Below are 101871 nucleotides of genomic sequence, written 5' to 3'. Positions count from 1 at the left end.
TTCGTTGAATTCCACCTCGTCGTACAAAACGACATGACCGTTGACGAAGCGCACGACATTTGTGACCGCGTTGAAGCCGCCATCCGCAACGAACTCGGCCGCGCTTCCATCCACATCCATGTCGAGCCAAGCGACAAGGCAAAACATTCTGGCGTGCTCGTTCTCTCCTAAAAACGCACACAATTGCGGCATCATAACATCACTCCGCAACAGAATGGCATCTTGCACGTTCCAGTATCCTTGACCCCATCCCTATAAAGGGTGCAGGAGCGGGAGACGTATTGCGGATCTCACCCCTGTGCGTCCTTTGCTGCAAAATCCTGTAACCGGACAGTGTGCTCTTGGCCGATCATACACCCAACGCCTCCGCCCCTTCCTCCAAACCAACGCCAGGGGGGCATGTTTCCTCCAAGCATGCTTTGCGCCGCAAAGACCGCATTCATCACCTGCGTCGTTCTGCCCGCCACACACAAACACAGTGGAAACGCACAGCTCTTTACTGGGCCGGTGCGGTTCTCATCGGTATCGTCGCTGTTCTTTTCGCCAAACTTGGTGACAGCGCCGCTGACCTACGTGAGCAGATCCTCGCATGGCACCCATGGGTTATGCTCATTCTCTCCCCCATTGGCTTTGCCCTGATCATGTGGATCACCCGGACCGTGTTTCAGGGGGCGCAAGGCTCCGGCATTCCGCAAACCATTGCCACTTTACACATTGATGACTTCCAGATCGTTGATCGGATTTTGTCCTTCCGCATTGCCCTCGGCAAAATTCTTATGACATGCCTCGGCATTATCTGCGGCGCCTCCATCGGGCGTGAAGGCCCTAGCGTGCAAGTTGGTGCCTTCATCATGCACAGCTTCTCACGCGTCCTTGGGCAATCCAGTATTTCCGCCCGTCGCAGCATGATTCTTGCCGGCGGCGCGGCTGGTATGGCCGCAGCTTTTAATACCCCCCTCGCTGGCATCGTCTTCGCAATTGAAGAATTGTCACATTCTTTCGAGCAACGCACCTCAGGCCGCACCCTCACGGTTGTTGTGCTCTCGGGTGTCACCGCCATCGCCCTTCTGGGAAATTACACCTATTTCGGCCATGCCGATGTCGATGTACCCGTTGGCACAGCGTGGATCGCAGTTCTCACCTGTGGAATCCTTGGTGGCCTCGCTGGCGGTAGCTTCTCGTCACTCATCATCCGCATTTCACGCGGCTTGCCCAAGCCCATTGGCCCTTTCGCCGCCAAACACCCCATTCTCTTTGCTGGCATTTGCGGCTTTATCACGGCGGTGATCGGTATCCTGTCTCACGGCCAAACATACGGCACGGGCTATGCTCAATCCCGCGCCATTTTTGCCGGTACAGAACATTACCCCGCCTCGTTCTTCGTGCTGAAATACATTGCTATGATCGTATCATATTGCTCAGGCGTACCGGGCGGAATGTTCGCCCCATGCTTAGCGGTTGGCGCAGGGATTGGCGGTTGGGTAGAACAATTTTTACCTCACACGAACCCCGGAGCCGTCGTCCTACTAGGGACAGTGGCTTACTTCTGCGGCGTAGCTCAATGTCCCCTCACAGCCACCATCATCGTCATGGAAATGTGTGATAACCAACAAGTCACACTGGCCCTTCTTGCCACATCCTTCCTAGCCTTTGGCGTCTCACGCATGGTATGCCCCCGCCCTCTTTACGGTGCACTGGCAGACCGCTTCCTCGAAGCCGTAGACCGCAAGCACCACAGTACCACACGCCGAAAACCCAAACCCCCAGCAACGTCTGACGAGCGCGTTCCATAATTTTTTCCAATGCCCGGCCCCCTGCCGGGCATTTTCTTTTCTGAGCACCCATCGGGCGTGTCATTGGTGTGAAATTAGCGTGATTGAGCGGAAGTTTCATGATCCAGCCGCTCATCATGATCATGAATACATGATGAGCGACAGTACAATTATCAGGGCGCTGACCAGCACCATTGGCCGATCGCGAGGCTGTTTGTAACGCTTTAAACAGCCCGATAGAACTTAATATCACGCAAGGTCAGGACGCTGATATTACACAGGCCCAACCTCTTTTAAAAAAGATCGCCCCCGACGCCGTCCGGGCCGATACAGCTTATGATGCGGATAACGTCATCAACACGCTCATAGAGCGCGAGACTACCCCCTGCCATTCTTCCTAAAAGCGAGCAGAAAGACGTGAGGGGAAACAGCTTTCGCTCTCTACAAAGAACGAAATATCGTCGAATGTTTCTTCAATAAACTCAAATAGTTCCAAGCTATCAGAACCCGATACGACACACGCACATCAACATTCCTCGCAGCCGCGCAATTCGCACCCATCATACTCATGCTGAAATCACGACACGCCGCAGGAGGATTGTAACAAAACGTATTTGATAATGTTTCTCATTTACATTTACGCACAAAAAAAATACTGATCATGAAAATGTTTTTAATATCTTCTGGAGAAATTAACGTGATGTCACCACGTCGGCTCTGGCTGCTCGGCACATCCTCACTGCTCATTTCTGGCCTCGCCATTGCACAACCGGCTTCTGCCGCAACGCAAAGCAGCGTGCAGCACCATCACCACAAAACGAAAACAAAAACGAAAAAAGCAGCACAGACAACTGCCTCCCAACCATCTCCTAATCCGCAAGCAAATGTAACGCCCGTTACAACAGCACCTGCTGCCGCCCCGACGGCCACAGCAGCCCCGGCACCCGCCACTCCCGTTGCCTCTGTAGAAGCACACGGTGAGGAAGACCGCTTTACGGCATGGGGACACTCACACCCACAATTAACGGGCACATCACCCAACCCAAAATTCACTGCATCACTGCTCAACACACCGCGCTCTATCTCGGTGATCACGCATGAGCAAATGAAGCTGGTTAACGCAACATCCTTCGAAAGCGCCATGCGCACCGTACCAGGTGTGAGCTTCCGTGGTGGTGATGCTTATGCTGTACCGGGCGGGAACTACCCCGTCATCCGTGGCTTTGGCTCCTACAGCAATATGTATATTGACGGCCTACGTGACAGTGGCGTTTCACAACGCGAAACCTTCGATGTTGATGAAATTGAAGTCCTAAAAGGCCCCGGATCCGTCTATGGTGGCCGTGGCGGTCTGGGTGGACAGATCAACATCACCACCAAGAAAGCACAACTGGGCAACCTTACTTCCGGACAGATTGGCTTCGGTACAGCGTCCTATAAACGTGGCACCATCGACGTGAACCGCCAAATTGGTTCCTCAACCGCCATCCGCTTGAACGCCATGGGCGATGACGGCAAAACAGCAGGTCGCTCACCCGCCGGTGGACATAAATGGGGTGTCGCCCCTTCTGTTTCCTTTGGCCTCGGCACGCCAACACGCCTGACCTTGGGCTATTACCACCTCTATACGTTTGGCATGCCAGACTACTCAGCCCCCTACGACAAAGTCACACACGAGCCGCTGAACATTCCCCGTCACCTCTTCCTCGGCCTCAAAGACCGTGACTATGAACGCGGTACAACCAATATGGGCCAAATCATTTTTGAGCGTGACCTCGGCAAGAATTTCACGTTCCGCAACACTACACAATGGACCAGTACTGAACTCGACTTCCTCGCGACCAACCCACAATGGGTCAGCTCAGCCGTTTCCAACCCCAATATTGCTCTCCAAGCGAAATCTGGCCTGTACCATACAGACAATGCCCAAGAACAAGCGATGGTCTCTGGCAAGTTTGATACCGGCTTTATTCACCACTCCATCAACACTGGTATTGAACTCTCACGGGAACGTACACAACGTCGCTCCTATTACGTGCAGGATTCCAAGGGCAACAACATCCGCGCAGGTGGTCCATGCAACGTGGCATATAACTGCGTGTCTGCTCTCAATCTCTCAAGCTGGTCGCCCAACAATCCATGGACAGGTTCTTACTCCATCGGTGAACCCGGCGTTCCACAGTTGAACACAAACACCACAAGTGGCTCAGCTTACGCGTTTGACACCATGAGCATGTTCAACGACCGCCTCTACATCAATGGCGGCGTACGTTTTGATCGCTTCATGACCTACGCTAAGCAGGGCAATCTTGGCCTGAGCAACAACCAAAGCTTCGTCAACTACCAAGCTGGCGCTGTTTATAAGCCGATCAAACCCGTCAGCGTCTATTTCTCTTATGCAACAGCCTCAAACCCTGTTGGTGTTGAAGCCGGGTCAGATGGACAGGTCGCTCTAAACGCTAACAACAGCAAGCTTTCACCGCAACGCGGTAAGAACACGGAAGTTGGCGCGAAGGCAGACCTCCTGCACGGCCACTTCTCCGTAACGGGCTCTCTGTTCAACGGCAAAATGACCAATGCACAGGTTTCTAACGGCATGGGCGGCATGATGAATGCTGGCACGCAACGCGTTCGTGGCGCAGAAATCAGCGTAGCAGGTCACCTGACCCAACGTTGGGACATGTTCGGCGGCTGGACATACCTCGACAGCTCCGTGCTGGATGGCGGGCCGACGAAAGCCAATGTCGGCAAGCGCTTCCCTTACACACCGGGCAACTCTATCGCCTTGTGGAGCACCTACCGTATCCTTCCGCAATTCAAGTTCGGTGGCGGCGTCACGTATATGAGCAAGCGCTACACCAACGTGAATAACCAAACATGGGTCCCATCTTACGTGCGCCTCGACATGGTTGCCGACTATCAGATCACCCGTACACTTGATCTGCAAGGGAACCTGCAGAACCTGACCAATAAGCGCTACTATGACCGCATTTATCCAAACTATGCGCGCATTGCAGCGGGCCGCGCCGTCACTTTCGAGCTGACATACCGCCACTAAAAAGCATGCCGTTAGAGCCGAAGCTCTGCTTCACTCTAACAGTTCCATCAAAGGGCAGCGTATCAAAACGCTGCCCTTTTTTATGCACTATATTCGCGGCAACAGTGATGACCTCTACAGCATGCATGACGGTTGTACTCCCCACGCACCGCGTACCAAAAAAATACCGCTGCTAGGCAACAAAAAGTAGCACCGTAAATCTCAGGATTTTTGGGATAATCATGATCATGCGCAACACATGCTTCAAACCCGCCCCCTATTTTTGGATAATCTGCCTCTCAGCCCTATGCGCCACACCTGCCCTTGCCAGTAGCGCCTTCATCGTGCTGGAACGCATCAGCCAACCCACATTGGTCATGACCGAAATCTCCTCAGATGAAGCCTATGATCCAGCTTTTCTAAAGCATCTCTGGGCCTATGATACACAAGGTCACCCGACCACCATCACACAGCATGCAGATACACGGCACATCACTCTTGATGTCCCCGCCCACACCGCTGCAATTATTGTACAAGCTGATTTTGGTTTTCATGCTCGTCGCCCACACGACCCAACATGGTCGTGGCAACGCAAAACCACACTCTCCGGCGCCACCATTGGGTTGCATGCTCTAAAAGAAAGCGTGAACCTTCAAGCCTCCGCTGATGCTAACGTACACCCACACGGGCTTGCCCTTGAAATCCTACCTTTGGAAGATCCCTTCGCGCATAAACGCGGGGACCACTTACCCATTCAAGTTTTACTCAACGGACATCCTTTGCCGAATGTCTGCGTTCATGAAAATTTCTTAAATACTCTCTCTGAAATAACGCCCCCAACAGACAATCAAGGCAGAACCTATGCCACACTGCATGCTGACCAGTTGGATGTCTTGCAAATCACCTATGAAGCTCCCGTCACAAACGACCCTGACGTAGACTTCATGCGTTATAACAGTGCCTTAACACTGCATTACGCATCCTCTGAGCCCTAATTTCAGCTCCCCACCACAACGGCGAACCATGTGAATAGCGCACATGGTCTGTAGGGCACCCAAACCATACCCTACAGACCATCATCAAAACTTACTGCGCAGACAGCACCGAGTGCGCCGCCGCATCGGCTTCAACTTTACACTCACCAGCATCTGGCGCTGCATTTGAGGTTGCTAACTGAGCAGCCAGTTCATTCTTTGCCCCAGCAAGATCATCCTGCAAAGCCGGATTAGATAGCAGCGTGTCCATCTCCGTGGATGCATTCAAATAACCTGCCTGCACATCAGATTTCCAATGCACACCACACACCACACGGCTCTCACCGAAAACACGGCCACGCTGTAGAATTGCCGTCGCATGTTCAGGCATCAAACGCGCCAGCAACAACGCCATCCCGAAACCAGCCGTTGTATGGCCTGACGGATAAGACGAATGCAGCCCCAACCCTTCAGAAGATGTGCAAATTGGCAGGCCTGTGCCCACAAATGGGCGCGTCCGGTGCCACATATCCTTCACTTCGGACGTACGATGCATGGTCGCCGGAGCCAAACGCGCCAGTACAGCCTGCAAATGCGGTGCCTTACTCAAATCAAGCGTATGCCCAACTGCACATGAGAAATCAGCCACCAAATGCGCCGGATTCAAATCCGCATCACGGGTTGCCAACTCCCAACGTGCCGTCCCCTTCAAAGCACGCGTGGCATGGAACACACGGTCATCATCTTGCTGCGCAGCACTACCCGGCACCGGCGGCGGGGGCAAAACAATACGCGCATCCGGAGCAGCACTATCTGGCAGTGGCTGTGGTGCAGCCATCGCTACCCCTGTGACCGCCGTACCAGCCAAAAGAAGCGCGCATAAACAACGCACCGCAGCAAAACGCATATCCATGGTAATATCAGACCCTTAAATTCAAAGAGCCTAAGTTTACGTTTCCCTGCACGCCACGTCCATCACCTTCCAAGGATAAGCACTATGGAAAACACAAAACCACGCATCACCCTGCGCTACTGCACACAATGCAACTGGCTTTTACGCTCTGGCTGGATGGCGCAAGAACTTCTCTCTACCTTTGGCCAAAGCCTAGGCGAAGTCGCGCTCATCCCAGATACGGGAGGCGTTTTTGAAATTCATGTCAATGATACGCTCATTTGGGAGCGGAAACGCGATGGCGGCTTTCCCGGCCCCAAAGAACTCAAACAGCGCGTGCGGGACGTGATCGCGCCGGAGCGCGACCTTGGCCACACAGACCGCTGATATTTTATGGCGCAGCCGATAAATCAACCGCACCGACAACACCATCCTCGGTGCCAAAAATGACTGCACCACCCTGCGGTGTAAAGGCCACAGCATTCACAACGCCACGTGCCTTAACTTGCCCCGCACATAGTGGCAGAACACGGCCATCATCCGCACCGTTATCACTCACTTCAGCAAGAACAACCGTGCCGTCTTCATAGCCAGCAGCAACAATATTTTCTTTCGGATTAGCCGCAACCGCTGACACGAAGAGCCCCGGCAAACGCGCGATTTCCGTCGGAGCCTTCCCCATCGGGCCACCGCCAAAGAAAGGCCACAGCACCACTGCATCCGCACCAGATGTCGCAAGCCAACGCCCATTGCGCGTAAAGCTCATAGAACGAACCTGCCTCGGATAACCGCTCATACGCATGTTATGCGTATCGGCTAAACGCCAGCCATGCAGCTCATTTTCCTGCATTGACGTCACCAACGCATCCGCAGCCGGATGAATGGCAAGCCCAATATGACTCCCCTTCCACTCCAACGGACGCACCGTATCGACCTTAGCTTGCACAAACCACATCGACACACCGTTATAGTGTGATGCCGCAAGGCGCTTGCCCTTCGCATCAAAGACAATGCCAGTCACCGTTGAGGGGTGATCCAATGTCTTGAGCGTTTGTGTGCCTTCAGCCTTACGCAGCTCCATCACCTTACCGGACGAAAATGCCAAATGCGCCGGCGTCGAAGCCACACACTCAATCCAGCGCCGCCCTTCGTGCAAAATCTCCATCGTGCCGTCCGGTAATGTCCGTACCAAACGCCCGTCTTCGCCGCCCGTTAGATACGCATTCGCCACACAATCGGCCGTCAGACACAGCCCACCATCATGGGGCTGCACCACTGTCCACGCATCTGCATTGCGCAATTCATCACGCGGAATGAGAATTAAATCACCATCCGCCGTCAGAGCCGCAAAACTCTCACCATCCCGCGCGGCCGCAACCTGCACAATAGGACTTTCAAAACGGCGCTCAGCACCGCGCTCTACGAGGAGTTCCGTCGTTGTCATACAGCCTGAGTGCCTTCCACTGTGCAGCTCTCAAAACCACGACGCAAACGTGGGCGGTTCAAATTACGCCCAATAAAGACCAAGCGTGATTCCGTTGATTCACCCTCACGCACGGGCCCAATAAAGTCCCCATCCGCCATCATATGCACGGCTTGAAAGGCAAAACGCTCATCAGCGCCTTCAAAATGCAAGATACCTTTTGAACGCAGAATATCTGCTCCCTGCTCCTGCAAAATAGCACCAATCCATGCGTTAAAGCGCTGCTGGTCCAGCCGCTCTTTTGTAGAAAGGGAAATGCTCACAATACCTTCTTCATGACTGTGCTCATTATTCTCTAAAAAATCCGGCATGGTCGTCAGAGCACGCTTCAAATCAAAACCACCACGATCCAACACATCGGTCAGTTGCACATTACCACGCTGAGCCTCGTGGATCTCAGCCACAGCATTAATTTTACGAATACGCGCCACAATCTCTTGGCGGCGCGGCTCATCCGCCAAATCCGTTTTATTCAAGATAATCACATCCGCAAACGCCAGTTGGTTCGTCGCTTCCGGACTTTCGTCCAAAGTCTGCATGACATTAAAGGCATCAACCACGGTGACAACCGCATCAAGATGCGCCTTATCACGCAGGTTTTCATCAACAAAAAATGTCTGCGCAACGGGAGCCGGATCTGCCAAGCCAGTCGTCTCAACAATAATGCCGTCAAACCGCCCACGTCGGCGCAGTAAACTACCCAGAATACGGATCAAATCACCGCGCACCGTGCAGCAAATACAACCGTTATTCGTTTCAAAAACTTCTTCATCCGCATCGACCACGAGGTCATTATCAACCCCGAGTTCACCAAACTCATTGACCAAAACTGCATATTTCCGGCCATGTTCGGCGCTCAGAATATGATTCAATAAAGTCGTTTTCCCCGCCCCCAGGAAACCCGTCAAGACCGTGACAGGAACCGAGCCGGTGCGTGATGTGCCCTGCGCTTCAGACATGAGATCCTCCATATGCTGGCTGTGATATAGGCACGTCTGAAGTGTGAGAAAACCCGTCACGGAACGGAAAACGCTTATAGGACAACGCCAGCCCAACCAACATAAAGCCCCAGCCGCCCAAGGGAAGGTTGAGAAAATCCGAGCTCGACGTCAACGGCCAGTATTGAATAAACACCGCAGCAAACAAACCAATCTGTACTGCACTACCCTGTTTTCCTGGCCATATCGTCCACAGAACACACGCGATAAGCGCCGTAAAAATACACAACCCAAGCAGCCCACCATTAATCAATGCTTGTGCATATAAATTATGCGGATGCTGAACACAGACCCGAAAGCTCGGATCAGCCGATGGCACAACATGCAGCCAATGAGGCGGCGTTAACCCCTCCGCCCCCGCACAGTCATGACGGTATCCATCATAGCCATATCCGAACCATGGACGCTGAAATACCATGACCACCACACGGCTATAAATTTGCCCATAAGGTGATGCCGCAAAATGCCCGAGCTGATTCTGCGTCAGCGTCACCAAATGATGGAAGCTCGCCGGTGACACCAAACGCGCCATCATCACCAGACCGGGAAGCCCCAGCACACTTGAAACAGCCAGCAAACGCATCGGGCGATACAAAACCGCACAAACCCCTAAGCCCATCACCGCCAATACAAGCGGCATACGCTGCCCCGCCAGTACCAAAAGAACTACCGCAGCCAACAAGCTGCCCGCTTGCAGGATAAAGCGCTGCGGCAAACGCCAGCGTCCCCAGCACGCACACACAGCCATCAAAAACGGCAAAATCAAACGCGAGAGCGGGGCTGCAGCACGCGGGTGCGCATATGGCCCAGTCAAAGTGCCATCCCGAAACCGCGGCTGACCAAAGATATTCATCCCAAAAACAGCCTGAAAGGCCATTTGAGCCGCAATATAAAGTGTACAACCAAAGGTGACTAAAAGCACACGCCGCCGCCATACCGCATCCGGCAGAATCCACTCTCCAAGAGCCGCAATCGCCAGTGGAAAACGTATTGCTACCAGCGCCTGCACGAATGCACCCCCTGCAACATGCACACCCTGCAATACAGACGGAACCGTGCAGCAGACCTGCCAGATCCACCAAGCCCCAGCCATCACACACCATGGCCTCTTGACCCACCCAAACGTCCCGCCAGGCTTGGCTGAGGCTATCAAGAACAAAACTGCCAAAATATCAAAATCAATCTCAGCAAGTGCTCGAAAATGTGTCAGCGTTAACGGCAATAACACCGCCAGCCAGCCAGCAAACGACTTCAAAGAAAAAGACCTTTTCAACATCACTATTTCGATGACCTTTTTCTCATCAACATGCAACCGCCCTAGAAAGAATATGCGTTAAACGATACCTTCCGTTTCAAAGCGTAGAAGGAAGCAAGATTATGGCAACCGATACCCTTCAGATCTCTGGCCTGGAAAAACCTGTCTCACGTGTCGCACTCGGCACTTGGGCTATTGGCGGCTGGATGTGGGGTGGCCCGGACGATGATAACGCCGTCCGTACCATCCATGCGGCACTTGATGCCGGCATCAACCTGATTGATACCGCACCCGTTTACGGCTTCGGTCATTCGGAAGAAGTCGTTGGGCGTGCACTGGCTGAAAAGCCGCACCAAGCCGTCGTTGCAACAAAGCTCGGCATTAACTGGACGGCAGAAGAAGAGAACCGCAAACTCTTCCGTGACTCACGCCCCGCACGCATTCGCCAAGAAGTCGAAGACTCATTGCGCCGCCTGCGCGTTGACACAATCGACATCCAGCAAATTCACTGGCCAGACACAAAAACACCCATCGATGAAAGCGCGCGTGAACTGCAAAAGCTCCGTGACGAAGGCAAAATCCGCGCGCTCGGTGTGAGCAATTTTTCCCCCGAGCAAATGGACATCTTCCGCGAAGTCGCGCCCATCGCCACGATCCAACCACCGCTCAACCTCTTCGAACGCACGACGGAAAAGACAATCCTGCCTTATGCAAAAGAGCATAATGCCGTGGTCCTTGCTTACGGCCCGCTCTGCCGCGGTCTACTCTCCGGAAAAATGTCCGCAGAGACGGCATTTCCAGAGAATGATTTGCGCGCCAATGACCCGAAATTCATCAAACCACGCTTCCTGTCCTATCTGGCAGCCGTTGATGAATTCAAAGAAATGGCCGCACAACGCAACAAATCTCTCTTAGCGTTTGCTGTGCGCTGGGTTCTTGATCGCGGTCCCGTCATCGGCCTATGGGGCGCACGTAAGCCTGAACAAGTACATGGCGTTAATGATGTCTTTGGTTGGTCTCTGACAGAAGACGAAAAACAAAAGGTTGATGCTATTCTCGCACGCCACGTGCCAGAAGCTATCGACCCAACCTATATGGCCCCACCAGAGCGCAGCTAGTCACCGCTCGAATTCTCGCGTCAGCGCTTTTGCGCTGACCATACGGCCTGATAAGGGGCATTGTGATGCGCTGCATGGCGTAGTGCATCACGCTCTTTCCGTGCCCCTTCCAGCCCAAAGCAAGAAACAGCACGCGCCTTCGCCGCACGGCCTAACCCCGCACGTAATGCGGCATCTTGCAAAGCCGCTGTCAAAACATCTTCGAACATACCATCTGCATCTGGGTCTGCATAAAGACCCGTATCCCCGACAACATCCGGCAACGCCCCATTGCGTGACGCGATCACTGTGCAGCCACACGCCATAGCTTCTAGCGCGGTCATGCCAAACGGCTCCGCCCAGCGGCTCGGCACAACAACGATACTTGCCTCTGCCATTAAAGCCATGACTTCAGCATGCGGCTTATAACCCAACATACTCACCTGTGCAGCAGCCGCTTGCGGGCGCAGAGCGGCCAAAAAAGGTGTCTCTGGCGTATTAGAGCCAAAGCGGTCCGCCCCCACAATCACAGCGCCCCACTCTGGAAAGGAGAATCTCACCGCCTGCCAAGCACGGACAAACGCATCTACACCCTTATCCGCAACAACACGCCCGGCGAAAACGACTAATGGGCGCTTCGAGACCTCCGCAGGCAAAGTCGCCGCATCAATCACATTATGCTGGACCTCAACAGCCCCAATACCTGCCGCCAGCCCTTCACTATACCGACGCGCAACCCACTCTGAAACGCCACAAACTTGCATGGCCTGCACCGTACGCTCACGCAATTTTACGGACGTCAAACCACGCATCGTCTGCGGATCATTATGTAAAATCAAACGTACAGGCACAAAGCGCGCCAAAATCCGAGCCAAGCCGGGACGGTTATGAACCTCTACAACATCCGGTTGCACCGTACGGACCGCACGCACACAGCCCAAAAGATAACGCCAGCGCGGCATAAACGGCAGAAACAACTCTGGCACGCTAATAAACGTCCCGCCCGGTAATGGCTCTCCATCAATTTTACGACCAAGAATACAATCCCCCTTGGCCGCCAAACGACTAACCAACAAGGCAATAGACCCTGCAGCCCCCGCATCATAACACTCCTTCGGAGGCAGGATTGTCAGAACTCTCGGGAAACTGCCAAACATACCTTCAAGACCCCATGCGCGGTTTCAGCCTCCCTTTCCTATACTGACCTAGAGCAGACCGTAAGCGTTTTTCGTGGATCGTAGCGGTGTAAATCCCCTTGAGTCCTACGGCTATTTCCCCCACATCTGACACATTCATTCTCTGGAGACCGCGTCTCCCCTCTCTGCCCACCCTTTGAGGACAGTACATCACCATGAAAATTAACGGCACCGCTTACCGCAGCCTCTGGCGCCCAACCGATGACCAAAACAGCATTCGTATTTTCGATCAAACCCGCTTCCCTTGGGAAGTCGAAACCCTTGCCCTGCGTGATGAAGACGCCGTCGCCCATGCCATTCGCAGCATGCAGGTACGCGGTGCTCCCCTGATTGGGGCCGTTGCTGCCTATGGACTAATCTTTGCCCTGCAAAACGATGCGTCCGATGCTGCTTTAGAAGCCGCCGCGCACCGCCTGGTGGAAACACGCCCCACCGCCATCAATCTACGCTGGGCCATTGAGCGCATGGTCAAACATCTCCGCACTGTTCCCGTCGCACAACGCGTCGAAGCTGGTTACGCTGAAGCCGATGCACTGTGCGATGAAGACGTTGCCGTCAATGAAGCCATTGGCCGCCACGGTTTAGAACTCATCCGCAAGGCATGGGAAGCAAAAGGCAAGCAAGGTACCGTCAATGTCCTGACCCACTGCAATGCTGGCTGGATTGCCACAGTGGATTGGGGCACTGCCCTCGCCCCGATCTATATGGCCCATGATGAAGGCATTCCCGTGCATGTATGGGTGGATGAAACCCGCCCACGCAACCAAGGTAGCCTCCTAACGGCCTTCGAACTCGGCAGCCATGGCGTTGCACATACCGTCATCGCCGATAACGCTGGCGGCCACTACATGCAGGCTGGCCAAGTTGACCTCGTCATCGTCGGGACAGACCGCGTGACCGCACAGGGCGACGTTGCCAACAAAATCGGCACCTACCTTAAAGCCCTCGCCGCACACGATAATAATGTTCCTTTCTGGGTGGCCCTACCCTCTTCCACCATCGATTGGCGTGTACGGGACGGTGTAAAAGAAATCCCAATTGAAGAACGCAGCGCAGACGAAGTGCTGTACGTCACCGGCCTTGAGGCCGACGGCACACCGGGCCGCGTACGCGTAGCACCGCCAGCAAGCAACGGTGCGAATCCGGCGTTTGACGTCACCCCCGCGCGCCTCGTCACTGGCCTCATCACCGAGCGCGGCTGCTGTGATGCCTCAGAAGCCGGGCTGCGCGGCCTTTTCCCAGCCGAGAACAACCCAGCCTGAACGGGAAACCAACAGGCCATCTTGACGCTATAGGGGTGTTGCCGTTCACAATATGGCTCACCCCACCACCGCATCGCGCCGTCGCGTATGGGTGCACAACGCCGCAGGAGGATCACTGTGACATCGTCACCCACATTCCGTTATGTCTTAACGCGACTGCCTACACGCGCAGCGTCACTTAGCCTCATCAGCCTTTGTGTGTTGAGCGCTTGTGCTGAACAAACCACACCACACGCGACACCAACGCAAACACCAACCGCCCAATACGCCAACGGCTCAACCGGCCCTATCGGCTATGATCCCCATGTGCCCGATTTCGCCAGCCGGAATTTTGAGCCATTTAACCGCCAAGACGTCGCAGCAATCGCCATGCGAGAGTGGCGGATGTTCGGCTCCGCCGTTGCCGATGATGACCCAGAAAATCGCTCAGACGCCAGTTCCCCAGCCTTAAAACCAGAACGTATCCCCGGGCTGTGGCAGCGTATCGGGGAGTATTGGTGGATCGGCCAAGACCCTGCCGAAACAGAAGTAGGCTGGACGGGGAAAACCAATGCCGAAGGGCAACGCTTTGCGCCCGAAAATGACGCGCATTACGCATGGTCAGCAGCGTTTATTTCTTACGTCATGCGTGTCGCAGGAGCGAATGAACGCTTCCCCTACTCACCCAACCACTCCACCTACATCAACGCCGCTGCAAGTGGACAATTTAACGGCGTCAGCGCACATGCGCCGGGTAGCTACGCGCCTAAAATTGGGGATCTAATTTGTGTTGGCCGAGGGCATAGCCGCTCAGTCACATTCTCCATGCTCCCAACCAGCTACGGCTTTCCTGCACATTGCGGCATCGTCACCGCAACCCATCAAAACACACAGCCGTTCGGGCATGAACTTAGCATTATCGGCGGCAATGTAGATGACACGGTCGCGCTAACGCATGTCCCCAGCGATGCTGCCGGACAAATCGCGGACCAAACCGGACGCAGCTACGATGCCCGCTACCCGTGGTGCGCCATACTTGAAGTCCATTATGACGCGGATCAGGAGCCGGATAGCGGCCTGTAATACAGCCGCGCTATCAATCCATAACCTTGGAGGGTTCGAAAAAACCCTCCCAATTTCATGACCTCGAAAAGTATTTATCCAATACTTCCGATGATTCACCCAGCATTTTTACTTTTCCGTGCTCAAGCCACAGTATTTTCGTACAATTTCTCTCCAGAAGCTCACGTGAATGACTCGCGAGTATCAGAATTTTGGTTTTATCTAACAGTTGAGACATCCGTTGGTTTGCTTTTTCTTTAAAATTCTCATCACCGGCTGAAAGCCATTCATCCATGATCAGTATTTCAGGGTCGATAGATGTCGATGTCGCAAACGCTAGTCGTATTTGCATACCGGATGAATACGTCCGGAAAGGCATATCTAAAAAATGCCCTAGCCCAGAAAATTCTGCAATTTCTTCTATTTTTTCTTCAATTTGTTTGGGCCGCATACCCATCATAGCAGCGCGAAGCTTTATGTTTGAGCGGCCCGTTTCCTCATAATTGATACCGAGTTGAATGTTGATCAAGGATACGCATTTTCCTTGAATGGCACATTCCCCACTCGTCGGAGCATAAATCCCTGAAAAGACACGCAGAAGCGTTGTCTTGCCCGCACCGTTATGCCCAATCAATCCAATACGATCCCCATCAACGAGATCAAGCGAAATATCTTCTAAGCTTTTAACAACGGTAAGCTTACCTTCACGGCTTTCGATTTTTCCGCCGGTCGCTAAGTTGAAAACCTTATTTTTCAACGAGCGATTTTGCGCATTGAAAATGGGAAATTCTACCCCGACGTTCTTTAGATGAATGAAAGCCATGATATTATAACCAGTACGCTATACGATGTTTAAACTTCCCAAGTACACAAAGTGCCACACACCAGCCAATAACAGCAAGCGCACTGCATAATAGCCATTCATTCATACCCGGAGGCTGCCCCATAAGAGGTCGTTTCACGAGATCAATAAAATCATAAAAAGGGTTTAATGTTACAAATAATGGCGAAACATCTTTAGGAAGGCTCTTAACATCCCAGACAACAGGGGTCGCATAGAAGATAATCTGTAACAGACTAATCACCACCTGATGCAAATCACGGAAACGCGTACATACAACGGCTAGAATAGTGCACACCCATAGAAGATTGATCAAAATAAGAAGCAAACCCGGAATTGCAAATAATGCATAAAAATTAATTCCATAACCAACGCACAAAGCAATAATCGGAAATATAACAATATTATGCGCAAACACTATTAAGTTTCGTGTTACCGTTCTTATTATATGCGTAAAAAACGGCATTTTTATTTGCAATATTACACTATCAGAGTTGATAAATGCCAAGCATCCGTCCGATATTGATGTATTTATAAAATTCCATGTCAAAATGGCCGCACATATATTTGGTAAGTATTCATGAAGATTGAGGCGAAATAACGTACCAAAAATAACGCCAAGGCTAGCAATGTAAATAAAAGTGTTAATCGTCAGCCAGAATTGACCAATTTTTGATCGCTTATAACGTACAGAAATATCCTGCCAAGCCAATACAAATGGAAGCCAATACTCGCGCAATGCTGGGAAAGCATCCTGTGAGCCAATGTAAAATGACGTTTTTTTTAACATTAAGCTCTCCAGATATTTTAACTATTGGCTTGCAGTGTATCCTATTATCCTATCCTCCTTTTCTTTGGAAGAGTAGAAGCTAGAAAGCGCTGAGAACCACCTCCCTCTTAAAGGACAAGCGTCACGATAGCCCGCAATCCACCTTCGGGGCGGTTTTGTAGGTAAACATCCCCGCCTTGGCCACGCAAAATCGTGCGGGCTATAGATAAGCCAAGACCCGTGCCGCCTGTCTCGCAGTTGCGGCTGTCATCGGTCCGAACAAACGGCTCAAAAACACGTTCAAGATCATCAGGGTGCAAGCCGGGACCATGATCTTCGATGAGAATTTTAACGTGCTGAGAGCCTTTCGTCTCTGCCGGCGGCAAGCTGAGGGTGACATAAGCACTACCACCATATTTCAGCGCATTGAGAATAACATTGTTAAGCGCACGTTTCAGTGCGACAGAGCGCGCCCGAATCTGGACAGGGACTTTGGGAAGGACGACGCGTAAGAAATCCGCTTTCTGAGGATGGCTTTCACTCGCTTCATCCATGATGGTTTCAAGAAGTGCACGCAGGTCCAGCGATACGAGGGGTTCATTGGCTGAACTATCGCGCCCGAATGCTAAAGTAGAGGCGACCATCGCTTCCATCTCATCAAGGTCAGCCAAGACTTTGCTCCGTAACTCATCATCATCAATAAATTCAGCCCGGAGTTTGAGGCGGGTAATGGGGGTGCGCAGATCATGCCCAATAGCGGTTAGCATGAGCGTGCGGTCGCTCACGAAGCGTTGGATGCGGCGAGCCATGGTGTTGAAGGCAATGGCTGCACGTTGGAGCTCAGATGGGCCACGCTCCGGTAGGGAGGCGGTACTGCTGTTCATGTCTCGGCCGAGAGCTTCTGCGGCGCTGGCTAATGTCTCAATAGGAGCAATCATACGCCGTATGAGCCAGACGATGAGTGCACTGCCGACGATGGACGTAATGAGAAAAGCAAGGACGGTTCCCGGTGTGCCAAAGGGGTTTGGCAAGCCGAGGGTTAGACGTACAACAACCCATGTTTTGCCATCTGGTAACAGCAAAGACGTTGAACGTGTGCTGAGGATACTGCCGGCACGTGCTTCAAGGGGATACAGTGATGGTGGCAGCAATGCCCAACGTAGCAAGAGTGGGATTTCATGCTGCGGCACATGAATGAGAGGCCGTGGACTACGGTTTTCTTCGTTAGGAGTGGATGACAAAAAAGGCTGTGGTGGCAGGATCATTCTTCCCATGTTGTCATGAAAGGGAAGATGATCTTGTGGGTTCGGCTCACCGTTTTCGTGAGAGAGAAAAGTGTTGGGTGGGGGAGGCTCCTGGTCCTGCATGGCAGGACCAGGCATGGCGGGCCGCAGCATGGGGTCCATCATGCCACCAGGCATGGTATTGGGAGCGGGTGTAAAGCTGGGCATTGGGCCGAATTGGGGAGCGCTACCCGGAGTAAAGGGGCCGTTATGTGCGGGTGTCGTGTCACGCGGCATTTCGACCGAGGGGCGATGATCCGAGAATTGTGATGATTGATTTGGAGGCGTAGGGAAATTACGTCCTGGTAGTGGAATCGGGTGAGTTGGCAGGACGGGATCAGGCTTGTCGAGCAGTGCAACCGTCAGATTATCGGGAAGGCTCAAGTCTTTGAGCAGTGCAGCCCGGTCTTCAGGGTCCGCTTCGGCGAAGGTGCAATAGATCGTAAATGTTTGAAGTTGGTAATTATGCAGCTCCGCTCGCTCAGTCGTGTCGAGCCGATCCATCGCATGGATGAACAAGCTCGTTATTTCCACAACGGCCAGCCCGACAATCAGTAAAAGGCTAGTACGGGTCACAAGAGAGGTGGGGAGCAGACGCATAATGTTTAAGCGCGCTCAACTTCAGCCGCGAGGACATAGCCACCGCCCCGGACCGTTTTGATGACTTGTGCATTGCGGCCATCATCTTCAAGTTTACGGCGCAAGCGGCTGACAGCGACGTCAATCGCACGGTCAAATGGCCCAGCCTGACGACCGCGCAGCAGTTCCAGCAACATGTCACGCGTGAGCACGCGGTTTGCCCGGTCTAGCAATGCCATGAGCAGATCATATTCACCGCCGGTGAGTGAAACTTCAGCACCTTGTGGATTGAGTAGACGGCGGCGTACGGGGTCCAGTGTCCAGCCGGCGAAGAAGAGCTTGCGTGTATCAGCCGCTTGACGTTGTTCGCTGGTTTCAGTTGTGCGGCGGAGGACGGCACGAATGCGCGCCAGAAGTTCACGCGGGTTGAACGGCTTGGGAACGTAATCATCCGCACCGAACTCTAGGCCGATGATGCGGTCCGTCTCATCACTCATAGCCGTAAGCATAATGATCGGCACATTGTCTTGTGTACGCAGCCAACGCGCAAGTTCGAGGCCGCTTTCACCGGGCAGCATGAGGTCAAGCACAATGAGCTGGTAATGACCAGCCGCCCATGCCTTGCGCGCTTCTCGGCCATCACGCGCCGCCGTGACACGGAAGTGGTTACGCTCAAGAAATTTGGTGAGGAGTTCGCGGATTTCGCGGTCATCATCAATAACGAGCAGGTGCGGCAGTGTTTCCGTCGGCATGGTAGTCTCTCTTAAAGGGCTCCTTGTGCCGTAGTGGCCTTCATCGTGGGGCGGGTCAGAAAACCACACCCCGTTTCACCGTTAGGCCAGCCAATGTGGGACGGGCAGGTTTTTGGCACGAAGGAACTCGGGGTTAAAGAGCTTCGATTGATAGCGTGAACCACCGTCGCACAGAATTGTAACAATCGTATGTCCGGGACCAAGTTTCCGCGCTGTACGGATAGCAGAGGCAATATTAATGCCGGAAGAACCACCGAGTGAGAGGCCTTCCTCTGCTGTCAGGGCAAAAATATGCTCCAAAGCTTCGGCATCCGAAATACGTTCCGCATCATCAGGGGCACTACCGTCGAGATTCGCCGTCACGCGCGATTGGCCGATGCCTTCTGTGATGGAACCGCCCGCAATGGAGAGATCATTTTCTTTGACCCATCCATAAAGGCCAGAGCCTTCCGGGTCAGCCAAGACAATGCGCGGTGCTGCTTTTTGTGCGGCTTTAGCTTGGTCCCGCAAGCCAAGGGCGATGCCCGCTAACGTGCCACCCGTGCCGCAAGCGCACGTGAAGGCGTCAATCTTGCCTTGGGTTTGTTCCCAAATTTCAACGGCAGTTGTGGTACGGTGGCCTTCACGGTTTGCTGTATTGTCAAACTGATTAGCCCAAAAGGCACCCGTCTCTTCCGCAAGCCGGCGGGAGAAATGCACATAGTTGCCCGGATCGCGGTAAGGCTTGGCCGGAACAAGGCGCAGGTCAGCACCAATCATGCGCAAAAAATCAAGTTTTTCACGGCTTTGCGTTTCTGGCACGACGATGGTGGCTTTACAGCCAAGCGCTTGTGCCACAAGGGTCAGGCCAATGCCGGTATTACCCGCCGTACCTTCCACAATGGTGCCGCCAGGTGTGAGCAAGCCTTTAGCAAACGCATCCTGTATGATCGCAAGGGCTGCGCGGTCTTTAACAGAACCGCCGGGATTCATAAACTCGGCCTTGCCGTAAATGTCACAGCCCGTTTCTTCAGAGGCGCGCCGCAGACGGATGAGTGGGGTCCCGCCAATGGCGTTAATCATGCCGGATGCCGCATGTGTCCAACCGCGTGGGCGATGATGCTGAGAAGCCTTGTCGGTCATACTGTCACTCCTGATTGGGTTGCTTCCAACCACTGACATGGTGTGTGTGCCTAACCAATGGTATGCTTGATCTCATTAGAGCGTTTTTTATAGAGATGAGGAAGAGGCATGCATATTCTGACAGCAAAACAAGCTTGGGCGCGTTTACCGGAAGAACCAACCCCCGTTCTCATTGACGTACGTACACCGCAAGAATGGCAATTTATTGGTTTACCGGATGCTGAACAATTACCCTGTTCCTTAGTGTGTTTAACATGGGCACCTGACCAAGAAGAAGCCTTCGTAGCAGGGCTCACGCAAGCCGTGCCAGACCGTACTCAGCCGGTTTTATTCTTATGCCGCTCTGGCATGCGCTCACATCATGCAAGCACATTAGCGGAACAGGCCGGGTATGAGCACGTCACAAACATTGCAGATGGTTTTGAAGATAAACACGGACCAGGAACGGGCTGGAAGGCGAGTGGTTTGCCTGCCCGTTATCAGGGGGATTAAGTATTCAGCCCCGTATCCACGGGCGCCATAAGCGCTAAACGATAAGATAGGCCTGTGCCATCTACGAATATCGGCACGGGCGCAAGACATAGACGCGCGCCCTTTATGTACGTGAAGGAGCGCACAACACATCCCAGCGATTATCCAAGCCTTAAAGAGTAGCGCCCCCTGAAGGCCGCGTCACACATTACCGGAATGATCTTATACAACAGTCAGTGGTTCTGACCGTCCAAACGCCTCTAGAAAAGCAACGGCTATACGTTCAGGATCAATCGTCTGGAGACATTCCGCCACTTCAAACTGCCGAGGGCAGCGATCCATCCAAAGTTCATTAATCCACCAACACCCCCCACAAAATGTAGGATTAATGTTGATATTGGTCGGATAGCCAAAATAGTCTGATGGCGTTGGGCCAAAAACCACCACACTGCGTGTTCCAAGACATGATGCAAGATGTACAAGCCCACTTTCATTATCAAGATGAAGCGTACTCCCTTGTAATAACGCAGTAGCCTCCTCAAGATTCGTCTTTGAAATCAGATCCAAATCAGCGTTTAACAAACGAATACTACTCGACGTACCGATTTGAATAATAAAAATATCGGGCCTAAGGCGCTTTATGTGCTCTAAAACACGATCAAAATGTGGATAACACTTCGTTGCCCGTTCACCGCCAACAATAAAATTTGTATCAAACCCATTATGGACCGTAATCCACTGTCGACCATGCAAAGAAAAACGTTCTAAAACATCAGCCGTGCAGGGAACCTGTAGTAGATCCCCTCCATAAGATACCCCTGCTATATGATGTAAAAAATCACGACGAGAGGCATTAGAATACACCGCAACACGCCCAAGCGCATTGTCCAGAAAGGGCTGATTGTCGATATAAAGCCGCAAGTCCTTCGCGGACCGGCCAATGTTTTGAAGAATTTTCGAAAATTGCCCTGAGGAGAGCCTCGACAAATTTTTACTTTGCCTGACAATTTTCACACCCTGATTTAAATGAAACTCCGCATCATAAAAAACCTTAAGCCTCCCTAGACGCAAAGCCGTATCATACTCCGCATGCACAAAACCGAGCACATTGGCAAAAATCCACCGGGCAATAACCGGATGCGCACAGAAAATATCATATGAAAAACCACCCGCTTCTTTGTGCATATCTCGGATGAACCGGGCCATAACCAAAAGATCACCGACCCCGCCCGCAACACAAAGCGCCAGAACCGCACGGCCTTGTTTATGTGCTTCTATAAGGCGCTGTTTTTTTGCGGCTCTATACGCAGGGCGGAAAGTATGACGTGCGCCATAAAGGTGCTGACACAACAAAAACAATTTTTTATTTAAAATTTTCAAGACGTAAGAAAGCGTAAGAGAGAATGAATCATTCTCTCTATAAGATACGCTGATTTTTTTAATGACCCTCTTTAGTCTTGATAGAAATATCATTCAACATCCCGATTTTCTTGTGAGTACAGGACTATAGACGGCCAGTAGGACGAAAGAACTCACGCGCAGAACCATAAATATGATACAGGGAACTCGCAGGCATATGATCAACCGTTATTGTACCATCTGCCGCACGACGGTCGATCCAACCACCCTGTAACGTCTCCGGCGCATACTCCGCAAAAAATTTCTTTGTTACAGAAAACAACAAGTCGTCTTCTTGTCTATTTAAAGGATTTTTGACAGACATTTTCTTGCGACACATTAATAGCCGCATCAACTCAGTCTGAGGCCAGATACGCGTACTCATCTGTGCCATAGTACCACGATCTGTTATACTATCGCAGACGAGACCGTTTAGAATACCGTATTGTACACCTGCGGCAAATAAACGCTCTACGGTACTACACATACCCTCATGATCATTTTCTTCTGGATTAAGGCGAGTAGCTTCACCCAAAAGCCATGACCATTCAAATAAATGACCGGGCTCTACAGAATTATGCCCCAAGGCCTTACAAGGGGTCCAATCGGTATCAAAAAACTCCAGCAACATACCCGACCCGGAGCTAATAAATTTCTCCCGCGCCAAAGTAATCAGTTGCTGTGCTTTCTCCATATAAAACTGATCTTCCGTCACCTCAAACAGCACTAAATAGGCTTCCAACAGGTGCATATGAGGGTTCTGACGCCGAATGTTATCCGGCGCAGGGACGGCATCCCAGAACCCGCCACCGGGGGCCTGAAAAATATTTTCTATCTCCGAGATCGTCTCGTTCACGACCTCTATCAGCTTTCTATCCCCGCTCAGACGATAGGCCCATGCATAAGCGAATAAAATAAAAGCATGCGCGTATAAGTCACGCGTCGTCTTAGAGGGACGTCCATCCGGCCCCAACGCAAAAACCCAACCCGGCTGATCATCGCTCCGCCAATACCGTCCTTGCACTTCAGACAAACAAGCCAAAGCATCATGTGACGCATCAAAAACACCATCTAAAGCCGCACGGCAAAACGTCGCAATCTGCCGCGCCTGCACCATGACTCGCAGATCCGGCATCTCAATAGGCGCCGCATCAAACGTCAAGCGTTCGTGGTACAGGTGCCTTTTGCGGTCATATCCAGCACGAGCCCAAAGTGGCAACGCTTTTTGTACGGTCCACGTTGTCCACTGATCACCTTGCGCAATGCCCGATAAAGCCTTGTGTTTTTCTACCACGTGATCATTCATCCTGCATCCGCCTTACTCTTCCCAGAAGAGGGGTGCGGTTGAACCATCTTTTTAACGAGATTACTAGTAGAGCAGCCATCCACTAAGGTGACCAGCTCTACGCGCCCCCCAGCAGCTTTTACCAAATCTCCGCCCACCACGGCATCTTCCGTATAATCAGCCCCTTTGACGAGCACATCAGGCTTCAAGGCCGTAATCAGTTCTAGCGGCGTATCTTCATCAAAAATCACCACCATATCCACTTCACGCAAAGCGCCGATCACAATGGCACGCGCTTGCTCATTCTGCACGGGGCGGGTTGGCCCTTTAAGACGCCGTACGGAGGCATCGCTATTAATCCCGACCACGAGCTTATCCCCCTTCTGCGCAGCAGCACGCAACAGGGAAATATGCCCCGGATGGACCAGATCAAAGCAACCATTGGTGAAAACGACGGACGCCCCGTGCTGCCGCCATTTTTGCAACATCTGCTGCGCATGAGGGACAGAAGCCACCATACCAGGGGCGGTAATATCCTCCATCAGCTCATGACTCAGCTCACTGCGTGAAACAGCAGCCGTACCGAGCTTACTCACGGCAAGCGATGCTGCGACCGTCGCGATAACAACAGCCGTATCAATATCCTGCCCCGCCGACAAAACCCCCGCAACCGTCGCGAGAACCGTATCCCCCGCACCGGAGACATCATAAACTTCCGATTTACGCGCCGTTTCATGACGAATATGACCATTACGCTGCCACAGCGTCATGCCCTCTTCTGAACGCGTGACGAGAACATCGCCCCCAAACTGCTCTGAAGCCTGCTGAGCCGCTTTTTCAATCTCAGCATCACTTCCCAACGGTAGGCCTGTTGCCCGTGCCATTTCCGAGCGATTGGGCGTGATCAAGGTCGCACCACGATACGCGGAGAAATCCTTGCGTTTAGGATCAACAATGACGGGGATATTCTTAGCGCACGCATGGTCAATCACAGCACGCAAAACAGTATCAGACAGCACGCCTTTAGCATAATCGGAACAAATCAGCACATCGGCTGTTTCCAACGCCGCTTTTGCGGCCGCAATCAGACGATCACTCGTCTCTTGTGAAAACGTGATAATTGTTTCGTCATCAATGCGTACGATCTGCTGCTGCCCGCTCAGCACCCGTGTCTTAGAAATCGTGGACCACCCGGGCTCCTCGATCAGCCCTTGCACATCAATACCGGGCCACGCACTCAAACTCTGCCGCAGGATATTCGCCTGCTTATCATCACCAACAACACCAATGAGACTAACCGCCCCTCCAAGAGCCGCAACATTCACAGCAACATTAGCTGCCCCCCCAGGCACAACACTCTGGCGTGTTTTGAGCAGGACCGGCACGGGAGCCTCAGGCGAAATACGCCCCACGGAACCAAAAACATATTGGTCCAACAGGAGGTCACCGATAACGACAAGGCGTCCAAATTCAAAATTTTCAATCATGAAAAATCACACATGCTGTGGAGGAGTGGAGAGGCCGTGACCCTCAACAAAGGAAAACAGATTATTCTCTTTAAACAGGTACCCCGGTATGCCTGCGGCGGAGGCTGCCAGAATATCCGTCTCACGATCGCCAATTAAGAAAGAGCGCGTCAGATCAAGAGTCATCTCAGATGCTGCGCGTTCAATCATGCCGGGCCGAGGTTTACGCTCATGATGGTCTACACGATAGCGCTCCACCGCAGCTTCAGGGTGATAAGGGCAGAAGTAAAAAGCATCAATTTTAGCGCCAAAAGACGCAAGACTATGCGCAATATGCTGATTAAAAACTCTCACGGCCTCTTCCGTAAAAAGCCCTCGCGCAACGCCAGATTGATTACTCACGACAACCACGCGATATCCCGCATCATTCAACGCTTTGATGGCTTCCGGCGCCCCCGGTATAAAACGAAACGTCTCAATCAGGTGCGGATAGCCAACATCAACATTAATGACGCCATCCCGGTCAAGAAAGGCCGCAGGATATCCAGAGGCTACAGTAGTCTCAGTCATGATGGCCTTCAGCCTTCTCTATCGTGTTACCTCTAAGCATCTTAGCCCTGATGGCGTGCATACAAGTCCCGGACGTAGGCTGACACACCATGCGCAACATCATGAAACGCAACATCACAGCCAATCTCACGTAAGCGGCTCATATCCGCTTGCGTAAAGCACTGGTACTTACCCCTCAGCTTATCCGGGAAAGGGATGTATTCAAGAATACCTTGGCTCACCATATCGTTAATAGACAAAGCAGGAAGCCCCGTAAGGTCCCGGACACTATTCACAACTGTCGTAGCAATGTCATTAAACGGCTGGGCTTTACCTGTCCCCAAGTTAAATACACCGCTATGTTCCGGGTGATCAAAGAACCAGAGCTTCACATTCACCAGATCATCAATGAAAATGAAGTCACGCTTTTGTTCGCCCGGTTGGCAATCCCCGTATTCTCCAAACAATTTAACAGACCCGTTGGCCATAAACTGGTTGAAATTATGGAACGCAACCGATGCCATGCCGCCCTTATGCTGCTCACGCGATCCATAGACGTTAAAATAGCGGAAACCCGCAACCTGCGTTTTAAGGCTAGGTTGAGCGCGGCGCACAACCTGATCAAATAAAAGCTTAGAATACCCATAAACATTCAGGGGTTTTTCGTAAGCGGGTTCTTCCTTAAAGGTTTCAGAGGCACCATAAGTCGCAGCACTAGACGCATAGAGCAAGCGCGCCCCAGTCTCCTGACTATATGCCAGCAATTTTTTGCTGGTTTCAAAATTATTCGCCATCATGTAGCGGCCATCTTGCTCCGTCGTTGAAGAGCAAGCACCTTCATGAAAAATGGCTTCAATTTGCCCAAAACGCCCCGCCAGCAGGTCGTCATAGAAATCATTCTTATCCAGATAATCACTGATCGAGAGATCGACCATGTTCAGCGCTTTATCACCATGGGTCAAATTATCGACCGCGATAATATCTGTGAACCCACGCGCGTTCAGCCCACGGACAATATTACTGCCGATAAATCCTGCGGCACCTGTGACGATGATACGTTTTGTCATGGTATGTAAGACTTCATGCACTAAAAAGGAAAAAAGACCTCGCCCTTAGGCAAGAACACTCGGCTTGGCATCAACAGACGATGCCTCTAACAGGCGCATAGCCGCCGCAACCACTTCATCAGGGCGGATGTTATTCGTACATGCCGGATTAGGCAAATCCAGAGGACAAGCATCCATCCATGCGTCGTTAGACCACCAGCAATTTCCACATTCATGTGGCCGAATGTTCGCGTTTTGCGGATACCCGAACCAATCAACATTCGTCGGCCCAAACATAACCACACTTTTCACGCCAAGCGCCGCCGCCAAATGAACCAACCCTGTCTCTGCATCAATATGCAGTGCGGACTGCGCCAAAATAGAGGTCGATTGTGCAAAAGACAGCTTTTTCTTCAGATTAACATCCACACCCTGCAAGTTCTCACCCACCGCACCACCAATCTGGACAATGGTCATATGCGGCAGGGCACGCTTCAAGCCGGAGATAATCTTCGTCCACTTCTCAAGCGGGACCGTCTTTGTCGGTCGTTGCGCCGCAATCTTGAAGTTCCCATCCCACCCATCATGCACGGTGATATAGGCCTTAGGCTTCAAACCAAAGGAGAGAGGGAGATCAGGATCTACATCGATCGCCTGCTCATCGCCTCCATATTTTAAACCCATCATGTCATGCAGATATTTATAGCGCTTATGCCCCAAACGCACCGCAGTATCTGCAAAAGCACCATCTAAAAAGGGATGGTGAACAATATATTTTTCAATTTTCTGCCGGTTCTTCTGAGCTGTGCAAAAGATATTCACAACATCCGGACAATACGTCAGAAGAGTATGGTACTCTATATTTTCCGTCATAAATGTAGCGAATTGGTTCGCTGTAATTGCGAAAATATAATAATTTTTTATATCATGAAAAATATCTGAATTAATACATTTCCGAAAGTTTGGAATGTTTTTGAAAAATTCTTCAGCTATTTGCGGTGATTGACAATAAATATCAAAAGACAACTTATTATCTAAACGCTTTTGCAGGTCCCTAACCATACGGGAGCACATAAGCGCATCACCTAGACCACCCGTTATGTAAACAGAATACACATGAATACTATCGATTCCGCCGTATTTAATCTGTTTTAATACGTCCAATGCCAGTGCATTTATATCTCGTTGCGCCTGTAATCCCTGAAGATCAGCAAGAACACCAGAAGCTTTTCTCGTTCCTAACACCCTCATCACAGCCATACGGATGACCCGCCGGACAATATAAAAAGGCAAACTGCCCCAAGAGTGTCGAGCTTTCATATGTCGTAAACGATGAACAATGCGCCTCAAACGTGACCCGGCTTGAGCCGAGTAACTCTGTTGTCGTTCTCTTTTCACACGCGACAAATCATCGGTTAAATTGACGCGAGACTGCAACGAAGAAGGGCTGGCGTCCGGCACGCTATTGGGCTCCACAACACTATAAGGATCTTTGTTGCCCCTCACTTATATGAAAAATCCGCCCAATGTGAGGGCGGAGCGAAAATATGTCTCTGATTATTTTATTTTTCAAAAAACCATAATACTTTTTATACCTCAATACTCCTAACCACGCCTCCCTAAGCCTCCTTAAAAAAAACACTCCACACCGCCCTCTCTCCATTTTTGCCGCACAGCTCCGTCCGTGCTACCGGAGGCAGCATGACACTTGCAGCGCATGCCATTCATCTCTGGCTTGGGTTCTGTCTGCGCACCACACGGTGGCAGATCACCGGCACACCTGCGGGCCGTGCTGCCATCACACAGCCCCAGGCCGGTTATGTCGTAGCCTTTTGGCACCGCCACCTCACACTCGCCCCCGCCTTATGGTTCTGGGCACGCCGCCGTGAGCCAAGTCTGCGCCTCTACGCTTTCATCTCCCGCAATGCCGATGGCCGCCTCATCGCTGATGCTATCCGCCCGTGGAACATCACCGCCATTCATGGCTCCACGGCGCGACGCGGCAAAGATAAAGGCGGCGCAACCGCACTGCGCACCGCATTACGCATCATCAACGAAGGTGGGCATATCGGCATCACGCCAGATGGACCACGCGGCCCGGCCGAAAGCATCCAGCCCGGCGCAGAAGCCCTCTCCCGCATTGCACGCCGCCCTCTGATTCCCGTTGGCATGGATTGCACAAGCATACATCTCCCATCATGGGACCGCCTCCGCCTTCCCCTGCCTTTTGGGCGCGGCGTCATCGCACCCAGAACGCCCATCCTCCGCCCTGATGCTGCCACCCTACGAACAGCCCTGACTGACGCAAACAGTCAGGCTGAGACACAACGCGCACACACCCGGCGCACGATCATTGAACAGCTCTGGGGCGGTATCGGCACGGCACTCGCCCCCGCCATCACGATCATGACGCGCCTTCGCCTGCGTCGAGGCAAAGAACTTCCAGACCGGTTACGTGAACGCATGGGCCTCACACGCCGTACCGCACGCGCACGGCGTACCTTATGGATCCACGCCGCCAGCGTCGGTGAAACCCTCTGCGCACGCCCTTTGCTTGACGCCTTACTCGCCCAAGACCCAACACTGCATGTGCTCTTTACAACCGCAACCGTAACCGGCAGTCACATTATGGCGCAACACCCCGCCATGAACACGCGCGTAACCCACCAATTCATCCCCCATGATGTCCCACGCTGGATCAAACGCTTTCTCAAGCGCTGGTCCCCTCAAGGGGCAGTCTTCGTAGAGAGTGAGCTCTGGCCCGGCATCATCACAGAGTTATCACGCCGCCACATTCCCATTATGGTCGTCAATGGCCGCCTGTCAGACCGCTCTGCGCGCCGATGGCAGCGCTTCCGCCCCTTCATTCATAGCCTCTTCTCACGCCTTACATGGGTCGCCGCACGCGGCGCAGAAGATGCTGCCCATTTCCGCTCCCTCGGCGTAAAAACCGTCTATAATCATGGGGATCTCAAACGAGACGCTGCACCACTGCCTCATAACCCCGCAGAACTCACACGCCTCCGCACCCTGATCGGCCAACGCCCTGTTTTCGTCGCAGCCTCAACCCATCCGGGGGAAGAAGAACTCATCCTCCAAGCCGCAGAAAAAGCACGCCAAAAACAGCCTACCCTGCTCACTATTCTCGTCCCCCGACATCCGAACCGAGGCCCAGAACTCAAAGCCCGCTTCAACCTGCCCAGCCGCCAATCCGGCCAAGACCCGAACGCCACAATGCCCGTCTTCCTCGCGGATACGCTCGGAGAGTTAGGACTTTTTTACCGCCTCGCAGATTCGTGCTTCCTCGGGCACTCTCTTATTGCCCCTGGCGGAGGACATAATCCTTTTGAACCCTTACGTCTTGGTGTCCCCACCGCAACGGGCCCTCATATGACAAATTGGCGCGAAGCCGTCACACAACTTGCGGAAACATTGCAGACAGTCGAAAATACTGACAGCTTAGCCCAGTGGCTTAATCGGCCGAACACGAAGACCACAACACCCGTTCCTGAAGCCCATATCGTCAACACATTAACTGCCACAATTCTGGAGAGTTTGGAGCGATGAGGTTACGCCCCCCCCGCTTCTGGACGTCTGAAACACCCCACCTTGCCGCACGCGCCCTCACCCCCGTGAGTGCCGTCGTCAGCCGTATTGCACAACAGCGCAGCACCCAACCCGGCTATCATGCCTCTGTACCCGTCTTATGCTGCGGCAACGCCACCACCGGCGGTACGGGGAAAACCCCCCTCACCCTAGATTTCGTCCGCCGCTTACAGGCACGCGGCCACACCCCCCATATTCTGAGCCGAGGTCATGGCGGCAAACAACACGGCCCCCTCGCCGTGAACCCAAGCCGCTACACCGCGCGAGACGTGGGGGATGAGCCCATGTTGCTTTCCGCCTGCGCCCCCACATGGATTGGCGCCAATCGTGGCAACACAGCACAACTTGCCGTCAGTGAGGGCGCAGATTGCCTCGTCATGGATGATGGCTTCCAAAACACAACATTGAATAAAACCCTCTCCCTTTTAATCGTCGATGGCGCGAGCGGGTTCGGCAATCAAAGAGTCCTGCCCTCTGGCCCCTTGCGTGAATCACTCGAAAACGCCTTCGCACGCGCCCACGCCATCATCCTCATCGGCGATGACCGACGGCACATCCACCGCTTAACCTCCCTTCCCATTTTACAAGCGCGCTTCATTCCCGGCCCCGAAATCCGCCGCCTTCAAGGCGTCCGCGTCATCGCCTTTGCAGGCATTGGCCGCCCCGAAAAATTTTTCACAATGCTCCGAGAGGCCGGCATAGAACCCGTCCGCACCCTCAGCTTCCCAGACCACCACAATTATACACCACGAGACATCCAACGCTTAGATGCTCTGCGCCTAGAAGCAAACACCACCCTCGTCACAACGGCGAAAGATGCGGTCAAACTCCCGCCTACCTTCCGCGCTCACACCGTCATCATTAGCGTCGATGTCTTATGGGAAGACCCAACCGCCCCTGACCACATTTTGGACCAACTTTTTGCATGAAACAGCTTCTACAGCGCGCTGAATTTATCGTTTTGCGGGGCCTTCTCTGTGCACTCCGCCACCTTCCCCCCATCACAGCCTCTCAGCTTGGCGGGGCCGTAGCCCGTCTCTTCGGCCCACTTATTCCTGTTTCACGCATTGCAGACCGCAACTTACAACTTGCCTTCCCCGAATATAACGCCAAGAAACGCCGCCATATTATCCGTGAATGCTGGGATAATCTCGGCCGCACCATCGCTGAACTCCCGCATATCGGCCAACTCCCCCATAAAGCCCCCGATGGTGCGGCTTGGTCCGTCGAGGGCGAAGAGCACCTCATCACCGCACGCGAAAGCGGACGACCCGTCATCTTCTTTTCCGGCCATATTGGTAATTGGGAACTCATGCCTCCCGCCGTTGCACATTACGGCCTGCCCTTTGCCTCGTTTTACCGCGCCGCCAGTAACCCCTTGGTTGATCAACTCATCCGTGATCTGCGCCAAAGCACCATGACACAAGAAGCCCTAATGTTCCCCAAAGGAGCCAAAGGCGCACGCAGTGCTCTGCGCCACCTGTCTCAAGGCGGACATCTCGGGATCTTAGGTGACCAAAAAATGAATGACGGGATTGAGGCTCAGCTCTTTGGCCGCCCCGCCATGACAGCCTCTGCTGCGGCTGTCTTTGCCCTGCGCCATAACGCCCTCATTGTCACTGGTCATGTTCGCCGTGATGGCCCCGCTCGACTCGTCCTCGTCGTAGATCGCCCTTTTAGCCCAACGATAACGGATAACCGCCAACATGACGTCCAGGCTCTCACCCAAACCTTAAACGACCGCCTTGAGAGCTGGATCCGCGCAAAACCGGGCGCGTGGCTCTTATTACACCGTCGCTGGGACAAAGCGCTCTACCGTCAGGTTGCAACACCCCCCTGAGCCATGCATTTAACGCATGGCAGAATTGCCACACCAATGAATGTTTGTTGCGCCATAAGGCACTTTTATGAAGTTTCCTGTTGTGAAAAGGCGTTTTAGGCCCTTAGCTTGCACATATCAGTTTTTAACCGGGCTTTTTTCCCAGATCGCGGAGGGTTTCCCTGATGCCACAACAGGCAACTTCCCAGCACGTCTCACAGCAGGTTGCCAGATGCTCCAACATCGTCCCTCTGCGTCAAGGCGTCCTACCGCGCCACCGTGAATATCTTTCACGCTGGTTAGAGGCCGGACTGCGCATGGGCCTTTTCGATGCTGAAATTACGACAACAATGCATCAAGGTGATACCCACGACAATTCAGCCATTGAGCACATCCTCGTATGGGTCCGTGAAAACCCACAACCCGCTTATATGCTTCGCCCACAAGGAATGAGCTGGGTTCTCATTGACCAACTCCGTGAGCATAAATTGGGCAGCTACGCCAGCTTTGAAGCCGCGCTCAATACAATCCGCCCCGTCCTGCCAACAGCCACCATTTACGCAGCATAAACCCTGCTGCGCCGTCACTCTCATACGACGGCGCAACAAGACGTCCTTCTCACGAAGGACGCAATGCAACGTCCCGTGATGCTGGGACAACAATTGATGAGCCACCCACCTGCCGGATCTGAAACACCGCCAGATTTCGGCTCACATGGCCATCAGGGCGCAAGCGGAACAACCCATCCACCCCCATAAAACCATTTCCCCGTATCAAAGCAGCACTATCCACCGTACCCGTACGCGCAACAACGTTCGCCAACGCAGCAGCATCATACGCAAAATCGGTCACAGGCGATGGGGGCTGACCGTACACTGCTTTATACCGTGCAATATACCCGTTACGGTCACGAGCATCCGGCGCAGCAAACCACGCCCCATGCAGCGCTCCCAACTTCGTATCAAATGCTTTCCACAAAGCCGGTCCCATAATCTGCACCTGAGATGCATCAATATGATCATCTTGTAGCGCGGAAATCACTTGAGCCAGCTCTAACCCTGTATCTCCCAATAAAAGAGCATCAAACGGCGGCGGAGCAAATGACGGTGTAGCAGACGGCGCTACAGGACCGGGCGCTACGGGACTGGAGACAGAAGCCCCGCCAGCCGCCGTCGGGTCAATCGCTGATGGGCCATCCACTACAGGCACAACCGGCGCACTTGGCTGCCGTGCGGCAATACCCGACAAGCCTTTCAAGCCCTCCTGAATGTTTGCCGCATCCGACGTATGAAAAACAATCTGCGGCTCATTCAAGGAAGCGTCATGGCACGCCATTTTTAAACCATCGGCCATCGCATGACCCAGAGGATTATCGGGCAAAAAAGCCGCAAAACGTTTTCGTCCTGTCGCCCGGGCAGCATCAACCATACGACGCACCTGCTGCTCCGGCGTCAAACCCATCACCCAGACACCCGGTCGCGCTTGCGTCGAATCACTCGTAAAGGCCAGTACGGGCTTGCCGGCTTGCGCAGCCACAGGAGCCACAGCCGCAGTGTCCGCCGAGGTCAAAGGCCCCAGCAACAATGCATCCCCATGAGACAACGCCGTTTGTGCAGCAAAAGCAGCTCCGCCCACACCATTACTGTCCTGCACATCCAAAGCAGGTGCCCCAGAGGATGAGAGCGCAAGCTTCGCAGCATCACGCATACGTTGCCCGACAGCGCCAAAACGGCCACTCAATGGTAAAACCAACCCGACACTTGGCGCCTTGGGCTGTCCTATTATGGGCGTTGTTTGAGCACCGGGAATAGGGGCCTCCCCACCATTATTCGCACATGCCGCCAGGCCAAAAACCGCACTAAGTGCCACTACTGTACGAAAATGCCTTGGCATACCCGCCCCTACAGGGTCTAAGCAGGAACGCTTTTTTTCCTGCAAAGACACTTTGCACGTCTTGGTCGAGGATACAGATGTCCGAGCAATCATGGTCTGCTGAAACTCCCTTAGGCGAGGTGGCCGTATCATCATCGAACACCCCTCTCACCGAGGCCAACCCGGCTGGGGGAGGCTCCCTGATATTAGTGGCAACCCCAATCGGCAACCTTGGCGATATCAGCGCCAGAGCGATTGAGGCCCTGCGCAGTGTTGAAGCCATACTGTGCGAAGACACACGCGTCACGGCAAAACTGCTCACCGCACACGGCATCACCACACCAACCTATACACTGCACGATCATAACGAAGCAGAGAAGATTCCGTTTCTTCTGGAAAAGCTCCAGGCAGGCGCTCGCTTCGCTGTGGTTTCTGATGCCGGAACCCCTCTCGTCTCCGATCCCGGATTCCGCCTCGTCCGTGCCGCCATTGATGCCCAGATTCCTGTCAGCACCACACCCGGCCCCAATGCCGTTATCACCGCACTGACCTTGTCAGGCCTCCCCCCGCATCCCTTCACCTTCCTTGGCTTTCCTCCCCCTAAGAGTGAAGCACGAACCGGCACCTTCTCCGCCCTACGCGCCGCAGAACAGGCCGGGCTACGCTCCACCCTGATTTGGTATGAGGCCCCACACCGCCTTATCGCCTCTTTGGCCGACCTTATCAGCGTCTTCGGACCAGAACGTGAAGCCGCCGTCGGCCGCGAACTGACGAAACGCTTTGAAGAAATGGTGCGCGGCACCCTACAATCCGTGCATGAGCATTTCTTACAACATGCACCACGCGGTGAAATCACCCTCCTGATTGGCCCCGCCCCTGAGACCGATACCGGCGCTGCTGACCTCGACACTTTGCTACGTGAAGCTCTTCAACAGCACTCGGTCAAAGACGCCGCCTCTTTAGTCGCAGGCATGGTCAAACTCCCAAAACGCACCGTCTATAGCCGCGCCCTAGAACTCTCCCGCGAGGGGTAAAGCCAACACGCCCCTCTTTTGCTTCGATCATTACCGCAAATATGTGCAAAGAGTACTATTAACGAGGGCCGCTAGGTCCCCGGCAAGGATTTGGCACCCTTCCCCACTCAGCAAGCCATTGCCCAAAATGGGCGGCTATGATCGAAAAACCAGTCACTTACGCGAAAAATTGTCCCTTCAAACGGTCATGCCGCACATTCATTCGAGACATGGCCGTAAAATTTTAATGGAGCATTTGTATGAGAACAATGCACCATCAAAATCGCAGCCGCCAAACACTCACACGCTTCTCGGTTCTTTCTGACCAAAAGAACACCAAACATCACCTCACAGAAGCGACAAGAACGGAGACACAACCAGCAGGACACCAACACCCACAATAAAGTACAGGCTGACCCCACGATAGCGCACCAAGGAAGGCGTTTTCACCACCAGCCATGCGGGAATTAAACAGCCAATCAAACCAAAAATCGGGCTACATACCGCCGTAAAAGACAAGACAGGCAAGTTCGCAACAATAGCTCCATAGGCCAAAGCAACAGCAAGTAATGCAATCCCCGTGGCTAAAACATTCGGCTGAATACGCTGCTCAGTCAGCCACTTCGAGGCAATAGACGTAAAAAGTCCTTGGCATGCTTCTTTAAAGCCTAAATATACGCCAAAAAATGCCGTCATGACGGCAAATATATTCAGCACAACGCCGATATACGTCGCCCAGCTTCCACCAAAAACCTGTGCGCTAATCGCCAATGCCGAGATATTTTGCTTATAAGCCGCCACAGCATCTGCATGGCTCATCGCTAATGAAAACGATACCGCATAGAAAAAGACAACAACAAACAAAATAGCAAATGCGATATTCATCACCCGTAAGGCTTTATACCGCGCCACTTCTGGTGATTGTTCCTGCGCCCGGTAAAATACCACCATTGGGCTTAACGTCTGCAAAAACAAAATCGAGGTCAGCGTAAAAGGCAATGTAATCACACTTTGCCCAATCAAAGTCCCAACCGGTGGTACAGCCCCTATATTACCCAAATTCCATCGGGAAATCATCAAGAAACCCAAAACGGCGATAATGCAGAGCTTCGTGCACACAAGCAGAGTAGATACCTTAAACAAGGTTTTCTCTCCCCGTGAGGCAATACCCACCAGAGCAAACATCAAAACCAACGGATACCACGCATAATGCGACAGCAATTCATGCGTAATGCCAAAACTACGTAGGTAAGACGCACTGTCATTAGTAATGGCCGTCGCATACACCAACAGCCAAATCGTAATCATCACAAAATATAAAACACCGAGCGCACGCCCCCACCCACGGCCCAAATAACTGGCAATCATATCCGGGTAGGTCTGGCTCTCACGCGCAGAAGCAAGCGTGTTGATGAAAAGCCTCTGGAATAAATACATCCCCGGATAACCAATGGCCGAAGACAGTAAAAACACCCAAATGCCCACGAGCCCAACCTGCACTGGCAAGAACACAATGCCAGCACCGATTGCCATGCCAATGCTTATAATCGTCCAGCCAATATCCGTTCCATCAAAGCGGACGGACTGCCCACCACTCTGCGATGGCGCTGTTTGCGAACACATAAAAATATCTCCCCATGAAGCCGGACCTCATGGTTTCCTGCGTGAGGCGCGCTTTATGAAGGGATAAACTAGTATTTTTTGTTTTTTACATAAAGAACGATTTTATTTTGTATTAATCTGAAGAACGTGGCAGCACAAATAACGACGGTGCAAGCGATAAACCGAGCTTCACATCCGAAAGTGCAATCTTCGTCTCACGCCCCTGTGCATCCACAACGGTCCAACCCTGTAGCGCCAAAGGCTGGTCACTAAAATGCAAGGTCAGCGTTCCTCCACTTGGCTCCGCCGTGCGGACCAAGGCTACATCCACCTGCCCGTGCTCATGTACAAAATGCGTAACCGTCACGTCTCCAGAAAGCTTCGGGTTCGGACGTAACAACAAACCAAGAGGCGTGCGCTCCAACGGCATGGTCGTGACCTGATCAATACTCCGATCTTGGAACACGAGCTTACCGTCATTCCCCACCAACAAAAGTGGGCTTGGCGCATCATAATCAAAACGCATGCGCCCCGGCTGCCCAGCACTCCGCGCCAAAGACGCCGTGCCATGTGTCACGGCACCATCGGGCGCCGTCTGGGCAAAACGTGCCTGCAACGTGCTCAAACCGCTCAACGTATCCTGAATACGGTCAATCCAGCCACGATCCGCTGGACGCAAAACCGCAGGCACTCCCTGCGCCAGAGCCACCCCCATAGGAGCAACACAGCACAGAGCCGCCAGAGACACATAAGCAAAACGCATAAAACGAGACATCATCATTACGAACTACCGATCACAACACCGGTTGCAAAAACAAGCGCACCACCAAGCAAAACCTGCACCAACGCAGACCCAAAAGGCGTATCCTGATACCGCCAACGGATCCACGAAATCAGCAGCAACTCAATAAGCACAGCCCCTATCGCTACAGCAAAAGCAAGGTGAAAATCTGGCACAAGGAAGGGCAAAGTATGACCAATGCCGCCAGCAAAGGTCATGGCTCCACAAATCAAACCGCGTATCAGCGGCGCTCCACGCCCCGACAGTTTTCCATCATCGGCCAGCCCTTCCGCCAGCCCCATCGAAATCCCAGCCCCGAGTGAGGCCGCTAAGCCTACCAGCACAGCATCATGCGGATTTTTTGTTGCAAATGCTGCCGCAAACACTGGCGCTAATGTCGATACAGAACCATCCATGAGCCCAACAAGACCCGGCTGCACCACGCGCAGTACAAACTCCCGGCGGCTATGATCTTCTTCCCGTTGCCGCCCGGAAGCATCCAAATGCTCAGCTTCCAAAAACCGTGCATGCCGCTGATGCCGGTCTTCTTCCTCGGCCAAATCTCCCAACAAACGCCGGATTTCAGCATCACTCGTGCGCGCAGCAGCTTCCCGATAGAAACACGCACTTTGCCGTTCCATATCCGCCGCGAGTGAGCGAATAGCCTCAATGCCCCGGTTTTTCATCGCCCAAGCCGTTTTCCGCACGGGAAAACCTTGGACATCCTGACGGCGCACCAAAGGAATATGCTGCCCAAAGCGCTGTACAAAAAGATCAATCAACGCATGACGATGCTGGCTTTCTTCGGCCGCCATCTCATCAAAAATCGCGGCACTATCCGGATAATTCTCCCGCAGCATCTCCGCGAAATCTGCGTAAATATGCCCGTCTTCCTCTTCACTGGCGATAGCAAGTGCCAAGATCTCTGCTTCAGACAGATCCGAAAGACGAGGCATCGTTAGATCTCCGCGTGTTGGAAAATTGGGCGCACATCACCACCCCATGCGCCCTTATAAAGCGCCAACCAATGCTCTGCCTGTGTGGGCCCACCATCCGCAATAGCCTGCAATGGGGCCAAGAACTGTGCTTCATCACGCGCCCGCGCCCGTAAACCCTGTTCTGCCAAAGCGAGAACACGACGCGCCAAAGCACGCAAACCACCGGGGAAAGGTGCATCCATCGCAAGCTTAGGCACATCCGCGCGCAATTGCTGATACACGCCCCAGTCTAACTCACGCACCAAACACTCAGCGGCTTCCAACGTCGCGGGGTCATACAATAGGCCAACCCACAATGCTGAATGCGCAACCATCATTTGCGGTGAACCCGCATCCGCACCGCGCATTTCCAAGAACTGCTTCAAACGGACATCCGGGAATGCCGTCGTCAAATGATCTTCAAAATCCCCGATCGTTGGCGTTTGGCCCGCATAGGCTTTCAAACCTTCCGGTACCTCCCCGTTCTCTAACCAACGGCGGAAAGATGCCCCTGCAACATCAACATTCTTGCCATCCCGCACGACGAAATACATGGGAACATCAAGAACCCAGTCGACATAACGCTCAAACGAAAAATCATCCGCGAAGAACAAAGGAGGCTGTCCCGCACGCGCATTATCTGTATCCGTCCAAATACGACAACGATTGGATAAATACCCATTCGCCTTCCCTTCCACGAAAGGCGAATTGGCCATCAGTGCACTGACCAAAGGCTGAAGCGCCAAAGACACGCGCATCTTCCGCGCCATGTCCGCTTCATCCGAAAAATCCAGATTAACCTGCACCGTTGAGGAGCGGGTCATCATATCCAGCCCCAACGCACCAACTGTCGGCATATAACGCCGCATAATGGCGTAGCGACTCTTAGGCACCCAGGGCATATCACCACGGCCCCATAAAGGTTGGAAGCCAACCGGAATAAAGCCCAGCCCCAACTCCTTGACCGGCCCACGAATCAGATCAAAATGCGCCCGCATTTCCTGATCCGTTTCGTGTAATGTCTCTAAAGGTGCGCCTGAAAGCTCAAACTGTCCCGCTGGCTCTAGCGAGATAGAACAACCTTTATGGGTATTCGCCCCTTTAAGACCAATAACAGCCTCTCCATCATGGATAGGCTCCCAATCCGGGCCAGAAAGAGCTTCTAAAAGCGCACCAATACCACGTGGCGCATAAGGAGGCGGCGCATACGGGGTGCGGCCCTCCGCCATATCCGGGCGGACAAAACCAAATTTTTCATGCTCGGTTCCAATGCGCCACTGACGTTGCGGCTTATTACCACGCATCAGAACCTCGACGAGCTGCGCACGGTTTTCGATCGGTGCGCTATTGGTTGTGCCGGGGTTGGACATTGCTTTCAGGCCTTATAGTCTAGATCGATTGTTCGATGATGACAGAACTGCTTTCAGTCGCTGTTGTAGCAGGTCCGGCGAGGCTGTCACCCTTTGTCATTCTATATACGTTTTATGCGCCTTTACCGCCAAGCGCGACAACCCCGCACACACAGCCGTATCAGCCCGTAATACCAAGGCCCCTAATGACAATGCCCGCACGGCATTATGCGCTTGCAAACGCTGCATTTCTGCCGGAGAAAAACCACCTTCCGGCCCTATGAGCAACCCGACAGCCCCCGTCACATCATCCGCCACAGCGGCTCCCGGCTGGCGCTCCAGCGCCGCATAGAGCGCATCCGTTACCGGCCACTCGGCCAAACGCTGCAAAAGAGGCTTCGGCGCTTCAATCTCCGGAACATCCAAACGCTCACATTGCTCTGCGGCTTCCGTCGCAATCAACGACAAACGCTCTAAATTAAGGCGCGGCATGTTGGTTCGCTCCGTGATCACCGGCAAAAACCGCGTGACGCCGAGTTCTGTTCCCATACGAATGACCAATTCCGTTGCGTCACGCTTCAAAGGCGCAAAGAGCAAAATTGCGCCCTTCGTCTCCTGCGGGACACGCACCTGCTGCCGGAAAACCACGGCCCCTTTATCTTTACGCAGAGCTGAGAGTTCCGCCTCCCATTCTCCATCTACAGCATTAAAGAGACGGATAACCGCCCCAATACTCTGCCGCATCACAGACCCCAAATAATGGGCCTGACCAGGCAAAAGAGTCACACTCCCCCCTTCGACAAAAGGAGCGTCATTCGGGGCGCAATATAAACGGGGTGCATCACGGCTCATATATGCTGGATAGCGCGCTCACGCCCCTATCGCAAACACCATCACTCCCCCTTGACCTCCTGCCCCCGCCAGCGCATCAGAAAAATATGACAACCGCCACGCCTCATACTGATATCCGCCTCTCTGGCTGGATCGGACGCCTCTCAGATCCATGGCGTTCTTATGCCCTCTTGGCACGACTTGACCGCCCAGTAGGAACTTGGCTGCTCTTTTTACCCGGCGTCTTCGGTATCTTCTTGGCCAATAGCCCAACCCCGCTCTCAACGCGCCTGATCTATACCGCGCTCTTCGCCATTGGCTCCCTTATCATGCGCTCTGCCGGGTGCGTCGTGAACGATATCTGGGACCGTGATATTGACGCCAAAGTCGCCCGCACGGCAGGCCGCCCCCTTGCCAGTGGTGCCCTCTCTCTCAAACAAGGCTTGCTTCTGCTCGCCCTCTTGCTCCTTGGCGGGTTGCTCATCCTCCTCTGCCTGCCAATTTTATGCTGGGAGCTTGCCCCCCTCGCACTGGTTTTGGTGGCTCTTTACCCCGCCGCCAAACGCGTCACATGGTGGCCACAACTCATCATGGGCTTTACCTTCGGCTTTGGTGCCCCGATGGGCTATGCCGCCGCAGGTGGGCGTTTAGACCTCAGCGGTATCCTGCTCTACGCAGGTGTTATCATCTGGCAACTCGGCTTCGATACCATTTACGGCTTCCAAGATATGGAGGACGATGCACGCATTGGCGTTCGCTCCACCTCACGTCTCATGGCTGCATGGCCGCGCCTTTTTATTGGCATTTGCTACACCATAACCCTAATTGCCTTCGGCCTCGCCGCAGCGCATGCCGGACTCTCTGCTGGCTTCTGGGCGTTATTCAGCATCAGTGCCGTCATCCTCATGCGGCAAGTTCTGCTCATTAACCCCCATAATGCTCCGGCCTGCTTAGCGCTTTTCAAGCAAAACGTTCCCATCGGCATGGTCTTCGCTCTTGCCTTTATTTTGGGACGCCTCGGCCTCTTATGAACCCACGGCGGAGCGTTGCTCATTCAACGCTATGCACCCAAGATAATCAATACAGACAAGGCACCGACCTATGACCGTTCAATTAGGGCGTGTCGTCAGTTAAGCATTATGATGATTGATGCGAACTGCACGGCTGCGAGGAATGTTGATTTCATCTTATCATAGCATGTTGCTATGGCTCGGAACTGTTTGAGTTTATTGAAGAAACGTTCGACAAGATTTCGTTCTCGATAGAGAGCGAAATCTGTGTCTCGCAGTTCCTTCCGGTTGCTTTTAGACGGAATGACAGGGGTAATCTCGCGCTCTGTGAGCCTGTTGATCAACTCATCCGCATCATAAGCCTTGTCGGCTATAAAGGCGTCGGGGTCGATCTTTTCTAAAAACGGTTCTGCTTGCGTGATATCAGCGTCCTGACCCTGTGTGATCTCGAGTTCCACCGGGTTGCCGAGAGCATCACAAACAGCATGGATCTTTGTGGTTAATCCACCGCATGATCGCCCAATGGCCTGATCAGCCCCCTTTTTTTAAGGCACTCGCGCTGTCGATCATCATATATTCATTATCATGATCAGTGGAGAGATGATGAAAAATCCGCTCAATCACGCCAGTTTCACACCAACGACGTAGACGCCGATGCACGTTTTTCCAGTCTCCAAAACGCGCAGGAAGGTCACGCCACGGAATACCGGCGCGATAACGATATAAGACAGCTTCCACAAACAAGCGATTGTCCGCAGCCGTACCGCCAACATGACCTTCTCGGCCGGGAAGCATCTCTTTGATCCGCTCCCATTGCGGGTCGCGTAAACCATAGCGGCGCGCCATAATGCCTCTCTTTCAAAAAAGAGCACAAACAGCATCGGGCAAACAAAAACACAACCGTCAGTAAAAACCATAACTGACGACACGCCCTATGGCAGAGCGATGTAAAGAGTTAAAATGTGAAGGCAAGCTTTCTGGCACAGTGCAGCACTGGCAGGTGACATATCTGAACACCGTGATCGAGGCTGATGACGGTACGATTAAGTAACGGATTTGGCCAGTACATGGTTTCAGAATACTGAAAAGCACCTATGCGACTATCCAGGGATTCGAGATCATGCGGGCTATGAAAGAAGCACAGGCTTACTTCTTCCAGTTCCCGGAGAGCATCATGGGAAACGTGCGTTTAATGGAAAGACATTTCGGCATTTAAAACATCTGAAACATTAATCAACTGGGATATCTGCGTCCTGAGCCTAACTTTGCAATAGGGCCAAGATAAGAGGTTGTAGTGACAGAGAGAATGGTCAGCGGTGCGTACGATCATTGACGGATGAGGATGTAATTCAGGGTCATGTCGAACTCAAAATGATCGCCCTTCATATCGGGCGGTGGAGGCGGCAAATGGGAGCCTTGGAAGGTACTGGTGAGGCCCGCATCCAAAGAGTATGAGCCTGATGACCCGATGAGGCGCACGGTTTTGACGCGTCCATAGCGGTCTAGGACGACATGGACGGAGGTGGCGCCGTCTTCGCCGTTACGGGCAGCTTCTTCTGGATAATAAATATGCGCTTTGATCCAGCGGTCAATTTCGCCGGCATAGTCTTCGCTGACGCCACGGATGGAGGTTCTGGTTTTGAAGGGCGCATTGATTTGCCCGTTCATACTGAGTGGCCCAAGGGACATATCGATCGGGCCGCCGGAGCCTGCGGGGCGGCCGCGATGGCGTGGGCGGGGTGAGGGTTGCTCGTTGAAGCTGAGATCCATGGGGTGCGCGAAGGGGTTACTGGTCGTGCTGCTGGATGTTGTCTGGCGGTGATGTTGGTGGCCGCGCTGTGTGTGTGCTTGAGCGCTGGGGGAATGCCCCGGTGTGACGGGGGCAGTGGTTGGTGGTGTTTGGGTGAGTTCTGCGGAGTGATCTTGCTCTAATGGTGGTGCTGAGGGCTGATCTGGGGTGGGTACGACTGTGGATGGTGCAGATTCAGCACTGTCTGAATTGGCTTCAGAAGGTGGCTGTGGTGAGGGGGGTTGCGTGTTTTGAGCCGGCTGCCCGCCGCCTTGATCCTGCGAGCGTGGGCCTTGCATGCTGTGTTTGGTAGGGGGTTGGTCAAAAACCATTTCGACCTGCGGTTCTGCACCCGTTGCGCCGCCGGAGAGTTGTTGGTGCGGCCATAAAAGGAGCGTTAAGAGCGCGCCATGCAATAAGGCTGAAAAGCAAAATGGGCCGAGGGGGCCAGCTTCGACAAAAGTTTGTCGCCGTTCCATCGGAGTCAGGACTGAGCGGACGGGGGTGCTACGGGCGGCATAATCGCGCAGGCGTTCCCGTGTCCCTGTTGTTGGGACTGCACGGCGTGGTGTGGCCGTGCTTAGACGTGGGGCCGTAAAGAACTGGGGTTCTTGGTGCTCATCGCGTTGGGAAGCGTGTGGGGTGCGGCGGATCATGCAGGTTTGCGGCGTGTGTGTTGCGTCCGGCCAGATGCCAGCCTCTCCCGTTGTGGGAGAGGCTGAACGTGTGCTGGTACGGTCAGGTTTGCTGTGCGGCCTTGGGAAGGCCGTGCGGAAAATTCACGTCGGATCACACGGTATCATAGACAGGTCTTGGGGAATCAAGAAAGCCCGAAACCTGTTTTGTTGTGTGTTTGTTGGTGCCTATTGAGCCGAAAGAAAAGGAGTCATCTGCGCGAGAAAGCCTTTAGGTTGGTCTACATGGAGCCAATGTCCGGCATTGGGCAGGGTTTCAATCTGTGCTTGGGGGAAAAGAGCGTGGATCGTGGGGTGGTGGGATTCTTGGACGTAGGGGGAGAGTTCGCCGCGTAAGAAGAGGGTGGGGCCCTCATAAGGGAGGGTTTGTGGAGCTTCCCAGCCTTCAATATGGGTAATGGCATCTGCGAGCTCATCAAATCCAATCGCCCAGCCGGGTTGATCGCCTAGGCGAAGATTTTGTCCCATGAGTTCGGAAACGGCGCGGCTTCCGGTGATGGGGTCTAGAAGAGCGAGTGCCTCTTTACGGTCTAGCGTTGGGGGGAAGGTGAGGGTTTTGAGGCGTTCGATCATAGCGCTTTGACCGTGGCGTGTGGGGGCAGGAGCCATATCCGCCACGAGGAGGCGGCTAACACGGTCTGGGTGTTTTAGTGCGAGATGCATGGCGACTTTGCCGCCCATGGAGTGCCCGACAAGTGCAAAGCGGTTAATGTGGTGCGCGCTGAGTGTTTCGAGCACATCTTCGGCCATGGCGCTGTAGGATGCGGGGCCATGAGGGCTGTCACCGTGATTGCGCAGATCTGGCGCGATGGTACGAAAATTGCTGGCGGTGGCGCGTTGGAGAAAGCCGAGATTACGGGCACGTCCGAACAAGCCGTGCAGAAAGACGATGACTGGGCGTTTTTCTGCGGGTGTGTCACCTTCGGTTCGTTCGATGATGTGCAGTTTCATAGATGCGGCTTACCTGAGAGAAGTGTTGATTGATGGCGAGGGAACCGTCAAACAGTAGCACTACTCCTGCCCATGAGGGGCGTGCTTGTCTAGTATTCTAAAGCCATTTGGTACGAAGGGGATCGGAAGCAGTGCTGTTGGGGGTCGATTATGCGTGAGCCGCGCTCTTTTTTGGCGCCTGTTTGGCTGCGTTCATGGGTGCGGGCTGATGAAATATGGCTCACGCTGCTATCGGCCCTTTTGGGTGGTGTGGCGGCTTTGTGGGTGATTGGTATTTCAACGGTCACGCTGATGCTGCATCGCTGGCTTTATGGTGTGGCTTATGCTCCCACGGGTCATCTTTCGGGGTTAGATCACCTTTCTGTTCTGCGGACGGTATTGGCGCTGACGCTGGGCGGATTGGCGGTTGGTGTATTTGGTGTTGTGGCGGCCGTTTTTGTGCCACGGCAGCCTGTTGACCCGATTGAGGCGAATGCGCTGCACGGTGGCCGGATGTCACTGCGGGATAGTCTTGTGGTGGTGGGGCAGACGATTTTATCAAATGGCTCGGGTGCATCCATTGGGTTGGAGGCCGGGTTTACGCAGATTGGCTCTGCCTGTGCGTCTTGGGCAGGGCGTGCTTTTCGTGTGCGGCGGGATGATTTGCGCGTTTTAGTCGGCGCGGGTGCGGGTGCGGCTATTGGTGCTGCGTTTAATGCGCCGGTGACCGGTGCGTTCTATGCCTTCGAACTGGTTATAGGCTCGTACACATTGGCGAGCCTGCCGCCGGTTGCGGCCGCGGCTTTGGCAGGTGTGGGGGTGGCGCATGTTTTGCATCACAACCCGATGGCCTTGCCGCCTTTGTCGATCGGGCCGTTGGATTGGAATGCGGGTATTGGCGTGGTGTTGATTAGTGTTCTGTCTGCGCTGACGGCGATTGCGGTGATGTTCGGTGTTACGCAGGTGGAGAAGGTGTTTCGGCGTTTGCCTGTGCCGGGCTGGGGGCGCCCTGCATTGGGTGGCTTGGCGGTGAGTGGCTTGGCTGTGATTCATCCATCGGTTCTGTCGTCCGGGCATGAAGCGATGCGTCGTGTTTTATCTGGTGATTTTACGCCGCGTATGGCGGCGGGGTTGTTGCTCTTAAAAGCTGTGGCATCGGCCTTGAGTATTGGTTCGGGCTTTCGAGGTGGGTTGTTCTTTGCCTCTCTGTATTTGGGGACGTTAGCGGGAACGGTTTACACGGTATTTTTGACCCCGCTGGGCGTGGCACCGGGCAGTATGGTCCTTGCAGCTTTGGTCGGGATGAGCGCCATGGCTGTTGCGGTGATTGGAAGCCCGATGACCATGGTGTGTTTGGCGTTGGAAATGACGGGGAGTGCGGTTTTCAGCGGCGCTACCTTTGTGGCGGCGATTATATCGCTTCTGACGGTACGGCGGCTGTTTGGATATAGCTTTGCGACGTGGCGTTTTCATTTGCGTGGTGAATCGATCCGTTCGGCCGTTGATGTGGGGTGGATACGCTCTTTGGATGTGCGGCGTATGATGCGGCCTATTCCACGGAGTTTACCGTTACGTACATCGGTAACACGGGCGCAGAAAGTACTCGCTCCGGGGTCCGGGCAGCGGGTTATTTTGCTGGATGACGATGGGCGTTATGCTGGTGTTCTGGGTATTGCAGATTTGCATTTGGCAGACGGGGCGCGTGGACAAACGGTAGAGGCTCTGGCGCAGCATGGGGGGGATGTTTTGACGCCTCTGATGAATGTGCGCGAGGCGATTGAGCGTTTTACCCAGGCTGAGGCTGATGCGCTGGTTGTGGTAGATGATGTTGTTTCACGCAAGGTGGTTGGGTTGCTGACGGAACAGCATGCCTTACGGCGTTATGCGGAGGAGTTGGAGCGCAGTCGGCGGTCCTTGGCAGGAGAAGAGTCTTTCCCGACGTAAGGCTCTTGGCAGTGTTGCGGGAACGTTCCAAACTAGGGTTGGTACTTTTTTTCAAAGGATATGATCGACATGGCTGATGTGAACTACGAAGACCGTCTCGCTGCTTTAGGGATTACGCTGCCGGAAGCAGCTGCGCCTGTTGCTAATTATTTGGCTGTGACCCGTACGGGGAATACGCTGGTTGTGTCCGGCCAGTTGCCATTGGTGGACGGTAAGCTCCTTGCTACCGGTAAGCTCGGTGGTGATGTTGACGCTGAAACAGGTGTGGCATGTGCAAAGGCGTGTTTGATCAATGTGATTGCACAAGTGAAGGCTGCTTTGGGCGGTGATTTGTCCCGTGTGCGTAAAGTTGTGCGCTTGGGTGGGTTCATTGCATGCACGCCGGACTTTGTGACGCATGCTGTTGTGATGAATGGTGCGTCTGATCTGGCGGTTGAGGTCTTTGGTGATGCGGGCCGTCATGCGCGCTCCACTATTGGTGTGCCAAGCCTGCCGCTGAATGCACCCGTTGAGGTAGAAGCTTTGTTCGAAGTCGATTGATTTTGACGAAGAGGGGTAGAGCGCTGCGGGGTTCTACCCTCCAATTTTTAACGATTTAGCAAGTATCTTGATCCTATTCTTGGCGTGCTTAGAGCGTGGCGGAGTCTTGGGTCTTGGAAAATACGACTTATATCGCGTTATCGAAGATGGACGCGCAGCAGCGTGCGATGTCTGTCATTGCAACGAATATGGCGAATGCGTCGACCGTTGGCTTTAAGCGCGAAGACATTTTGTTTAGTGATTATCTCTCACATCAACATGCCGGGCAGCCCAATGGTGCGGAAACGCAGGCCTACACGCAAGATCGTGCGACGTATCGTGATGTGCAGCAGGGTGATTTACAGCAAACGGGAAATCCGCTCGATGTAGCGCTGGGTGGGCAGGGTTATTTTCAACTGCGTACGCCGGATGGCGTGCGTTTGACGCGTGCGGGTCGTTTTGAGCAGCAGGCAGATGGTACCATTGTGGATGAGAGCGGTAATGCGCTTTTGGATACCGCCGGGCAACCGATAAAAATCCCACAAGGTGACCAGAAAATCAGCATTTCGAGCGATGGTATTTTATCAACAGAAAGTGGTGACCAAGCGCATATCGCCGTTGTGTCGGTAACGGATGAAAATGCGTTGAAAGCACAGGGTGGTCATCTGTTTATGACAGATCAGCCGACGCAAGCGGTTCAGCAACCGCATATGGCGCAAGGGATGCTTGAGGGGAGCAACGTTCAGATGATGAGCGAAGTGACCAAGATGTTGGATATACAGCGGAATTTTCAGTTTATGGCGCAATTTGTGAATGCGGAAGCGACACGCCAGCAAAATGCCATCGATAAAATTGTTCAGGTTTCAGCCTGATTTTCATGTTTAAATGAAGGATTGAGACCTGATGCGTTCTCTTGATATTGCCGGCACCGGGATGCAGGCCCAGCAGACCAATGTTGAAACGATTTCCAACAATATCGCGAATATGAGTACGACGGGCTATAAGCGTGCGCGCGCTGAATTTCAGGACTTGATGTATCAAGATTTGCGGCGTGTCGGCACGACGTCTTCTGATACAGGCACCACCGTTCCCTCCGGCGCGCAGGTGGGGTTGGGGGTGAAGACGGCGGCGATTTACCGGATTAATGATCAGGGTAGTTTGGAGCAGACGAGTAATTCGCTGGATCTGGCGATTCAGGGGCGTGGTTACTTTCAAGTGCAGCTTCCATCTGGGCAAATGGCCTATACGCGTGATGGTACGCTCTCCATGGATAGTAACGGCGCGTTGGTCACGGCAGATGGTTATGCGGTTAATCCGGGGATTACGATTCCATCAAACGCGCAGAGCGTGAGTATTGATCAGTCTGGTCAGGTGAGTGTCACGGTGGCGGGGCAGAATACGGCAACGGTTGTTGGACAGTTACAGCTTGCGACATTTGCGAATGAAAATGGTTTGGCTGCGATGGGCCAAAACTTACTAACTCAGACCGCGGCATCTGGTGATGCACAAGTCGGTACGCCTAATACGACGGGTTATGGGGGCGTGATGCAGGGTTATGTTGAAAAATCAAATGTGAATGTTGTGTCTGAGATCACGGATTTGATTACGGCGCAGCGTGCGTATGAGATGAATAGTAAAGTGATTACGTCTTCTGATGACATGATGCAGACGTTGAATAATTTGGGTGGCCGCTAATGATGCGGCGGCGTCAGCTTCATGTGATGTGGTTGGTGCTGCTGCTGCTTTTCATGGGGCAAGTTCAGGCGGCGACGTTACGGCCTTCGGCTCATATTGGGCATGACCGTATTCAGCTTTCAGATCTCTTTTCGGGTTTAACGCCGGGGCAAGATGTAGAAATTGGCGATGCGCCCGCTTTAGGGCAGCATTATACGGTGGGAGGAGATCAGCTCACGGCCATTGCAGCACAATTTGGGGTAGACTGGCAGGAGGCGTCTCCTTCGGCTTCGGTGACATTAACGCGTGATGCGCGGTGGGTGACTGCGGATGATATATTGCCGATGATTAGGCAAGCTTTGATCGTGCCAGAACATGCGGAAATTGAAGTGTCGCTCGAGAGTTTTACATCGTTTGCGGTGCCCGTTGAAGATCAAGGCCCGCTTGTTTTAGTGCGGTTGGAGCATCCGGGGCGCGGGGAGCATTTTACGGCGTATTTTCGTGTGCCTCGTCATGCTGGGGCGCAGGGTGGTACAATGCTGACAGTGTCGGGGGCGGTGCAGGCGAGTGTACGAGGGGTGATTTTGCGGCGTTCGGTCCATGCCGGAGAGACTGTTTTAGCGGAAGATGTGACGACAGGTTTGGTGCCGTTAGGTGGGGTGCCAGATGATGCACTGGTTGCAGAAGGTGATGCTGTAGGGCTGGTAGTGCGCAATGCTGAGCGCGCGGGCGCGGTGCTGGGGAGTTCCCAATTATTGCGGCCACAAATCGTACAGCGCGGCACTCCTGTGGTGGTGACGTATCATGGTCCTAACATCAATCTTACGGTGTCTGGCACGGTGTTAGACGCGGGAGGTAAGGGGGATATGGTGCATGTGTATAATGGTACGAGCCAGATGATCTTAACGGGACGTGTGATGGGGCGTAGTGCGGTGGATGTTTTGGAGGGGGCAACACCACTGGCTGTGGGGGAGCATGGGCATAAGGCGTTCATGAAGCTTCCGGCCTTGTAAGTTTTGATTGACGCAGAACGGGAAAATATGGCCGAATTCACGCTGTATAATGTGGGGATGACTTATGGATTGTCATTATTATTACCATGTAAATCATGATGGTGTTTCGATTTTAGTCTTATTTTTTGTCATTTTGCCGATATTTGGTTTAGGGTTTTATTTTTTTTACCGTCGATTATCGCGCTGAACCGCCGCTCTGACTATGTCGGTCTTGTGTGTATTACGAATTTATTGGTGGGGTGGACGTTTTTTGGCTGGTTTATTGCGCTGTATATGGCGTTGACGATGCCTGGGCGGGTGCATCGGGTTCCGCCTGTTTTGCCGGGGCAAGGTGGGTTTGGGGTTGGTCCTCAAGGTGGTGTGCCCCCTCATGCGCCACCGCCGGGTTGGGGGCGCTCTTGATCAGTATGGTGATGGGGCGTTGAGAGGAGAGGTTTTTCTCTTCTCTTTCCGGGATGCTGCATCACTAGTATTGTTTGTGTGTTGTAATAAGAAAGTCGATACAAGATTATTATGATATTATTTGGGGTAGGATATTGATTGTGACGGGTATTAGGAATTTAATGAAGAAAATGGCTCTTCCATATACCTATGGAATTATAGTCTTTATTTCTGTGATATTTTCTCATGCCATCGATTTTTTCCTGCATGAGTTCGCTCATTCATTCACAGCATGGGCAATGGGTTGGAAAGATAATCCTTTTGCACTGAACTATGGCCAACCGACCATTGATAATATTCTTATGCAGCAGCAGATCGACGAAAATGTTCATTATGCAGCAATCTTTGCATCACATAGTGGAATACAAGGAGCATTAATCGCTGCTGCTGGCCCTCTAATTGCTAATGGTGGAGGCAGTATAATCTGTGGTTACATTTTGTGCATTTTAGGGAAGCAACCTCTACAGACATTTTGGAGGCGCACATGCATGTGGTTTTTTACATGGCTGATGGCGTTTAACGTCTTCAACGTCTGGAGTTACGCTCCCCTTCGTGCGCTGAGTTCGCATGGCGATATGGCGCTTATTGCCGAAGGATTGGGCATACCAAGCTGGTTTATTTTCCTTAGTGCCACTGGTTTTGCATTCTGGCTTGTACATTGGTACGTTCGGAATATTCTACCTGTTGTTCATATGTATTTTTCTGATTTCTATTTCGGCGGAGTAATTGGAGGTACTGTCCTGGGAACAACAATTCCATTTTTCTCAATCGTGGGAATTATAGGAAATTATGGCCTTCTGTCCGCTCTAATGTGTTTGGCCAGCCTATTTTTCTTTACCCCCGCTATGCTGGCCATGTTTTACCTGTCAACAGGACGACGCTGACAGAAAATATAGAAGCTTCAGTATCGGTCGTGCAGCCTGAAGAGATTACTTTTTAGGCTTCTTTTTGCTGCCTTTGGGGCGGTTATTGTGAGGACTATCCTTCAAAAGAGGGGCAAGGAAGCGCCCAGTATGGCTGGCTGAGCAGGCGGCAATTTCTTCCGGTGTGCCTTGGGCAACGATTTGGCCGCCGCCATCTCCGCCTTCAGGGCCGATATCGATCAGCCAATCGGCTGTTTTGATGACTTCTAGATTATGCTCGATGACCAAAATGGTATTGCCTTGTTCGACCAAGGCATGCAGCACGTCGAGCAGTTTGCGAACATCTTCTGTGTGCAGGCCGGTGGTGGGCTCATCGAGAATATAGAGGGTGCGGCCTGTGGCGCGTTTGGCCAATTCTTTGGACAGTTTGACGCGTTGTGCCTCACCGCCAGACAGGGTGGTTGCTTGCTGGCCAAGGGCGACGTAACCGAGCCCGACTTGTTGGAGAATGGCCAGCCTGTCGCGGATACGGGGTACGGCTTGGAAGAAGGGGAGTGCGTCATCCACCGTCATGGCGAGGACATCGGCGATGGATTTTCCACGGAATTTAACTTCTAAGGTTTCCCGGTTATAGCGGGCACCTTTGCAGGTGTCGCAGGTGACGAAAACATCCGGAAGGAAGTGCATTTCGATCTTTAAAACGCCATCGCCTTGGCAGGCCTCGCACCGTCCGCCTTTGACGTTGAAGGAAAAGCGCCCGGGTTTGTAGCCGCGTGCTTTTGCTTCGGGCAGTTCAGCGAACCAATCACGGATGGGTGTGAAGAGGTCTGTATAGGTGGCGGGGTTAGAGCGCGGTGTGCGGCCAATGGGAGATTGGTCAATTTCGATAATTTTATCCAGATGCTCCACGCCGGTGAGGCGGTCATAAGGCAGGGGAGATACGCTGGATTTCATGAGGCTGCGTGAGAGCGCTTTGTAGAGTGTATCAATGACGAGGGTGGACTTTCCGCCGCCGGAGACGCCTGTGACGGCGATGAAGGTACCGAGTGGGATATCGACTGTGATGTCTTTGAGGTTGTTGCCGCGTGCGCCATGCAGGGTGAGTGTTTCGCGGGCTGTGCGGCGTATGGCGGGGATTGGGATGGCTTTGCGGCCTGAGAGGTAAGCGCCGGTGATGCTATCTGGGTGTTGAGCGACTTCAGCGGGCGTACCATAGGCGATGACATTGCCGCCGCGTGTGCCAGCCCCTGGCCCCATATCGATAAGGTAATCGGCAGCGCGGATGGCGTCTTCATCATGTTCGACGACGATGACGGTGTTTCCGAGGCGCTTTAGCCGCTCCAATGTGCCGAGGAGGCGTTCATTATCCCGTTGGTGTAGGCCGATGGAGGGTTCGTCCAACACATAGAGAACGCCGGTGAGGCCAGACCCGATTTGTGAGGCGAGGCGGATGCGTTGGCTCTCACCGCCGGATAATGTGGCGGAGCCGCGCGAGAGGGTGAGGTAATCGAGGCCGACATCATCCAAAAAGTGCAGGCGGTCTGTGATTTCGCGCAGGATGCGGCGTGCAATTTCGGCCTTTTGTGGTGTGAGGGTGCCTTCAACGTGGGAAAACCAGTGTAGCGCTTGCCGGATGGGCATGTCTGATGCTTGGGCGATGTTGAGGTCACTGACTTTGACGCATAGGGCTTCAGGCTTGAGGCGCGCGCCTTGGCAGGTGCGGCAGGGTTTTTCAGATTGGTAACGGGTGAGAGCATCACGGACATGGATACTGTCTGTTTGGGCCATGCGGCGCTGGAGTGTTTTGAGGACACCTTCAAAGGGTTTGGTGACGGTGTGGACCGTGCTGCCATCGCGGTAAGGAATGGCGATGGGTTCTTTGGTGCCGTAGAGAACGAGGTCTTGCGTTTCGGGTTTGAGGTCACGCCATGCGGTTTGCATGGTATCGCCCGTATGGCGAGCGAGTGCGGCGAGGGTTTGGGCGTACCACTCGGCGCCATTGCCTTGCCATGGGGCGACGGCACCATCCTCTAAGCTTAGGCTGTCGTCAGGTACGATGAGGTTGGCGTCAAAATGCGTTTCAGTGCCGATGCCGTCGCAAGAGGGACAGGCACCCATGGGGGCATTGAACGAGAAGAGGCGTGGCTCAATTTCTGCAATGGTGAAGCCGGAAACAGGGCAGGCGAAGCGTGCGGAGAAAATGGTTCGGGTGGCTTCCCCGTCTTCTCCAGCGCGTTTGACATCTTGGGTGAAGGCGACGCCATCGCCGAGTTCGAGAGCGGTTTCGAAGCTATCGGCCAGACGTGTTTCGAGGCCCTCTTTGACGACGACACGGTCAATCACGGCTTCAATCGTGTGACGTGTTTTGCGGTTTAATTCGGGGGCGTCAGCAATATCGTAGAGTGTGCCGTCTATGGTCACACGGGCGAAGCCTTTGCGGGCGAGTTCGGCGAGTTCGCGTTTGCCGTCTCCTTTACGGTCTTTCATGACGGGGGCGAGGAGCATCAGGCGCGTGCCCTCTGGCATGGCCATGACACGGTCAACCATTTGGCTGACGGTTTGCGCTTCAATCGGTAGGCCTGTTGTGGGGGAGTAAGGTGTGCCTGAGCGTGCCCAGAGCAGGCGCATATAATCGTGGATTTCTGTGATGGTACCGACGGTTGAGCGCGGGTTTTTCGATGTGGTTTTTTGCTCAATCGAAATGGCGGGTGAAAGGCCTTCAATGGAGTCGACATCTGGCTTGCCCATGAGCTCCAAAAACTGGCGTGCATAGGCGGAGAGGCTCTCAACGTAGCGGCGCTGGCCCTCGGCATAGATCGTATCGAAAGCGAGGGATGATTTGCCGGAGCCGGAGAGGCCGGTGATGATGGTCAAAGAATCCCGTGGGATGGTGGCATCAACATTCTTGAGGTTATGGGCGCGGGCGCCCCGGACGCGAATGGCGTTGTTCTCAGGAAAAGTCACGTTTTGGCACACCGATAAAGAGGATGGCATTGGATGTGGAAACCACGCGCAAAGGGGGTGTGGTCAACCGTCTTACTATGTTAGGTGTTTGGGAAGGTTTGAAAAGAACAATTCGCGAAAATAGAGTGGAACGTCATGGCTGGTAGCGTCAATAAGGTGATTTTGGTGGGGAATTTGGGGCGTGACCCTGAAATTCGCCATACGCAATCGGGTTCTAAAATTGTGAACATGACGATTGCGACGTCTGACACGTGGAATGACCGTCAGTCTGGTGAGCGTAAAGAGCGGACGGAATGGCACCGTGTGGTCATCTTTAACGAGCATTTGGCGGGTGTTGCTGAGCGCTTCGTGAAGAAGGGCAGCAAGGTTTATGTGGAAGGTGAACTGCGTACGCGTAAATGGACGGACCAGTCCGGCCAAGAGCGCTATACGACGGAAGTGACGATTGATCGTTTCCGGGGTGATCTGACGCTTCTGGATAGCCGTTCATCGGGCGGTGATGCTGGTGGTGGTTATGGTGGCCAAGGCGGTGGTTACGGTGGCGGTAACAACTATGGCGGTGGTGCGCCTGCGGGTAATCAGCAGGGTGGCGGCTCTCGCGGTGGCTCCGCGCCGTCTCACGGTGGCGCTTCGAGCCCGGGCGGCTGGGATTCATCACGTGATAACGATCTGGATGATGAAATCCCGTTCTGATTTGGGGCCTGATATATTACGTTGCGAAAAGCTCGGCATCATTGTGGTGTCGGGCTTTTTTTTATGCGCAATGTCTTAATGACCGGGGGAGAGTAGCGTCTTGGCGTCGGTTGGAGTATATTGATCTTCTGTTTTCTAGTGTGGTGGACCTGTCTTGACCGAGTTGAATGAGCCGACTGATCTTGTGCCTTCCGGCCGTCTTCCCGTGACGATTGAGGAGGAGATGCGCTCCTCCTATCTGGCCTATGCGATGTCGGTCATCGTCTCGCGTGCGTTGCCGGATGTTCGTGATGGTTTAAAGCCTGTTCATCGTCGTATTTTATACGCGATGCGCGAGAGCGGATTTACGGCGGATAAGCCGTACCGTAAGTCAGCGCGTGCTGTTGGTGACGTGATGGGTAAATACCATCCGCACGGTGATAGCTCGATTTATGATGCCATGGTGCGTATGGCGCAGTCATGGTCCATGCGCGTCAAGTTGATTGATGGTCAGGGTAACTTCGGTTCGGTCGATGGTGATAGCCCGGCTGCGATGCGTTATACGGAAGCGCGTTTGGCTAAAGCCTCGTCCTTCCTGCTTGATGATATTGATCGTGGAACGGTTGATTTCCAGCCGAACTATGACGAAAGCGAATATGAGCCGGGCGTTTTACCGGCGACGTTCCCTAATCTTCTGGTCAATGGTGCGTCTGGTATCGCCGTCGGTATGGCGACGAACATCCCGACGCATAACCCGGCGGAAGTTATTGATGCCACGCTAGCAGTCATCGCTAATCCGGCCATTGAGCTGGATGAGCTGATGCAGGTTATTCCGGGTCCTGATTTCCCAACGGGTGGGATTATCATGGGCCGTAGCGGTATTCGTAAGGCGTTTGAAACGGGCCGTGGTTCGGTACCGGTGCGCGCACGTGCGGAAATTGAAGAAATCCGTAAGGACCGTCAGGCGATTGTTATCACCGAGATTCCGTATCAGGTGAACAAGGCAACGCTTCAGGAAAAGATTGCGGATCTCGTACGCGCGAAAGAAATCGAGGGCATTTCGGATATTCGTGATGAATCCGATCGCTCCGGTATGCGTGTTGTGATCGAACTGAAGCGCGATGCGACGCCGGATGTGGTGTTGAATCAGCTTTATCGTTTCACGCAGCTTCAGACATCTTTCAGCGTGAATATGCTGGCGTTGGATGAAGGCAAGCCACGTACGATGGGGCTGAAGGATGTTCTGGAGGCGTTTATTCGCTTCCGTGAGGACGTCATTCTGCGCCGTGCGCGTTTTGATCTTGATAAGGTGCGTGACCGTGGGCATTTGCTCGTCGGTCTTGTGTTGGCTGTTGCCAATATTGATGAGGTTATTGCGCTCATTCGGAGTGCGCCAGATGCAGCGACGGCGCGTGCCTCTTTGATGGCGCGTGAATGGGATGCGGGCGAAGTTGTTCCGTTGCTTGAGCTTATCCATGATGAGGGCAATGTCGTTATTGACGGCAAGGTGCGTCTGACGGAAGCGCAAGCGCGTGGTATTTTGGAACTGCGCTTGCAGCGTTTGACAGGCCTTGAACGCGATAAAATTCAAGGTGAGTTGGGCGAAGTTGCCGTAAAAATCGAAGATCTTCTTGATATTATCGGTAGCCATCCTCGTCGTATGGATGTCATGCGCAATGAACTCATGGCCGCGCGTGCTGAAATTGCGACGCCGCGTATGAGTGAGATTTCGGATGCGTTGGGTGATCAGTCGGATGAAAGCCTGATTGAGCCGGGGCAGATGGTTGTGACCATTACCCGTGACGGCTTTATCAAGCGTACGCCATTGGAGATGTTCCGCTCACAAAACCGTGGCGGGCGTGGTCGTACGGCGGCGGGCCGTCGTGGTGATGATGTGATTGTCCGCAGCTTTAACGCGCATACGCATCAATGGGTCTTGTTCTTCTCCTCTGGTGGTAAAGCCTACCGCATGAAGGTTTGGCATTTGCCGGAGGCGTCCCCGACCTCTAAGGGGCGTGCGCTGGTGAATTTGCTGCCGGAGTTGGGCAGCGATGCCATTACGGCTGTTCTGCCTTTGCCGCAGGATGAGGAGTTGTGGGATGATCTGCACCTCGTCTTTGCAACGGCGAGTGGGAATGTCCGTCGTAACCGTCTGAGTGATTTCCGTAATATCCGTGCGTCTGGCTTGATTGCGATGAAGCTGGATGAAGGAGATTCTTTGATCGGTGTGGCGACATGCCGTGAGGGGCAGGATGTCTTCCTGGCGACGCGTAAGGCGCGTTGTGTTCGCTTCCAAATCACCGATGATATTTTGCGTGTCTTTGCAGGACGCGGCAGCTCTGGTGTGCGTGGTATTAAGCTTGCAGAGGGCGATGAGGTTATTTCGCTCTGTGTGCTTAACCATGTGGATGCGAGCGTTGAAGAGCGTGCGGCCTATCTGCGTATGGCGAATGCAAAGCGCCGTGCAGAAAATGCTGCTTTGGCAGAGGGCGCAGAAGAAGACGTTGCATCTGCTGATGATGAAGCTGTTGAAGTTACGGGTGATCTGACGCCAGAGCGCTTTGAAGAATTGGAAGCGCAGGAAGAAGTGCTTCTTACCGTGACCGATGGTGGTTTTGGCCGTCGTTCCTCAGCGTATGATTACCGTGTTTCTGGTCGTGGTGGTTTGGGTATCACGAACATGACGTTCTCGGCGACGCGTCGTGGGACAGAAGTGGTTGGAACGTTGCCAACGTTGCCGGGTACCGATGTAATGTTGGTGACGGATACAGGGCGTTTGATTCGTCTGCCGGTGTCGCAGGTTCGTATTATGGCGCGCCAAGCGGCTGGTGTGACGTTGTTCCGCCTGAATGATCATGAGACGGTGATTTGTGTGTTCCCAGTTGTCGAGGATGACGGGGAAACAGGTGATGAGGCTGTTGTAGATGGCGCAGACGTTAATGCTGCTCCAGAGACGCAAGCTGCACCGACACACGAGGCAGGGGATTCATCTAGCGTAGGTGAATAATATGGCCCTTAACCCACGTATGGCGTTTTATCCGGGGACGTTCGACCCTGTGACGTATGGCCATATGGATATTATTGCTCGTGCGGCCCGCTTGTTTGACAAGCTGGTCGTGGGGGTAGGGGTGAATGGTGGAAAACAACCTCTTTTGACGCGTGCGGAGCGTTTAGCCTTGCTGCGTCAGGAGGTCTCAAAATTACCGGAGGCAGCGCGGATTACGGTGGTGGAGTTTGATACTCTGCTTGTGGATGCTGTGCGTGCCGTGGGCGCAGGAGCGGTTGTGCGTGGGCTACGTTCTGCGGGTGATTTTGATTTTGAGTGTCAAATCTCGGGAGTGATGCGTCGCCTTGCTCCGGAGATAGAAATGGTTCTGTTGCTCTCTGCTGATGAGCATCGCGCAACGGCTAGTCATATTGTGAAGGACATTGCCAGTTTTGGCGGTGATATTTCTTCCTTTGTGAGTGAGGAAGTGGCGCGGGTTGTCTTGTCGAAAAGCTGTAGAGAGGCGACATAGAGGGCCTAACCGGATTCAGAAGGATTTCATGAATGTCTGAGAACGCGACGATCCCAGCAGGTAACAAGCTGGTTTTTGAACTTAAGACGGGTAAGGTTGTCATTGAACTGCGCCCTGACCTAGCGCCTCTGGCTGTGGAGCGCTTGAAGCTTCTGGCGAGTGAAGGCTTTTACGATGGCGTGAAGTTCCACCGCGTGATCGAAGGTTTCATGGCGCAGGGTGGTGACCCGACCGGAACGGGTACGGGTGGTAGTGAATACCCAGACCTTAAGGCTGAGTTCACGGATCAGGCGAAGTTTGAGCGTGGTACGTTGGGTATGGCGCGCACCATGGCGCCGCACACAGCGAACAGCCAGTTCTTCATTATGTTTGAGAACGTACCGTCACTGAATGGCCAGTACACGATTGCGGGTCAGGTTGTGGAAGGTATGGAACTGGTTGATCAAATCAAGCGTGGTGCGGGTGCATCAGGTATGGTTAAAGACCCAGATTCTATTGTGAAAGCTTATGTTGAAGCCTGATTTTTCAGGGCTTTGATGAGGTTTTTGAAGCCGGCGGGAGTGATCCTGCCGGTTTTTTTTATGTTTGGAGTTATACAAGGGCAGCTTGTTGGTTGCCGCATATCATGAAGGCGAGAATGAATGTCTATGCGCGTAGGACGCTCACTTTTGCCGCATCATGCGGGTAGGGGATGCCGTATTGTGCTGCATAGCGGGTGGCGAAATCTTGTCGTTCCAGACGCTCACAATAATCAAGGTAGCGCATCAAGGCGCGTTCTGCTCGTTGCGTGCGGCCATATATGCGTTTGTAGTGTTTCCAGAGCATGAGTGCATTCACCGACCATGCGTCATAGACATGCTCTGCTAGTCTTTGGCGTATGGAAGGGGGAAGTTGGTCGAAGGCTTCCCATGCATCACCGTCGAAACGTTGCCAAATTTGGTCGCGGAAGGTGCGGTCGTTGAGGTCAGGTTTTGTCATGGCAGTCACAGAAAATAAGTTATGATATATCATAACATTTAAGGCTTCTGTGGAGCAAGGCCTCGCTATTACGCTGAAAATCGAAGGTTTTTTAATTTTTTTCCTCTTTGGTGTTGACCCGAAGGCTGATCCTTCGTAAACACCGCGCCAGATGAACCGGTAGCTCAGTTGGTAGAGCATTCGACTTTTAATCGAATGGTCCTGGGTTCGAGTCCCAGCCGGTTCACCACTCTTTCCTCTGAAAAATATACTCTGCTTTGGTAGCGTGATCCTTGGATACGTTACAGAATTATGCTGTTTTCAGCTTCTATTTGGAAAAAACGTATCAAGAGCGTTAAAAGACGCTGAGACACGGATCTTTCAAAGGACGCAAACATTGCAGAAAAACCGGATGACTTTGTTCATTCTGATTGCCTTAGTGCTTGGCATCATCACGGGTGGGGTGATCCATAATGTCGTGGTCGATGCTGCTATGCGGCAGAGTTTCGCCGCAGATATCTCCATTGGATCGACTGTTTTTCTGCGTCTGATCAAAATGATTATCGCGCCATTGGTCTTTTCCACGCTGGTTGCCGGTATTGGCCGTATGACGGATGCGAAGACGGTTGGTCGCATTGGTGGGAAAGCGATGCTCTGGTTTGTCGGGGCGTCTTTGTTCTCGCTGACATTGGGTATGGTGCTGGTCAATGTGATGCATCCGGGCGTTGGTCTGCACCAAGTCAATGCTATGCAGGCTACGCATCTGAGTGCGGGCGGTATGACGCTGGATAGTTTTATCCATCATCTCGTGCCGGATTCTGGCTTTAAGGCGATGGCCGATAATGAAATTCTTCAGGTTGTTGTTTTTGCTGTTTTCGTAGGCATTGCGTGTGCGTCTCAGCCAGAAAAGGGACGCTCTTTCTTAGAATGGACGGAGAGCCTCGCACACATCATTTTAAAAGTGACGAATTATGTGATGCTGTTGGCTCCGTTCGCTGTTTTTTGTGCTGTGGCTGCGACGATCAGCACCAATGGTCTTGCGATTTTGTTGACCTATGGAAAGTTCATGGGTGAGTTCTACTTCGCCATGTTCTTGCTGTGGGTGTGCTTGATCGGGGTGGCGTTCTTGTGTTTGGGCAAGTCTGCACTGCGGTTGGTGCGTCTGATGCGTGAGCCGTTCTTGCTGGCATTTTCAACGGCGAGTTCTGAAGCTGCCTATCCGTTGATTTTGGAGCGGATTACGCAATTCCCGGTTTCGCGTAAGATTTCGTCTTTTGTGCTGCCGCTGGGATATTCGTTTAATCTCGATGGCACGATGATGTACTGCACTTTTGCGAGCATCTTTATTGCGCAGGCTTATGATATTGTCCTGCCGTGGAGCACGCAAATTGTAATGCTGTTGACGCTTATGTTGACCAGTAAGGGCATGGCGGGGATTCCGCGTGCATCATCTGTTGTGATTGTAGCGACGCTGGGTCAGTTTAATATCCCGACTGAAGGTATCTTGTTAATCCTGGGTGTGGATACATTTCTTGATATGGGGCGTTCGGCCACCAATGTGATCGGGAATTCTTTGGCGACGGCTGTTGTTGGGAAGTGGGAAAACATGCTTGTTCATGACGGTAAAACCGTAGAATGAGGCATGTGATAGGGCGGCATGTCGATAATGAGGTGTCTTTTCAATGGATGAAAGCAAGAATAGGAACCGATTATAGTATGCGTTATGTAAAAAAGAGATTTTCGAAATAATGCTTATAGACAAATATGTTCCTATTTTTCAGTTTCACGAACGTCATACACTGGAAATAAATGCACATTATTCTAATGTGCTGCGGGTCGCCATAAACTATCAACCAGATAATGACCCAATCATTCGTGCGGCTATTGTCATTCGGGAATTGCCTAATAAGATCATTGATCGAATCAAAGGAAGCCCACTTTCAGCCAAACGACCATTCAGCCTGAGAAACTTTACGCTTCTAGAGCATTCGGAGGACAATGAAGTGGTGTTTGGCCTCGCTGGCCGTTTCTGGCGGGCAGACTATGGGCAGATTCCTTTGCAAGATAGTGAAGACTTCGTGCGTTTCAACGACCATGGGGCAGCTAAACTGGCCCTAAACTTTTCTGTCGAACGGCTTGGTAACAACCGGACACGCCTTGCTACTGAAACCCGCGTCTATTGCCTCGACATCGAGGCAACACGAAAATTTACGCCTTACTGGTACCTGATACGCCCGGTCAGCGGATTGATAAGACAAAAGATGCTGGCGTCAATCGGGCGATCAGCTAGGGCTATGTAGTCTGATCGATGATGTCACATTAAGTTTTTTTTTGAGCTGAAGGCGTCTGATTTTGAGCGCATTCACAGGCTGCGAGAGCAGTCGTGGTTTTCCACTGAGCGAAGGCTTGGAGACGATGAATATGTCGTGTGAGTGCGTTGGCGTTAGCGGCAGGTGGAACGAAGAGATTACGGGGGGCCGAGAAGACGGTTAAGAACCCCTGACATCCGCCGGGAGAACGGAATCTTTGCATGGTCCGTTCCTGTTTTCGAAGCGGCAAATGGCTGTTTTCGGCTCGATGGTTCAGTCCCTTGTGGGAAAGATGCTGAACAGAAAGACGAAGTTTACGCTTCGCGGCCCCATACGATTTCAGCTTATCCGTGATCATCCGCCGGGGACGCACGCCTTGCTTGCGCAAAAGGCTGGTCAGGATACGCTTGGCAGTCTTGGTATTACGCCGTTTTTGAAGAATTTCATCAAGAATATAACCGTCTTGATCGACAGCGCGTCACAGCCAATGTATCTGGCCGCCAATGACAATCCTGACTTCGTCAAAATGCCTAGATCGCCCCGTTTGGCACGTTTGCGGCGCAAACTGCGGGCATACGCAGCACCAAACTTCAGGCTCCAGCGACGGATCGTCTCATGCGATATCACAATCCCACGTTCGAGCAGTATTTCTTCAATCAAGCGAAAGCTCAACGGAAATACAGCCACACTGCATGGGCTATCAATTCACGCGGAAAACGATGCCGTTTGTAACTCATTGGGAACCTGTTCATGCCCGTTAGCTAACATGCATGAGTTAATGTGATATCATCGTTAAATGGTTGTTGATTTCGTCAGGTGTTTTGTACCTGTTGTTCTAATATCAGAAACGACAGATAACAGCCTTAAAATGTGTATATACAAACACTTACGGCCCCATACGGGACAAGGCTACTGGTGCCGGGTGAGGGATTTGAACCCCCGACCTTCGGTTTACAAAACCGCTGCACTACCACTGTGCTAACCCGGCGACCTTGGGGCCGTTTTTCCATGTGTCGGCCTCAGGGTCAAGATGAAATTTACGATTTTGAGAAGAATTTAGGCCTTATCTTCGAGGCCTTTGGCAATGACCTGCGCTAAGGCGGTATAAGCTTGGGCAGCTTCACTCTCTGGTGCGGAGAGGGTGATAGGGGTTCCGTCATCGCCGCTGCTGCGAATGGCGGCGAGGAGGGGTATCTCCCCTAGGAAAGGCACGCCAGCGCTCTCGGCTTCTGCGCGTGCACCACCATGACCGAAGAGTTCAGTGCGGTGGTTGCAGTTGGGGCAGCAGAAATATGACATATTTTCGATAATGCCGAGAATGGGCGTTTCCATGCGTTCGAACATGGCGATGCCACGGCGGGCATCGAGCAAGGCAATATCTTGGGGGGTGGACACAATAACAGCGCCGCCCTTGGCCAGTTTGGGGCCGAGTTTTTGGGCAAGGGTCAGTTGTGCGTCTCCGGTGCCGGGGGGCATGTCAATGACGAGGACATCAAGTTCGCCCCATTCGACTTCACCGAGGAATTGGGTTAGTGCGCCCATGACCATGGGGCCGCGCCAGATCATGGCTTGTTTTTCGTCCACCAGATAACCGATGGACATGCTTTTAATGCCCCATGCTTCAAGTGGGATAATGCGGCTGTCTCGGACTTCGGGGCGGGTGGAGTGACCGAGCATGCGGGGGAGTGAGGGGCCGTAAATATCGGCATCAAGAAGGCCGGTTTTGAGGCCGGATTGTGCAAGGCTGACGGCGAGGTTGACGGCTGTTGTTGATTTTCCGACGCCCCCTTTGCCTGATGCAACGGCGATAACGGCTTTGACGCCCGGGAGGATGGCGTGGGTTGGTTTGCCTTTGCCCAGATTAAAGGGACGATGGCCGGCACTTTGCGGCGGTGTTGAGGGTGGAGGGCTGGTCGTTTTTCGGTGTGATGTGAGCGAAAGGGTTGCGCCGGAGAGGCCCGGTAGGCGCGCAATATCGGCCTCAATATTTTGGCGAAGAGGTGTTAGGCGTGCCGCATCTTCGCGTGAGGTGGAGAGCGCAACATGGGCGTGGCCTTCTTGGATAGAAACGCCTTCTAATCGTGCGAAGGCGAGCACGTTAGAGGTTTGGCCGTTTGGGCGTTTCAAAATATCGATGATGTGTTTTTCGGTTAGGGGGTCTGGGTTAGAGGGGGGTGGTGAAGGGGGGAGGGTTTCGTCCGTCATGGCCGCTAATCTCAATATGCGCTTTTCGTTTGGGGGTAGCCTAGCATAGAGAGAGTAGGTCCGCATCTTGAAGAGGTGTAGCGGCATTTGGCCTTATGCGTTAGCGTGTTGATATGACCCGAACTTGCTTCCGATCCTCCTTATTTGGTCTTACTGCACTGGCTTTAGGCGCGTCCGTTACGCCTGCTTGTGCGGATGCTCGGGTGGAGGCGGCTATTATGGCGCCGCGCACCCCCGTTAGTTTTGCTGATTTGGCGAACAGGCTTTTGCCCTCTGTGGTGAATGTCTCGATTGCTGCGGTATTGAAGCCGGATCAAGATGATGAGAAAGGCTCGGATGCGAGTCCACCTTCGGGGCCGCAAGTGCCGAAAGGTGCACCGGGCTCTCCGCTTGATAAATTTTTGCATGATTATACGAAGCGCAAGCCTGCGCCGAACCGCCCTCCACGCCGGGTGCAGGGCCTTGGGTCTGGGTTCATCATTGATCCGTCTGGTATTATTGTGACCAATAATCACGTGATTGAAGGGGCGGATCAGGTTGTTGTGACGCTGCATGACGGGACGGAAATGCCGGCAAAGATTGTTGGGCGTGACAGTCAGGTGGATTTGGCTGTGTTATCCGTAAAGCCGGATCATCCGTTGCCTGCTGTGCCTTTGGGGCATAGTGACGCGGCCCGGATTGGTGACTGGGCGTTGGCCATTGGTAACCCTTTTGGGTTGAATGGGACCGTGACGGCGGGGATTATTTCGTCACGTGGTCGTAATGTTGAGCGCGGTTTGTATGATGATTACATCCAGACGGATGCTGCGATTAATCGCGGAAATTCCGGTGGTCCTTTGTTTAATATGGCAGGGGAAGTCATCGGGATTAACACGTTAATTTATGGTGGATCAGGTGGTGGCTCCATAGGTCTTGGTTTTGCGATACCGTCGGATGATGCGCGCGGCATTATTGAGCAGTTGCGGCGGGATGGGCATGTGTCCCGTGGGTGGTTGGGGCTGCGCTTCCAAGATGTGACGTTTGATATGGCGCAGGACCTCGATTTTCATGGTGCGGATGGCAAAGTAGGGCATGGGGCTATTGTCTCACAGGTTGATGCGCACGGCCCGGCATCTGTGGCGGGTTTACAGATCGGTGATGTGATTATGCGCGTGGGGGAGCGCGATGTGACGGGGCAGACGATGCCGCGCATTGTGGCGTCTTATTCACCGGGGGCAAAATTGGCGCTGACAGTATGGCGCAAAGGGAATGTGCAGGCGCTCGGCATTACGTTGGGTAAATCACCGACACCTCCGGATATGCCGCCTTCTGATACGCATCCGCCGGAGCATGCCAAAGAGGCTGTTGGGATGTTGGGGCTGGAAGTGAGTGCCATTAATGCGGAATTACGGACGCAATATGCGCTCTCTGATGATCAGCGTGGGGTTATGGTGGATCATGTGGATTCATCAGGCACGGCGGCGCTGCGTGGCATTGCCGTGGGGAATGTGATCCTTCAGGTGGGGCAAGTTCAGGTGAATACGCCAGATGCTTTGGCGGCGGAGTTGAGCCGTGTGAAAGAGCAAAAGAAGAACGAGGCTCTGCTTTTAGTGCAGGATGATGATGGGTTGCGTTGGGTTCCTGTACCGCTTTCTACGGATTGAGGCCTGTAGGGGGCTTCTTTTTCTGAAGAAAAAGGAAGCAAAAAGACTTTTGACTGTTCTGGTGGTGAGTGTTGTCAGGGGGATCTGAGCTCTCACGAATAGGAAAAAAGAACGCTTACATCAGAATGATTCAGGGTGATGCGTTAGACATAAAAAAAGACCCGGGTGCTTTGGCCCGGGCCTTTTTTTGGTGCGTGTCTCCCCGCACTATGCTGTGCGGAGAGACAGTGTTTTAGAAGCCTGCGCTAACCGATGCGATTGCGGAGAATGGAGCCGCAATAGAGTAGGTTGGAGTGCTTCCTTTGATGGTACGGCCATTGATGCCGGTGGTGGTATTGGCGTTACCTTGGATGCCTTTTACAAAGCCGAGATAGGCGTGGTCGGTCAGGTTGCTGAAGTTCACCCGTACATTTGGTGCTTTGAGGAAGCCGACATCGGCGAAGCGGTAGCCGATATTAGCATTCATGAGGACGTAGCCCCGGATGGACTGGTCGTTCATGAAAGTGGAGTACTGCTTGGATACGTATTTGACGTTATATCCGCCGAACAGGTGGCCATCATCATAATCAAGGTTGAAGGCAGCTTGGTAGTGTGGTGCTTCAGGAGCCACTTTGCCCTTGGTTGGTAGGTAATCGAAACCGCCTTTTGTAGATGTACCGGCGAGGTTGCTGCCTAAGCGTGAGTCCAAGTATTCGAACGAAGCATAGGGGCGCAGGTGGTAGAAAATGGGGCGCGTGCCGATTTCTGCGTCTACACCGTTGGTGGTTTGACCGCCACCGTTCAAGCTTGTGGTGTAAAAGTTATTGCACTGTGCATCGAGGCACTGTGTTTGGTTAAAAAGGCGGTTGGTGAAGTTATAATGGAAGTATGTGACGGAACCCATGATGGTGTGGCCCGTGTAACGGTAGCCAGCTTCTTCTGAAATAGAGATCTCAGTATTCTGGTTGACGTTAGCGCGTGTGGAGTAGCTGTTTGTTGTCGTGTTGTAGTTGCCTGCGTCGTACAGTGCAGCATTTGTAGGCATACGGAAGTTTGTAGCCGCTGAGATGAAGAATTGGTTTTCTGCATCGAGCTGGTAACGGATCGCGGCAGTTGGCAGAGGCTGCTGCCAAGATTTGTTGATATATGGCCCGGTGGATGTGTCCGGCAAGAAGTTATGGCCGCTGCGCATGACGATGGCATATTTGAAGCCTGCATCAATGGTCAGCTTATTGTTCAGCAGTGATAATGTGTCACCAATGAACATTGTATGGACGCGGGTTTGGGTCAATGTGCTGCGGTATTGGTATGTTTGACCATTAGACAGCACGGCGTTAGGTCCAGCAGCCCAGACATTCCACGGGTTACCATCAGCACCAATCCCTGTGTATGGGGAGGTTTGAAGCTGTTTGGAGTATTCGAACCAGTAACCGACCATCAGGCGGTTTGCGCCTGTTGTTAGTGTCAACTTCGCGACGTTACCCGGGCGATAGGTGGTGGATGTTGAAGGGTTGTACAGTAAGCCGGATGAGCTTTTACCGTTCAAAGAAGCGGTTAGGCTTTGTTTGCCCCACTGCATCTTGGAAAGGTTTGTATTATAGGCAGAGCCGCCATTGCCTTCACCGTACCAGAAGTAGGGCGTTTCGGTCAGGGTCAGGTGGTCCGAGAGATGAAAGGTTGATGGCGCGCTAGTATAGATATTGGTGAACGGGTTTTGGTGCAGCTTGTAGTAAGATGCGCCGCCATCACTTGCTGAGGGGTTGAAGTTTGAATCCCACTGAGTGTTGGGCAGACCTTTCGGGTCGGAAGCATTTTTAACACCGAGACCGTACTGGTTCCAACTGGCCATCGAAACGTTACGGGTTAGGTAATTGTACAAACGGTTACCGATGATCGCGAGGGAGATACGGTTGCCGTTACCCCAGTCGTTCACAAACTTCGTTTCTGCGTGCAGCTTACGGTTTGTGTAATCGGTATTGAAGCGGTCTTCGGACGCGTAGGAGCCGGAGAAGTAACCGCGCAGGTTCGTGTTGCCGATCTTACCCGTATCGAGGCGCAGGAAGCCGCGTGTCGCGTTGTAAGAACCGTAGGAAACGTCGAAAGATCCGCCCTTCTTCATGGCGGGGTCGACCATGTACATATCAACCACACCGCCGGTAGAGCTGAGATGTGGGCTGTCCAAATCGGCTGAACCTTGGGCCATGCTCACGGTGCGCAGGTTTTCAGGGTCTGCGATTTCTTGTGAGTATACAGCGTAGTTGCCGATATCGTTGATCGGGAAGCCTTCAAGCGTAAAGCCGACTTGCGTCTGGTCCATGCCGCGCAAGCTCATGGAGCTGCCGGTGAGGCCCATGGCGTCTGTTGCCGTGACATTGGCACCTGGGAGCAGCGAAATAAGCTGCATTGGGTCACTGCCTGGGACTTGCTTGCTGATGAAGTCACGGGACACAGCAGAGACAGACTTTGCGCTGTCTTGCTTTGTCATCAGGCCGCCGCCAACAGCATTGCGTGTGACACCATCGAAGTAACGGTGCTGTGCATGCACAGTTACGTGTTCTTCATGGTAATCCGTTGGAGATGTATTGCCCATCATGGACGGTGCCATGATCTGAGTTTCAGCTTTTGCTGCTGGCTTCTTAGCATCCGTGCTGGATGTAGGAGCAGCGAAAGCGGGCAACGTTCCCAGTGCGATGAGGGCGGAGGTCGATAGAAGGCGTGTCAGGCGCATGAGCAGCGTGATCTTTCTCGTTTCCGATAGGAAGGTCGAGATGTCCGAAACCACGCTTTTTAAGGTGGAGCAACATTTCTTGCGTTGATAAGAAATGACATATTTTATTCGTGATATATCTGCAACGTTTGCTGTAGTGAGGGCAGGCTTTTCCGCAGAATTAGGGAGTTTTATGACAGTATAGTGACATGGGGGATGAAATTTTTGGTGTGTATTTTTAGGTAAGGTGCGCCTTTAACGCTTCATCTTTCGCGTAAAGCGCTTGGATTCGGCGCCTTTGAGTTTCTGTCACATGCACGGCGTGAGCGTTTTTATTGAGATGAGGAATAGAGCGTTTTTTTAACTGGGGGATATACTGAGGCAGATCATTGATTTGCGCCATAGAGAAGAGTTTTGAAACGGCGAGTTGTCCTTGGCGGTTGCACAGATACCAGTGTTGGGGACGAAAAATATGATCGACTTCGTAAGGGCTGGATGCGTTTTCAACGAGGGAAATCGCGTCATCTAACGTGTGTAATGTGCGGTAATGTGCATTGACTGATGGGTGTATGCGGACGCGCTGGGTGCCGCCACGGCGCGCGAAAGACCATGCTGATATAAAGCGTTCGACCGGATCACGCCAAATGGCAAAACTGGGCAGGATCTGCGCCATGTCTGGTGCCACATGCTGATAGTAGCGGATGCTCTCATGCATCATGAGGCCACCATAGAGTTGGTCACATACAGATGTGCCACCATTTTTGGGAACATGAATAAAGAGAACGCCAGATTTTAGAATGGTATTCAGGCGGTGTGTGCGTTTGCGTCCACAAGGAAGGGGAAGGTTGAGATCGGCCGCGCGCTCATGGATGTCGTTAAATTGCTGCACACGGAACAGAGATCCTAAGGCGCGACGGGCCCAGTCATCTGTTGGGGGGCATGGCAGAGAGGTGGAAAGAGGGGGGCTAGTCTCTCGGAGTGTTAAGGTGGCGTTTGTGTTCATGATAAAATGCTAGATGCCATTTCTGTATTAATGCTGATTGTTAAGTGTTGGTGCCTTGAAGGATAGCGATGAAAAGCATGTGAGGTCGTAAAAAATAGAAACAAAATGAAACATAATTGCCGCTTACCGTTTGCCGTACTTCCGGGCGAGCAATGTGCAGGTAAAAAGCTGAATTTGGTGGTAAAGCATGAGTGGTAAAACGATGATGCCGACCGTGGAGGCCGGGAAGATCACACTCGCCATGGGTACGCCGGATGCGAGCGATTTTTTTGAGCCGCAGAGTTGTAGAGAGATCGAATTTTCGATGGACATTTTACGCCCTAACAGGCGCGAAATCATAAGGATGAGCATAAGCAGGATAAAGTTAATTGCGGCGATTTCAATGAGGCGCATGCTGGACACACGGTGCCATATTCCTTCTGTGACGGCCGCGCTAAAGGCGGTGTAGACGACTAGAACAATGGAGCCGCGATCGGTCATGGAGATGAGGAATTTGTGCTTTTTTACGATGGGGCCAAGCCATTTTTGAGCAATTTGTCCTAGGAGGAAGGGCAGCAATAATTCTTTGCTCACATCGAGAATGGCATGGAGAGGGGAAGAGCCGCTATTATGGGCGCTGCCCAAAAGTAAGCCAGCGAGCACGGGTGTAAGAATAATTCCGGCAATGTTCGACATGGTGGCTGCACAAATGGAAGCAGGGATATTGCCGCGTGCAATGGATGTGAGCGCAATGGAGGATTGCACGGTGGAGGGCAGGCAACACACGAAGAGAATACCACTCCATAGGCCATCCCCGATCAACCCATCTGGAGAGAGTGTTTTAAAGAGGTGATGGAGCGCGATTCCCAGTAAGGGAAAGAGAACAAAGGTGCAGAGCAGCACACCACCCTGAAGACGCCAGTCCCGGACACTCTCGACAATGGCTTTTCGTTCCAGTTTGGCACCTTGGAAGAAAAACATAAGTGCAATCAGGACTGTGACGGCGTTTGAAAGCCATAGGCTGACAGTGCCATGACATGGCAAGAACGATGCCAGCATGACAGCGCCGATGAGAGCCATGAGGAAAGGGTCGAGACGTTTCATGATCTCTATATGGGCGCAGTTTGTTCTAAGATGCAAATGACTGTTTTCGCTTTGATAAAAGCAGAAAAAGGTTGTGCCTTTGAGCATTTGGGCGGACACTCATAGCTTACTTTAAATCGGGGCGAGTGGGAGTGGTCATGAGCGACGAGATGCGTGCGAAGAACGGTGGAGTACCAGCTGCGCCCAACGTTGAAGGCCTTGTATCTGGGCGGCGGCAGGCTCTAACCTCTTTGCTGGCAGCCGGTGCCGTGTTGGGAGCTGGTCGTGCGTGTGCTGCAGATGTGGTGAAGCCGCCTGCTGGGGCGATGTCACCGCAGCGTGACCAACCGAATAACTCCCATGCGGAGCCTGCGAACCGTCCGGGAGGGGCTAGTCAGCCCGTTATTAAGACGCAGGCTGATTATTTTTATCGTCCCACGATTCATTATACGCCTTTAAACGGCTTTATGAATGATCCGAATGGTTTGATTTTTGATGGTGAGCGTTACCATCTCTACTACCAATATGATCCGTTTGCACCGTATGCGGGGCGTGTGCACTGGGGGCATGCGACCAGTACGGATCTGTACACATGGCAAGACGAACCGATTGCTATTAACGAGACGGCTGCTGGGGAAGCGTATACGGGCTGCGTGGTGATGGACCGCGATAATGTATCGGGTTTGTTTCCACCGAAGAAACCAGATGTAGCGCCCGAGAATACTATTGGTGCTGCGGCACCCGTGCCCACGGCTACGCAGGAAGCCATAGCGGCTCTGTCTCAGAAGTTGGGGAAGGATGCAACGGATGTGCCGTATGCGCCCGAAGCGATGCCAGCGTTAAAGCCAAGTGCAAACCAGCCCTTTGGAACGTTATACGCACCAGAACCGGCGGGAACTGCGCCGGCGGCCCCGGTACAGCCAAAGTTACCCCCTATGGCTGGTGGTCTGGTGGCGCTGTACACGCGCGCGACACCGCAAAAGCAATCTCAGTACATTGCGTGGAGTCCGGATGGGGGAAATCACTTTATTGATTATGACCAGAATCCTGTCTTGGATTTAGGTATGACGTCGTTTCGTGACCCAAAAGTATTTTGGCATAAGGGAAGTCAAAAATGGGTCATGGTTGTGGCGAAATCACGCGAGCATAAAATTGCATTTTTTGGCTCTATAGACTTGAAGCATTGGATGCATTTGAGTGATTTCGGACCGGCGGGCCTATTTGGTATTGATTATGAATGTCCAAATTTGATTGAAGTGGATGTTGAAGAGCCGGGCGCTGCGCGACGCTGGGTTTTGTTTGTTTCTGTTAATCCCGGTGGACCTCAAGGGGGGTCAGTTACGCAGTATTTTATCGGTGATTTTGATGGAGAACGCTTCATTCCAGAGAATACGGTGATTGGTCTTACGGATTTCGCCAAAGATAGTTATGCTATGCAGGTCTATGTTGACATGCCGGAGAACCAGGCCATTTACTTCGCATGGGTCGGTAATTGGCAATACTGTGAAGAAGTCCCGAACCGGAGTTGGCGCGGTCTAATGAGTTTGCCGCGTACTTTAAGCTTGCGTCGTGATGATATGAATTGGTTACGGTTGGTGCAGAAGCCTTATGGGGTTGAAGCGTTGCGTCAGCCAGATTTGCCTTTTAAGCCAACGCGTATCCAAGCTCAGAGCGGTGTGCAGACGTCTTTGCCTGTCGCGCAGGCTTTTGAGTTGTCTTTGACGGTGACGGTGGATGAGCGCTTAAATGCTCAGCCCGATGGTGACCATGGGCGTGCAGGGCGCTTTATGATTGTGTTATCGAACAGTCAGGGCGAATCTTTGTCGGTTGGCTTTGACGCTTTTTCGGGGCAGTTATGGCTGGATCGTGGCAATTTGCATGGTTTTTCTCAGCCCTTCTTTACTGAGCGGTTTTCTACACCATTAGTTGCAAATAGCCGACGTTTTTCATTGCAGATTATTGTTGATGCTTGTGCGCTAGAAATTTATGCAAATGATGGCTTATCCGTTGGTACTGCGTTGATTTATCCGGCTAATCCTTTGGAAACATTGAGCCTTGAAGCGACGAATGCTGGAGCAACGATTAACGATATTCGTTTATGCCCTTTGCGTAAAACCATGGACCGCCCGACGGCCATGTAATGTTTTGTATAAAATTTACCTGTATGTTTTTTTGCAAGAGCATATAGGTAAATAATAAAAAAGTTCACACGAGATTATAGAAATAAATATTGATTTTTAATAATTAATTAAATTATTTTGTATATAAAAAATTATATATTTATGGATTAGGTAATATGCTGAAAAATACATTGATAAAAACAAAAATAGCTCTTGTTTCCTTCTCTTTGGCGGTTGTTGCACTGCTGGGTAATGCTTTTCTTTCTTATAATGAAATGAAGACAGAAGAAAGTTATAGAAAGTTAGTGCAAGTAGATGACCCGGGGACACTGGAGCTAACAAGGGCCACCGACAAAATAAATGCGTTACTTTATGCAACGCACCGCATGTTGGAGCAGGTCCATACTCCGACTGTTGTTGAAACACGCAAACGGTTTGAGCGTGATATTGCAGGTATGGATGCGGTTTTGAATGAGGCGCGCCGTAAAGATCCGCAAATGGCGCAAACGTTGGCGCCTTTTAATAAGCGCTGGGTTGATTTGAGACGATTGTTTCGACAGGCTTCTGCGGCAACGGAGCAGGGTGATGTAGAGCAAGTTTTAGATGATTTGAATGAACTTGATCGTGAAGGTGTGAATTTTGCACTTGATATTGGAGAGGTTGCAAATAAAAGAATTATTGATGTTAATGCCAAAGCAAATAACATAATGAAATCTGCATCATTTTCTATATATGCTTGCATGTCTATTGTTTTTTTATCGATAATAATTTTTTCTATTATATCTTACTATGTATCCAATAAAGGTATTGTTTCTCCTCTTCTCTCTGTTCGTAACCATATGTTGGCATTGGCGCGGGGTGTTTTGAATGAAGAGATTGTGCATAAAGAGCGTGGTGATGAGGTGGGGGCAATGGCAAAAGCGTTGCATATTATGCAAAATGCTTTGGTTCAGGCGCGGCGTTTAGAAGACGAACAAAGACTTTTAGAAGAGAATGCCGCTCGGGAGCGTGAGCTTGCGGCTGAGCGTGCTGCGCGTGATGCGGCATTTGAAAAACAAGCGATCGATGCAATACGCCGAGGCCTATCAGAAGCCGCAGAGGGCAACCTTACCTATCATGTCGATGCAGATTTTCCAGATCGGCTTTTAATTATGCGTGATGATTTTAATAGCTCATTTGTAAAGCTGCGGCAGACTTTAAATGCTGTTCAGTCTGGTATTGTCTTTATTAATTCTGGGGCGAGTGAGGTTGCGTCAGCGTCTAGTGATATTTCTCGGCGTATTGACCGTCAGGCCCAGAGTATTGAGCAATCATCAGTGGCCTTGGGGCGTGTTTCAGGAATGTTGCGTGATTCCGCAGAAAGCGCTCAGAAAGTGGCGGAGGTCACCGATAAAGCACGTGAAACGGTGGAGCATTCTGCGCAAAAAATGCAAGGTGCTGTGGATGCGATGGGACGTATTGAGGGCGGTTTTAAAGAAATTAGTCAGGTTATTGGACTGATTGATGACATTGCGTTCCAAACTAATCTTTTGGCGTTGAATGCAGGGATCGAAGCTGCGCGTGCGGGTGATGCGGGAAGTGGTTTTGCGGTGGTGGCGCGTGAGGTAAGGACGCTGGCGCTGCGGTCTGCGGAGAGTGCGCGGCAGGTTAAGGAGCTTGTATCGAATTCGGGACGTTTTGTTCAGGATGGTGTGGTGCAGGTGAATGATGCGGGCGTGGCTCTTGCAAACATTTTGCGGCAAGTCGGTGAGATTAATCAGCATGTTGCTGAAATTGCGCATGCATCTTCGGGGCAATCGGCTGCGGTAGAAGAGATTAATGTGGCTGTTGGTGAAATGACACAAACAGTTCAACAAAATGCGGCGATGCTGGAAGAAACGACAACGTCTATAGCGTCGTTGGACCAGGAGGCTATGCGGTTGAAAAAGCGTATTTCACATTTCAAGCTGGAGAGTGAAGGTTATGCATCTGATGGTGCAGAAGCTTATTTAACCAAAGATAAAGAGTTGTGTTTGTCTTAGTAAAGAGGTGTTTCCTCGTTCCTTCTCATGGCGTTAGGGTGTTAGAGGTCATTGTTTAATGTGATGAGAAGGTAAGTGCTGTGCAGGGAAAACCATACCCGCAAGGCGTAGGCCATGCGATGCGCTTGAATGCATGGTGCGCAGTTGTGGCATTGGTTTTTGTTGTCGTATCGTCGCTTTTGGCGCCGCTTTACGCCCATTTTTGCGGGGTTGACCCATTTAACTCTAACGTTGCGGGAACGGCATGGCGTGCGGGGCGCAGTGTTGATGTCATGCAGCCTAACGCGAATCCTCTGCATCTAGGTTTATCGCCCTTGGGGCCTGATTGGCGGTTAGGGGCGTATATGCTGGGGGCGGATACGCAGGGGCGGGATGTTGCGGCGCGCTTATTGTATGGGGGGCGTAGCTCTTTATTGATTTCTGGTGCATCCGCGATGATGTGCTTATTGATTGCAGGTAGTGTGGCGCTATGGGCTGGCTATAAAGGTGGGTGGAGCGATATTATCCTCTCACGGTGCATGGATATTTTATGGGCTATTCCTGTTTATTTGCTGGCCATTTCGTTATCGGTTGTCACGCTTGGGCATGGGTTGAAGCTTGGTCCTGTCCATGTGGAGGCAGATAGTTTTCTTATACCCATCATGATTATCGCAATGGTGTATGTACCGTATGCGGCGCGCTCCTTGCGGGCGCAGGTGAAGCGCTTAGCATGTGCGGAATTTGTTTTGGCTGCGCGCAGTGCGGGAGCTTCGGATCTGCGGATTATTGTGCGTGAAATTCTTCCGAATTTATGGCCTTCATTTTTAGTGTTGGCCCCTTTGGTTATGGCGCTGTGCTTGATGGCAGAATCGGCATTGTCCTTTTTGTCTCTCGGGGTTCAGGCGCCGGCTGCCTCATGGGGTACGATTATATTGGATGGTGAGGGGCTTTTATACACACGCCCGCTCGTTGCGATTGCTCCGGGTCTTTTGATTGCTGTGACGGTCCTTTCGTTGAATGTGCTGGGGGAAGTTGTGCAATCAGCATTGGATGCATCGGAGCGTGACGGAGCATGATGATGCGGGCCGTACTCTCTCGTTTAGGGCAGATGGTTTTCGTTCTCTTTGGAATCTCTGTTCTGGTATTTGCGATTTTCTTTGCTACGCCCGGTGCGGACCCAACAGCACGGATTGCTGGGCGGGGGGCTAGCCCAGATGTTGTGGCGCGGGTACGGGCGGAATATGGGTTTGATCGCTCTTTGCCAGTTCAGTACGCCATGATGATGAAAAAGCTCTTCGTGACCCGAGATCTTACATCGTATGTGAATCACGGGCAGCGTGTTGTGCCTGAAGTGTTGCAGGCTGCGCCGGTGACAGGTTCACTGGTGTTATTCGGTGCATTTTTTTGGGTGGGGGGCGCTTTAGTCTTTGGATTGATTGCTGCAACCTGCGCGGGACGTTGGCCTGACCGAGTGGTGATGACGTTAGGATTGGTCGGGTTATCAATGCCGGTTTTTTGGTTGGGAGAGACGGTTAATCTTCTGACGCAAAGCCGGTGGCATGACAGTCTTTTTTTTCGTTGGGTGCCGCCATTGGGGTACACGCCGTTTCATGACAGTCCATGGGGGTGGGCGCGTGCTTTATTGCTGCCGTCATTGACCTTGGCGGTCTCGTTTATTGGGTTTTATGCTCGCGTTCTTAGAAATGACCTCTTGATGGCCATGCGTGATGACTCTGTGAGGACGGCACGTGCGAAAGGTGTAGGGCCAGTTGCGCTATGGTTACGCTATGGGCTGCAGCTGTCGTGGACGGGGTTAGTGTCTTTATTCGGTCTTGATTTCGCACAATTACTTGGTGGTGGAGCGCTTTTAGTTGAGGTGGTGTTTGCATTGCCGGGTGTCGGGCGTTTGACGTATCAAGCTTTAGCGACGTTAGATTTACCATTGATTATGGCGACTGTGATGTATGCAGCATTTTTTGTTGTGCTGACGAATGCTGTGGTGGATGGGGTTTACGTATTGCTGGACCCGAGGTTGCGGGGTTCACGCCATGGGTGATGAAGCACTTTTGCATGTGGATAATCTGTGCCTATCGCTCCGTAATGGCGTCAGGTTACTGGACGGTGTGTCCTTGTCTGTGCGGCGCGGTGAAGCGCTGGGCGTTGTTGGGGAATCTGGATCGGGCAAGAGTTTGACCGCTTTGAGTATTCTGCGCCTTGTGCCGGACGTGATGATGGAAGGACGCTTACGCCTGAATGGTGTGGAGCTTACAGCACTGTCTGAGCGTGCTTTGCGGCGTGTGCGCGGGCGCAAGGCGGCGATGGTGTTTCAAGATCCTATGACAGCATTTTTCCCGGTGCGTTCTGTTGGGCAACAAATTGTAGAGCAAATGCGTTTACATCGCACCATACGGTTCCGGGCGGCGTGGGAAGAAGCTGTTGCACTTTTAGCGCGCATGGGTGTGCCGGATGCGGAAGGTGTAGCACGGCGCTATCCGCATCAATTATCGGGTGGCTTGAGGCAACGTGCGATGATTGCCATGGCGCTGTCTTGTACGCCGGATTTGTTAATTGCTGATGAGCCGACAACGGCTCTAGACGTGACGGTTCAAGCTCAGATTTTACGGTTGTTTCAAGATATCCGCGCGCGCGGGGCGGGCCTGATGATGATTACGCATGATATGGGGGTTGTCGCGCAAATATGCACGCGTGTGGCCGTAATGTATGCGGGTGTTGTCGTGGAAGAAGGGCCGACAGAGGCGGTTTTAAGTAAGCCGTTGCACCCTTATACCCAAGCTCTCATCGCTGCCGTTCCGCCTTTGGAGGGGGAAAGACCACAGCGTTTACAGAGTCTGTCTGGAACGCCACCGATACCGGCTGAAAGGCCGGTTGGGTGTGTGTTTGCGCCGCGTTGTTTGTATGTGAGTGATGCCTGCCAAACGCGCCCTGTTTTGAATATGGGGATTACGGGGCGGAAGGTGGCGTGTGTGCTGTATGATGGTGCGGAGGCGCTGGAGTGATGCAGGGTAAGGCGTCATCAGCGCCTCTTTTAGAGGTTACAAACCTTCATCGTCGTTATCCTGTGGGCAAGGGCCGTGTTTTGCATGCAGTGTCGGGGGTGTCTTTTACTGTGCGGCGCGGTGAGGCGCTGGCTCTGGTCGGTGAATCGGGGTGTGGAAAATCCACTTTGGGGCGCTTGTTAATTGCGTTGGATCGTCCGGATGAAGGGGAGGTTCGGTTTGATGGGCAGGTCATTAGTGGCCGCTCAGATCGTTCGTTGCGTGCGGTGCGGCCACGTATGCAAATGGTGTTTCAGGATTCATTATCGAGCTTCAACCCAAGGCGGCGTGTGGGGGATGCTTTATTAGAGCCCTTAAAAATTCATGGTCGCTCTTATGATAGCAGTACTCTTGAGCGATTACTGGTGCAGGTTGGGTTGCCGCCCGATATTGTGGGGCGTTTTCCAAAAACATTCTCGGGTGGGCAAAGGCAGCGTTTGAATATCGCCCGTGCGTTGGTGTTGCAGCCTGAGTTGTTGGTGGCAGATGAGCCGGTTTCCGCACTGGATGTTTCGTTGCAAGCGCAGATCATTAATGTCTTTCATGACTTGCGGGCGGAGTTGGGGTTGTCCTGCGTGTTTATTTCCCATGATTTATCTGTTGTGCGGCAAATGGCAGATCGTGTGGCGGTGATGTATTTGGGCAGGATTGTTGAACTCGGCGAGACGCTGTCGCTTATGAAGCATCCGGCACATCCTTATACGCGGGCATTGTTAGAATCGATTCCACGTTTGCACCATCCGCTCCCGGATGCTTTGCAAGGTGATGTGCCAAGCCCGGTAGATGTACCGCAGGGATGCCCTTTTCATACCCGTTGTCCGTCTGTGCAGTCTCGCTGCGCTCACGAGCGTCCAGTGTTACGACCGGTTGAGGGGGGGCGGGATGTGGCGTGTCACTACCCTGTGTGAGTTGTGCTATCTTAATTGTGAACGACGGTAGAGTGCGCTCTCCGCGTGATTGTTACAAGTTGAGGCTTGCACGGATGAAGGGAGCGTTCTTCATTACTCTGCGTTTCTGTTCAGAGGTGTTCATGCTTGACGTCCGTTTAACTGCTTCGGTGAAATCCACAGCGCGCTGGGTGCGGAATATGACGGCATTAGCGGGGGGAGTGGTTGCGGCATTATGGCAGCCCTCTGTTGCTGTTGCGGAGGATATAAAGCCCGCCGTGACGGCTCAGGACGTCGCTTTTGCACAGGACTTAGAGTATCGGACGTTTCACTGGTTTTGGGATAATGCGAACCCGAAAAATGGCTTGGTACCGGATCGGGCCCCGCTCCCTAATGGTGCGGCAAGCGTTGCGGGTGTTGGTTTTGGTTTGACAGCATACGGTATCGGAGCTGAACGGGGGTATATTACCCGGGATGCGGCTGTGGCGCGTACGTTGTTAACGTTACGATTTATGAGTTCTTTGCCGCAGAATGGTGATGCCTTTGGTAGTGCTGGGTATCATGGCTTTTTCTACCATTTCCTAGATCCAAATACGGGCTTGCGGGTGGCGGATTGGTCAGAATTATCCAGCATTGATACGGCTTTGTTGATGTCGGGCGTGTTATTTGCTCAGTCTTATTACAACCGTGATACCCCTGATGAGCGTGACATTCGTTCTTTGGCAGAAGCATTGTACCGTCGTGTGGATTGGGCGTGGATGCGAGATGGTGGGCAGTGGGTACGGATGGGGTGGTATCCGCCGGGTACGTTTATTGTGACGCCGTGGAAAGGGTATAATGAGGGAATGATTCTGTATCTTCTGTCTTTAGCCTCTCCGACATCTCCTCTGCCACCGACGTTATGGGATCAATGGACGCAAAGCTTTGGGGGGCAATGGACGAGCTTTGAGGGTAAGGATTTCCTCAATTTTGCCCCTCTTTTTGGGCATCAATACAGCGAATCGTGGGTGGATTTTCGCGGTATTCAGGATGCATTTTCCCGGGCGCATCAGACAGATTATTTCCAAAATAGCCGTGCCGCGACCTATGCGCAGCGTGATTATGCCGTGCGAAACCCGGGGAAATGGGTTGGCTATGGCGCAGATTTATGGGGTTTGACGGCGTGCGATGGTCCGGGGGAGGCGCGACAGGATAGTCAGGGGCAGGACCGTCATTATTTGGCGTATAGTGCGCGCGGTGCTGGTGCGGATTATATTCTGGATGACGGGACGATTGCACCAACCGCAGCAGGTGGCTCGGTTGCTTTCGCGCCTGAGATTGTTTTGCCGACATTGCACGCAATGTATGAGCGGTATGGGGACCGCATTTATGATCAATATGGCTTTAAGGATTCCTTTAACCTGACCTTTAATGACCAAGGTCATTTCTGGGTAGATGGGCAGCAATTGGGTATTGATCAGGGGCCGATCTTGCTCATGCTGGAGAACTGGCGGAGTGGCTTTGTCTGGCAGGTGATGCGCCATAATAGCCACATCCGCGATGGTTTGGTGCGTGCCGGTTTTACCGGCGGTTGGTTAAACGCACAGTAATTTACTGTGGCGTATGGGCTGCACGGAACAGTGCCCATTCTTCATGAACGGAGCCGTCTGGGAGGTGACAGTATCCAACCTCCCCTTGGGATTCGGTACGAATCTCTGACCGTCCGCCAATGTGCACGCAATAGACGGATGCAGGATTAGCCATCGCTAGGGTGGCGCTTTTGTCTTGGGTTTTGGGTGCTGGAGAACAGGCCGCTAAAAGCAGGGGAACCGACACGGCCAGCAAGCGTATGGCGGAACTTTTAACGGGGTATTGAGGTTGTGTGTTGGCAAGCATGCAAACGGTTTCCATCTGATAAGTGAGGCTGTGGCGTTTAGCATAAATACGGCGTTATCGTGTTGGGCATCATGGTGGGTGTAAGCCGTGAACAATTATCTGAATGAGAGGACAGATTATGCGTTTTTTATTGGCTCTTTTGTTGCCATGGTTGCAGTTCTTTACAATCGGACGTCCCATTAGTGGCCTGATCTGCTTGGTGTTGCAGATAACAGTCATTGGGTGGGTTCCTGCGGCCATTTGGTCTGTTTATGCACTGACGGAATATCGTGCAGAACAGCGTAATCGCTAAAATTTTTATGATACAAACACTTGGACTTGCCTAGGGTTCGGGTGTTTTTTGTCTTTCAATTGAGATTAATTATTATTTGTGATATCTGCCGAGATATTCCATACCGCGTCTCGGTCGATAAGGTTTTTGAAAACGTGATGAGAAACGATATGAAGAGGGATGTTAGTCCGCGTACGCGAGGGGGCTGAAAGATGTCTCTTGTAGTATTTGGGGTGTGTCTGAGTAGTGCTTTTGCACTGTCATCAGCTTTATTTTTATATCTCTCGGCTCCAGCTCAAACCGTGTTGCGTGGCCCTTTGCCGCGTAAAATTGGCTGGGGAGGTGCCTCTATCATGTGGGGTGTGTGCTGTGTTGTGCTGTGGCGGGTTTTTTCATGCCCTGCTGCGTTAAGCCTCGCTGTGCTGATGGTGATGCTGTGTTGTATGTTTTTGGCGTTTGTGGGTGGTCTGTGGTCGGCTTTGAAGAGGCGTCATGTCTCCCAATCATCTCAGCGTAATGCGTGATGTTCATCGGCCCCAACGGGGCGGGAAAAGCCCTGATGCGTTGTTGCAGCAGTGGTTCAGTAAAGGTGTAGCAGGGCTGGTACTGGGTGCACCTCTGAGCTTTGGTGTTTTAGGAGATTTGGGGCTGTTATTACGGGTTTCAGCGCAGTTGGACCAAGCGGATGCTTTATTGCTGCGCTGGGTGCCGGGTGTGGTGTGGGTTGGGTGTGTGTGTGTGGCACTTACGAGCCGCTCTGGCCTGCGTGCCTTAGGGTGTATGTTGGTCGGTAATATGCTCGTTTGGGGCGTGTATGGCCTCTTATATATGCTTTATGTTGCGGGGTGGGCAGCATCATGGTGAGTAAGCCAGAAGTTGTGGCGCTGTATCGGCGGGTACATAGTTGGGTTGGTATTCTGGTAAGTTTGTTTTTGTTCATTGGCTTTTATGCGGGAACATTGACGCAGTTTGAAGAACCTCTGCAAAACTGGGCAGCTTCATCGAAAGGGCTACCCGCGCCGGTGCCGCTCAGTCGCTTGGGTGAGCTACGGGATAAAGCTCTCTCAGAAAATCCGAAGGCGCGCGCAGGATTCACGCTCTATTTGTCTCCAGAGGGGGCTCACCCTTCCAGTATGAGTTGGGTTTTGCAGCAGGACCGTGACCGTGGGCCGGGACTGACGGTGTATGCGGGTTTGGATGCGCAAGGACATGTTGTGCTGGCGCAGCGCGTGCCGCCGCAGGGTGCGCGTTTTTTGAATATGTTGCATCAACGCATTGGCTTGCCTCTCAACCGTGCTTGGGGCCGCCCTGTGATGGGGATTGTTGCATTTTTATATGCGATGGCACTGGTGTCCGGCGTGGTGGTGATGCTGCCATCGGTTGTTCGTGCCATGTTTAATATGCGTCTAGGGCAAGGAGCGCGCCGAGCATGGTTTGATCTTCATACTGTGTTGGGTGTGTTCTCACTGCCATTCCACATTATGATTGCTGTAACGGCATTGGGTTTTGCTCTTGTTGAGCCGCTTGGCATGGCGGAGCGTATGCTGTTTGTACCGGTTGCTAAGAGCGTGTCGAGTGCTGAAAAGCATGTGTTGTCTGAACATGATGTGAGAGCGAAGCCAGAGACAGGTTTGTTGGAGCCTGCGGTGCTGGTGGATGATATGAAGCGTGAGGCGCCGAGCTTTACGCCAAAAGAATTTGATTATTTCAAGAAAGATGGTGGCTTTCGTGTAAAGGCGGTGGGACCGGATGCAACGACGGTTACCCGCACGGCACAAGGGGGGGTAGCGCTCTTGGACCCGTATGACGGAAGGCTAATCAGTGTGAAAGATGTGCCATACCGACAAAGCGCACAGTTTCTTGCTGCGACGGCTATTGGTGGTTTTCATTTTGGGCGCTTTGGAGGCTGGGCTGGCCATGTGGGTATGGCGCTTATGAGCGCAGTAGGGAGTTTTTTGTTTTATTCGGGTAACGCGCTGTGGCTGGCCTCGCGGAGGCGCAGAGAGCGGGCGGCGGGTTATCATGAAGACAGAGTGGGAACGCGGTTATTATCTGCTCTCAGTACGGGGGTGATGTTTGGTTGTATGGCGGGTGTTTCGGCTGTTTTAATCGCGATGTTATTGGTGCCACATGCTGAGTATTATGCTGTGTGCGAAAGGGTATTTTACGCGGTATTTTTTGGGTGTTTGCTGCTGGCGAGTAGCATGGGAGGAATACGTGCGGCGCCGTGGTTAATGCGCCTTGTTGCTGGTATTACGCTGTTGTTACCATTGGTGGATAGTTGGCGACATTGGCAGCAAGGCGGCGTGGAGACATTTGCGGTTTGTTTGGATCTGCTGGCTTTAGGGTTGTCTGTGTGGCTTATCACGGCGTCCTGTGGGCGTGGGGTAGCACGGTTGATGCAAGCCCCGACAACCTGATGCTGTAAGAGTGGTGGTGTGCGGGCTTTTGGCGGCTAAGGGGCATTGCCGGCTTCATCTTTGCCGGGGACTGATGTGAGCCAATACGGGTCTAAGCCCTGCTTTTAAGTCGGGGGTCTAGAGGTGACCCGTAAGGCCGTTTCGGTGATGTGGCTTGCAGGACGCAGTGGGAAGAAACGGCTAAAAGCATGGCCAATATGACCATGTGTCATGAACGGTGTTCCGTCTAGCTGTGCCCCAATGGTGACGAAACGCGCGCTGTCCATCAGGGGAAGTGTTATGGGCACCCATTGGCGTTGTCCATTGATGAGCATTGGCGCACCCTCTTGAATGGTTGGGCCGTTCGGTTCGGCGCGGCGTTCAGCCAAATGTAACGCTGTGCATGTTTCCCAGCCGGACCCGATCATGAGAATGAACCCCCCTTTGTTCTCCAAAGCCGCGAGGGGTGATTGGTTGCCGAGTGGATCATCTAAGGGTTGATCTTTCAGCAGTTCTTGTGCGTTGGCCCCACGTGCGCAGAGCGATAAAAGGGGGTGTGTGCTACGCTGTGTCTCGGGCCAATGCCGGAAAGTTTCAGCAACGATGCCACACTGATATGTAGGTGTCAGTGCAGGGTCATAAGGCGGTTGAGATGCTCGAATAGTGGGCCACCAGCTTTGAGGGACGGGAGGATTCTCCCAATGTTGAGGGTCACTCAAGCTGGGGGATTGCGCAGGCATCATCAATGTGCCCTCTGGGCCAATGGCGGTGATCAGGGCGCTAATGACGCTGTGCGCTCCGCCACAGACCCAGCCGATACGGCTCAGCCCAGTATGAACCATTATCGTCATACCGGGCCTTACCCCTAAGGCTCGTAGGTCCTCCACGAGCCGCTCCGTTGTAACGGGGCCATGGGTTGAACGCGCTATTGCTGTACTTTCTGTCATAGGAAAAATTTAGCCACGGCCACGATAGCCGGGGACATCTTGTGCGGGTATCCATACGCCTTCAGGGGCCGTGCCTGTTTGCCAGAAAACATCAATGGGGATGCCGCCGCGTGGGTACCAATATGCGCCGATTCTGAGCCATTCGGGATCAAGCAGTTCTACAAGGCGCTCGGCAATGCTGACGGAGCAATCTTCATGGAAGGCACCATGATTGCGGAAGCTGGTGAGATAAAGCTTGAGAGATTTGCTTTCGACGATCCAGTTACGCGGGATATAGTCAATGACAATATGCGCGAAATCTGGCTGGCCCGTGACGGGGCAAAGGGACGTAAACTCAGGTGCGGTAAACCGAATGACGTATTGGCGTCCTTTATGCGGTGCGGGAACACGCTCGAGCACGGCTTCTTCAGGAGAAGACGCAGGAACAACATGTTGCCCGAGCTGACTAAGAGCATCGGTGCCGGGGGCAGATGGGCCGGGGTGAGACATAGATTTTTCCTTCGAGTGTAAACTGCATAAAAGCTGATTTTCTGCGTATGTGAAGCAGCTTTTGGTTTGGCTCAAGCGTTGTCAGATATGAAAAGACGACGACAGCATTTGCAAATTATTGGGATTCGGTGCAGAAGATCGCGAAATTAGATCTTTGCAAGCCTCTTTCTGGAAGACCGTATGGAACTCCGTAATATCGCCATTATCGCACACGTTGATCATGGCAAGACCACGCTGGTCGACCAGCTCCTCAAGCAATCCGGCTCGTTCCGTGACAATCAGCATGTCGCTGATCGTGCGATGGACAGCAACGACTTGGAACGTGAGCGTGGTATTACCATTCTCGCGAAGTGTACGTCTGTTGTTTGGAACGACACGCGTATCAACATCATTGATACGCCGGGCCACGCCGACTTCGGTGGTGAAGTAGAGCGTATTTTGAGCATGGTGGATGGCGCGATCATCCTCGTTGATGCTGCTGAAGGTGCATTGCCACAGACGAAGTTCGTTCTGGGTAAAGCCTTGGCACGCGGCATGCGCCCAATCGTTGTTGTGAACAAGATTGACCGTGGTGATGCTCGTCCGGATGAAGTGCACGAAGAGATCTTTGATCTGTTCGCAGCTCTTGGCGCGGATGAAAAGCAACTCGACTTCCCGATGCTGTATGCATCTGGCCGTCAGGGTTGGGCTGATGAAGAAATCGAAGGCCCACGCAAAGATCTGTCTCCTTTGTTTGACCTCGTTCTGCGTCATGTTCCGACGCCGGGTCTGGACAAGGATGCGCCGTTCGGCATGGTGTCCACCATTCTGGAAAGCGACAACTTCCTTGGTCGTATCCTGACGGGCCGTATCGAGCAGGGCCGTGCGAAGGTGAACATGCCTGTTCGCGTTCTGCGCCGTGATGGCACGATTGTGGAAACGGGCCGCTTGACCAAGCTCCTGTCCTTCCGCGGTCTGGACCGCGTGCCGGTTGAAGAAGCAGAAGCTGGTGACATTGTTGCTGTGGCTGGTCTGTCTGAAGCAACCATCCCAGACACGATTGCTGACCCAACGGTTGAAGCACCGCTGCCGTCAACGCCTGTTGATCCGCCAACCCTGTCTATGACGTTCCGTATTAACGATGGTCCGTTGGGTGGCCGTGAAGGTAAGAAGGTAACGTCTCGCCAGATTCGTGACCGTCTCTTCAAGGAAACCGAAGGTAACGTCGCTATTAAGGTGACGGACAGCCCAGAAAGTGAAGCATTTGAAGTTGCTGGCCGTGGCGAACTTCAGCTTGGCGTTCTGATTGAAACGATGCGTCGTGAAGGCTTCGAACTGACGATTGGCCGTCCGCGCGTGCTGTTCCGTGAAAACCCAGAAACGGGTGAACGTGAAGAGCCGTTTGAAGAAGTTCTGGTTGACGTTGACGAGCCATATTCTGGCGTTGTCGTTGAGAAGATGTCCCTGCGTAAGGGCGTGATGCAGGATATGCGTCCGTCTGGTGGTGGTAAGGTCCGTCTGACGTTCCTGATCCCGTCACGTGGTCTGATTGGCTATCATGGCGAGTTCCTAACGGATACGCGTGGCACGGGTCTGATGAACCGTCTGTTCGATGGTTACCATCCTTATGTTGGCACGATTGAAGGCCGTCGTAACGGTTCCTTGATCTCTGCTGAAGACGGCACCACGACGCAATACGCACTGTTCTCTTTGCAAGACCGCGGTACGCTGTTTGTTGATGCGGGTGAGAAGATTTATCAGGGTATGATCTTGGGTGAGCACTCACGTGAGAACGACCTTGATATTAACGCAGTTCGCGAAAAGAAGCTGACCAACATGCGTGCATCCGGCAAGGATGAAGCGCTGCTTCTGACGCCGCCACGTAAGATGAGCCTTGAGCAAGCAATTGCATACATCGAGGACGATGAACTGGTTGAAGTGACACCGTCTGCGGTTCGTATTCGTAAGCGTTACCTTGATCCGCATGAGCGTAAGCGCGCATCGCGTTCTAAGGAAGCGTAAGAGCGTTTCGCTAAGCGTTTTGAAGAGCCGGCTGATGTTACTCAGCCGGCTTTTTTGTTTTTTTATGGTGTTTTTTAACGGTAACAGAATGTGTCATAATTGTGGCGTATTCACGAATACCTGCCTAATTGACTTGAAATTTCTAAAAGTTAATGCGCGACTATCTGGAAATGGAGTGATAGGCTTCAATCAAGGTCGAGATTTAAGGGGTCGATTTCTTCGATTTCTTTTTTGTTGATCCAGTGATTATTTCTATATGGAGCTTGGTTCCCATGCGTCTGTTCAATGTTTCTCTGATCGCTGCTGCTTCTGCTCTGGCCCTGACGGCTGCTGCTCCTGCATTCGCTGCTGACCCAGCAACGACAGCTCCGGCACCGGCTGCTGCTCCTGCAGCACCAGCAGCTCCTGCTGCAACAGACGCTGCGCCTGCAGCAGCTGACGCAGCGGCACCTGCTGCTGACGATAAGGGTGCTGCTAAGCATCACCATAAGCACAAGCACCATAAGGGCCACAAGAAGGCTGCTTCCAAGTAAAATTGGAAGAACCGTCTGAAGCGTTCTTCTTACGGTGTCTTTGATAAAAAGGGTTGGCTTTGCCAGCCCTTTTTTATTGCGTAGAAGGCGCGTCAGGTACGTCTAGAGTAATAGAAACCGGGCAATGGTCTGAAAGGCCTGTGGGGCTCGTGTCATGCTGGTAGGTTAAGACTCGTAGGCTTTGAGGGACAAGCCATTGGCGCGCAGTGTTACCAAGCAGAATATGATCAATAAAGGATTCACCCTGCCAGCAGGGGCTAGCGAAACCGGCTGTGGTGAGGCTGAGGGGGGCAATCGTATTTATGTGCTGCATGAGTGGATCGCTGGTGGTTAACCTACGATTGAAGTCTCCCAAAACAGCATAGGGCATGCCTTCATCTTGCCGCTCGGCAATCCAGTTTTCTAGAATGGTGAATTGTTGATATAGAGTCGGGCAGGAATGTTGCTTTTGGCTGAGGGGCTGGTCCCAGCAGCCTGTTTTGAGATGTACGACCAATAAGCGCAGTGTTTGAGATCCGGCAGAAAGTGTGACATCAAGCCCGCTGCGAAGATGATGAATCGCTGTTGGCGGGGTATTGTCGAGCTCTTGCAAAGGTGGGTTGACGGAAACAGAGAGCGACTTACGGATGGCGAGCCCTGTTTTTTGAATGATGTTGTCTTGGCTAAAGATGAATTGGTATTTTTGCGGGTCGAAAACACGTGAGGCTGCTTCTACGTTTTCGACTTCTTGGAAAGCAATAATGTCTGCATTGAGGTGATCAGCATAGGCATGAAGCCGTAGGAAATCATTCTGTGTGCGGCTTGGAACGTCTGGTGGAAGAGCCGCGTCTCCGCTCGGCCTGAGAGTAAGCCAGTCTAGATTCCATGTGCTGAGTTTTAAACGGTGTGCGTTTGCAGTCGGGGCAGAGAAAAAAAGTGCTGCCGTGAGGCAGCACTTTGTCCAAAACCGGGTGGAGAGCTTAGGCGCCAAGGTCAGAAAGAACATCCGCTACGGAGCGTGCGGTCCGGGTTTGTTCATCCAAAACGGCGATTTGTCCTTTGGGAATATCGTAGTACCAGCCTTGTAAGGTTATCTCTTTTTGGGCGAGTGCGCGTGCCACAGCAGGGTGAGTACGCAGATGTGCTAGTTGCAATAGTACGTTATTTTCCGTCAGTTCACGGACTTGCGCGGGGCCTGCATCTTCTGCTTTGAGATCCCCAAGGGTTGCGCGCGCGGCTTCACCATTGCGCATCCAACTGCGGACGGTGGGAAGGCCATCGAGCTTGGGGTCATTCAGGTTCATCAACGCACCCATGGCACCACAGTTGGAGTGTCCGCAGATAATGATGTTTTTGACCTTGAGAACAGCCACAGCATATTCGATGGCTGAAGAAACACCGCCAAGCATTTCACCGTAGGCTGGTACGAGGTTACCAACGTTACGGACGATGAACAGCTCACCCGGCTGGGTTTGGGTGATCAGGCTGGGGCTGATTCGGCTATCTGCGCAGGTGATGAACAGCGTAGAAGGTGCTTGGCTGTTTGCGAGGCTTTCAAACAGTTCTGCACTTTCTGGGTAAACATCGTTCTGGAAGGTTTTAACGCCTTCAAGCAGCTTAGAGAGTGTATCGCGACCGCAATCCATGGTGTGTCTCCACCTAATGAGAGGATGGACAAAGAGCGAACCTGAAGGGGGTCAGGTTCTATAAAAGAAAATTTATTTATTCCTCCGGAACGGCACAAGCGGTTTCCGAAGGAACTTACTCTTTGTTGCAATGCCCCGTATTATGATCTTTACCCTTCGAGGGTTTTTCTCAGCATAGCAAACACAGCATCCGAATCAGCATTCGGGCCACCAGCCTGCGCCATATCTGGTCGGCCGCCGCCGCCTTTTCCGCCCATAAGAGCAGAAGCCGCACGCACTAATGTGACGGCGTTAAAGCGCTCGGACAGGTCCTTGGTTACGGCAATAACGATGCTGCCGCGTCCATCTGCCGCAGACATCAGGGCCACAATGCCAGAGCCGATTTGTTTGGTGATGTCTTCAGCTAAGCTCTTCAGCTCTTTGGGGCTGACATCGCCAAGATTGCGTGCGCTGAGAGTGATGCCATTGATGGTTTCGTTAGATTCGGCTGCGCCACCTGTGGCTAAGCGTCGCTGTAAGTCTGAGATTTGGTTATTCAGAGCTTTACGTTCTTCCAACAACGCGGCAACGCGTGAAGCGGCATCGCTAACGGGTACTTTGAGAAGGTCAGCGATATCTTTCAGGCGTGTTTCTGTTTCGAGAGCGAGCTTCTCTGCGGCGAGGCCACATACTGCTTCAATACGACGCACACCGGCTGAAACGCCTGTTTCTGAGATGATACGGAACGTACCGATTTCACCAAGGCGCTGAACATGTGTGCCGCCACACAGTTCGATAGAATAAGCATGACGGGCATCATCGCCTTTGCCCATAGAGACAACGCGGACTTCATCACCGTATTTTTCACCGAAGAGCGCCATGGCACCTTCGGCGACGGCCTGTTCTTGCGTCATAAGGCGGGTTTCAACGGGTGCATTTTCACGAATGCGCTCGTTGACCTCAGCCTCAACAGCAATCAGTTCGTCTTGTGTGAGCGGGCGTGGCTGGCTGATGTCAAAACGCAGTCGTTCAGGCGCGTTTAAGCTGCCTTTTTGTGTGACGTGATTGCCGACCTGACGGCGTAGGGCTTCATGCAGCAAATGTGTTGCAGAGTGATGGCCACGAATGGCCGTACGGCGCGTATGGTCGAGTTCTGCATGGACCGCCATGCCCGGTTTTGCGGTGCCTTCAACGACGCGGCCGTAATGGACGAGAAGATCTCCATTACGTTTTTGCGTATCGGTGATTTCGATGGTGAGACCCGATGCGGTGAGTGTGCCGTGATCCCCAACTTGACCGCCGCTTTCACCATAAAACGGTGTTTGGTTGAGGAGGAATGCAACAGTTTCATCGGACGCAGGTGCCTCCGCGAGTTCATCGGAGCCTTTGTAAATGGCTTGGATTTCGGCATCAGCTTTTTCGGATGTGTAGCCGAGGAATTCGCTCGCGCCGTGCTTATCGCGTGCGTCAAACCAAATGGTTTCTGCGGCGGCATCGCCTGAGCCTGTCCACGCGGCGCGTGCACGTGCGCGTTGCTCGGACATGGCGGCCTCAAAGCCATGCTCGTCAACAGTACGATTTTGCTCACGCAATGCGTCTTGAGTCAGATCCAGTGGGAAGCCGAATGTGTCGTACAAGCGGAAGGCGACGTTACCCGGAAGAGCTTCTTTCTCACCAAGGCGAGATACTTCATCGGAGAGAAGCGTCAGGCCGCGTTCCAGAAGGGCGGTGAAGCGCTCCTCTTCGCCTTTCATAGTTTCAGCGATGAGAGCTTGATGCTGAACAAGTTCAGGGTAGGCGGCGCCCATTTGACGAATGAGAGCGGGGAGGAGGCGGTAGAAAACTGGCTCTTTCGCGCCCATCATGTGTAGGTGGCGCATGGCACGGCGCATGATACGGCGCAGAACATAGCCACGGCCATCTTTGGAGGGCAGAACGCCGTCAGCAATCAGGAAGGCTGTTGAACGCAGGTGATCAGCGACGACGCGGTGGCTGGACTTGAAGGGGCCATCAGGATCTTGGTGTAGCGCATCAGCCGAAGCCTCAATGAGTGCGCGCATTGTATCTGTATCGTAGTTGTCGCGCTTTCCTTGGAGAATCGCGGCAAAGCGTTCCAGGCCCATACCCGTATCGATAGAAGGGCGTGGGAGTGGATTACGAACGCCAGCAGGTTCTTCAAAGAACTGCATGAACACGAGGTTCCAGATTTCGACGAAGCGATCACCATCTTCGTCCGGGCTACCTGGAGGGCCACCGAAGACGCTATCCCCATGGTCAAAGAAAATTTCGGAACATGGACCGCAAGGGCCTGTGTCACCCATACGCCAGAAATTATCCGCTGTGCCGATACGGATGATTTTATCGTCGCTCAGGCCTGCGATTTTACGCCATAGGCCTGCTGCTTCTTCATCGTCAGCGTAGACAGTGGCCAGCAGTTTTTCTTTGGGCAGGTTAAAGCCCTTGGTGAGCAGATTCCACGCAAACTCAATGGCATCAGCCTTGAAGTAGTCACCAAAGCTGAAATTGCCCATCATTTCAAAGAAAGTGTGGTGACGTGCTGTGTACCCGACATTGTCGAGGTCATTATGCTTGCCGCCTGCGCGCACGACTTTTTGTGCTGAGGTTGCACGTTTGTAAGAGCGTGTTTCCTGACCTGTGAACAGGTTCTTGAATGGCACCATGCCCGCATTCGTAAACAGAAGCGTTGGATCGTTCTGCGGCACGAGAGGGGCCGAAGGAACGATGCGGTGGCCATGGGAGGCAAAATACTCAAGGAAAGCTGAGCGGATATCGTTTGTACTGGTCATGAGCGCGCGCAATTCCGAAAAAACGGCAAGAAAATGTCTGTTTCTCCTAGACGATTGTGACGCTCTTGGAAATGCGTACCGTAAAGGAGTGTTTAAGAGAGTTTGGAGGGGGGAGCAGGTTGGTGTGTGTCTTGATCTATTTGGGGGGAGATAGTTTTTGGTGTGGAGCTATGAAAAACGAGGCGTTTTGAGAGATTAAAGTTCGCTATCATGCCGCAGGCCGCGCCGATTGCGAGGGCAATCGCGGGGTGGTGTCGGGTTATTGGCCATACTGCGTACAGACTAAATACCGCGCCACGATTAAATAAAAACCCGATGCTGTTTGCGGCGAGGAAACGCAACCATTGTACGATCAGCGACTGTTGTGCGGAGGTTTCTCGGAATGTCCAAAGGCGGTTGAGTAGCCAGTTTCCGCTTGCGGCAATAAAATAGGCGCAAAGCGTAGCAAGCGTGAGCTTGAGCATGGGGCGTAGGAGCGTGACGCTGGCGCAATCAACGAGAAGGCCAAGGCTCCCGACAGCGCCGAAACGTAGAAATTGCTGACAATAGAGCGGAATACGAATGGAAAACCGAGCCACGAGGCAATCCCATGCAGGAAAAATCTCTGCTGTTTAAGCAGGTTTATGGAAACCCTCGAAGGGTATTCATAAAGGTTTTATATGTGCGGTGCTTAGAAACAGAAAAGGCGCCCCGAAGGACGCCTTAACGTGGAACCGACACCGGAACCGAGGTTCCGGCGCGATACGCGTGGCTTTCGCCCTGAATTACTTCAGGATGATTTCTACGCGACGGTTCTGAGGCTCACGAGTGTTTGGACCCGTTGGAACCAGTGGGTTCTGCTCACCGAAGCCGTGGATGTCGACAGCTGCAGCAGGAACGCCGTCACGTACCAGCTCAGCCTTCACAGCATTTGCACGACGCAGGGACAGGCCCATGTTGTACTTCTGGCCAGCTGCGCCTGGGCGAGCTGCAGAGTTATCGGTGTAGCCGTTAACTTCGATGCGCGTTGTTTGAACGTGCGTAGAAGCTTGAGCTGCCGTAGCAACGATCTCACGAGCGCGGCCCGTCAGGTCAGCCTTATCCCAGTCGAAGAATACCAGGTATGTACGAGCTGGCTGAGGCGCAGGCGGTACAACAACTGGTGCTGGTGGCGGAGGAGGAGGAGCCGTATCGAACGCATAACGCAGGCCCAGGATGAACTGGTGCGAGAAGCGTGGGTCGAAGTTCAGGTTGCCTGTGTGGCGGCCCGTCGTGTTGTACGACGTTGAGCTGAAGGAACCATTTGCGAACTGCTGACCAATGAAACGGTATTCCGTCGTCAGAGCCAGGCCCGGTACGCTTGGGATGTCGTAAGCTGCGCCAACGATACCTTGGTACGCGAAGCTGCTGTTTGTGCCGCCGATGCGGTTAACTGCGCCGTTCGTGTAGGACGTCGTTGTTGGGTTCAGGTGCTGCCACAGGTAACCTGCACCGACACCAACATATGGCGTTACTGGTGAGTTCAGGCCGAACTGAGACAGGTCAATGTCATACAGAACATTGACGAAACCGCCGTAAGACTGGTCAGAACCGGACGTTGAGCCAGGAGCTGCCGTAACGTTACGGTGGTTCAGCTGAGAGTAGTTATATACACCCTCGATTTCGGCGCGCAGGCCGTTACCGAAGCCATAACCTACTGAGCCGAAGCCTGTGAAACCGTCTTTGTGACGGAAAGCGGAATTGGTGCTGCCATTGTAGGTAGAGCCATCAGCTTGCGTCGTTGGTGAGAACGAGCCGTGCTGTGTCTGAACCAGATTGTAGCCGCCGCCGAGATCGACGTATGGGCCGGTGATCGTGCTTGCCATAGCGAGCGACGGTGCCGCCACCATCGATGTCATGGCAAGGAGTGCCGTGCGGAGACGCATGTTTTCGTCCTCTTTCGTGACTTAACGTTCGAGCTGCCAGTCCATCAGTTTCCTGTTTTGGACTAACTGACCCAGCGCGATGCATAAGTGCATATAGAGCCGTAAGTTCCCCTTCACCAAGTGATCTAGGGTAGGTTGGGCGCTATAGGAGCGGAGGCTGTGTGTTTTTGGTCACAGTTTATTCCGACTCTGGCACGATATAATCGCGCTGCACTTTTCGCCTTAGCTGAAGGGGTAAATGAGCGCCATGTTTTATTTTTTTATAATCGGGTCAAAATACTCAGAAAAATCAATGCTTTTTCTTGTCTCGTTACGCAAAAATAAAGGCTTATTATGGTGCGCAGCCGTCTTCTTGCAGGAGTGTTTTGACCTGATCGAGAGAGACATCACAATGTGTAAATGCTTTGCCGACTCCGCGTAACAAAATAAACGCAATTTTGCCGTTTTTCATTTTTTTGTCGCGTAGCATGTTGTTGATTAGCGTCGTGGCAGAAAAATTATTACTCAATGCGCGAATGCTCATGGGCATATTAAGCTGCTGGAGATGGGTATTGAGGCGATTGAGATCACTTGCCTTGGCGTAGCCGAGTCGTACAGAAAGGCGCATGGCTAGGTGCAGGCCGATGGACACAGCTTCACCATGGAGAAGTCGGCCATTATAGCCCATTTCTGCTTCGATAGCGTGGCCAAAGGTGTGGCCTAAATTCAGCAATGCGCGCCCATTTTGGGGAGCGACTTCACGTTCATCATGAGCGACAACCTTGGCTTTAAAAGCGCATGCGCGTTTGACTGCTTCGGCTACAATGTGTGGGTCACCGTCCAAAACGCGTGCGCCATGCGTTTCACACCACGCAAATAGTTCTGGGTCACTGATGAGACCAGCTTTGAGGATTTCCGCATAGCCTGCGACGCGTTCGCGGCGCGGTAGTGTTGCGAGGACAGAGCTATCGGCCAGAACGGAAATAGGCTGATGAAATGCGCCGATAAGATTCTTGCCGGAAGGAGAGTTGATACCTGTTTTCCCTCCTACGGAACTATCGACTTGTGACAGAAGGGTTGTGGGGATTTGTACAAAAGGGAGGCCGCGGAGCGCTGTCGCGGCAATAAAACCGGCCAAATCGCCCACGACGCCGCCGCCAAAGGCAATGATGGTGGTGTGACGTTCGATGCCGAGGGCGAGTACGCGGGTTATGAGGTCACTATAATGTGAGAGGGATTTGCTCCCTTCTCCTTGGGGAACGCGGAGTGTGTCAAAGCGAATCTCTGTTTCGGCTAGTGCAGCCTCGAGTCGTGAAAGGTGCAGTGTTGCAACATGCTCATCTGTAATAATGACAGCGCGCTTTTGTGGCAGAAGCGGTGCTAACCAACGTCCTGCACGTTCGATTAAGTCTTTGCCGATCAACACATCATAAGCGTGGTTTTGAAGTGCGACGTGTACTTTCTCTGGTGGCTGCCATGTTGTGAGAGCTGCATGCAGTTTTTCGACGCCTTGTTCCACCGTTTCATCTCCACAATCTACAATAAGGTCCGCTTCTGCATAAACGGGATGTCGTTGTTCAGCTAAATTGCTGAGAATTTCATGTGGGTTGCCCGTTGCAAGAAGTGGGCGACCGTGGCGGCCATGCACGCGCTTCAAGAGAACGGGGATAGGCGCGCGTAACCATACGGAGAGACCGCGTTGGCGGATTCGGCTGCGCGTTTCCTTGTTCATCCATGCTCCGCCGCCTGTGGCTAAAACGCAGGGTGCACCATCAAGGAGGCGTGTAATGACGCGTCGTTCGCCATTGCGAAAAAAAGCTTCGCCATGGCGTTCAAAAATTTCTGTGATGCTACAGCCTGCGGCACGTTCAATCTCGGCATCAGCATCGACAAAGCGACGGCCGAGAAGCTGAGCGAGGCGGCGGCCAATGGTCGTTTTCCCAACACCCATCATGCCGATCAAAACGATGGTGCGTTGTGGAATGCGGTGCATCGTGGAAGCAGGTAGCGTCAATGAGGCGGGATGAAGGTAAGAAGACGATGATGACATGGTGCGTTGCATAGCATAGGAAGGGCAAGTCGTCCCCTCTGTACTGCTGAGAGTACTCTAAATATGCCCGGTTTTGACCGTTCGTCCCGCCTGCCGTTGATTGCGGGCATTGCTTTCTTGGCTGTGGTTATCATCGGTGGTGGTGGTTTCTTACGCCTAGGGTTTGATCAGAGTGCACCGGCACAGAGCACTGTGCATAAAATTCTGCCAGTTTCAGCATTTGTAGTGAAAGAATCGGGGACGCCTTTGCCGTCTTTGGCGCCTGTTCCGTCGGTCAGTGGTGTGCCTATGGTTGCTGTGCCTGCACCTATGAGCGCGAATTCGGTGAATGCTGCTCCTGCTATGGGGCCATCAACACCGTTGCCGACTTTGCCAGCGCCGAAAGCATTACCGGGCCAAGGTGCTGTCGCCCATTAAGTGATGCAGCGCTGCGGTGTCTGATGATCGGTACATAGACGCGTTTTTGGAAATGCTGGCCTCAGAGCGTGGTGCGGCAAAATTGACGCGCGTGGCCTATGCGGCGGATTTGGCCGATGCCGCAGGGTTTGTTGCTCCAACGCGGTTGGAGAAGGCGACAGCGTCAGACATTGCAGCATATTTGGCGTCTTTATCGAAGCAAAAGCTGTCTGCCCGGACTTCGGCGCGCCGGTTATCGTGTCTGCGGCAGTATTATCGTTTCTTAATGCTTGAATCCGTGCGGGAAGATGACCCGACGGCGCGGCACATTGCTCCTAAAGTGTCAGCGACTTTGCCAAGGCCATTGGCTGAAGACGAGATTCGACGGCTTTTAGAGCACGGTACGGTTGGTCATGATGATGAACGTCGTGATCTGGTTTCGCGCGCGGCTTTAGAACTTTTATACACGACGGGGCTTCGTATTTCGGAGCTTTTGGCGTTGCCTGCCACCTGTGTGCAGGCGAAAGGGCCGATGTTGTTGGTGCGTGGTAAGGGGGGGCGTGAGCGCCTCGTACCGTTATCGCAAGCGGCGCGTGATGCTGCGGATGCACTGGTGCATTATGATAGAGGTTTGGGAAGTCTTTATTTGTTTCCGGGGCGGAATCCAGTGAAGCCTTTGACACGGCAGGGTTTTGATAAAATTTTGTACGCTTGTGCCGTGAAGGCAGAGATTGATCCAGAGCGGGTCAGTCCGCATGTTTTGCGGCACTCTTTTGCGAGTCATCTTTTGGCACGCGGTGCGGATTTACGTGCGTTACAGATGCTTTTGGGGCATGCAGATATCGCGACGACTCAAATTTACACGCAAGTGATGGCAGAACGCTTGCGTCAATTGGTCTCGGCCCATCATCCGTTAGCGGCTGTAACATCGTAAGACGCTTTGGGGCTGTTTTCTGGTGCGTCTCCGTGCTATCGGGCAAGCTATGCGCCAATTCCTAGATTTCGAGAAATCGGTTGCCGAGCTGGAGACCAAAATTGACGAGCTTCGTCAAATGGGCAGCGAAGAGCCGAATGCAGGTGCCAGCAATGCTGGCGGTATCGACATTGCGGACGAGATTGCTCGTCTGTCTGACAAGGCAGAGAAGCAACTTCGGACGACGTATAGCAAGCTGACGCCACTGCAAAAAGTGCAGGTGGCTCGGCATGCGCAACGTCCGAAAACGCTGGACTATGTTCGCTTGTTGACCACAGATTTCACGCCGCTTGCGGGTGACCGGGCTTTCGCAAATGACGAGGCCATGATTGGTGGTCTTGCGCGTTTTCGTGGTCAGCCAGTGGTTGTGGTTGGTACGGAGCGTGGGCACGATACGGAAACGCGCTTGAAGCACAATTTCGGCATGGCTCGTCCGGAAGGGTACCGTAAAGCACAACGTTTGGTGGAGATGGCAGGGCGTTTTGGCCTGCCGATTCTCAGCTTTATTGATACGGCAGGGGCATGGCCCGGTATTGATGCGGAAGAACGCGGCCAGGCTCAAGCCATCGCCCGCTCTATTGATGTGTGTTTGCAAGCGCCTGTGCCGTTGATTGCGGTTGTCATCGGTGAAGGTGGCTCTGGTGGTGCAATTGCTATTGGCGCGGGCGATCGCGTTATGATGCTTGAACATTCGATTTATTCTGTAATTTCGCCGGAAGCAGCCGCGTCGATTCTATGGCGTGACCCGAAGCTGGCCCCAGCCGCGGCGGAAGCGTTGAAGTTGACCGCGCAGGATCTGAAAAAACTGGGTCTGATTGATCGTATCGTGACGGAGCCAGTAGGCGGTGCGCAGCGTGCGCCGGAAGATGCTGTACAGGCCGTCGGTGATGCGATTGCTGAAGAACTGGAAGAGCTTACAGCATTGAACAGTGCGGCTTTGCTTCAAAAGCGGCGTGATAAGTTCTTAGCGATGACGCGTGGTGCGTTGAATTAATTACGTGGTTTGTGGCGTTGGAGGCGGCCTTATAGAAGCCGCCTCTGTGCCGCTGCTTACTGTGTTTTGGTACGCAGTATGCGCTTTATGATGGGCACAAAATGCCTTTCATCTTTTTATTGTGGTGAAAAAAGAAACAGCCTTACAGATTGGCAGTGATTGTTATGGTCGGTTAAGGTTCGCCGGCGAGCGGGGTTTGTCCCTGCGTGATGATTAGGTCATGCAGTATTCTTGCTGCGTCTTGGACCTGCTCTGCATGATACCCTTTGACGATAAGTGCGACGCCTTTCCCGTTTTCAGGGTGTTCATAGGGATATGAGCCGATATCCAGTTGCGGAAAATTTTCTTGAATTGTGGTGAGGTTTGCAGCGAAGTCGCCTTCGCGTAGGCCGTATGCGTGCCATCCTGTCATGCTGAGGGCTGTGCCTTGTGGTAGGGTAGGAATCAGCGCTGCAATTGTAGCTGTGAAAATCTTGGGTACGCCCGCGAGGACGTGTACGTTTTCGATAATAAAGCCGGGAGCGATCGCGACAGGATCAGCGATAGGAATGGCCCCTTCGGGAAGATAGGCCATACGCTGGCGAGCGGCATTAAAACGTTCTGTCCCGAAATACTCTTCAAGTGCCGTGAAGCTTTCTTGGTGCTTTACGAGTGAGACGTTAAACGATTTTGCGATGCAGGAAGCTGTAATATCATCATGTGTTGGCCCGATGCCGCCGCTGGTGAAAATAAAATCAAAATTCTTCCGGCATGCTGTGACGGTTGTTACAATATGCTCTTCGATATCAGGGATAATCCGCACTTCTAATAGGCGAATACCATGCTGGTTAAGGGCAAGTGCTAACGTGCGTGTATTGGCATCTTGTGTGCGTCCAGAAAGAATTTCGTTACCGATAATCAGAAGGCAGGCTGTTTTTGGTGACGGGATATTTTGAAGCATGGTCTGATGCCTGTTAGGGTGCATTGAGAGTGTGTACTCTTCTACTCTATTCCATTCTTTGGACAGGATTGCCATGACCACGTTGAAGCATCACGACCCAATTTGTGTTTACGATATCCGTGCGACTCTGGCTGAAGGCCCTGTTTGGAGCGCTGCTGAAAATGCTTTGTATTTTGTTGATATTGTAGAAGAAAAAGTACACCGTTTTGTGCCTGCTACGGGTGAGCGTACGGTGTGGAGTGCGCCCGATCGGATTGGGTTTTTGTTGCCGGTCGAAGGTGGCACGTTCTTAGCGGGCTTGCGTGATGGTTTGCACCGTTTTGACCCGAAAACAGGTGGATTTTCGGTTGATACCGTGGTGGAGCCAGAGCATCCGGGTAATCGTTTGAATGATGGCTGTGTGGATGCGAAGGGCCGCATTTGGTTTGGCACCATGGATAACGGTGAAACGCATCCGACGGGTTCGATTTATCGCGTTTTGCGTGGTGAGAAAGGCCTAGAAGTGACACATCATGATGAGGGTTACACGGTCTCGAACGGTCCGACCGTCTCACCATGCGGTAAAGTTTTGTATGTGTGTGATAGCCCTGAGCAGCGTATTTATGCTTTCGATGTGGATGAAGCCGGTGAATTGTCGAATGAGCGCGTTTTTGCCACGTTGACGGAGGGTTATCCGGACGGGATCGTGACGGATAGCGAAGGGACCGTTTGGTCTGGTGTGTGGGGCGGCAGCAAGATTCTACGCTTCCGGCCAGATGGTACGCAGCTTAAGCCAATTGCTATGCCAGTTTCGAACGTCACGAAAATTACGTTTGGTGGTGATGACCTGCGGACTGTGTACGTGACGACAGCGCGCAAGGGCCTATCCGAAGATGCATTGGCGCGTGAGGAGCAGGCGGGTTCAATTTATGCGTTCCGCACGGATGTGCCGGGTTTGGCGCAGCGTCAGTTCGCTCTGTAAGTGTAGTGGGGTGAGTATATCACCCCAATAATTCCCGCAGCAGTGGGATTAAAGGGACGTCAGGGTCTGGCATGGGGTAGGTGTGCAGATCTTTTGCATCGACCCATGCTAGTTCTTGGCCTTCTTTGCCGCAGGGCTGTCCACGCCAGCGTCGTACGACATAGAGCGGCATGAGTAAGTGCCGGGCGCCAACATCTGCGCTGACAAAGGTGAAGGGAGAGAGGCAGGCCCCTTTGAGGTCTATGCCGAGTTCTTCTTCCATTTCTCGAATGAGAGCGCGTTCTGGCGATTCGTCCGTTTCTACTTTCCCGCCGGGGAACTCCCATAAACCTGCGAGGGGTTTGCCCTCGGGGCGGCGTGCGAGCAAAATTTGTTCATCTTGGTTGATGAGGGCGGCGGCTACGACGAGTAAGGTGCGGGTTTTGGCGGGTGGAGGCGGTGTTGGCACCGGTGGTACTGGGCTGGCCGGGACGTCACTCTGTGCCGTATCAGCGGGCAAAGGTGCTTCTGGCATTGGCATAATGGTTTCGGTGCGTTCAAAAAGGGTGATGGGACATTCTTGCCCGCGTGAGACGAAGCGACGTGTGGATTGACCAACTTCTTGGAAGCCATTTTTACGCAAAACGGCAGCCGATGCCGGGTTATCCACGCTGACATCGGCTGTCATGCGTTTGAGTTTGAGGACAGTGAAAGCCCATTCGGTGACGCGCTGCGTAGCGCGTGTGGTGATACCCTGTCCCCATAAAGTGGGACCAATCCAGTAGCCTAACGTTGCACTGTGTTGAGGCTTCGTGATGGTTACTCCGACTACGCCCAGAAGAGTGCCTGCTCGTGTAACGGCGAAATGATAAGCTGTACCACTTTGACTATCGGCAATGACGCTGGCGATCCATTGATCTGCAAGGTCACGCGGATAAGGAAAAGGAAGGCGGCTGAGCATGCGTACCACGCTCCAGTCATTGATCAAGCGGTGTACGGCCGGAGCATCCTGTAATGAAAGCGGGCGTAAGATGAGATCGTCGATCAGGAGTTCCGGTGTCATGTGTCTCGTAGCATCAGGAGGAGTGAGCAGAGGCTGAGGAAGCGATGCAGTTACCTTATCCCGTTAGGATAACAGGCAAATCTTTCATTCTGAAAGTTTTATATGCTGTATAGTGTGTGTTATAATGGCAACGTGAGACTTTAAAACAACAATCAGTGCATGTCATTGAAATGTCATTCGTTTTAATGACGGGTTTCGCCTCAAATTAGGAACCGTAAAAGGGGCCACCCTCTTTTGGTTCGAAGCCTTGATAGTGCAGGGCAACTTTACTTGGAAATATGTGATCAGGAGCCCGGAAAAAACGTGCGATTGAAACTGTGTCTTTTGTCTTCCGTTGCGTTGTTGACGATGCCGTGTGTGGCTTCTGCTGCGGTGAAGCAGAATGCTGCTCATAAAACGGGTCATCAAGCCGCCCCTGTTCATGCGCCTCAGTCCGTTAATACGGCAGAAAAAGCACATACAGTGGTGCGTCATGCGCATGCATTGAATGCAACGAGTGAAGAAAGTGTTTCAGTCGTCGGGCGGACACGTACAGGGCAGGATGCTGAGCAATCTGTTTCTAAGGCTGTGATGCGCCAATTTGTGCCGGGGACGAGTCCATACCGAATGTTGAGCCGTGATGCGGGTGTAAATTTCACCTCCACGGATCCATTCGGCATCGATAGTTTTGGTGCGAATCTTTATGTGCGCGGCTTTTTCATGAACCAAATGGGTGTGACGGTTGATGGCGTTCCATTGAACGATCAGACCTATCAGTCGGTGAATGGATTGAGCCTCGCTTCGGCTATTATCCCAGACGATATGCAGTCTTTGCGTATGTCTCAGGGGGCAGGGTCTGTTGAGTTGCCGTCAACGAATACGCTGGGTGGCACGATTCAGGTGACATCGAGTGACCCGAGTGATCGGCGCGGTGGAAAGATTAGCCAGTCTTTCGGGAGCTATGATTCGTATCGCACCTATGTCCGGTTGGATGCGGGTAAGCTGAACTCGAGCGGCACTAAGTTCTTCACGTCCTATGCGCGTACGGATGAAGGTATGTGGATGGGCGGTGGTAAAGACCAGTTTATGCAGCAGGTTGATGCTAAGCTGGTGCAGCCGATCGGTACGCAAAGCCGTATGTCTGCGTTTTTTAACTGGTCGGGTCTGACGCAGTGGAATTACCCGGACACATCGGTTGGTATTTTGCAGCAAGATGGCTGGCGGACGCCCAACCTGTATCCGAATTATGCTCTGGCAAAAAGCGCCGCCGTTTTCCCGTGGATAACCTCAAGATAACGCTCCATCGGCGTAGAGAGGTCATTCTGCACCACCATTTGCAGAACTTCGCC

General features: G+C 52.8%; 89 protein-coding genes, 2 tRNA genes and 3 pseudogenes. 49 read left to right on the top strand and 45 right to left on the bottom strand.

Translation table 11 applies throughout. The features are described from left to right. From NTH01S_RS11570 to NTH01S_RS04580, 5 genes are all read left to right on the top strand, one after another. The coding region (locus tag NTH01S_RS11570; RefSeq protein ID WP_281177754.1) for a cation transporter dimerization domain-containing protein at positions 1 to 171 on the top strand (171 nt) is incomplete at its 5' end. A gap of 170 nt (positions 172 to 341) precedes the next feature. Next, a complete protein-coding gene (locus NTH01S_RS04590; RefSeq protein ID WP_068170161.1) occupies positions 342 to 1793 on the top strand; it encodes a chloride channel protein in 1452 nt (483 codons plus the stop codon). A 173-nt stretch (positions 1794 to 1966) separates the two neighbouring features. Further along, positions 1967 to 2173, top strand: a complete 207-nt coding sequence (locus tag NTH01S_RS12210; RefSeq protein WP_157070863.1) for a transposase — start codon at positions 1967 to 1969, stop codon at positions 2171 to 2173. A 299-nt stretch (positions 2174 to 2472) separates the two neighbouring features. Then, positions 2473 to 4830, top strand: a complete 2358-nt coding sequence (locus NTH01S_RS04585; RefSeq protein WP_068170117.1) for a TonB-dependent receptor — start codon at positions 2473 to 2475, stop codon at positions 4828 to 4830. Positions 4831 to 5051: 221 nt separating this feature from the next. Next, positions 5052 to 5804: a DUF4198 domain-containing protein gene (locus tag NTH01S_RS04580; RefSeq protein WP_068170112.1), complete on the top strand. Its 753-nt coding sequence runs from the start codon at positions 5052 to 5054 to the stop codon at positions 5802 to 5804. 91 nt (positions 5805 to 5895) lie between these two features. On the opposite strand, the gene NTH01S_RS04575 is transcribed toward NTH01S_RS04580, so the two are convergent. Beyond that, the gene (locus NTH01S_RS04575) at positions 5896 to 6696 is read right to left on the bottom strand and encodes an acid phosphatase (RefSeq protein ID WP_245642165.1); all 801 of its coding nucleotides are present in this window, start codon (positions 6694 to 6696) and stop codon (positions 5896 to 5898) included. Between the two features lie 84 nt (positions 6697 to 6780). Between NTH01S_RS04575 and NTH01S_RS04570 the strand changes: the two genes are divergently transcribed. Further along, positions 6781 to 7062 carry a SelT/SelW/SelH family protein gene (locus NTH01S_RS04570; RefSeq protein ID WP_068170110.1) on the top strand — a complete coding sequence of 94 codons (282 nt, stop codon included), beginning with the start codon at positions 6781 to 6783 and terminating at the stop codon, positions 7060 to 7062. A gap of 4 nt (positions 7063 to 7066) precedes the next feature. Here NTH01S_RS04570 and NTH01S_RS04565 read toward each other — a convergent pair whose 3' ends face one another. The 3 genes from NTH01S_RS04565 to NTH01S_RS04555 are packed head-to-tail and all read right to left on the bottom strand — an operon-like array spanning position 7067 to position 10411. Next, positions 7067 to 8119 (bottom strand): WD40 repeat domain-containing protein, encoded by a 1053-nt coding sequence (locus NTH01S_RS04565; RefSeq protein ID WP_068170108.1) that lies wholly within the window; start codon positions 8117 to 8119, stop codon positions 7067 to 7069. Beyond that, a complete protein-coding gene (locus NTH01S_RS04560) occupies positions 8116 to 9129 on the bottom strand; it encodes a CobW family GTP-binding protein (protein WP_068170106.1) in 1014 nt (337 codons plus the stop codon). The genes NTH01S_RS04565 and NTH01S_RS04560 overlap by 4 nt, the downstream gene beginning before the upstream one ends. Continuing rightward, on the bottom strand, positions 9110 to 10411 hold the full coding sequence (locus NTH01S_RS04555; RefSeq protein ID WP_245642163.1) for an O-antigen ligase family protein: 1302 nt from the start codon (positions 10409 to 10411) through the stop codon (positions 9110 to 9112). Before NTH01S_RS04555 ends, NTH01S_RS04560 begins: the two co-directional genes overlap by 20 nt. Positions 10412 to 10533: 122 nt before the next feature. On the opposite strand from NTH01S_RS04555, the gene NTH01S_RS04550 reads away from it, so the two are divergent. Beyond that, a complete protein-coding gene (locus NTH01S_RS04550; RefSeq protein WP_068170097.1) occupies positions 10534 to 11529 on the top strand; it encodes an aldo/keto reductase in 996 nt (331 codons plus the stop codon). A 20-nt stretch (positions 11530 to 11549) separates the two neighbouring features. On the opposite strand, the gene NTH01S_RS04545 is transcribed toward NTH01S_RS04550, so the two are convergent. After that, a complete protein-coding gene (locus NTH01S_RS04545; RefSeq protein ID WP_068170094.1) occupies positions 11550 to 12665 on the bottom strand; it encodes a glycosyltransferase family 4 protein in 1116 nt (371 codons plus the stop codon). A 194-nt stretch (positions 12666 to 12859) separates the two neighbouring features. Here NTH01S_RS04545 and mtnA point away from each other — a divergent pair, with 194 nt between their 5' ends. Together mtnA and NTH01S_RS04535 are read left to right on the top strand one after the other, a co-directional pair. Further along, on the top strand, positions 12860 to 13966 hold the full coding sequence (mtnA, locus tag NTH01S_RS04540; RefSeq protein ID WP_068170092.1) for an S-methyl-5-thioribose-1-phosphate isomerase: 1107 nt from the start codon (positions 12860 to 12862) through the stop codon (positions 13964 to 13966). Positions 13967 to 14122: 156 nt separating this feature from the next. Next, positions 14123 to 15028, top strand: a complete 906-nt coding sequence (locus tag NTH01S_RS04535) for a DUF2272 domain-containing protein (protein WP_068170155.1) — start codon at positions 14123 to 14125, stop codon at positions 15026 to 15028. A gap of 55 nt (positions 15029 to 15083) precedes the next feature. On the opposite strand, the gene NTH01S_RS04530 is transcribed toward NTH01S_RS04535, so the two are convergent. The 5 genes from NTH01S_RS04530 to NTH01S_RS04510 all read right to left on the bottom strand — a co-directional run bounded on the left by NTH01S_RS04530 (position 15084) and on the right by NTH01S_RS04510 (position 20353). After that, the gene (locus NTH01S_RS04530) at positions 15084 to 15830 is read right to left on the bottom strand and encodes an ABC transporter ATP-binding protein (protein ID WP_068170089.1); all 747 of its coding nucleotides are present in this window, start codon (positions 15828 to 15830) and stop codon (positions 15084 to 15086) included. Between the two features lie 4 nt (positions 15831 to 15834). Beyond that, positions 15835 to 16638: an ABC transporter permease gene (locus NTH01S_RS04525; protein WP_068170084.1), complete on the bottom strand. Its 804-nt coding sequence runs from the start codon at positions 16636 to 16638 to the stop codon at positions 15835 to 15837. A 107-nt stretch (positions 16639 to 16745) separates the two neighbouring features. Continuing rightward, positions 16746 to 18500 (bottom strand): ATP-binding protein, encoded by a 1755-nt coding sequence (locus NTH01S_RS04520; RefSeq protein WP_068170079.1) that lies wholly within the window; start codon positions 18498 to 18500, stop codon positions 16746 to 16748. 5 nt (positions 18501 to 18505) lie between these two features. Beyond that, positions 18506 to 19231, bottom strand: a complete 726-nt coding sequence (locus NTH01S_RS04515) for a response regulator (RefSeq protein WP_068170076.1) — start codon at positions 19229 to 19231, stop codon at positions 18506 to 18508. Between the two features lie 81 nt (positions 19232 to 19312). Further along, positions 19313 to 20353, bottom strand: coding sequence for a cysteine synthase A (locus NTH01S_RS04510; protein ID WP_068170073.1), 1041 nt, complete (start codon positions 20351 to 20353; stop codon positions 19313 to 19315). 108 nt (positions 20354 to 20461) lie between these two features. Between NTH01S_RS04510 and NTH01S_RS04505 the strand changes: the two genes are divergently transcribed. After that, positions 20462 to 20845, top strand: a complete 384-nt coding sequence (locus tag NTH01S_RS04505) for a rhodanese-like domain-containing protein (RefSeq protein WP_068170070.1) — start codon at positions 20462 to 20464, stop codon at positions 20843 to 20845. 201 nt (positions 20846 to 21046) lie between these two features. Here NTH01S_RS04505 and NTH01S_RS04500 read toward each other — a convergent pair whose 3' ends face one another. From NTH01S_RS04500 to NTH01S_RS11860, 6 genes are read right to left on the bottom strand one after another with little or no spacing between them, the layout of a single operon-like run. Then, positions 21047 to 22297 carry a glycosyltransferase family 9 protein gene (locus NTH01S_RS04500; protein WP_084366976.1) on the bottom strand — a complete coding sequence of 417 codons (1251 nt, stop codon included), beginning with the start codon at positions 22295 to 22297 and terminating at the stop codon, positions 21047 to 21049. A 31-nt stretch (positions 22298 to 22328) separates the two neighbouring features. Further along, entirely contained in the window at positions 22329 to 23516 is a 1188-nt protein-coding gene (locus tag NTH01S_RS04495; RefSeq protein WP_245642161.1) for an AGE family epimerase/isomerase, read from the bottom strand. A gap of 8 nt (positions 23517 to 23524) precedes the next feature. Continuing rightward, a complete protein-coding gene (rfaE1, locus tag NTH01S_RS04490; protein WP_068170061.1) occupies positions 23525 to 24994 on the bottom strand; it encodes a D-glycero-beta-D-manno-heptose-7-phosphate kinase in 1470 nt (489 codons plus the stop codon). Between the two features lie 6 nt (positions 24995 to 25000). Next, positions 25001 to 25543 carry a D-glycero-alpha-D-manno-heptose-1,7-bisphosphate 7-phosphatase gene (locus NTH01S_RS04485; protein WP_068170057.1) on the bottom strand — a complete coding sequence of 181 codons (543 nt, stop codon included), beginning with the start codon at positions 25541 to 25543 and terminating at the stop codon, positions 25001 to 25003. 41 nt (positions 25544 to 25584) lie between these two features. Beyond that, the gene (rfaD, locus tag NTH01S_RS04480) at positions 25585 to 26589 is read right to left on the bottom strand and encodes an ADP-glyceromanno-heptose 6-epimerase (protein ID WP_068170054.1); all 1005 of its coding nucleotides are present in this window, start codon (positions 26587 to 26589) and stop codon (positions 25585 to 25587) included. Positions 26590 to 26634: 45 nt separating this feature from the next. Beyond that, complete coding sequence (locus NTH01S_RS11860) at positions 26635 to 27441, bottom strand: glycosyltransferase family 9 protein (protein WP_169802040.1); 807 nt, start codon at positions 27439 to 27441, stop codon at positions 26635 to 26637. A gap of 828 nt (positions 27442 to 28269) precedes the next feature. Here NTH01S_RS11860 and NTH01S_RS04470 point away from each other — a divergent pair. The 4 genes from NTH01S_RS04470 (at position 28270) to NTH01S_RS04455 (ending at position 32562) form a co-directional block, all read left to right on the top strand. After that, positions 28270 to 30135, top strand: a complete 1866-nt coding sequence (locus NTH01S_RS04470) for a glycosyltransferase N-terminal domain-containing protein (RefSeq protein ID WP_068170048.1) — start codon at positions 28270 to 28272, stop codon at positions 30133 to 30135. Then, on the top strand, positions 30132 to 31103 hold the full coding sequence (lpxK, locus tag NTH01S_RS04465) for a tetraacyldisaccharide 4'-kinase (RefSeq protein WP_068170045.1): 972 nt from the start codon (positions 30132 to 30134) through the stop codon (positions 31101 to 31103). Before NTH01S_RS04470 ends, lpxK begins: the two co-directional genes overlap by 4 nt. Then, positions 31100 to 32014 carry a lysophospholipid acyltransferase family protein gene (locus NTH01S_RS04460; RefSeq protein ID WP_068170042.1) on the top strand — a complete coding sequence of 305 codons (915 nt, stop codon included), beginning with the start codon at positions 31100 to 31102 and terminating at the stop codon, positions 32012 to 32014. Before lpxK ends, NTH01S_RS04460 begins: the two co-directional genes overlap by 4 nt. Before the next feature lie 164 nt (positions 32015 to 32178). Continuing rightward, positions 32179 to 32562 carry a hypothetical protein gene (locus tag NTH01S_RS04455; RefSeq protein ID WP_068170040.1) on the top strand — a complete coding sequence of 128 codons (384 nt, stop codon included), beginning with the start codon at positions 32179 to 32181 and terminating at the stop codon, positions 32560 to 32562. A 49-nt stretch (positions 32563 to 32611) separates the two neighbouring features. Here the strand turns inward: NTH01S_RS04455 and NTH01S_RS04450 are convergent, their stop codons facing one another. Next, complete coding sequence (locus NTH01S_RS04450; protein WP_245642159.1) at positions 32612 to 33979, bottom strand: penicillin-binding protein activator; 1368 nt, start codon at positions 33977 to 33979, stop codon at positions 32612 to 32614. On the opposite strand from NTH01S_RS04450, the gene rsmI reads away from it, so the two are divergent. Then, a complete protein-coding gene (gene rsmI, locus NTH01S_RS04445) occupies positions 33964 to 34899 on the top strand; it encodes a 16S rRNA (cytidine(1402)-2'-O)-methyltransferase (protein WP_084366974.1) in 936 nt (311 codons plus the stop codon). The genes NTH01S_RS04450 and rsmI overlap by 16 nt on opposite strands. Positions 34900 to 35226: 327 nt before the next feature. On the opposite strand, the gene NTH01S_RS04440 is transcribed toward rsmI, so the two are convergent. The 5 genes from NTH01S_RS04440 to NTH01S_RS04420 form a co-directional block, all read right to left on the bottom strand. After that, complete coding sequence (locus tag NTH01S_RS04440) at positions 35227 to 36501, bottom strand: SLC5/6 family protein (RefSeq protein WP_068170038.1); 1275 nt, start codon at positions 36499 to 36501, stop codon at positions 35227 to 35229. Positions 36502 to 36613: 112 nt separating this feature from the next. Continuing rightward, a complete protein-coding gene (locus tag NTH01S_RS04435) occupies positions 36614 to 37261 on the bottom strand; it encodes a LolA family protein (RefSeq protein WP_068170034.1) in 648 nt (215 codons plus the stop codon). After that, entirely contained in the window at positions 37261 to 38217 is a 957-nt protein-coding gene (gene mbfA / locus NTH01S_RS04430) for an iron exporter MbfA (RefSeq protein WP_068170030.1), read from the bottom strand. Before mbfA ends, NTH01S_RS04435 begins: the two co-directional genes overlap by 1 nt. Positions 38218 to 38219: 2 nt before the next feature. Then, positions 38220 to 39608, bottom strand: a complete 1389-nt coding sequence (locus NTH01S_RS04425; RefSeq protein ID WP_068170027.1) for a glutamate--cysteine ligase — start codon at positions 39606 to 39608, stop codon at positions 38220 to 38222. Positions 39609 to 39704: 96 nt separating this feature from the next. Next, entirely contained in the window at positions 39705 to 40439 is a 735-nt protein-coding gene (locus NTH01S_RS04420) for a 16S rRNA (uracil(1498)-N(3))-methyltransferase (protein ID WP_068170023.1), read from the bottom strand. 86 nt (positions 40440 to 40525) lie between these two features. Here NTH01S_RS04420 and ubiA point away from each other — a divergent pair, with 86 nt between their 5' ends. Next, on the top strand, positions 40526 to 41449 hold the full coding sequence (ubiA, locus tag NTH01S_RS04415) for a 4-hydroxybenzoate octaprenyltransferase (protein WP_068170147.1): 924 nt from the start codon (positions 40526 to 40528) through the stop codon (positions 41447 to 41449). Between the two features lie 95 nt (positions 41450 to 41544). On the opposite strand, the gene NTH01S_RS11565 is transcribed toward ubiA, so the two are convergent. The 3 genes from NTH01S_RS11565 to NTH01S_RS04395 all read right to left on the bottom strand — a co-directional run bounded on the left by NTH01S_RS11565 (position 41545) and on the right by NTH01S_RS04395 (position 44863). Continuing rightward, positions 41545 to 42274 (bottom strand): IS5 family transposase gene (locus NTH01S_RS11565; RefSeq protein ID WP_157070861.1). Its coding sequence is split into 2 segments (ribosomal slippage): positions 41545 to 41962 and positions 41961 to 42274, totalling 732 coding nucleotides; the frame shifts between segments, so codons are not numbered across the junction. A 480-nt stretch (positions 42275 to 42754) separates the two neighbouring features. After that, positions 42755 to 43873, bottom strand: a complete 1119-nt coding sequence (locus NTH01S_RS04400; RefSeq protein WP_068170011.1) for an energy transducer TonB — start codon at positions 43871 to 43873, stop codon at positions 42755 to 42757. A gap of 207 nt (positions 43874 to 44080) precedes the next feature. Beyond that, positions 44081 to 44863, bottom strand: coding sequence for an alpha/beta fold hydrolase (locus NTH01S_RS04395; RefSeq protein ID WP_068170009.1), 783 nt, complete (start codon positions 44861 to 44863; stop codon positions 44081 to 44083). A gap of 150 nt (positions 44864 to 45013) precedes the next feature. On the opposite strand from NTH01S_RS04395, the gene NTH01S_RS04390 reads away from it, so the two are divergent. The 7 genes from NTH01S_RS04390 (at position 45014) to NTH01S_RS12060 (ending at position 51317) form a co-directional block, all read left to right on the top strand. Continuing rightward, the gene (locus NTH01S_RS04390) at positions 45014 to 46786 is read left to right on the top strand and encodes a chloride channel protein (protein WP_068170005.1); all 1773 of its coding nucleotides are present in this window, start codon (positions 45014 to 45016) and stop codon (positions 46784 to 46786) included. A gap of 69 nt (positions 46787 to 46855) precedes the next feature. Continuing rightward, complete coding sequence (locus tag NTH01S_RS04385; protein WP_068170144.1) at positions 46856 to 47326, top strand: RidA family protein; 471 nt, start codon at positions 46856 to 46858, stop codon at positions 47324 to 47326. A gap of 113 nt (positions 47327 to 47439) precedes the next feature. Continuing rightward, on the top strand, positions 47440 to 48177 hold the full coding sequence (gene flgF, locus NTH01S_RS04380; protein ID WP_068170140.1) for a flagellar basal-body rod protein FlgF: 738 nt from the start codon (positions 47440 to 47442) through the stop codon (positions 48175 to 48177). A 31-nt stretch (positions 48178 to 48208) separates the two neighbouring features. After that, complete coding sequence (flgG, locus tag NTH01S_RS04375) at positions 48209 to 49000, top strand: flagellar basal-body rod protein FlgG (RefSeq protein WP_068170002.1); 792 nt, start codon at positions 48209 to 48211, stop codon at positions 48998 to 49000. Further along, positions 49000 to 49992, top strand: coding sequence for a flagellar basal body P-ring formation chaperone FlgA (gene flgA, locus NTH01S_RS04370; RefSeq protein ID WP_245642157.1), 993 nt, complete (start codon positions 49000 to 49002; stop codon positions 49990 to 49992). The genes flgG and flgA overlap by 1 nt, the downstream gene beginning before the upstream one ends. A 120-nt stretch (positions 49993 to 50112) precedes the next feature. After that, entirely contained in the window at positions 50113 to 50394 is a 282-nt protein-coding gene (locus NTH01S_RS04365; protein WP_084366972.1) for a superinfection immunity protein, read from the top strand. A gap of 140 nt (positions 50395 to 50534) precedes the next feature. Further along, positions 50535 to 51317, top strand: a complete 783-nt coding sequence (locus NTH01S_RS12060; RefSeq protein WP_245642156.1) for a hypothetical protein — start codon at positions 50535 to 50537, stop codon at positions 51315 to 51317. 45 nt (positions 51318 to 51362) lie between these two features. Here the strand turns inward: NTH01S_RS12060 and uvrA are convergent, their stop codons facing one another. After that, on the bottom strand, positions 51363 to 54290 hold the full coding sequence (gene uvrA / locus NTH01S_RS04355; RefSeq protein WP_068169996.1) for an excinuclease ABC subunit UvrA: 2928 nt from the start codon (positions 54288 to 54290) through the stop codon (positions 51363 to 51365). A 105-nt stretch (positions 54291 to 54395) separates the two neighbouring features. Between uvrA and ssb the strand changes: the two genes are divergently transcribed. The 4 genes from ssb (at position 54396) to NTH01S_RS04335 (ending at position 58971) form a co-directional block, all read left to right on the top strand. After that, on the top strand, positions 54396 to 54953 hold the full coding sequence (gene ssb, locus NTH01S_RS04350; RefSeq protein ID WP_068169994.1) for a single-stranded DNA-binding protein: 558 nt from the start codon (positions 54396 to 54398) through the stop codon (positions 54951 to 54953). 154 nt (positions 54954 to 55107) lie between these two features. Beyond that, the gene (gene gyrA / locus NTH01S_RS04345) at positions 55108 to 57939 is read left to right on the top strand and encodes a DNA gyrase subunit A (RefSeq protein WP_068169990.1); all 2832 of its coding nucleotides are present in this window, start codon (positions 55108 to 55110) and stop codon (positions 57937 to 57939) included. A 1-nt stretch (position 57940) separates the two neighbouring features. Then, on the top strand, positions 57941 to 58450 hold the full coding sequence (gene coaD / locus NTH01S_RS04340; protein ID WP_068169987.1) for a pantetheine-phosphate adenylyltransferase: 510 nt from the start codon (positions 57941 to 57943) through the stop codon (positions 58448 to 58450). Between the two features lie 32 nt (positions 58451 to 58482). Next, the gene (locus NTH01S_RS04335; RefSeq protein ID WP_068169983.1) at positions 58483 to 58971 is read left to right on the top strand and encodes a peptidylprolyl isomerase; all 489 of its coding nucleotides are present in this window, start codon (positions 58483 to 58485) and stop codon (positions 58969 to 58971) included. 124 nt (positions 58972 to 59095) lie between these two features. Here the strand turns inward: NTH01S_RS04335 and NTH01S_RS04330 are convergent, their stop codons facing one another. Continuing rightward, positions 59096 to 59428, bottom strand: coding sequence for a DUF6525 family protein (locus NTH01S_RS04330; protein ID WP_068170133.1), 333 nt, complete (start codon positions 59426 to 59428; stop codon positions 59096 to 59098). A gap of 153 nt (positions 59429 to 59581) precedes the next feature. Here NTH01S_RS04330 and NTH01S_RS04325 point away from each other — a divergent pair. The 3 genes from NTH01S_RS04325 to NTH01S_RS04315 all read left to right on the top strand — a co-directional run bounded on the left by NTH01S_RS04325 (position 59582) and on the right by NTH01S_RS04315 (position 61707). Then, positions 59582 to 59657: transfer RNA gene (locus tag NTH01S_RS04325), tRNA-Lys, on the top strand. 162 nt (positions 59658 to 59819) lie between these two features. Next, the gene (locus NTH01S_RS04320) at positions 59820 to 61046 is read left to right on the top strand and encodes a dicarboxylate/amino acid:cation symporter (RefSeq protein ID WP_068169980.1); all 1227 of its coding nucleotides are present in this window, start codon (positions 59820 to 59822) and stop codon (positions 61044 to 61046) included. A gap of 109 nt (positions 61047 to 61155) precedes the next feature. Beyond that, on the top strand, positions 61156 to 61707 hold the full coding sequence (locus NTH01S_RS04315; RefSeq protein WP_068169977.1) for a hypothetical protein: 552 nt from the start codon (positions 61156 to 61158) through the stop codon (positions 61705 to 61707). Positions 61708 to 61726: 19 nt separating this feature from the next. Here the strand turns inward: NTH01S_RS04315 and NTH01S_RS11560 are convergent. From NTH01S_RS11560 to NTH01S_RS04300, 3 genes and pseudogenes are all read right to left on the bottom strand, one after another. Next, positions 61727 to 62484 (bottom strand): annotated as a pseudogene (locus NTH01S_RS11560) (IS6 family transposase). 145 nt (positions 62485 to 62629) lie between these two features. Continuing rightward, a tRNA-Thr gene (locus NTH01S_RS04305) sits at positions 62630 to 62704 on the bottom strand. A gap of 68 nt (positions 62705 to 62772) precedes the next feature. Continuing rightward, positions 62773 to 63921, bottom strand: coding sequence for an Mrp/NBP35 family ATP-binding protein (locus NTH01S_RS04300; RefSeq protein WP_068169969.1), 1149 nt, complete (start codon positions 63919 to 63921; stop codon positions 62773 to 62775). Between the two features lie 113 nt (positions 63922 to 64034). On the opposite strand from NTH01S_RS04300, the gene NTH01S_RS04295 reads away from it, so the two are divergent. Next, the gene (locus NTH01S_RS04295) at positions 64035 to 65564 is read left to right on the top strand and encodes a Do family serine endopeptidase (protein ID WP_068169966.1); all 1530 of its coding nucleotides are present in this window, start codon (positions 64035 to 64037) and stop codon (positions 65562 to 65564) included. Between the two features lie 232 nt (positions 65565 to 65796). Here NTH01S_RS04295 and NTH01S_RS04290 read toward each other — a convergent pair whose 3' ends face one another. The 3 genes from NTH01S_RS04290 to NTH01S_RS04280 form a co-directional block, all read right to left on the bottom strand. Further along, the gene (locus tag NTH01S_RS04290) at positions 65797 to 68271 is read right to left on the bottom strand and encodes a TonB-dependent receptor (protein WP_068169963.1); all 2475 of its coding nucleotides are present in this window, start codon (positions 68269 to 68271) and stop codon (positions 65797 to 65799) included. Between the two features lie 217 nt (positions 68272 to 68488). Then, positions 68489 to 69253 (bottom strand): sulfotransferase family 2 domain-containing protein, encoded by a 765-nt coding sequence (locus NTH01S_RS04285; protein ID WP_068169960.1) that lies wholly within the window; start codon positions 69251 to 69253, stop codon positions 68489 to 68491. Positions 69254 to 69376: 123 nt separating this feature from the next. Next, positions 69377 to 70336, bottom strand: coding sequence for a bile acid:sodium symporter family protein (locus tag NTH01S_RS04280; protein ID WP_068169955.1), 960 nt, complete (start codon positions 70334 to 70336; stop codon positions 69377 to 69379). A 149-nt stretch (positions 70337 to 70485) separates the two neighbouring features. Between NTH01S_RS04280 and NTH01S_RS04275 the strand changes: the two genes are divergently transcribed. The 7 genes from NTH01S_RS04275 (at position 70486) to NTH01S_RS04245 (ending at position 79967) form a co-directional block, all read left to right on the top strand. Beyond that, the gene (locus NTH01S_RS04275; RefSeq protein WP_068170131.1) at positions 70486 to 72456 is read left to right on the top strand and encodes a glycoside hydrolase family 32 protein; all 1971 of its coding nucleotides are present in this window, start codon (positions 70486 to 70488) and stop codon (positions 72454 to 72456) included. Between the two features lie 155 nt (positions 72457 to 72611). Then, positions 72612 to 74456, top strand: coding sequence for a methyl-accepting chemotaxis protein (locus tag NTH01S_RS04270; RefSeq protein WP_068169953.1), 1845 nt, complete (start codon positions 72612 to 72614; stop codon positions 74454 to 74456). Positions 74457 to 74575: 119 nt separating this feature from the next. Beyond that, positions 74576 to 75511, top strand: a complete 936-nt coding sequence (locus NTH01S_RS04265) for an ABC transporter permease (RefSeq protein WP_068170129.1) — start codon at positions 74576 to 74578, stop codon at positions 75509 to 75511. Continuing rightward, positions 75511 to 76491 carry an ABC transporter permease gene (locus tag NTH01S_RS04260; protein WP_068169951.1) on the top strand — a complete coding sequence of 327 codons (981 nt, stop codon included), beginning with the start codon at positions 75511 to 75513 and terminating at the stop codon, positions 76489 to 76491. The genes NTH01S_RS04265 and NTH01S_RS04260 overlap by 1 nt, the downstream gene beginning before the upstream one ends. After that, positions 76484 to 77452 carry an ABC transporter ATP-binding protein gene (locus NTH01S_RS04255; RefSeq protein ID WP_068169948.1) on the top strand — a complete coding sequence of 323 codons (969 nt, stop codon included), beginning with the start codon at positions 76484 to 76486 and terminating at the stop codon, positions 77450 to 77452. Before NTH01S_RS04260 ends, NTH01S_RS04255 begins: the two co-directional genes overlap by 8 nt. Further along, on the top strand, positions 77452 to 78399 hold the full coding sequence (locus NTH01S_RS04250) for an ABC transporter ATP-binding protein (RefSeq protein ID WP_068169943.1): 948 nt from the start codon (positions 77452 to 77454) through the stop codon (positions 78397 to 78399). The genes NTH01S_RS04255 and NTH01S_RS04250 overlap by 1 nt, the downstream gene beginning before the upstream one ends. Before the next feature lie 122 nt (positions 78400 to 78521). Next, on the top strand, positions 78522 to 79967 hold the full coding sequence (locus tag NTH01S_RS04245) for a glucoamylase family protein (RefSeq protein WP_245642148.1): 1446 nt from the start codon (positions 78522 to 78524) through the stop codon (positions 79965 to 79967). A 1-nt stretch (position 79968) separates the two neighbouring features. On the opposite strand, the gene NTH01S_RS12055 is transcribed toward NTH01S_RS04245, so the two are convergent. Further along, positions 79969 to 80253: a putative hemolysin gene (locus tag NTH01S_RS12055; protein ID WP_068169942.1), complete on the bottom strand. Its 285-nt coding sequence runs from the start codon at positions 80251 to 80253 to the stop codon at positions 79969 to 79971. Positions 80254 to 80371: 118 nt separating this feature from the next. Between NTH01S_RS12055 and NTH01S_RS11555 the strand changes: the two genes are divergently transcribed. The 4 genes from NTH01S_RS11555 (at position 80372) to NTH01S_RS04225 (ending at position 82944) form a co-directional block, all read left to right on the top strand. Continuing rightward, positions 80372 to 80545 carry a YqaE/Pmp3 family membrane protein gene (locus NTH01S_RS11555; protein ID WP_084366964.1) on the top strand — a complete coding sequence of 58 codons (174 nt, stop codon included), beginning with the start codon at positions 80372 to 80374 and terminating at the stop codon, positions 80543 to 80545. 191 nt (positions 80546 to 80736) lie between these two features. Beyond that, a complete protein-coding gene (locus tag NTH01S_RS04235) occupies positions 80737 to 81048 on the top strand; it encodes a hypothetical protein (protein WP_068169939.1) in 312 nt (103 codons plus the stop codon). Further along, entirely contained in the window at positions 81017 to 81388 is a 372-nt protein-coding gene (locus tag NTH01S_RS04230; RefSeq protein WP_157070859.1) for a hypothetical protein, read from the top strand. Before NTH01S_RS04235 ends, NTH01S_RS04230 begins: the two co-directional genes overlap by 32 nt. Next, positions 81382 to 82944: a PepSY-associated TM helix domain-containing protein gene (locus NTH01S_RS04225; protein WP_068169934.1), complete on the top strand. Its 1563-nt coding sequence runs from the start codon at positions 81382 to 81384 to the stop codon at positions 82942 to 82944. The genes NTH01S_RS04230 and NTH01S_RS04225 overlap by 7 nt, the downstream gene beginning before the upstream one ends. Before the next feature lie 104 nt (positions 82945 to 83048). Here NTH01S_RS04225 and NTH01S_RS04220 read toward each other — a convergent pair whose 3' ends face one another. Both NTH01S_RS04220 and queF read right to left on the bottom strand, forming a co-directional pair. Continuing rightward, complete coding sequence (locus NTH01S_RS04220; protein ID WP_068169931.1) at positions 83049 to 83870, bottom strand: aminoglycoside N(3)-acetyltransferase; 822 nt, start codon at positions 83868 to 83870, stop codon at positions 83049 to 83051. A 9-nt stretch (positions 83871 to 83879) separates the two neighbouring features. Next, positions 83880 to 84359, bottom strand: a complete 480-nt coding sequence (queF, locus tag NTH01S_RS04215) for a preQ(1) synthase (protein ID WP_068169928.1) — start codon at positions 84357 to 84359, stop codon at positions 83880 to 83882. A gap of 180 nt (positions 84360 to 84539) precedes the next feature. Here queF and typA point away from each other — a divergent pair, with 180 nt between their 5' ends. Together typA and NTH01S_RS04205 are read left to right on the top strand one after the other, a co-directional pair. Continuing rightward, the gene (gene typA / locus NTH01S_RS04210; protein WP_068169924.1) at positions 84540 to 86360 is read left to right on the top strand and encodes a translational GTPase TypA; all 1821 of its coding nucleotides are present in this window, start codon (positions 84540 to 84542) and stop codon (positions 86358 to 86360) included. A gap of 272 nt (positions 86361 to 86632) precedes the next feature. Next, positions 86633 to 86893 carry a hypothetical protein gene (locus tag NTH01S_RS04205; protein WP_068169921.1) on the top strand — a complete coding sequence of 87 codons (261 nt, stop codon included), beginning with the start codon at positions 86633 to 86635 and terminating at the stop codon, positions 86891 to 86893. A 73-nt stretch (positions 86894 to 86966) separates the two neighbouring features. On the opposite strand, the gene NTH01S_RS04200 is transcribed toward NTH01S_RS04205, so the two are convergent. The 6 genes from NTH01S_RS04200 to aroB all read right to left on the bottom strand — a co-directional run bounded on the left by NTH01S_RS04200 (position 86967) and on the right by aroB (position 95237). Next, positions 86967 to 87878, bottom strand: coding sequence for an endonuclease/exonuclease/phosphatase family protein (locus tag NTH01S_RS04200; RefSeq protein ID WP_068169919.1), 912 nt, complete (start codon positions 87876 to 87878; stop codon positions 86967 to 86969). Then, entirely contained in the window at positions 87853 to 88518 is a 666-nt protein-coding gene (locus NTH01S_RS04195) for a carbonic anhydrase (RefSeq protein WP_068169914.1), read from the bottom strand. Before NTH01S_RS04195 ends, NTH01S_RS04200 begins: the two co-directional genes overlap by 26 nt. A 149-nt stretch (positions 88519 to 88667) precedes the next feature. Then, positions 88668 to 91304 carry an alanine--tRNA ligase gene (gene alaS, locus NTH01S_RS04190; RefSeq protein ID WP_068170123.1) on the bottom strand — a complete coding sequence of 879 codons (2637 nt, stop codon included), beginning with the start codon at positions 91302 to 91304 and terminating at the stop codon, positions 88668 to 88670. Positions 91305 to 91396: 92 nt separating this feature from the next. After that, positions 91397 to 91882 carry a GtrA family protein gene (locus NTH01S_RS04185; RefSeq protein WP_068169911.1) on the bottom strand — a complete coding sequence of 162 codons (486 nt, stop codon included), beginning with the start codon at positions 91880 to 91882 and terminating at the stop codon, positions 91397 to 91399. Positions 91883 to 92068: 186 nt separating this feature from the next. After that, the gene (locus tag NTH01S_RS04180) at positions 92069 to 93208 is read right to left on the bottom strand and encodes an OmpA family protein (protein WP_068169906.1); all 1140 of its coding nucleotides are present in this window, start codon (positions 93206 to 93208) and stop codon (positions 92069 to 92071) included. Between the two features lie 331 nt (positions 93209 to 93539). Further along, a complete protein-coding gene (gene aroB, locus NTH01S_RS04175) occupies positions 93540 to 95237 on the bottom strand; it encodes a 3-dehydroquinate synthase (protein WP_370664298.1) in 1698 nt (565 codons plus the stop codon). Positions 95238 to 95300: 63 nt separating this feature from the next. Between aroB and NTH01S_RS04170 the strand changes: the two genes are divergently transcribed. From NTH01S_RS04170 to NTH01S_RS04160, 3 genes are read left to right on the top strand one after another with little or no spacing between them, the layout of a single operon-like run. Further along, positions 95301 to 95654 (top strand): hypothetical protein, encoded by a 354-nt coding sequence (locus NTH01S_RS04170; RefSeq protein ID WP_068169899.1) that lies wholly within the window; start codon positions 95301 to 95303, stop codon positions 95652 to 95654. Between the two features lie 16 nt (positions 95655 to 95670). After that, positions 95671 to 96567 carry a tyrosine recombinase gene (locus tag NTH01S_RS04165; protein WP_084366962.1) on the top strand — a complete coding sequence of 299 codons (897 nt, stop codon included), beginning with the start codon at positions 95671 to 95673 and terminating at the stop codon, positions 96565 to 96567. 49 nt (positions 96568 to 96616) lie between these two features. Then, positions 96617 to 97600, top strand: coding sequence for an acetyl-CoA carboxylase carboxyltransferase subunit alpha (locus NTH01S_RS04160; protein ID WP_068170120.1), 984 nt, complete (start codon positions 96617 to 96619; stop codon positions 97598 to 97600). A 172-nt stretch (positions 97601 to 97772) separates the two neighbouring features. Here the strand turns inward: NTH01S_RS04160 and NTH01S_RS04155 are convergent, their stop codons facing one another. Next, the gene (locus NTH01S_RS04155; RefSeq protein WP_068169894.1) at positions 97773 to 98540 is read right to left on the bottom strand and encodes a competence/damage-inducible protein A; all 768 of its coding nucleotides are present in this window, start codon (positions 98538 to 98540) and stop codon (positions 97773 to 97775) included. A gap of 73 nt (positions 98541 to 98613) precedes the next feature. Here NTH01S_RS04155 and NTH01S_RS04150 point away from each other — a divergent pair, with 73 nt between their 5' ends. Continuing rightward, positions 98614 to 99501 carry an SMP-30/gluconolactonase/LRE family protein gene (locus NTH01S_RS04150; protein WP_068169891.1) on the top strand — a complete coding sequence of 296 codons (888 nt, stop codon included), beginning with the start codon at positions 98614 to 98616 and terminating at the stop codon, positions 99499 to 99501. 19 nt (positions 99502 to 99520) lie between these two features. On the opposite strand, the gene NTH01S_RS04145 is transcribed toward NTH01S_RS04150, so the two are convergent. After that, positions 99521 to 100543 (bottom strand): bifunctional GNAT family N-acetyltransferase/(deoxy)nucleoside triphosphate pyrophosphohydrolase, encoded by a 1023-nt coding sequence (locus tag NTH01S_RS04145; RefSeq protein WP_068169889.1) that lies wholly within the window; start codon positions 100541 to 100543, stop codon positions 99521 to 99523. Positions 100544 to 100891: 348 nt separating this feature from the next. Here NTH01S_RS04145 and NTH01S_RS04140 point away from each other — a divergent pair. Further along, positions 100892 to 101779 (top strand): annotated as a pseudogene (locus NTH01S_RS04140) (TonB-dependent receptor plug domain-containing protein); the annotation flags it as partial. On the opposite strand, the pseudogene NTH01S_RS12050 reads toward NTH01S_RS04140, so the two are convergent. Further along, positions 101770 to 101871 (bottom strand): annotated as a pseudogene (locus tag NTH01S_RS12050) (polyprenyl synthetase family protein); the annotation flags it as partial. The pseudogenes NTH01S_RS04140 and NTH01S_RS12050 sit on opposite strands and share 10 nt — an antisense overlap.

The sequence above is a fragment of the Neokomagataea thailandica NBRC 106555 genome, assembly GCF_001598495.1.
Lineage (GTDB): Bacteria > Pseudomonadota > Alphaproteobacteria > Acetobacterales > Acetobacteraceae > Gluconobacter > Gluconobacter thailandicus_A.
The sequence above is the reverse complement of the archived record's forward strand: the minus strand, read 5'-3'. Positions and strand labels throughout refer to the sequence as shown.

What these genes read in the sequence shown, in the direction of transcription:
- NTH01S_RS04585 (WP_068170117.1), top strand. Translation starts at nt 2,473, where the DNA reads ATGTCACCACGTCGGCTCTGGCTGCTCGGCACATCCTCACTGCTCATT.
- NTH01S_RS04470 (WP_068170048.1), top strand. Translation starts at nt 28,270, where the DNA reads ATGACACTTGCAGCGCATGCCATTCATCTCTGGCTTGGGTTCTGTCTG.
- NTH01S_RS04335 (WP_068169983.1), top strand. Translation starts at nt 58,483, where the DNA reads ATGTCTGAGAACGCGACGATCCCAGCAGGTAACAAGCTGGTTTTTGAA.
- NTH01S_RS04220 (WP_068169931.1), bottom strand. Translation starts at nt 83,870, where the DNA reads ATGACAGAAAGTACAGCAATAGCGCGTTCAACCCATGGCCCCGTTACA.
- NTH01S_RS04515 (WP_068170076.1), bottom strand. Translation starts at nt 19,231, where the DNA reads ATGCCGACGGAAACACTGCCGCACCTGCTCGTTATTGATGATGACCGC.
- NTH01S_RS04460 (WP_068170042.1), top strand. Translation starts at nt 31,100, where the DNA reads ATGAAACAGCTTCTACAGCGCGCTGAATTTATCGTTTTGCGGGGCCTT.
- NTH01S_RS04420 (WP_068170023.1), bottom strand. Translation starts at nt 40,439, where the DNA reads ATGAGCCGTGATGCACCCCGTTTATATTGCGCCCCGAATGACGCTCCT.
- NTH01S_RS04395 (WP_068170009.1), bottom strand. Translation starts at nt 44,863, where the DNA reads ATGAAACTGCACATCATCGAACGAACCGAAGGTGACACACCCGCAGAA.
- uvrA (WP_068169996.1), bottom strand. Translation starts at nt 54,290, where the DNA reads ATGCCATCCTCTTTATCGGTGTGCCAAAACGTGACTTTTCCTGAGAAC.
- NTH01S_RS04290 (WP_068169963.1), bottom strand. Translation starts at nt 68,271, where the DNA reads ATGCGCCTGACACGCCTTCTATCGACCTCCGCCCTCATCGCACTGGGA.
- rsmI (WP_084366974.1), top strand. Translation starts at nt 33,964, where the DNA reads ATGTCCGAGCAATCATGGTCTGCTGAAACTCCCTTAGGCGAGGTGGCC.
- NTH01S_RS04500 (WP_084366976.1), bottom strand. Translation starts at nt 22,297, where the DNA reads ATGATATTTCTATCAAGACTAAAGAGGGTCATTAAAAAAATCAGCGTA.
- NTH01S_RS04315 (WP_068169977.1), top strand. Translation starts at nt 61,156, where the DNA reads ATGCTTATAGACAAATATGTTCCTATTTTTCAGTTTCACGAACGTCAT.
- flgA (WP_245642157.1), top strand. Translation starts at nt 49,000, where the DNA reads ATGATGCGGCGGCGTCAGCTTCATGTGATGTGGTTGGTGCTGCTGCTG.
- NTH01S_RS04525 (WP_068170084.1), bottom strand. Translation starts at nt 16,638, where the DNA reads ATGTTAAAAAAAACGTCATTTTACATTGGCTCACAGGATGCTTTCCCA.
- NTH01S_RS04280 (WP_068169955.1), bottom strand. Translation starts at nt 70,336, where the DNA reads ATGAAACGTCTCGACCCTTTCCTCATGGCTCTCATCGGCGCTGTCATG.
- NTH01S_RS11860 (WP_169802040.1), bottom strand. Translation starts at nt 27,441, where the DNA reads ATGACGGAAAATATAGAGTACCATACTCTTCTGACGTATTGTCCGGAT.
- NTH01S_RS04205 (WP_068169921.1), top strand. Translation starts at nt 86,633, where the DNA reads ATGCGTCTGTTCAATGTTTCTCTGATCGCTGCTGCTTCTGCTCTGGCC.
- ssb (WP_068169994.1), top strand. Translation starts at nt 54,396, where the DNA reads ATGGCTGGTAGCGTCAATAAGGTGATTTTGGTGGGGAATTTGGGGCGT.
- NTH01S_RS04520 (WP_068170079.1), bottom strand. Translation starts at nt 18,500, where the DNA reads ATGCGTCTGCTCCCCACCTCTCTTGTGACCCGTACTAGCCTTTTACTG.
- NTH01S_RS04400 (WP_068170011.1), bottom strand. Translation starts at nt 43,873, where the DNA reads ATGATCCGCCGCACCCCACACGCTTCCCAACGCGATGAGCACCAAGAA.
- NTH01S_RS04150 (WP_068169891.1), top strand. Translation starts at nt 98,614, where the DNA reads ATGACCACGTTGAAGCATCACGACCCAATTTGTGTTTACGATATCCGT.
- NTH01S_RS04570 (WP_068170110.1), top strand. Translation starts at nt 6,781, where the DNA reads ATGGAAAACACAAAACCACGCATCACCCTGCGCTACTGCACACAATGC.
- NTH01S_RS04235 (WP_068169939.1), top strand. Translation starts at nt 80,737, where the DNA reads ATGTCTCTTGTAGTATTTGGGGTGTGTCTGAGTAGTGCTTTTGCACTG.
- NTH01S_RS04385 (WP_068170144.1), top strand. Translation starts at nt 46,856, where the DNA reads ATGGCTGATGTGAACTACGAAGACCGTCTCGCTGCTTTAGGGATTACG.
- NTH01S_RS04510 (WP_068170073.1), bottom strand. Translation starts at nt 20,353, where the DNA reads ATGACCGACAAGGCTTCTCAGCATCATCGCCCACGCGGTTGGACACAT.
- NTH01S_RS04275 (WP_068170131.1), top strand. Translation starts at nt 70,486, where the DNA reads ATGCGTGCGAAGAACGGTGGAGTACCAGCTGCGCCCAACGTTGAAGGC.
- NTH01S_RS04330 (WP_068170133.1), bottom strand. Translation starts at nt 59,428, where the DNA reads ATGACAAAACCTGACCTCAACGACCGCACCTTCCGCGACCAAATTTGG.
- flgG (WP_068170002.1), top strand. Translation starts at nt 48,209, where the DNA reads ATGCGTTCTCTTGATATTGCCGGCACCGGGATGCAGGCCCAGCAGACC.
- NTH01S_RS04550 (WP_068170097.1), top strand. Translation starts at nt 10,534, where the DNA reads ATGGCAACCGATACCCTTCAGATCTCTGGCCTGGAAAAACCTGTCTCA.
- NTH01S_RS04425 (WP_068170027.1), bottom strand. Translation starts at nt 39,608, where the DNA reads ATGTCCAACCCCGGCACAACCAATAGCGCACCGATCGAAAACCGTGCG.
- NTH01S_RS04485 (WP_068170057.1), bottom strand. Translation starts at nt 25,543, where the DNA reads ATGACTGAGACTACTGTAGCCTCTGGATATCCTGCGGCCTTTCTTGAC.
- NTH01S_RS04155 (WP_068169894.1), bottom strand. Translation starts at nt 98,540, where the DNA reads ATGCTTCAAAATATCCCGTCACCAAAAACAGCCTGCCTTCTGATTATC.
- NTH01S_RS04505 (WP_068170070.1), top strand. Translation starts at nt 20,462, where the DNA reads ATGCATATTCTGACAGCAAAACAAGCTTGGGCGCGTTTACCGGAAGAA.
- NTH01S_RS04195 (WP_068169914.1), bottom strand. Translation starts at nt 88,518, where the DNA reads ATGGATTGCGGTCGCGATACACTCTCTAAGCTGCTTGAAGGCGTTAAA.
- NTH01S_RS04285 (WP_068169960.1), bottom strand. Translation starts at nt 69,253, where the DNA reads ATGAACACAAACGCCACCTTAACACTCCGAGAGACTAGCCCCCCTCTT.
- NTH01S_RS04170 (WP_068169899.1), top strand. Translation starts at nt 95,301, where the DNA reads ATGCCCGGTTTTGACCGTTCGTCCCGCCTGCCGTTGATTGCGGGCATT.
- NTH01S_RS04565 (WP_068170108.1), bottom strand. Translation starts at nt 8,119, where the DNA reads ATGACAACGACGGAACTCCTCGTAGAGCGCGGTGCTGAGCGCCGTTTT.
- NTH01S_RS04225 (WP_068169934.1), top strand. Translation starts at nt 81,382, where the DNA reads ATGGTGAGTAAGCCAGAAGTTGTGGCGCTGTATCGGCGGGTACATAGT.
- NTH01S_RS04545 (WP_068170094.1), bottom strand. Translation starts at nt 12,665, where the DNA reads ATGTTTGGCAGTTTCCCGAGAGTTCTGACAATCCTGCCTCCGAAGGAG.
- alaS (WP_068170123.1), bottom strand. Translation starts at nt 91,304, where the DNA reads ATGACCAGTACAAACGATATCCGCTCAGCTTTCCTTGAGTATTTTGCC.
- typA (WP_068169924.1), top strand. Translation starts at nt 84,540, where the DNA reads ATGGAACTCCGTAATATCGCCATTATCGCACACGTTGATCATGGCAAG.
- NTH01S_RS04200 (WP_068169919.1), bottom strand. Translation starts at nt 87,878, where the DNA reads ATGTTCTTTCTGACCTTGGCGCCTAAGCTCTCCACCCGGTTTTGGACA.
- NTH01S_RS04250 (WP_068169943.1), top strand. Translation starts at nt 77,452, where the DNA reads ATGCAGGGTAAGGCGTCATCAGCGCCTCTTTTAGAGGTTACAAACCTT.
- NTH01S_RS04145 (WP_068169889.1), bottom strand. Translation starts at nt 100,543, where the DNA reads ATGACACCGGAACTCCTGATCGACGATCTCATCTTACGCCCGCTTTCA.
- NTH01S_RS04455 (WP_068170040.1), top strand. Translation starts at nt 32,179, where the DNA reads ATGCCACAACAGGCAACTTCCCAGCACGTCTCACAGCAGGTTGCCAGA.
- coaD (WP_068169987.1), top strand. Translation starts at nt 57,941, where the DNA reads ATGGCCCTTAACCCACGTATGGCGTTTTATCCGGGGACGTTCGACCCT.
- NTH01S_RS11555 (WP_084366964.1), top strand. Translation starts at nt 80,372, where the DNA reads ATGCGTTTTTTATTGGCTCTTTTGTTGCCATGGTTGCAGTTCTTTACA.
- NTH01S_RS04580 (WP_068170112.1), top strand. Translation starts at nt 5,052, where the DNA reads ATGATCATGCGCAACACATGCTTCAAACCCGCCCCCTATTTTTGGATA.
- NTH01S_RS04160 (WP_068170120.1), top strand. Translation starts at nt 96,617, where the DNA reads ATGCGCCAATTCCTAGATTTCGAGAAATCGGTTGCCGAGCTGGAGACC.
- NTH01S_RS04300 (WP_068169969.1), bottom strand. Translation starts at nt 63,921, where the DNA reads ATGACGGACGAAACCCTCCCCCCTTCACCACCCCCCTCTAACCCAGAC.
- mbfA (WP_068170030.1), bottom strand. Translation starts at nt 38,217, where the DNA reads ATGCCTCGTCTTTCGGATCTGTCTGAAGCAGAGATCTTGGCACTTGCT.
- aroB (WP_370664298.1), bottom strand. Translation starts at nt 95,237, where the DNA reads ATGTCATCATCGTCTTCTTACCTTCATCCCGCCTCATTGACGCTACCT.
- NTH01S_RS04245 (WP_245642148.1), top strand. Translation starts at nt 78,522, where the DNA reads ATGCTTGACGTCCGTTTAACTGCTTCGGTGAAATCCACAGCGCGCTGG.
- NTH01S_RS04270 (WP_068169953.1), top strand. Translation starts at nt 72,612, where the DNA reads ATGCTGAAAAATACATTGATAAAAACAAAAATAGCTCTTGTTTCCTTC.
- NTH01S_RS04575 (WP_245642165.1), bottom strand. Translation starts at nt 6,696, where the DNA reads ATGGATATGCGTTTTGCTGCGGTGCGTTGTTTATGCGCGCTTCTTTTG.
- NTH01S_RS04265 (WP_068170129.1), top strand. Translation starts at nt 74,576, where the DNA reads ATGCGCTTGAATGCATGGTGCGCAGTTGTGGCATTGGTTTTTGTTGTC.
- NTH01S_RS04260 (WP_068169951.1), top strand. Translation starts at nt 75,511, where the DNA reads ATGATGCGGGCCGTACTCTCTCGTTTAGGGCAGATGGTTTTCGTTCTC.
- mtnA (WP_068170092.1), top strand. Translation starts at nt 12,860, where the DNA reads ATGAAAATTAACGGCACCGCTTACCGCAGCCTCTGGCGCCCAACCGAT.
- NTH01S_RS04320 (WP_068169980.1), top strand. Translation starts at nt 59,820, where the DNA reads ATGACTTTGTTCATTCTGATTGCCTTAGTGCTTGGCATCATCACGGGT.
- NTH01S_RS04390 (WP_068170005.1), top strand. Translation starts at nt 45,014, where the DNA reads ATGCGTGAGCCGCGCTCTTTTTTGGCGCCTGTTTGGCTGCGTTCATGG.
- NTH01S_RS04180 (WP_068169906.1), bottom strand. Translation starts at nt 93,208, where the DNA reads ATGCGTCTCCGCACGGCACTCCTTGCCATGACATCGATGGTGGCGGCA.
- rfaE1 (WP_068170061.1), bottom strand. Translation starts at nt 24,994, where the DNA reads ATGATTGAAAATTTTGAATTTGGACGCCTTGTCGTTATCGGTGACCTC.
- NTH01S_RS12055 (WP_068169942.1), bottom strand. Translation starts at nt 80,253, where the DNA reads ATGCTTGCCAACACACAACCTCAATACCCCGTTAAAAGTTCCGCCATA.
- NTH01S_RS04450 (WP_245642159.1), bottom strand. Translation starts at nt 33,979, where the DNA reads ATGATTGCTCGGACATCTGTATCCTCGACCAAGACGTGCAAAGTGTCT.
- NTH01S_RS04295 (WP_068169966.1), top strand. Translation starts at nt 64,035, where the DNA reads ATGACCCGAACTTGCTTCCGATCCTCCTTATTTGGTCTTACTGCACTG.
- NTH01S_RS04530 (WP_068170089.1), bottom strand. Translation starts at nt 15,830, where the DNA reads ATGGCTTTCATTCATCTAAAGAACGTCGGGGTAGAATTTCCCATTTTC.
- ubiA (WP_068170147.1), top strand. Translation starts at nt 40,526, where the DNA reads ATGACAACCGCCACGCCTCATACTGATATCCGCCTCTCTGGCTGGATC.
- queF (WP_068169928.1), bottom strand. Translation starts at nt 84,359, where the DNA reads ATGTCTCACCCCGGCCCATCTGCCCCCGGCACCGATGCTCTTAGTCAG.
- lpxK (WP_068170045.1), top strand. Translation starts at nt 30,132, where the DNA reads ATGAGGTTACGCCCCCCCCGCTTCTGGACGTCTGAAACACCCCACCTT.
- rfaD (WP_068170054.1), bottom strand. Translation starts at nt 26,589, where the DNA reads ATGACAAAACGTATCATCGTCACAGGTGCCGCAGGATTTATCGGCAGT.
- NTH01S_RS04255 (WP_068169948.1), top strand. Translation starts at nt 76,484, where the DNA reads ATGGGTGATGAAGCACTTTTGCATGTGGATAATCTGTGCCTATCGCTC.
- NTH01S_RS04230 (WP_157070859.1), top strand. Translation starts at nt 81,017, where the DNA reads ATGTCTCCCAATCATCTCAGCGTAATGCGTGATGTTCATCGGCCCCAA.
- NTH01S_RS04435 (WP_068170034.1), bottom strand. Translation starts at nt 37,261, where the DNA reads ATGATGATGTCTCGTTTTATGCGTTTTGCTTATGTGTCTCTGGCGGCT.
- NTH01S_RS04440 (WP_068170038.1), bottom strand. Translation starts at nt 36,501, where the DNA reads ATGTGTTCGCAAACAGCGCCATCGCAGAGTGGTGGGCAGTCCGTCCGC.
- NTH01S_RS04560 (WP_068170106.1), bottom strand. Translation starts at nt 9,129, where the DNA reads ATGGAGGATCTCATGTCTGAAGCGCAGGGCACATCACGCACCGGCTCG.